128 protein-coding genes, 2 tRNA genes and 1 pseudogene (2 of these 131 cut by a window edge) are annotated in these 114,732 nt (G+C 33.9%); 63 read left to right on the top strand and 68 right to left on the bottom strand.

Translation table 11 applies throughout. From position 1 onward, the window contains the following. Positions 1-172, top strand: the 3' end of a protein-coding gene (locus SIB75_RS07185) for a DoxX family protein (protein WP_413682615.1). 386 nt of this gene lie to the left of the window's left edge; 172 of the gene's 558 nt are visible here — the last part of the coding sequence; its start codon lies beyond the left edge, outside the window; its stop codon occupies positions 170-172. An 11-nt stretch (positions 173-183) separates the two neighbouring features. Here the strand turns inward: SIB75_RS07185 and SIB75_RS07180 are convergent, their stop codons facing one another. Then, entirely contained in the window at positions 184-498 is a 315-nt protein-coding gene (locus tag SIB75_RS07180; protein WP_413682614.1) for a hypothetical protein, read from the bottom strand. A gap of 262 nt (positions 499-760) precedes the next feature. On the opposite strand from SIB75_RS07180, the gene SIB75_RS07175 reads away from it, so the two are divergent. Continuing rightward, the gene (locus SIB75_RS07175; RefSeq protein ID WP_011293667.1) at positions 761-964 is read left to right on the top strand and encodes a hypothetical protein; all 204 of its coding nucleotides are present in this window, start codon (positions 761-763) and stop codon (positions 962-964) included. 143 nt (positions 965-1,107) lie between these two features. Then, positions 1,108-1,317, top strand: coding sequence for a hypothetical protein (locus SIB75_RS07170; protein WP_413682613.1), 210 nt, complete (start codon positions 1,108-1,110; stop codon positions 1,315-1,317). Between the two features lie 21 nt (positions 1,318-1,338). On the opposite strand, the gene SIB75_RS07165 is transcribed toward SIB75_RS07170, so the two are convergent. From SIB75_RS07165 to mnmH, 3 genes are read right to left on the bottom strand one after another with little or no spacing between them, the layout of a single operon-like run. Then, the gene (locus SIB75_RS07165) at positions 1,339-2,415 is read right to left on the bottom strand and encodes an AI-2E family transporter (RefSeq protein WP_413682612.1); all 1,077 of its coding nucleotides are present in this window, start codon (positions 2,413-2,415) and stop codon (positions 1,339-1,341) included. A 9-nt stretch (positions 2,416-2,424) separates the two neighbouring features. Further along, positions 2,425-2,766: a photosystem II reaction center protein Psb28 gene (psb28, locus tag SIB75_RS07160; protein ID WP_413682611.1), complete on the bottom strand. Its 342-nt coding sequence runs from the start codon at positions 2,764-2,766 to the stop codon at positions 2,425-2,427. Positions 2,767-2,808: 42 nt separating this feature from the next. Next, on the bottom strand, positions 2,809-3,864 hold the full coding sequence (mnmH, locus tag SIB75_RS07155) for a tRNA 2-selenouridine(34) synthase MnmH (RefSeq protein ID WP_413682610.1): 1,056 nt from the start codon (positions 3,862-3,864) through the stop codon (positions 2,809-2,811). Between the two features lie 39 nt (positions 3,865-3,903). Here mnmH and SIB75_RS07150 point away from each other — a divergent pair, with 39 nt between their 5' ends. Together SIB75_RS07150 and SIB75_RS07145 are read left to right on the top strand one after the other, a co-directional pair. Then, positions 3,904-4,620, top strand: coding sequence for a GUN4 domain-containing protein (locus SIB75_RS07150; RefSeq protein WP_413682609.1), 717 nt, complete (start codon positions 3,904-3,906; stop codon positions 4,618-4,620). Between the two features lie 125 nt (positions 4,621-4,745). Next, positions 4,746-5,138, top strand: a complete 393-nt coding sequence (locus SIB75_RS07145) for an ATP-binding protein (protein ID WP_413682608.1) — start codon at positions 4,746-4,748, stop codon at positions 5,136-5,138. A gap of 4 nt (positions 5,139-5,142) precedes the next feature. Here SIB75_RS07145 and SIB75_RS07140 read toward each other — a convergent pair whose 3' ends face one another. The 3 genes from SIB75_RS07140 to glnA form a co-directional block, all read right to left on the bottom strand. Next, entirely contained in the window at positions 5,143-5,400 is a 258-nt protein-coding gene (locus SIB75_RS07140; RefSeq protein WP_413682607.1) for a DUF6439 family protein, read from the bottom strand. Positions 5,401-5,444: 44 nt separating this feature from the next. Further along, the gene (locus tag SIB75_RS07135) at positions 5,445-6,506 is read right to left on the bottom strand and encodes a class I SAM-dependent methyltransferase (RefSeq protein WP_413682606.1); all 1,062 of its coding nucleotides are present in this window, start codon (positions 6,504-6,506) and stop codon (positions 5,445-5,447) included. A gap of 142 nt (positions 6,507-6,648) precedes the next feature. After that, complete coding sequence (glnA, locus tag SIB75_RS07130; protein WP_413682605.1) at positions 6,649-8,070, bottom strand: type I glutamate--ammonia ligase; 1,422 nt, start codon at positions 8,068-8,070, stop codon at positions 6,649-6,651. Positions 8,071-8,293: 223 nt separating this feature from the next. Here glnA and SIB75_RS07125 point away from each other — a divergent pair, with 223 nt between their 5' ends. Continuing rightward, positions 8,294-9,454 carry a pyridoxal-phosphate-dependent aminotransferase family protein gene (locus SIB75_RS07125; RefSeq protein ID WP_413682604.1) on the top strand — a complete coding sequence of 387 codons (1,161 nt, stop codon included), beginning with the start codon at positions 8,294-8,296 and terminating at the stop codon, positions 9,452-9,454. Here the strand turns inward: SIB75_RS07125 and SIB75_RS07120 are convergent. Further along, positions 9,437-9,901 carry a nucleoside deaminase gene (locus SIB75_RS07120; RefSeq protein ID WP_413684818.1) on the bottom strand — a complete coding sequence of 155 codons (465 nt, stop codon included), beginning with the start codon at positions 9,899-9,901 and terminating at the stop codon, positions 9,437-9,439. The genes SIB75_RS07125 and SIB75_RS07120 overlap by 18 nt on opposite strands. Positions 9,902-10,051: 150 nt before the next feature. Between SIB75_RS07120 and SIB75_RS07115 the strand changes: the two genes are divergently transcribed. Beyond that, positions 10,052-11,422 (top strand): pyridoxal phosphate-dependent decarboxylase family protein, encoded by a 1,371-nt coding sequence (locus SIB75_RS07115; RefSeq protein WP_413682603.1) that lies wholly within the window; start codon positions 10,052-10,054, stop codon positions 11,420-11,422. Positions 11,423-11,535: 113 nt separating this feature from the next. On the opposite strand, the gene SIB75_RS07110 is transcribed toward SIB75_RS07115, so the two are convergent. From SIB75_RS07110 to SIB75_RS07100, 3 genes are read right to left on the bottom strand one after another with little or no spacing between them, the layout of a single operon-like run. Next, entirely contained in the window at positions 11,536-13,089 is a 1,554-nt protein-coding gene (locus tag SIB75_RS07110) for a DUF697 domain-containing protein (RefSeq protein ID WP_413682602.1), read from the bottom strand. A gap of 17 nt (positions 13,090-13,106) precedes the next feature. Beyond that, entirely contained in the window at positions 13,107-13,589 is a 483-nt protein-coding gene (lspA, locus tag SIB75_RS07105; RefSeq protein WP_413682601.1) for a signal peptidase II, read from the bottom strand. After that, a complete protein-coding gene (locus SIB75_RS07100) occupies positions 13,586-14,158 on the bottom strand; it encodes a biotin transporter BioY (RefSeq protein ID WP_413682600.1) in 573 nt (190 codons plus the stop codon). The genes lspA and SIB75_RS07100 overlap by 4 nt, the downstream gene beginning before the upstream one ends. Before the next feature lie 85 nt (positions 14,159-14,243). On the opposite strand from SIB75_RS07100, the gene SIB75_RS07095 reads away from it, so the two are divergent. Then, entirely contained in the window at positions 14,244-14,477 is a 234-nt protein-coding gene (locus SIB75_RS07095; protein ID WP_413390222.1) for a DUF3148 domain-containing protein, read from the top strand. 6 nt (positions 14,478-14,483) lie between these two features. Here SIB75_RS07095 and SIB75_RS07090 read toward each other — a convergent pair whose 3' ends face one another. Both SIB75_RS07090 and SIB75_RS07085 read right to left on the bottom strand, forming a co-directional pair. Continuing rightward, complete coding sequence (locus SIB75_RS07090) at positions 14,484-15,692, bottom strand: M16 family metallopeptidase (RefSeq protein WP_413682599.1); 1,209 nt, start codon at positions 15,690-15,692, stop codon at positions 14,484-14,486. A 41-nt stretch (positions 15,693-15,733) separates the two neighbouring features. Beyond that, entirely contained in the window at positions 15,734-16,966 is a 1,233-nt protein-coding gene (locus SIB75_RS07085; RefSeq protein WP_413682598.1) for a M16 family metallopeptidase, read from the bottom strand. Between the two features lie 368 nt (positions 16,967-17,334). Here SIB75_RS07085 and SIB75_RS07080 point away from each other — a divergent pair, with 368 nt between their 5' ends. The 11 genes from SIB75_RS07080 (at position 17,335) to SIB75_RS07030 (ending at position 28,206) form a co-directional block, all read left to right on the top strand. Beyond that, entirely contained in the window at positions 17,335-18,060 is a 726-nt protein-coding gene (locus SIB75_RS07080) for a phycocyanobilin:ferredoxin oxidoreductase (RefSeq protein WP_413682597.1), read from the top strand. A gap of 53 nt (positions 18,061-18,113) precedes the next feature. Then, positions 18,114-18,971 (top strand): efflux RND transporter periplasmic adaptor subunit, encoded by an 858-nt coding sequence (locus SIB75_RS07075; RefSeq protein ID WP_413682596.1) that lies wholly within the window; start codon positions 18,114-18,116, stop codon positions 18,969-18,971. Beyond that, on the top strand, positions 18,971-20,146 hold the full coding sequence (gene devC, locus SIB75_RS07070; RefSeq protein WP_413682595.1) for an ABC transporter permease DevC: 1,176 nt from the start codon (positions 18,971-18,973) through the stop codon (positions 20,144-20,146). The genes SIB75_RS07075 and devC overlap by 1 nt, the downstream gene beginning before the upstream one ends. Before the next feature lie 32 nt (positions 20,147-20,178). After that, positions 20,179-20,871: a DevA family ABC transporter ATP-binding protein gene (locus SIB75_RS07065; RefSeq protein WP_413682594.1), complete on the top strand. Its 693-nt coding sequence runs from the start codon at positions 20,179-20,181 to the stop codon at positions 20,869-20,871. Between the two features lie 37 nt (positions 20,872-20,908). Beyond that, the gene (locus tag SIB75_RS07060) at positions 20,909-21,064 is read left to right on the top strand and encodes a hypothetical protein (protein WP_011293689.1); all 156 of its coding nucleotides are present in this window, start codon (positions 20,909-20,911) and stop codon (positions 21,062-21,064) included. Positions 21,065-21,155: 91 nt separating this feature from the next. After that, positions 21,156-22,088 (top strand): glycosyltransferase family 2 protein, encoded by a 933-nt coding sequence (locus tag SIB75_RS07055; RefSeq protein ID WP_413682593.1) that lies wholly within the window; start codon positions 21,156-21,158, stop codon positions 22,086-22,088. A gap of 138 nt (positions 22,089-22,226) precedes the next feature. Then, positions 22,227-22,919, top strand: coding sequence for a 30S ribosomal protein S2 (gene rpsB / locus SIB75_RS07050; RefSeq protein ID WP_413390230.1), 693 nt, complete (start codon positions 22,227-22,229; stop codon positions 22,917-22,919). 58 nt (positions 22,920-22,977) lie between these two features. Continuing rightward, positions 22,978-23,634 carry a translation elongation factor Ts gene (tsf, locus tag SIB75_RS07045; protein ID WP_413682592.1) on the top strand — a complete coding sequence of 219 codons (657 nt, stop codon included), beginning with the start codon at positions 22,978-22,980 and terminating at the stop codon, positions 23,632-23,634. Positions 23,635-23,636: 2 nt separating this feature from the next. Next, positions 23,637-24,836 carry an adenylate cyclase gene (locus SIB75_RS07040; protein ID WP_413682591.1) on the top strand — a complete coding sequence of 400 codons (1,200 nt, stop codon included), beginning with the start codon at positions 23,637-23,639 and terminating at the stop codon, positions 24,834-24,836. Next, on the top strand, positions 24,809-27,349 hold the full coding sequence (recG, locus tag SIB75_RS07035; RefSeq protein WP_413682590.1) for an ATP-dependent DNA helicase RecG: 2,541 nt from the start codon (positions 24,809-24,811) through the stop codon (positions 27,347-27,349). The genes SIB75_RS07040 and recG overlap by 28 nt, the downstream gene beginning before the upstream one ends. A 101-nt stretch (positions 27,350-27,450) precedes the next feature. Beyond that, a complete protein-coding gene (locus tag SIB75_RS07030) occupies positions 27,451-28,206 on the top strand; it encodes a M15 family metallopeptidase (protein WP_413682589.1) in 756 nt (251 codons plus the stop codon). Here the strand turns inward: SIB75_RS07030 and SIB75_RS07025 are convergent. Beyond that, positions 28,143-29,948 (bottom strand): NADPH-dependent assimilatory sulfite reductase hemoprotein subunit, encoded by a 1,806-nt coding sequence (locus SIB75_RS07025; RefSeq protein ID WP_413684817.1) that lies wholly within the window; start codon positions 29,946-29,948, stop codon positions 28,143-28,145. The two genes, SIB75_RS07030 and SIB75_RS07025, sit on opposite strands and share 64 nt — an antisense overlap. Positions 29,949-30,467: 519 nt before the next feature. Here SIB75_RS07025 and glyS point away from each other — a divergent pair. After that, a complete protein-coding gene (glyS, locus tag SIB75_RS07020) occupies positions 30,468-32,630 on the top strand; it encodes a glycine--tRNA ligase subunit beta (RefSeq protein ID WP_413682588.1) in 2,163 nt (720 codons plus the stop codon). A 12-nt stretch (positions 32,631-32,642) separates the two neighbouring features. On the opposite strand, the gene chlP is transcribed toward glyS, so the two are convergent. Then, positions 32,643-33,977, bottom strand: a complete 1,335-nt coding sequence (gene chlP / locus SIB75_RS07015; protein WP_413682587.1) for a geranylgeranyl reductase — start codon at positions 33,975-33,977, stop codon at positions 32,643-32,645. A gap of 137 nt (positions 33,978-34,114) precedes the next feature. Here chlP and SIB75_RS07010 point away from each other — a divergent pair, with 137 nt between their 5' ends. The 7 genes from SIB75_RS07010 to ccsB all read left to right on the top strand — a co-directional run bounded on the left by SIB75_RS07010 (position 34,115) and on the right by ccsB (position 41,835). After that, the gene (locus SIB75_RS07010) at positions 34,115-34,825 is read left to right on the top strand and encodes a M15 family metallopeptidase (RefSeq protein ID WP_413682586.1); all 711 of its coding nucleotides are present in this window, start codon (positions 34,115-34,117) and stop codon (positions 34,823-34,825) included. Positions 34,826-34,958: 133 nt separating this feature from the next. Further along, a complete protein-coding gene (gene typA / locus SIB75_RS07005) occupies positions 34,959-36,761 on the top strand; it encodes a translational GTPase TypA (protein WP_413682585.1) in 1,803 nt (600 codons plus the stop codon). Beyond that, entirely contained in the window at positions 36,761-37,141 is a 381-nt protein-coding gene (locus SIB75_RS07000) for a DUF309 domain-containing protein (RefSeq protein WP_413682584.1), read from the top strand. The genes typA and SIB75_RS07000 overlap by 1 nt, the downstream gene beginning before the upstream one ends. A 157-nt stretch (positions 37,142-37,298) precedes the next feature. Continuing rightward, positions 37,299-38,855 (top strand): hypothetical protein, encoded by a 1,557-nt coding sequence (locus SIB75_RS06995; protein ID WP_413682583.1) that lies wholly within the window; start codon positions 37,299-37,301, stop codon positions 38,853-38,855. A gap of 75 nt (positions 38,856-38,930) precedes the next feature. Beyond that, positions 38,931-39,656 carry an LPS export ABC transporter ATP-binding protein gene (lptB, locus tag SIB75_RS06990; RefSeq protein WP_413682582.1) on the top strand — a complete coding sequence of 242 codons (726 nt, stop codon included), beginning with the start codon at positions 38,931-38,933 and terminating at the stop codon, positions 39,654-39,656. A 5-nt stretch (positions 39,657-39,661) separates the two neighbouring features. Further along, entirely contained in the window at positions 39,662-40,849 is a 1,188-nt protein-coding gene (locus tag SIB75_RS06985; protein ID WP_413682581.1) for an LptF/LptG family permease, read from the top strand. A 38-nt stretch (positions 40,850-40,887) separates the two neighbouring features. Beyond that, positions 40,888-41,835 (top strand): c-type cytochrome biogenesis protein CcsB, encoded by a 948-nt coding sequence (ccsB, locus tag SIB75_RS06980; protein ID WP_413682580.1) that lies wholly within the window; start codon positions 40,888-40,890, stop codon positions 41,833-41,835. Between the two features lie 15 nt (positions 41,836-41,850). On the opposite strand, the gene rpe is transcribed toward ccsB, so the two are convergent. After that, positions 41,851-42,603: a ribulose-phosphate 3-epimerase gene (gene rpe, locus SIB75_RS06975; protein WP_413682579.1), complete on the bottom strand. Its 753-nt coding sequence runs from the start codon at positions 42,601-42,603 to the stop codon at positions 41,851-41,853. Positions 42,604-42,803: 200 nt separating this feature from the next. On the opposite strand from rpe, the gene glpX reads away from it, so the two are divergent. The 7 genes from glpX (at position 42,804) to SIB75_RS06940 (ending at position 49,858) form a co-directional block, all read left to right on the top strand. Continuing rightward, a complete protein-coding gene (gene glpX / locus SIB75_RS06970; protein WP_413682578.1) occupies positions 42,804-43,808 on the top strand; it encodes a class II fructose-bisphosphatase in 1,005 nt (334 codons plus the stop codon). 30 nt (positions 43,809-43,838) lie between these two features. Continuing rightward, positions 43,839-45,164 carry a glutamyl-tRNA reductase gene (locus SIB75_RS06965; protein WP_413682577.1) on the top strand — a complete coding sequence of 442 codons (1,326 nt, stop codon included), beginning with the start codon at positions 43,839-43,841 and terminating at the stop codon, positions 45,162-45,164. A gap of 105 nt (positions 45,165-45,269) precedes the next feature. Continuing rightward, positions 45,270-46,565 (top strand): glucose-1-phosphate adenylyltransferase, encoded by a 1,296-nt coding sequence (locus SIB75_RS06960; RefSeq protein WP_413682576.1) that lies wholly within the window; start codon positions 45,270-45,272, stop codon positions 46,563-46,565. A 160-nt stretch (positions 46,566-46,725) separates the two neighbouring features. Then, positions 46,726-48,144, top strand: coding sequence for an NADP-dependent phosphogluconate dehydrogenase (gene gndA / locus SIB75_RS06955; RefSeq protein WP_413682575.1), 1,419 nt, complete (start codon positions 46,726-46,728; stop codon positions 48,142-48,144). Between the two features lie 5 nt (positions 48,145-48,149). Continuing rightward, positions 48,150-48,866 (top strand): 6-phosphogluconolactonase, encoded by a 717-nt coding sequence (gene pgl, locus SIB75_RS06950; RefSeq protein ID WP_413682574.1) that lies wholly within the window; start codon positions 48,150-48,152, stop codon positions 48,864-48,866. A gap of 34 nt (positions 48,867-48,900) precedes the next feature. Next, a complete protein-coding gene (locus SIB75_RS06945) occupies positions 48,901-49,476 on the top strand; it encodes a CIA30 family protein (protein WP_413682573.1) in 576 nt (191 codons plus the stop codon). Then, positions 49,463-49,858, top strand: a complete 396-nt coding sequence (locus tag SIB75_RS06940; RefSeq protein WP_413682572.1) for a coat protein — start codon at positions 49,463-49,465, stop codon at positions 49,856-49,858. The genes SIB75_RS06945 and SIB75_RS06940 overlap by 14 nt, the downstream gene beginning before the upstream one ends. A 1-nt stretch (position 49,859) precedes the next feature. Here SIB75_RS06940 and ilvD read toward each other — a convergent pair whose 3' ends face one another. From ilvD to SIB75_RS06925, 3 genes are read right to left on the bottom strand one after another with little or no spacing between them, the layout of a single operon-like run. After that, positions 49,860-51,530: a dihydroxy-acid dehydratase gene (gene ilvD / locus SIB75_RS06935; protein WP_413682571.1), complete on the bottom strand. Its 1,671-nt coding sequence runs from the start codon at positions 51,528-51,530 to the stop codon at positions 49,860-49,862. A 32-nt stretch (positions 51,531-51,562) separates the two neighbouring features. Next, positions 51,563-51,862, bottom strand: a complete 300-nt coding sequence (locus SIB75_RS06930; RefSeq protein WP_413682570.1) for a hypothetical protein — start codon at positions 51,860-51,862, stop codon at positions 51,563-51,565. A 24-nt stretch (positions 51,863-51,886) separates the two neighbouring features. Further along, entirely contained in the window at positions 51,887-52,504 is a 618-nt protein-coding gene (locus SIB75_RS06925) for a uracil phosphoribosyltransferase (RefSeq protein ID WP_413682569.1), read from the bottom strand. Positions 52,505-52,575: 71 nt separating this feature from the next. On the opposite strand from SIB75_RS06925, the gene SIB75_RS06920 reads away from it, so the two are divergent. The 5 genes from SIB75_RS06920 to purQ all read left to right on the top strand — a co-directional run bounded on the left by SIB75_RS06920 (position 52,576) and on the right by purQ (position 55,498). Then, a complete protein-coding gene (locus SIB75_RS06920) occupies positions 52,576-53,088 on the top strand; it encodes a pentapeptide repeat-containing protein (protein WP_413682568.1) in 513 nt (170 codons plus the stop codon). Between the two features lie 20 nt (positions 53,089-53,108). Further along, the gene (gene cobW, locus SIB75_RS06915; protein ID WP_413682567.1) at positions 53,109-54,158 is read left to right on the top strand and encodes a cobalamin biosynthesis protein CobW; all 1,050 of its coding nucleotides are present in this window, start codon (positions 53,109-53,111) and stop codon (positions 54,156-54,158) included. A 131-nt stretch (positions 54,159-54,289) separates the two neighbouring features. Continuing rightward, positions 54,290-54,460: a hypothetical protein gene (locus SIB75_RS06910; RefSeq protein ID WP_413682566.1), complete on the top strand. Its 171-nt coding sequence runs from the start codon at positions 54,290-54,292 to the stop codon at positions 54,458-54,460. A gap of 107 nt (positions 54,461-54,567) precedes the next feature. Continuing rightward, the gene (gene purS / locus SIB75_RS06905) at positions 54,568-54,840 is read left to right on the top strand and encodes a phosphoribosylformylglycinamidine synthase subunit PurS (protein WP_413682565.1); all 273 of its coding nucleotides are present in this window, start codon (positions 54,568-54,570) and stop codon (positions 54,838-54,840) included. A 4-nt stretch (positions 54,841-54,844) separates the two neighbouring features. Then, a complete protein-coding gene (gene purQ, locus SIB75_RS06900) occupies positions 54,845-55,498 on the top strand; it encodes a phosphoribosylformylglycinamidine synthase subunit PurQ (protein ID WP_413682564.1) in 654 nt (217 codons plus the stop codon). A 72-nt stretch (positions 55,499-55,570) separates the two neighbouring features. Here purQ and SIB75_RS06895 read toward each other — a convergent pair whose 3' ends face one another. From SIB75_RS06895 to hisA, 17 genes are all read right to left on the bottom strand, one after another. Next, the gene (locus tag SIB75_RS06895; RefSeq protein ID WP_011823524.1) at positions 55,571-56,638 is read right to left on the bottom strand and encodes a class I fructose-bisphosphate aldolase; all 1,068 of its coding nucleotides are present in this window, start codon (positions 56,636-56,638) and stop codon (positions 55,571-55,573) included. Between the two features lie 93 nt (positions 56,639-56,731). Further along, a complete protein-coding gene (locus SIB75_RS06890) occupies positions 56,732-57,832 on the bottom strand; it encodes a Gfo/Idh/MocA family protein (protein ID WP_413682563.1) in 1,101 nt (366 codons plus the stop codon). Between the two features lie 21 nt (positions 57,833-57,853). Beyond that, a complete protein-coding gene (locus tag SIB75_RS06885) occupies positions 57,854-58,261 on the bottom strand; it encodes a hypothetical protein (RefSeq protein WP_413682562.1) in 408 nt (135 codons plus the stop codon). After that, positions 58,254-59,138: an acetyl-CoA carboxylase, carboxyltransferase subunit beta gene (accD, locus tag SIB75_RS06880; RefSeq protein ID WP_413682561.1), complete on the bottom strand. Its 885-nt coding sequence runs from the start codon at positions 59,136-59,138 to the stop codon at positions 58,254-58,256. The genes SIB75_RS06885 and accD overlap by 8 nt, the downstream gene beginning before the upstream one ends. Positions 59,139-59,189: 51 nt before the next feature. Then, positions 59,190-59,603 carry a prepilin peptidase gene (locus SIB75_RS06875; RefSeq protein WP_413682560.1) on the bottom strand — a complete coding sequence of 138 codons (414 nt, stop codon included), beginning with the start codon at positions 59,601-59,603 and terminating at the stop codon, positions 59,190-59,192. Positions 59,604-59,741: 138 nt separating this feature from the next. Then, positions 59,742-60,644 (bottom strand): phosphoribulokinase, encoded by a 903-nt coding sequence (locus SIB75_RS06870; RefSeq protein WP_413682559.1) that lies wholly within the window; start codon positions 60,642-60,644, stop codon positions 59,742-59,744. Between the two features lie 88 nt (positions 60,645-60,732). Further along, positions 60,733-61,812, bottom strand: a complete 1,080-nt coding sequence (leuB, locus tag SIB75_RS06865) for a 3-isopropylmalate dehydrogenase (protein WP_413682558.1) — start codon at positions 61,810-61,812, stop codon at positions 60,733-60,735. Positions 61,813-61,838: 26 nt separating this feature from the next. Then, on the bottom strand, positions 61,839-62,891 hold the full coding sequence (gene lpxD / locus SIB75_RS06860) for a UDP-3-O-(3-hydroxymyristoyl)glucosamine N-acyltransferase (protein ID WP_413682557.1): 1,053 nt from the start codon (positions 62,889-62,891) through the stop codon (positions 61,839-61,841). A gap of 31 nt (positions 62,892-62,922) precedes the next feature. Continuing rightward, positions 62,923-64,020, bottom strand: a complete 1,098-nt coding sequence (gene proB, locus SIB75_RS06855; protein WP_413684815.1) for a glutamate 5-kinase — start codon at positions 64,018-64,020, stop codon at positions 62,923-62,925. Further along, the gene (locus tag SIB75_RS06850) at positions 64,017-64,472 is read right to left on the bottom strand and encodes a YqeG family HAD IIIA-type phosphatase (protein ID WP_413684814.1); all 456 of its coding nucleotides are present in this window, start codon (positions 64,470-64,472) and stop codon (positions 64,017-64,019) included. Before SIB75_RS06850 ends, proB begins: the two co-directional genes overlap by 4 nt. A 53-nt stretch (positions 64,473-64,525) precedes the next feature. Next, a complete protein-coding gene (locus tag SIB75_RS06845) occupies positions 64,526-65,062 on the bottom strand; it encodes a DUF3727 domain-containing protein (RefSeq protein ID WP_413682556.1) in 537 nt (178 codons plus the stop codon). Positions 65,063-65,123: 61 nt separating this feature from the next. Then, the gene (ruvX, locus tag SIB75_RS06840) at positions 65,124-65,558 is read right to left on the bottom strand and encodes a Holliday junction resolvase RuvX (protein ID WP_413682555.1); all 435 of its coding nucleotides are present in this window, start codon (positions 65,556-65,558) and stop codon (positions 65,124-65,126) included. Continuing rightward, entirely contained in the window at positions 65,555-66,592 is a 1,038-nt protein-coding gene (locus SIB75_RS06835) for a hypothetical protein (RefSeq protein WP_413682554.1), read from the bottom strand. The genes ruvX and SIB75_RS06835 overlap by 4 nt, the downstream gene beginning before the upstream one ends. A 20-nt stretch (positions 66,593-66,612) precedes the next feature. Then, positions 66,613-67,596: a hypothetical protein gene (locus SIB75_RS06830; RefSeq protein WP_413682553.1), complete on the bottom strand. Its 984-nt coding sequence runs from the start codon at positions 67,594-67,596 to the stop codon at positions 66,613-66,615. 240 nt (positions 67,597-67,836) lie between these two features. Beyond that, positions 67,837-68,394 carry a thylakoid membrane photosystem I accumulation factor gene (locus SIB75_RS06825; RefSeq protein WP_413682552.1) on the bottom strand — a complete coding sequence of 186 codons (558 nt, stop codon included), beginning with the start codon at positions 68,392-68,394 and terminating at the stop codon, positions 67,837-67,839. 68 nt (positions 68,395-68,462) lie between these two features. After that, positions 68,463-70,052, bottom strand: a complete 1,590-nt coding sequence (locus SIB75_RS06820) for a DUF3685 domain-containing protein (protein WP_413682551.1) — start codon at positions 70,050-70,052, stop codon at positions 68,463-68,465. 127 nt (positions 70,053-70,179) lie between these two features. Beyond that, complete coding sequence (gene hisA, locus SIB75_RS06815; protein ID WP_413682550.1) at positions 70,180-70,950, bottom strand: 1-(5-phosphoribosyl)-5-[(5-phosphoribosylamino)methylideneamino]imidazole-4-carboxamide isomerase; 771 nt, start codon at positions 70,948-70,950, stop codon at positions 70,180-70,182. Positions 70,951-71,037: 87 nt separating this feature from the next. On the opposite strand from hisA, the gene SIB75_RS06810 reads away from it, so the two are divergent. Beyond that, a complete protein-coding gene (locus tag SIB75_RS06810; protein ID WP_413682549.1) occupies positions 71,038-71,961 on the top strand; it encodes an NAD-dependent epimerase/dehydratase family protein in 924 nt (307 codons plus the stop codon). Here SIB75_RS06810 and pgsA read toward each other — a convergent pair. Continuing rightward, on the bottom strand, positions 71,933-72,505 hold the full coding sequence (gene pgsA / locus SIB75_RS06805) for a CDP-diacylglycerol--glycerol-3-phosphate 3-phosphatidyltransferase (RefSeq protein WP_413682548.1): 573 nt from the start codon (positions 72,503-72,505) through the stop codon (positions 71,933-71,935). The genes SIB75_RS06810 and pgsA overlap by 29 nt on opposite strands. Before the next feature lie 762 nt (positions 72,506-73,267). Here pgsA and SIB75_RS06800 point away from each other — a divergent pair. After that, on the top strand, positions 73,268-74,155 hold the full coding sequence (locus SIB75_RS06800) for a GNAT family N-acetyltransferase (RefSeq protein ID WP_413682547.1): 888 nt from the start codon (positions 73,268-73,270) through the stop codon (positions 74,153-74,155). Between the two features lie 10 nt (positions 74,156-74,165). On the opposite strand, the gene SIB75_RS06795 is transcribed toward SIB75_RS06800, so the two are convergent. The 3 genes from SIB75_RS06795 to nth all read right to left on the bottom strand — a co-directional run bounded on the left by SIB75_RS06795 (position 74,166) and on the right by nth (position 75,792). Continuing rightward, the gene (locus SIB75_RS06795) at positions 74,166-74,369 is read right to left on the bottom strand and encodes a hypothetical protein (RefSeq protein WP_413682546.1); all 204 of its coding nucleotides are present in this window, start codon (positions 74,367-74,369) and stop codon (positions 74,166-74,168) included. Positions 74,370-74,390: 21 nt separating this feature from the next. Beyond that, positions 74,391-75,059, bottom strand: coding sequence for an SDR family oxidoreductase (locus SIB75_RS06790; protein WP_413682545.1), 669 nt, complete (start codon positions 75,057-75,059; stop codon positions 74,391-74,393). Between the two features lie 79 nt (positions 75,060-75,138). After that, the gene (nth, locus tag SIB75_RS06785; RefSeq protein WP_413682544.1) at positions 75,139-75,792 is read right to left on the bottom strand and encodes an endonuclease III; all 654 of its coding nucleotides are present in this window, start codon (positions 75,790-75,792) and stop codon (positions 75,139-75,141) included. 184 nt (positions 75,793-75,976) lie between these two features. On the opposite strand from nth, the gene SIB75_RS06780 reads away from it, so the two are divergent. Together SIB75_RS06780 and SIB75_RS06775 are read left to right on the top strand one after the other, a co-directional pair. Further along, complete coding sequence (locus SIB75_RS06780; protein ID WP_413682543.1) at positions 75,977-77,038, top strand: ABC transporter ATP-binding protein; 1,062 nt, start codon at positions 75,977-75,979, stop codon at positions 77,036-77,038. A 173-nt stretch (positions 77,039-77,211) separates the two neighbouring features. Then, positions 77,212-77,763 carry a ferritin gene (locus tag SIB75_RS06775; protein WP_413682542.1) on the top strand — a complete coding sequence of 184 codons (552 nt, stop codon included), beginning with the start codon at positions 77,212-77,214 and terminating at the stop codon, positions 77,761-77,763. 320 nt (positions 77,764-78,083) lie between these two features. Here the strand turns inward: SIB75_RS06775 and SIB75_RS06770 are convergent, their stop codons facing one another. Together SIB75_RS06770 and SIB75_RS06765 are read right to left on the bottom strand one after the other, a co-directional pair. After that, positions 78,084-78,680 (bottom strand): Crp/Fnr family transcriptional regulator, encoded by a 597-nt coding sequence (locus tag SIB75_RS06770; RefSeq protein WP_413682541.1) that lies wholly within the window; start codon positions 78,678-78,680, stop codon positions 78,084-78,086. A 265-nt stretch (positions 78,681-78,945) separates the two neighbouring features. After that, positions 78,946-80,004, bottom strand: coding sequence for a chlorophyll a/b binding light-harvesting protein (locus SIB75_RS06765; protein ID WP_413682540.1), 1,059 nt, complete (start codon positions 80,002-80,004; stop codon positions 78,946-78,948). Positions 80,005-80,253: 249 nt separating this feature from the next. Here SIB75_RS06765 and SIB75_RS06760 point away from each other — a divergent pair, with 249 nt between their 5' ends. Further along, on the top strand, positions 80,254-80,976 hold the full coding sequence (locus tag SIB75_RS06760) for an AhpC/TSA family protein (RefSeq protein WP_413682539.1): 723 nt from the start codon (positions 80,254-80,256) through the stop codon (positions 80,974-80,976). 222 nt (positions 80,977-81,198) lie between these two features. Here the strand turns inward: SIB75_RS06760 and SIB75_RS06755 are convergent, their stop codons facing one another. From SIB75_RS06755 to SIB75_RS06715, 9 genes are all read right to left on the bottom strand, one after another. Then, positions 81,199-82,011 (bottom strand): ABC transporter ATP-binding protein, encoded by an 813-nt coding sequence (locus tag SIB75_RS06755; protein ID WP_413682538.1) that lies wholly within the window; start codon positions 82,009-82,011, stop codon positions 81,199-81,201. 32 nt (positions 82,012-82,043) lie between these two features. After that, positions 82,044-83,378, bottom strand: a complete 1,335-nt coding sequence (locus SIB75_RS06750) for a Rieske 2Fe-2S domain-containing protein (RefSeq protein WP_413682537.1) — start codon at positions 83,376-83,378, stop codon at positions 82,044-82,046. Between the two features lie 193 nt (positions 83,379-83,571). Next, the gene (locus SIB75_RS06745) at positions 83,572-83,763 is read right to left on the bottom strand and encodes a hypothetical protein (protein WP_413390287.1); all 192 of its coding nucleotides are present in this window, start codon (positions 83,761-83,763) and stop codon (positions 83,572-83,574) included. 125 nt (positions 83,764-83,888) lie between these two features. Beyond that, on the bottom strand, positions 83,889-84,059 hold the full coding sequence (locus tag SIB75_RS06740) for a hypothetical protein (protein WP_269605396.1): 171 nt from the start codon (positions 84,057-84,059) through the stop codon (positions 83,889-83,891). Positions 84,060-84,646: 587 nt separating this feature from the next. Continuing rightward, a tRNA-Met gene (locus SIB75_RS06735) sits at positions 84,647-84,723 on the bottom strand. A gap of 52 nt (positions 84,724-84,775) precedes the next feature. Beyond that, entirely contained in the window at positions 84,776-85,738 is a 963-nt protein-coding gene (locus SIB75_RS06730; protein WP_413682536.1) for an asparaginase, read from the bottom strand. A gap of 3 nt (positions 85,739-85,741) precedes the next feature. Then, positions 85,742-86,239 carry a CGLD27 family protein gene (locus tag SIB75_RS06725; protein WP_413682535.1) on the bottom strand — a complete coding sequence of 166 codons (498 nt, stop codon included), beginning with the start codon at positions 86,237-86,239 and terminating at the stop codon, positions 85,742-85,744. Then, positions 86,232-86,606: a ribosome silencing factor gene (rsfS, locus tag SIB75_RS06720; RefSeq protein ID WP_413682534.1), complete on the bottom strand. Its 375-nt coding sequence runs from the start codon at positions 86,604-86,606 to the stop codon at positions 86,232-86,234. Before rsfS ends, SIB75_RS06725 begins: the two co-directional genes overlap by 8 nt. Next, on the bottom strand, positions 86,599-87,234 hold the full coding sequence (locus SIB75_RS06715) for a DUF3318 domain-containing protein (RefSeq protein WP_413390291.1): 636 nt from the start codon (positions 87,232-87,234) through the stop codon (positions 86,599-86,601). The genes rsfS and SIB75_RS06715 overlap by 8 nt, the downstream gene beginning before the upstream one ends. A 120-nt stretch (positions 87,235-87,354) precedes the next feature. On the opposite strand from SIB75_RS06715, the gene carB reads away from it, so the two are divergent. Both carB and acsF read left to right on the top strand, forming a co-directional pair. Continuing rightward, complete coding sequence (gene carB / locus SIB75_RS06710) at positions 87,355-90,663, top strand: carbamoyl-phosphate synthase large subunit (protein WP_413682533.1); 3,309 nt, start codon at positions 87,355-87,357, stop codon at positions 90,661-90,663. 223 nt (positions 90,664-90,886) lie between these two features. After that, complete coding sequence (gene acsF, locus SIB75_RS06705) at positions 90,887-91,993, top strand: magnesium-protoporphyrin IX monomethyl ester (oxidative) cyclase (RefSeq protein WP_269610202.1); 1,107 nt, start codon at positions 90,887-90,889, stop codon at positions 91,991-91,993. Between the two features lie 15 nt (positions 91,994-92,008). On the opposite strand, the gene SIB75_RS06700 is transcribed toward acsF, so the two are convergent. From SIB75_RS06700 to SIB75_RS06690, 3 genes are all read right to left on the bottom strand, one after another. Next, complete coding sequence (locus tag SIB75_RS06700; RefSeq protein WP_413390294.1) at positions 92,009-92,395, bottom strand: 2Fe-2S iron-sulfur cluster-binding protein; 387 nt, start codon at positions 92,393-92,395, stop codon at positions 92,009-92,011. Between the two features lie 8 nt (positions 92,396-92,403). Next, a complete protein-coding gene (locus tag SIB75_RS06695) occupies positions 92,404-92,739 on the bottom strand; it encodes a hypothetical protein (protein WP_413682532.1) in 336 nt (111 codons plus the stop codon). A 195-nt stretch (positions 92,740-92,934) separates the two neighbouring features. After that, entirely contained in the window at positions 92,935-93,153 is a 219-nt protein-coding gene (locus SIB75_RS06690) for a hypothetical protein (RefSeq protein ID WP_413682531.1), read from the bottom strand. A gap of 136 nt (positions 93,154-93,289) precedes the next feature. On the opposite strand from SIB75_RS06690, the gene SIB75_RS06685 reads away from it, so the two are divergent. Then, positions 93,290-94,150 (top strand): NAD(P)-dependent oxidoreductase, encoded by an 861-nt coding sequence (locus tag SIB75_RS06685; protein ID WP_413682530.1) that lies wholly within the window; start codon positions 93,290-93,292, stop codon positions 94,148-94,150. Between the two features lie 102 nt (positions 94,151-94,252). After that, the gene (locus tag SIB75_RS06680) at positions 94,253-94,381 is read left to right on the top strand and encodes a hypothetical protein (protein ID WP_413682529.1); all 129 of its coding nucleotides are present in this window, start codon (positions 94,253-94,255) and stop codon (positions 94,379-94,381) included. A gap of 3 nt (positions 94,382-94,384) precedes the next feature. Here SIB75_RS06680 and SIB75_RS06675 read toward each other — a convergent pair whose 3' ends face one another. Continuing rightward, positions 94,385-94,777 carry a hypothetical protein gene (locus tag SIB75_RS06675; protein WP_413682528.1) on the bottom strand — a complete coding sequence of 131 codons (393 nt, stop codon included), beginning with the start codon at positions 94,775-94,777 and terminating at the stop codon, positions 94,385-94,387. 95 nt (positions 94,778-94,872) lie between these two features. Here SIB75_RS06675 and SIB75_RS06670 point away from each other — a divergent pair, with 95 nt between their 5' ends. From SIB75_RS06670 to SIB75_RS06660, 3 genes are read left to right on the top strand one after another with little or no spacing between them, the layout of a single operon-like run. Then, a complete protein-coding gene (locus SIB75_RS06670) occupies positions 94,873-95,871 on the top strand; it encodes an ATP-binding cassette domain-containing protein (protein WP_413682527.1) in 999 nt (332 codons plus the stop codon). Continuing rightward, positions 95,868-96,665, top strand: a complete 798-nt coding sequence (locus SIB75_RS06665) for an ABC transporter permease (protein WP_413682526.1) — start codon at positions 95,868-95,870, stop codon at positions 96,663-96,665. Before SIB75_RS06670 ends, SIB75_RS06665 begins: the two co-directional genes overlap by 4 nt. A 1-nt stretch (position 96,666) precedes the next feature. Next, the gene (locus SIB75_RS06660) at positions 96,667-97,455 is read left to right on the top strand and encodes an ABC transporter permease (RefSeq protein ID WP_413682525.1); all 789 of its coding nucleotides are present in this window, start codon (positions 96,667-96,669) and stop codon (positions 97,453-97,455) included. 58 nt (positions 97,456-97,513) lie between these two features. Here SIB75_RS06660 and SIB75_RS06655 read toward each other — a convergent pair whose 3' ends face one another. Then, positions 97,514-98,827 carry an NRAMP family divalent metal transporter gene (locus SIB75_RS06655; RefSeq protein ID WP_413682524.1) on the bottom strand — a complete coding sequence of 438 codons (1,314 nt, stop codon included), beginning with the start codon at positions 98,825-98,827 and terminating at the stop codon, positions 97,514-97,516. A gap of 149 nt (positions 98,828-98,976) precedes the next feature. On the opposite strand from SIB75_RS06655, the gene SIB75_RS06650 reads away from it, so the two are divergent. Beyond that, positions 98,977-99,483, top strand: a complete 507-nt coding sequence (locus tag SIB75_RS06650) for a josephin (protein ID WP_413682523.1) — start codon at positions 98,977-98,979, stop codon at positions 99,481-99,483. Positions 99,484-99,488: 5 nt separating this feature from the next. Here the strand turns inward: SIB75_RS06650 and SIB75_RS06645 are convergent, their stop codons facing one another. Next, the gene (locus tag SIB75_RS06645) at positions 99,489-99,875 is read right to left on the bottom strand and encodes a phosphoribosyltransferase (RefSeq protein WP_413682522.1); all 387 of its coding nucleotides are present in this window, start codon (positions 99,873-99,875) and stop codon (positions 99,489-99,491) included. Between the two features lie 320 nt (positions 99,876-100,195). Beyond that, positions 100,196-100,363: a hypothetical protein gene (locus SIB75_RS06640; protein WP_413682521.1), complete on the bottom strand. Its 168-nt coding sequence runs from the start codon at positions 100,361-100,363 to the stop codon at positions 100,196-100,198. Positions 100,364-100,499: 136 nt separating this feature from the next. Here SIB75_RS06640 and SIB75_RS06635 point away from each other — a divergent pair, with 136 nt between their 5' ends. Next, positions 100,500-100,787 (top strand): hypothetical protein, encoded by a 288-nt coding sequence (locus tag SIB75_RS06635; RefSeq protein WP_413682520.1) that lies wholly within the window; start codon positions 100,500-100,502, stop codon positions 100,785-100,787. A gap of 4 nt (positions 100,788-100,791) precedes the next feature. Here SIB75_RS06635 and SIB75_RS06630 read toward each other — a convergent pair whose 3' ends face one another. Next, positions 100,792-101,190, bottom strand: a complete 399-nt coding sequence (locus SIB75_RS06630) for a DUF2862 domain-containing protein (protein ID WP_413682519.1) — start codon at positions 101,188-101,190, stop codon at positions 100,792-100,794. Positions 101,191-101,663: 473 nt separating this feature from the next. Here SIB75_RS06630 and SIB75_RS06625 point away from each other — a divergent pair, with 473 nt between their 5' ends. Further along, positions 101,664-101,873, top strand: a complete 210-nt coding sequence (locus SIB75_RS06625; RefSeq protein ID WP_413390307.1) for a hypothetical protein — start codon at positions 101,664-101,666, stop codon at positions 101,871-101,873. Between the two features lie 50 nt (positions 101,874-101,923). Beyond that, the gene (locus SIB75_RS06620; protein WP_413682518.1) at positions 101,924-102,697 is read left to right on the top strand and encodes a sulfite exporter TauE/SafE family protein; all 774 of its coding nucleotides are present in this window, start codon (positions 101,924-101,926) and stop codon (positions 102,695-102,697) included. A gap of 20 nt (positions 102,698-102,717) precedes the next feature. Here the strand turns inward: SIB75_RS06620 and SIB75_RS06615 are convergent, their stop codons facing one another. Then, the gene (locus SIB75_RS06615; protein WP_413682517.1) at positions 102,718-103,905 is read right to left on the bottom strand and encodes a glycosyl transferase; all 1,188 of its coding nucleotides are present in this window, start codon (positions 103,903-103,905) and stop codon (positions 102,718-102,720) included. Positions 103,906-103,976: 71 nt separating this feature from the next. Between SIB75_RS06615 and SIB75_RS06610 the strand changes: the two genes are divergently transcribed. The 5 genes from SIB75_RS06610 to SIB75_RS06590 all read left to right on the top strand — a co-directional run bounded on the left by SIB75_RS06610 (position 103,977) and on the right by SIB75_RS06590 (position 108,298). Beyond that, on the top strand, positions 103,977-105,728 hold the full coding sequence (locus tag SIB75_RS06610) for a sugar phosphorylase (RefSeq protein ID WP_413682516.1): 1,752 nt from the start codon (positions 103,977-103,979) through the stop codon (positions 105,726-105,728). 4 nt (positions 105,729-105,732) lie between these two features. Beyond that, on the top strand, positions 105,733-106,533 hold the full coding sequence (gene yedP / locus SIB75_RS06605) for a mannosyl-3-phosphoglycerate phosphatase-related protein YedP (protein ID WP_413682515.1): 801 nt from the start codon (positions 105,733-105,735) through the stop codon (positions 106,531-106,533). Beyond that, a complete protein-coding gene (locus SIB75_RS06600; RefSeq protein ID WP_413682514.1) occupies positions 106,530-107,540 on the top strand; it encodes a uridine kinase in 1,011 nt (336 codons plus the stop codon). Before yedP ends, SIB75_RS06600 begins: the two co-directional genes overlap by 4 nt. A gap of 139 nt (positions 107,541-107,679) precedes the next feature. Further along, positions 107,680-108,057, top strand: coding sequence for a GIY-YIG nuclease family protein (locus SIB75_RS06595; protein ID WP_413682513.1), 378 nt, complete (start codon positions 107,680-107,682; stop codon positions 108,055-108,057). Between the two features lie 91 nt (positions 108,058-108,148). Beyond that, the gene (locus SIB75_RS06590) at positions 108,149-108,298 is read left to right on the top strand and encodes a hypothetical protein (RefSeq protein WP_413684882.1); all 150 of its coding nucleotides are present in this window, start codon (positions 108,149-108,151) and stop codon (positions 108,296-108,298) included. A 26-nt stretch (positions 108,299-108,324) separates the two neighbouring features. On the opposite strand, the gene SIB75_RS06585 is transcribed toward SIB75_RS06590, so the two are convergent. Next, the gene (locus SIB75_RS06585) at positions 108,325-108,606 is read right to left on the bottom strand and encodes a hypothetical protein (protein ID WP_413682512.1); all 282 of its coding nucleotides are present in this window, start codon (positions 108,604-108,606) and stop codon (positions 108,325-108,327) included. An 87-nt stretch (positions 108,607-108,693) separates the two neighbouring features. Here SIB75_RS06585 and SIB75_RS06580 point away from each other — a divergent pair, with 87 nt between their 5' ends. Beyond that, positions 108,694-109,533: an undecaprenyl-diphosphate phosphatase gene (locus SIB75_RS06580; protein ID WP_413682511.1), complete on the top strand. Its 840-nt coding sequence runs from the start codon at positions 108,694-108,696 to the stop codon at positions 109,531-109,533. A gap of 20 nt (positions 109,534-109,553) precedes the next feature. On the opposite strand, the gene SIB75_RS06575 is transcribed toward SIB75_RS06580, so the two are convergent. The 7 genes and pseudogenes from SIB75_RS06575 to SIB75_RS06545 all read right to left on the bottom strand — a co-directional run bounded on the left by SIB75_RS06575 (position 109,554) and on the right by SIB75_RS06545 (position 113,252). Continuing rightward, positions 109,554-109,757, bottom strand: a complete 204-nt coding sequence (locus tag SIB75_RS06575) for a hypothetical protein (protein WP_413682510.1) — start codon at positions 109,755-109,757, stop codon at positions 109,554-109,556. Between the two features lie 9 nt (positions 109,758-109,766). Beyond that, positions 109,767-109,840: transfer RNA gene (locus tag SIB75_RS06570), tRNA-Pro, on the bottom strand. A gap of 34 nt (positions 109,841-109,874) precedes the next feature. Further along, entirely contained in the window at positions 109,875-110,207 is a 333-nt protein-coding gene (locus tag SIB75_RS06565; RefSeq protein ID WP_413682509.1) for a hypothetical protein, read from the bottom strand. A 39-nt stretch (positions 110,208-110,246) separates the two neighbouring features. Then, positions 110,247-110,411: a hypothetical protein gene (locus SIB75_RS06560; protein WP_413682508.1), complete on the bottom strand. Its 165-nt coding sequence runs from the start codon at positions 110,409-110,411 to the stop codon at positions 110,247-110,249. Then, entirely contained in the window at positions 110,411-111,160 is a 750-nt protein-coding gene (gene msrA, locus SIB75_RS06555; RefSeq protein ID WP_413682507.1) for a peptide-methionine (S)-S-oxide reductase MsrA, read from the bottom strand. Before msrA ends, SIB75_RS06560 begins: the two co-directional genes overlap by 1 nt. 4 nt (positions 111,161-111,164) lie before the next feature. After that, positions 111,165-111,410, bottom strand: coding sequence for a hypothetical protein (locus tag SIB75_RS06550; protein ID WP_413682506.1), 246 nt, complete (start codon positions 111,408-111,410; stop codon positions 111,165-111,167). Between the two features lie 89 nt (positions 111,411-111,499). After that, a pseudogene (locus SIB75_RS06545) lies at positions 111,500-113,252 on the bottom strand (ABC transporter ATP-binding protein). A gap of 74 nt (positions 113,253-113,326) precedes the next feature. Between SIB75_RS06545 and SIB75_RS06540 the strand changes: the two are divergent. Continuing rightward, positions 113,327-113,638: a DUF3288 family protein gene (locus SIB75_RS06540; RefSeq protein ID WP_413682505.1), complete on the top strand. Its 312-nt coding sequence runs from the start codon at positions 113,327-113,329 to the stop codon at positions 113,636-113,638. Positions 113,639-113,750: 112 nt separating this feature from the next. Continuing rightward, positions 113,751-114,732 carry the 5' portion of an anthranilate phosphoribosyltransferase gene (gene trpD, locus SIB75_RS06535; protein WP_413682504.1) on the top strand. Its footprint extends 56 nt past the window's final position, so 982 of the gene's 1,038 nt are visible here — the first part of the coding sequence; its start codon is at positions 113,751-113,753; its stop codon lies beyond the right edge, outside the window.

Below are 114,732 nucleotides of genomic sequence, written 5' to 3'. Positions count from 1 at the left end.
GGCTGATTATTTGATTAACGAAATCTTTGTAAATAAGTTAAACCCTCTTGAAAGTATTTCTATTGAAAAAGGAAATTTAAATGCTGAAATTAAGAACAAAAAAGAAATTACTAATAAACCAAAGCAAGAGAAATTTTTTGACTTTCCTTTCTCTAGTTTCTTGTCATCATAATTAATAATTATTTATTTTAAATCAGTTTCCCTTCTTTTCATTGACCAATAAAACCACATCCAGGTTGGTAAAGTAATAAAAAATCCAATTAAAAATATATAACTTTTTGTAGTATCCCAAGAAGCTTTGTCGCAATTTTTTTTGATTTCACTAGAGTTTGCTACTTTTGAACTAAGGGTTCTACAAATATTTAAACCATGAAAACTAAGAGTGCCATAAGTTATGGCTGTGGGAACAGTAGCAAGAAATATTGCAATTATTAAATTGCCTAGTCTGAGATTTAGGTCTTTTCTTCTTTGATGATCCATATATATATTCTTAACCATCTCTTGGTTATATCCCAGTATATTTCTTATTTTTTTACAAAAAAGGAATTATGCTCTCTTCGCAATCTTTTGAATTCATTGAGCTGACATATATATAGATTGATTTTGGCAAAGTTTTAAGTAATCAATATTTTATAAATAATTAATTGTGTTTAAAAACTGTTAATATAGTCGAACTTTATAAACTTTGTAAAAATTTAGACGCTTACTATACTTATCTTAAGCTATATTAAAAGATTGAAGCAATTTAATCTATTTTATAATGTCTACTAGTAAGAGAGAGGAAGTTAGTTCTCACTTGCGTTATATCAGGCAGGAGCTTCGAGACTTGGATCAAATGCTTGGTCAGTATGGGTTGTTACCTGAGTTGTCTGAGCTTAAAGAGGTATATAACTCCTTAGATGCTCTACATCAACTGCTTTCAGGTAAGGTTAAAAAGAAACCTAAACCTGAATTTGATGATTAATAAAATCAATTAGTCTTTTAATAGTATCTTGAGCTCTTTCTTATAGGATTCATAAAATTAATCTTTATATATTTAACAATATTCATTTAGGCTTGCAGAAAAAAACTACTAACAATATACAAATAAGAAATCTTGTTAAGCTAATGCCTGAAGAAATTTGGAAAATTCAGTATAAGAAGTGGAAAAAATTAAAACCTTATAAAATTAGATTGATTGATGATGGCCCTAAAAGTCAATTTCAGGCGTGGCTTCTGTATTCGATGTGGTCTGAATGGTTGGATTTGAAAGATAGAAATGTATCTAAAAATTCAGAAAAAGGTATTTCTTCATGGGCTGATGCTTGGGAAGCATAATAATTGTTTTCATGTTGTTCTTTAGGTTTGATTAGAAAAATAATTTTTTTCTAATATGTCATTAATAATTACTTCTTTCACAAATACTTGAATTACTACAGCCATTGGAATTGCTAACAACAATCCTATTGGTCCAAAAAGAATAGTAAATATAAACTGCGCGGTAATTGTTAGCCCTGGAAGCAACTTTACTTGTTTGTGCATTATTGAAGGTGTTATTACGTAGCTTTCAATATTTTGAATAACTATATATAAGCCTAAAACAGCAAGTGATTTCCATGGAGTATCTAGTAATGCAACAGAAAGAGGGAAAATAGTACTAATTGTTGGTCCAACATTTGGAATGAAGTTTAAAAGACCTGCAATTAAAGCATTAGCAATTACTAATTTTATTCCTAATAAATAAAGTCCAATAGAAGCAAGTATCGCTACACATATTGAGCTAAGTACAACTCCAACCATCCAACTACTTAAGGCATTACCACATGTCAACAAAATAGTTCTTGCACGCCTTCTGTAAAATGATGGAACTAATAATATAGCAACTTCTCTATATGAATTTGGCTGCAACGTTATCATTAGCGCAACAGAGACTATGAAAAACAGTTGAAGAATTCCTATCCCAACATTGCTGATTATATTTATTAACTTTGTAATACTATCTGTTACGCCATTAGCTAGTGTGGAACTGTCTGGGATAATACTAAGCTGTTTTGTTAGGAGTGATCTGTCAGATAGATTTGGGATACTATCTTTATATATAATTTCTGCAAAATCAAAAAATGTATTAATTAAAAGCTCCCATAGTTTACTTGCCGCTGATGGTATTTGATTGATTAATTCTTGAAATTCACTTGTGAATTGAGGTATTATTATAACTATTAAAACACTTGAAAATAGTATTATGGATATTATTGTTATCCCTAAAGATATCCATCTTGGGATATGACAGGAATCATGAATTTTACCAGTAATAGTGCAAAGAGCCATTGCTATAACTATCGAAGCAAAAAATAGTATGAGTATTTCTTTTAAGCTCCATAAAATCAATATAGAAATTATTGAAGCTGTAAATGATAGTAAAGTAGTTAGTTTCAATGTTAATATTTAATTATTAGTCAATGAATTTGAATACCTTATAGAAAAACGGATGAATCTTTCAAATTCTTTTTCTGAATTCCAGTTGTATGTAGACGTTACTTCTTTAATATGATTCTCTGAAATAGACAAATTAATTTTTTTTGCTAGAAGCTCACCTTCTTTATCAATTAAGTACATTTTTTGTATCGATTTAAAATTCTCTAGTGTGATTGTTTTGGGATTGAAAAACTTATATACTGCTTTACCTTTTTTGCCATCTAAGTCCCTGAATAAACGTATTTCAGGATGGCCTTTTTCGTTCTTCCCCTTAACGAATTGAATCGAAACAGCATCCTTGATTTCAGTCATCTTTTCTTTAGATGTTATTAAAAGATATGAACTTGTTGAAAACTATAAGGGATTGAGGTTCTTATTTAAGATTTTAATTAATGATAGTTTTAGGCTTAGACCACTAAGGTCAATCGAATCTATATTTTTTCTTTTATTAAGTTCATATTCATAGCACTTATCGTAATAATCCAGCATGGCTTCACAGGCTTTTGACCATTCTTTTTTCTTAATCGCAAGCAATGCTTCTTTTGTTCTTTGTGGCCCTAATCTTTTTTGTATTCTCTCTACAGCGCTTTCTAATTCCTTTTGAGAGTTTTGACTATAAAGATTGACTAAATTTTCTACACGTTCATTCTTCGTCTTTATTATTTCAAGGATGGGTGCTTTTTGCATTTGCGAATACAACATATTTGGTATGCGACATTTCCCTAGATTAGAACTTTCAGCTTCTAGCCATATCTCAATAGTGTTGTCATTTTTGTGAAATTCATCAAGCGACTCTGCAAGGATGTTCTCAAATTGTTGAGTTGTTGGTTGCTTCTCCATGCCTAATGACCCAAAGCTACTTCCTCTATGATTAGCAATTCCTTCTAAATCAATGACATGTATATTTTCTTTATTGATGTGATTGATGAGATCGGTTTTCCTTGTACCTGTTTTACCTCCAATAAGTCTTATGGGTAAAACAACCTCAAACTGATTTAAAACCCATTTTCTATAACTTTTATATCCACCTTCTAATAAATAGGTCTTAATTCCAATTGTTCTTGCAAGCCAAGCAAAAGCAGCCGATCTCATCCCACCTCTCCAGCAGTAAATTCGTAATGATTTATCTTCCCCCTTTCTTTTTGTTATTGCGTTTATTATTATTTCCAAAAGTTTTGAAGTGCTTGGAAGGGTCACTTTTAAACCAATTAATACAGCTTTTAATCGACTCTCTCTCTTATAGCTTTTCCCTATTACTTCTCTTTCCGTATCAGAAAACAAAGGAATATTGATAGCGCCTGGCCAATGACCTTGTGAAAATTCGCTAGGACTCCTTACATCAACAATTGGACTGGTTAAATTCCGAAAATCCGTAACGGGATAGCCTGAATTGGTACGTTTCTCTGACATAGTATTAGTGCTCAGGTCATTTTAGGCCAGCAGTAGATCATGACTGAAGAAAAATCACATCCAAATAAAGAAAGCATAGAGGAGTTCTTGGAGTCTTTCATAATGGCTTCAGAAAGGAAACGACTTGGCTTATTAAATGTTTTAGAAGAAAGAGTTGAGGATCTTCTTTCCTTAGGACCATCTTTAATGTCTAGCTTTGAGCCAGGTTCCTGCGACTGGGCAGCTGGTTTTATTTTGCAACTCATTCATAAAACTGATGACAACTTCATAAAAAAAAATCTCAATTGCGAAGACCTTTCATGGTTCAATGCATCTTCAGAAGTTGGGTTTGATTATTCGCCTTTACAGCAATATTTATTAAATGAAAGTTATGAGGATGCTGATCGTTTCACAAGCTCAAAACTTAGAGAGCTAGCAGGAGAAAAGGCTGTAAAAAGAGGATATGTTTATTTTTCTGAGGTTGAATTAATACCTACTATTGATTTGTCAACTTTGGATAAACTATGGATTTTGTATTCTAGAGGTAAATTTGGTTTTACAGTTCAAGCAAAAATACTAGATTCAGTAGGTGGAAGATATGACAAGCTTTGGCCTCGAATAGGTTGGAAAAAAGATGGAGTTTGGACTAGATATCCCAAAGCCTTTAATTGGTCAATTGAAGCACCAAATGGTCACATGCCATTAGTTAATCAGCTTAGAGGTGTTCGATTGATGGATGCCTTGCTAAATCATCAAGCATTAAAAGATCAAACCTAACCATTTAATGAGGAATGTTTAATTTTTTTCATCGAATACTATTTATGACTTAAATTTAATGTGTATTTTTTATTTATAGACTAATTCTTTGATCAGAAGATTAATTTACTAAGAGTGTTTTATTTGTGGAGTCTTTTAAAAATTGGGCTGTATTTATTCACCCCTCTACTTTAAAACTAGCATCATTTGTTGAAACTCTTTTAGAGCCTGTAATCTGTAAAGAAACTGCAAAAAAAATTGAATTAGGTTTGCATGAGGCTCTTGTTAACGCTGTAGTACATGGAAACTTATCCAATCCCAATAAAGTTGTTCGTGTTAGAAGAATTCTCACTCCAAATTGGTTCATTTGGCAAATTCAAGATGAAGGAATAGGTATAGTTAAAAATAAAAGGCAAAGTTCTTTACCTCTAGATATTGACGCTAATAGTGGAAGAGGAATATATTTAATTCATAAATGTTTTGATGATGTTAGATGGAGTAGCAAAGGGAATAGACTTCAGCTATCACTAAAGAAATAATGCTTTAGTGACTTTTACATCCTTTATCTTTTATCTCTTCTCTTATCCATAATATTGCTTGATTGAGTAGGTTTTCTATTTCTATTTCGTCTCCATCATTAATTAACTGTGAAATTGCAGAAATAATTAATTCAGCACTTCTTCTTTGTTTGTTTCCCCTGAATTCATGCCAATTATAATTGTCAAGACTGATTTCATTATGAAGATCTTTCGCAAGAGACTTGGCTTTTTCTGACCAAATGTGTTTATCTTTTCTGATCATAATACTAGGTTGTTTATAAGTGTATGCTTGGGCATCTTTTTAAATTAAATTGGTTTATTTGCTTTCCATACTTTAGTCATGAAGTGTGATTCAGAAGTTATTGATGTAAACCCACTTTCATCTAATCTTAAATTTATATCATCTATTATGTAGTCTCTGTAATAAGGTTCATGAAAAATTTTATGAAAGTTTTCCATAATTGAAGTGAATTTTGGAGAATCTTTTATCTGTATGGAATCCGCAAGGACAAGAGTCCCGCCAGGTTCTAATAATCTAAAGCATTCGTTCAAAACATTTTGTCGAGCATCTCTAGGAAGCTCATGAAATAGGAAAACACAAGTTAATCCTTGAAAACTGTTTGATAAATAAGGCATGTTTTCTGCATTTCCTTTTGTCAGTTGTACAAGATCACCACTTCTCGAACTTAGATATTTACTAGCCTGTTTTAGGTATGAACCAGATAAGTCCAGACCATAAAGTTCTACTTCAGGTAAGGCACTTTGTATTTGCTGGAGAGTTCTTCCGGTCCCTGTGGCAATGTCTAAAACCTTTACTTTCTTTGAGCTTTCAGACAAATATTTCTTTAGACCTCTTTTCAAAGGAGACAAAATTCTTCTTCTCATCGAATCGGCTGTTCCATTGAAAAGAATCTCAACTTGTAAGTCGTAAATCTCAGCGGAATAATCACTTAAGTATCCATCTGTTTGATGATGAAAATTTTGAAGATAGTATTTTGGGTAATCTTCCTCTTTAATATCTCGCGGGATTTCTCTTGTTTTATTCTTTTTACGTCTTTCCCACGTTTTGGGCATATCAAGCCAAATTAAAGGATATTTCTTTGCCCATTCCAACCAAGGGGCTTCAAAAAGTTGAGATTTTGGATAAATTCCTGCCTCTGCTTCTTGCCAATCAATTCTTTCAAGCTTTTCCATCGATCTTCTAACTTCTTTTATCAGCACTTGATCGACTGGGAATTTACCTGGAGCAGCTTCTGGTGCGAAAACTTCCATTAATTTTGTACTCAACTCTTTATGAGCTAAGCCGGCGATCGTTTTCCCCTGTTGAAGAGTGTGATAAGCAATTTTTTTAAGGCTTGGCGTCGCCATGAACCCTTGACAGAATATTTTTTATTATCTAACAGATTTGATTGATTAGTGACCACTTAACTAAAAAAAAATTAAGGTCTATGCACAATTTGTACGTAGACCCTAATTTTTTGAGTTCTAATAATTAATCTAAGGATTTATTTTAGGCGTCGTAGTACATAGTGAATTCATGAGGATGAGGTCTTTGTCTTAACTGTTGAACTTCTTCGTATTTAAGATCTATCCAGTTATCAATGAAATCGTCAGTAAATACTCCTCCTTCAGTTAAATATTTGTTGTCACTTTTCAATGCCTCCAATGCATCATTTAACGAGGAAGGGACAGTATCTATTTTTGATAATTCTTCTGAAGGAAGTTCAAAAAGGTCAACGTCAACCCCATCCCCAGGATCAATTTGATTCTTGATGCCATCAATACCTGCCATCATCATCGCAGAAAAAGCAATATAAGGATTAGCTAATGCATCACCTGATCTGAATTCAAGCCTCTTTGCTTTTGGACTTGGTCCTGTCAAAGGAATTCTTACAGCAGCTGATCTATTACCTTGTGAATAAACTAAATTAACTGGTGCTTCAAATCCTGGTACTAATCTTTTGTAACTGTTGGTAGTTGGGTTTGTAAATGCAAGGAATGAAGGGGCGTGTTTAAGAATTCCTCCTATGTACCATTTAGCCGTTTGAGATAAATTTGCGTAAGTACCTTCGCCATAGAATAAAGGCTGACCACTTTTCCATAAACTTTGATGAACATGCATTCCTGTTCCATTGTCGTTAAAGACTGGCTTGGGCATGAAAGTTGCAGTCTTTCCGTATTTTTTGGCTACATTCCGGACAATGTATTTGTAAATCATCACATTGTCTGCAGCGTTGATTAGGGGGGCGAATTTCATCCCCAATTCATGTTGTCCAGCACCTGCTACTTCATGGTGATGTTTTTCAATAGGTATTCCAAGCTCACCCATTAAAAGAAGCATTTCAGATCTCATGTCTTGCGCTGTGTCATTGGGAGAGACGGGGAAATATCCTTCTTTAAGTTGAATTTTGTATCCAAGATTGCCACCCTCCTCAACTCTTCCTGTGTTCCAAGGGGCTTCTATCGTATCTACGCTATAAAAACTCCCACCTTCCCCTGAGTTATATCTAACGTCATCAAAAATAAAGAATTCTGGTTCAGGACCGAAAAATGCAGCATCTGCAACACTAGTGCTCCCTAAATAGTCCAATGCTTTTTGTGCCAAAGCTCTTGGACATCTGGCATACGGTTCTCCACTTCTAGGTTCCTGAATTGAACAAATCAAGCTAAGAGTTTTGTGATGGTAAAAAGGATCTATCCAGCTTGTTGATGGATCTGGAACCATTGCCATATCTGATTCGTTAATAGCTTTCCATCCGCGAATAGAAGAACCATCAAATGCCAGTCCTTCTGTGAAAGAGTCTTCTTCAATAAGATCTGAAGCTACGGTTAAATGCTGCCATTTTCCATGTAAGTCAGCGAATTTTAGATCTATTAGCTCAATGCCTTCATCCTTAATTTGACGAAGAACATCTTGAGAGGTCTTGCTCATGATGAATTTGATTTACAACAGAGATACTTAATTATGAACGTAATAACAGATTGCATCTCTTTTTGTATCAAGATGCACTTTTTTTGGACTTTTAACAGAAAACTTTGATTTTTTTTTGCCTAATAGAGCAAATCTAGCAAATTCCTATTGCAATCCCTAAAAAAAATACCCCGACTTTGCCTATCGCCTTTTAGGCTCGAAGAATATAAACCGATCTGTTTTCTTGGCCACTCAAATTCTTCCTTCTGTTGATAATCAACATCGTAAAGATTTTGGTCCAACTGTTTCTCCTGAAAGGTTATTGCTTGGGCCAGGCCCATCAAACGCAGATCCTGCTGTTTTGAAAGCGCTCTCACAACCTCCCATTGGTCATTTAGATCCTTTTTATGTGGAATTGATGAGTGAGGTTCAAGAATTACTTAGATATGCGTGGCAAACTAGCAATCGATTAACACTTCCCATGAGTGGTACAGGAAGTGCAGCAATGGAGGCAACATTGGCAAATGTTGTTGAGCCAGAAGATACGGTTTTAGTTGCTATTAAAGGATATTTTGGACATCGCCTTGCGGATATGGCAGGTAGATATAAGGCAAATGTAGAAACCATTCATAGTGATTGGGGTAATGCGTTTTCACTTGATGAAATAGAGGAGGCACTGAAAAAACATAATCCAGCTGTATTTGCAATTGTTCATGCCGAAACTTCAACAGGTGTTTGTCAACCTATGGATGGAATTGGCGATTTATGCAGAAAATATAATTGTTTACTTCTTGTAGACACAGTAACTTCTTTGGGAGGCGTTCCTCTTTATTTGGATGAGTGGAAAATTGACTTGGCTTATAGTTGCAGTCAAAAAGGATTAAGTTGTCCTCCAGGATTAGGCCCTTTTTCAATGAATGAAAGGGCTGAAAATAAAATGAGTAATAGAAAAGATAAAGTTCCTAACTGGTATTTAGATGTATCTTTACTAAATAAATATTGGGGTAGTGATCGTGTTTATCATCACACAGCCCCCGTAAACATGAATTTTGGCATTCGAGAAGCACTCAGACTTTTAGCAAAAGAAGGATTGGAAGTTTCATGGGATAGACATAGAAAAAATGCAAAATCGCTTTGGAATTCGTTGGAAAAGATTGGTTTGGAATTACACGTTAAAGAAGAATTGCGATTACCTACTCTTACAACTGTAAAAATACCTGATGGTTTTGATGGTAAGGCTTTTACTAAGCATTTACTAAATAATTTTGGTGTTGAGATAGGAGGAGGCCTTGGTGATCTGGGTGGAAAAGTATGGCGAATTGGTTTGATGGGATATAACTCAACTTCTACAAATGTAGATAAGATAATAAATATTTTTGAAACTGAATTACCTAAGTTTAGATAATAAATCCTTGCCTAATAATCTTTTATCTTTAAACCAATCCACGATAATCTTTTTTGATTCTTCTTCCATAAGGCCTTTTTCAACAATCATTTTATGATGGGCACTTTTATGTTCCGCGAGATTAATAGTTCCACCTAGCGCCCCTCTCTTTGGGTCTTCAGATCCATAGATAATTTTCCCCATCCTTGCCTGTATTAATGCACCCGCGCACATTGGGCATGGCTCTAGATTTACTATCAATGTACAGTCATTAAATCTCCAATCATTATTTATCCAAGAAGCTTGTCGGAGAGCTACCAACTCGGCATGACCTAAAGGATCTTTCATTGATTCCCTTCTGTTTTCCCCATAGCCAATACATCTTCCTCTTTTGTCGAGAATAACTGCAGCAATTGGAACTTCCCCTCTCTCTCCTACAAGGTTTGCTTTGGTTAGCAACCTTGTCATCCACTTTATTTTTTCTTCCTGACTCAATGCGATTGGTTTTGACAATTTTTAGATCTTTGGAGAATTATCAAATAAAATGATTTTCTACAGATTAATCATTTTTTTGTTTGAACTGGATCACTTAATACTACAAATAGAGACTTATTTTCTTTGGACCCTTTCGCATCACCTCACAATTTAGATAGAGAACTGCATTCTTTACTTGCTCAGGCCTCAAGTAATCTTTGTGATTGGTTTGCTGAAACAGGTAGTAAAAGTCCAATGCCTGAGTCGTTTGAATTGCCAGAGGTCTATCCAGCCAAAGAAGGTGTTTCTAATAATGTTTTATTGAGCGAACTTAAATTGTTAATGAATGGTTCCTATCGACCATCTCATCCAGGATCACTTGCTCATTTGGATCCACCTCCTTTATCAGCTTCAATAGTGGGAGATCTAATTTGCGCAGGTTTAAACAATAATCTTTTAGCCGAAGAATTATCACCCAGCTTGTCATCCTTAGAAAGAAACCTATGTAAATGGTTTTGTAAGAGGTTGGGTTTTGGTGATTTGTCAGGAGGTGTTGCAGCTAGCGGGGGAAGTTTAAGTAATTTAATGGCTTTAGTAATGGCAAGAAATATTGCTGGTTTAGAAAGCGATCCTGATGCTGTCTTTTTTGCTAGTGATGATTGTCATGTCTCATTCTCAAAAGCTCTTAGGATTATGGGTTTGGAACAGGAATCCCTACAAAAAGTTCCTACAGATGAAAATGGTCAATTACAAATTTCAAGTTTGCGATCAAGTTTAAATCAAATTAGATCTGAGGGGAAAAAATGCTTCGCTGTCGTTGCGACAGCAGGAACCACTGTGAGAGGAGCTATTGATCCACTCTCTGAGATTGTTCAATTTTGCAAAAAAGAGAAAGTTTGGCTACATGTTGATGGAGCAGTTGGTGGGGTTTATGGTCTATCAAAAATTACTTCAGAAATTGTTAAAGGCTTAGGCTCCGCAGACTCATTAACTGTTAATCCACAGAAATTATTGGGAATCGCAAAAACTTCCTCTTTATTACTTGTAGCTAATAAAAACCATCTCTCTTCTACATTTTCTACTGGACTACCTTATGCCGAGCCCATTACAGGTAATGACTTTCATGGCGGGGAACTTGGAATTCAAGGTACGAGATCCGCTGAGTCATTGAAGTTGTGGATTGGCTTAAGACAATTGGGTGAAGATGGAATAGAAAAAATACTTATAGAGTCTATACAAAAAAGATGTTATGTAGAATCAATAATTGATACATCAAAATTTAAAATAATATCAGGACCTCTTCATCTTTTGTCTTTTACACCTGTAAATTATACTTCTTCTCAAGCACTAGAATGGTCTATAAAAACGAGAAACTCTTTGTTAGCTAATAAGTTTATGCTCTCTAGACCAATGTATGGAAATAGATATTATTTAAAAGCTGTTATGGGAAACCCTAATACTAAATTTGATGATTTAAAAAATCTAGCTAATCTTATTAATCATTCAATCGTTTGATTTTAAAATGAATAAGGATTTTTTTAATAAAAAAAACATTTTAGCTCTAATAACAGCTTTTATATCAATTTTGATTGGCCTAATTTATTTAGCAATGGTTTTTGTTTTAGATTTTAGAGGTCCAATGAGTCCTCCCCCCTCCGAGGCCTTGATCTCGGCGGTAGTTTTTTGAATTTTTTTTCAACTAAAGGATCAATAACCCTTTCATAAGCTCTTCGAATAAAACTTTTAAAATATTCATCTCTTTTGTTTAAGTTGTAATGATATTCAACAACTTCTTGGATTCCACCATCTCCCCAGTTTTGATCTTGTTGGAAATAAGTTATAAAACTTGCTCCAGCAATCCTAGTTAGCCAAGATACACTTATACCTTGAATTACTTTGCTAACAACTAAGGTTGGGAGTGACAAACTTAATGTTGAGCTTATTAATGAAACCCCCCCCTTAACTAAACCCATAGTTGCAAGTATTTTCCCTACCGAAAATGCTAAGTTTTTTGCTTTATCTTTTGTTATTTCTACACCATATATTTTTGCGATTTCAATAACCATCTGTGCATTCACAGCCGCTGCGGCGATCATATCGATAACTGGTAATGGTGTTAATATTAATGCTCCGCTACTAAGCCAACCATACTTGTCAATACATTTTTTTGCTGATTGATTTCTTTGCTTAACCAATAATCTTTTCCCTTCTTTACCAAGATTGCTGCATTGAAGCAATATATTATCTGCTATCAACTCTTCACCTTCTTCATGTAATATATTTGCTAATCTTCTAATTAAACTATTGATTTCAGGAGCAGGCTGATAGGGCTTTCTGCCAGGGACTGCGATTGTTTGTGGTGATGCTGCTGTACAAATAATATCTTTTGGTTCAATAAAATCACTACATCTAGAATTAAGAATTTCAATTAATCTTTTTTCCTCATTCTCTCCTCTTAAATCTATTTTATTAAGAACGAGTAAAAGCCTTTTGCCTAATTTCGATAAAGTTCTAATTGTTCTTGTTTCTGTAGAACGTAAATCACCTTCTATTACTACTAACATTAAATCAGATTTACGAGCTTCTATTAATGCACTTTTTTCCCTTTCTCTACCTTGTATACCTGCTTCCAATATCCCTGGGGTATCAATAATTTTTATTCCTCGAGGGAGCCCTTTAAGCTTTAGTCTGAACGACTCTTGTTTTTTTGTTGAGCCCATCTCAGGACTGACTTTACCTACTATTCTCTTTAGCAGAGCTCTTATTAATGATGTTTTGCCACTAGAACCAATTCCAAAAACTACTAAAATGATATCACCTCTATCTAATTCTAATGAAACTCTATTCTTTTCATCTTTTAATGCCTTTGCTTCGACTTTGTCGTTAATTAATGTAATCAATTGATCAATTGTCTTTAATGATTTTCCTGCAGCTTCTTTCTTACTTATAAGTGAAAAATCTAATATTTTTTTCTTATTTTCATTTTTGAAAATAGATTTCAGGGTGTCTTGAAACCAATTTATTTTTTTTGAATAACTTAAACCACCTATTATTAACAATGTAATTAATATGGTAGGTATATTTATTAGTCTAATTATTGCTCCAACTAACCCTACAAGTATAAGGCTTATGAAAATTATGAATATATAAAATATTATTTTTTTAGAATTATAGATTTTCATATAATAATAATCATCTTTTAATATTTTATTCTTGATTTGTCTTTAGTTTTAATTATATCAATAATAAAACATATTATAGCAATGTTTATCGATACATCTGCTACATTAAAAATAGGGAAATTAATTGGAACTAGCTCAAGAAAATCTAGAACATAGCCTTTAAAAAATCTATCAATTCCATTTCCTACCGTCCCACCTAAAAGATAAGCGAGGCCAGTTAAATTCCAAAAAGATCTTGGTGGGGATTTTAATATAATAGTAATTAATAATAATGAGGCTAGAATACTTGTAATGGTAAGAATATTAGTAGAATTGCTAAAAAGACTAAATGCAGCTCCTTTGTTTTTTACTAGAGTGAAATTTAATAAATTAGGAATAATATTTTTTGATCTTTCAAACCCTAATGTACTTAATACTAAAAATTTACTAACTTGATCTAATAAAACAATGTAGAAAGAGTAAGCTAATGTTTTCAAACTTCTACTCTTAAATGAAATCATTTTACTATTAAAATACGTTTCAATAAAATTGATAATAGACTTATTGATATGCATAGTAAAAATTGTGTTGGAAAAGGTATGAAAGTATTTATCAAAATAAGATCGAATAAATTATCGGACCAATTACCAAATATTTTATTACAAACCAGATAAATAATACCTGTAATATGAAGAATGCTCAATGATAATAAAGTATAAATTGAATAATTAATTAAATTAGCTTTTGTGTTTTGTTTGGCTAAAAAACCACATATCCAAGCAGCAGGAATAAATCCTAATAAGTATCCAAATTCATGCGTTAAGATGTAACCAACACTGCCCCCTCCATGAAAAACAGGTAAATAGAATAAGCCTATAATTAGATAGGAAATCGCAGAAATTGTTCCTATTTGGGGGCCGCAAAGCAATGAAGTCAAAAGAAGCCCTTGAATTTGCCAATTGCTACTAAGTGGGATATTTGATAGAGATAAGCCTTCTTTAGGGAAAATTATAGATGATGGTATCATTGCGCATATTATGATTAACATTACTCCTGTTATTGCTTGTGCCCAGCTACTAAATTTTTTCAATGAATTTAATTAGTAGGTCTCATACATTAATTATTTACAAATTGATTGATATGTCAATATGATGATTTAGAGCTAGTTAGTCATAATGAAATTTTCAATTGGAGAAAAAGTATCTTTACAAGTTCCTTTGCCATACTTGAAGACAGCGGATTCAATATCAATGTTAAGGCCTCCAGACCTTGTTTCTCTTGATGAGGTTGGACTAATTATTGGGATAAGACCAAATGATTTATTAGAAGTGAAATTCAGAAGGGGCAATTTCTTGATTCCTTCTGAAAGACTTAAGATTTTGGATGATGATAACTTCCAATTAAATTAGAGTTTATTAAATTTCCCAGTCTTTGCTGATTTTCCGAATAACTTCTTTGCTGCTACATACGCTTAGCAATGGCTCTCTTAAATATTTATTTGCGGCATCCTTTATTTCCTTACTAGTTATACTTTCAAGTCTTAGTAGTATTTCTTTATCGTGATCCTTTTTTAGACCAATTCCTAAAAGATGAGCTTTATGCTCAGCTCTTTGACTGATACTCTGCAATGAATGGGCCATTTGACCCCTATATTTTGTCTTTACAAGATTTAATTCTTCAGGAGATATTTCAATATTTATTATTTTTTCCCAACACTCTTTTAGTAATTGAAGAGTAATAATTGCTTTCTCTTCAGTTGTAGAAGCGTGCATGATAAATGGTATTTGATTTTCTCTAATAGGATGATAAACACCTGCTTCATAAACTAATCCATATTTTTCTCTGAGAACCTTAAATAATAAACTTGACATTCCGTAACCTAAATAACATGATAATAATCTAAGCAGAATATCTGATTTGTTGTCATATCTAATTGTTGTTTTACCTAGTAAAAGAATTACTTGTTTTGTGTTTAATGAACATGTACAAAGACTAGCTTGTGGTTTAGAAATAATGTCAAATTTATTATTATTTTTATATAGTTGACTTTTATTAGTGAAATCTTTACTGATACATTTAAATGCGTTTGTATTTTCTATATAATTTATTACATCACTTGGAAATTTTCCTGAAATTACTAAGTTTTTTTTTCTATGAATTAATGAACTTGCAATTGGCAATATATGTTCTTTATTGATTTTACTTATATCATCGATTGATCCTAGTGGATCATGTCCATATGGTCCATCAAGGTATGCCATTTTTCTCCAACCATCAAAAGCTAATTGATATGTACTCTCTTTTTGTCTTTTAATGGCTTTTATCGTTAGATCTTTTTCTAATTCAATCTGATCTTTTTGAAGTACAGGTTTTGTAATCATCCAACCAATTAAAGGTAGAAGCTTAAAAGCATCACTTTCGACACATTTAAGACTTATTAGAAGACCATCTTCGTATGTATCACAATTTAAGTTTGCTCCAGAACTCTCTACAATTTCAGCAATTTCCTGATTATTGTAAGGTCCACAACCTCTAAGCATTGTTGAACTTAAAAGTTGATGAATCCCTTTCTGATTTTTTGGATCATTTCTACTACCATCTTCTATCCATAGCTTTGCGGACATTATATTCTTGCTATTAAGTTTATCTAGGATTATGTTCATATTTACTTCTCAGGTAAAGCAATTAATGTAAATGCATTTTCTGGATTAAACAACGGAAAAACTAATTCATTTAAACGTGATTTTGTCCAATATGAAATTTCCTCTATTGATTTTAATACTGATTGATGTCGCCCCCATAGAGCTTGATTCCCTAATGTTGAGGCGATTTGAGTGCTCAATTCTAGACCAAAATAAATATTATTTATGACTAATCTTTTAGCACGTTCTAAATCTTCATTAGTAACTAAATCTCTATTCAATTCCTTAAGCATTTTGTTGATTTCACTTTCGACAATTTTAAGATTTTTCTTTTGGCAACTAACATCTAGAAGAATTAATCCACCCTTTTCAAGGATTTGTAAATCTATATCTATTGATTCGATAATACGTTTTTCTTCTCTTAAGGCTTTAACAATAAGACTACTTTTACCTTCGCATAAAACTGTTGCAGCAATTTCTGCCCCTAAAATCAATATCTGTTCTTTTGCAGGAGGAAGTTTCCATGCTTTTAATATTCTTGCGCTTTCAAGTCTAGGAATAGTTTCTTTTTTATAACCTTTATTAAAAGTGGTTTTGGTGTTTATATTTTTTTCTTTTGAGATTGATTTTAATTCATTCAGTTTACTATTGTTAATGATTGAAAAAATATCGTGTGGTAATTGACCTGCTATACAAAGTGTACAGTTTTTACCTACATAATGAGTTTTGTGGAATAATTTCATTTGTTCAGGACTTATACTTTTTACAGTTTTTTCATTACCCAGTATTGGTTTAGAATATCTATGAGGTGTCAAACATTCCTTTAATAATTTCATATAAATAATTTCATCTGGTTGCTCAATATTTTGTGCGATTTCTTCTAAAACTACTTCTTTCTCCATCTCAAAAGCCTCTTTCTCAAATTTAGGAAATAATAATAATTCTAATATTAAATTTAGTCCTTCTTCTATCTTTTCGGGTGGTACTAGAACGTGATAGTGCACATCATCTAGCCCCGTCGCAGCATTACTACTTCCACCAAGAGACTCAATTTTTAAATCGAATTCACCTTCTTTAAGGTTTTTACTTCCTTTAAATATCATATGCTCTAAGAAATGTGCCATCCCTTCTTCATCTTTCATTTCATAAAGACTTCCTCCTTTGCACCAAAAGTCAATACAAGTCAATGTTGATTGTTCTATGTCAGCTGCTACACAGCTAGCACCATTAGGTAATGACCAATAATTTACTTTCATTCTAAATATCTTAAAGCACACTAAATCTTTATGCTATATGAATCTATGCTGATAACATTTGTAATTTTAAAATTAGATGTATAAATCTTTAACGGTACAAGAATAATTCAGTATTTAAATGTTTTTTAGATCTATATTTTATTTTATATTTAAATTTCCCTTATTTACTTGGTTTATTATTGGAATATTATACTTTTTCTAAATAAAACCTTTTAGCCTTTTGTTCTTATTCACTTCTCTTTGCATAAAAGAAATCTCTTTTTCAGCTCTTTTTTCCCTTAATAATCATATAATACTGTGTAAGTATATTCACAAATAAACAGTTTCAATGAATCTTAGCCATTCCCATTTAGCTTGAGTTCTTAGTTTTGAAGACAGTTTTTCGCAATCAAAGTAAATTTAATCCCCTTTTGCTTGAAGCTTTCAAACTTATCAAGAATAGAATCAATTCGTTGACTGATGTTGAACCTATAAATATTGATCCAAATTCGATCAATATTTATAGCAACCTAAATAAGCAGGAATTATTTATTAATAATGAGTTTTATAAAGCTAAAGGATTTAGAAAAATCCATTTAGAAGTTGCAAAGCTTGGAAAATCATTGGAAATACTCCATTGTGTATTTTTCCCTGACCCATGCTATGAACTTCCTATATTCGGAGCTGATTTGGTTTTTAATTCAAATAATATTTCCGCCGCCATTGTTGATTTGTCACCTGTTGGAAAGCATTTGCCAGATTTCCTGATTTCTCAAATGAGATCATTAAAAGTCCCTAAGTTCAATGAACCTGGAAAGCTGCCAGAGTGGGGATTTATCTTTTCACCATATGTTTGCTTTATACGACCAGTTGATATTTTTGAAGAAAAATTATTTTTAAAACTCATTGATCAATATTTGTCACTACTATTATCCTCATTAGTTAGAGTAAGAGAAGACGAAATCAATTCGTTTAATACAATGGATAGATTTAATTATCAAAAACGATATTGCTTAAATCAAAAACGAAATGATAAGACCAGGGTTATTTTAACTAGATTTTTCGGCTCAACCTGGGCAGATGAATACATCAATAAAGTCCTATTTGAATGTTAGTTATGTTTAAATATATATCTTTTAAATTCTTATTCTTTCTCGGTGTCTCACCCTTGTGTCTGCTCTTGATTAGTGGATGCAATAATAAAGAAATTGAGGTAAATCAAAATCTGGATAATAATGAATTAGTTGACAGGATTGATGCTGTAGCTGCTTTAGGTCAATTAAATCCTCTTGGTGAAGTAAGGAAATTAGCAGCTCCAAATAGTGGAAAAGGTGGTACTCCAAGATTATCTAAATTATTAATTGGAGAGGGTGACTCTGTTTATAAGGAGCAAATCTTAGCTGTTTTTGACAATCGCCCTAAACTTGAAGCTAATTTGAAATCTGCACAAGCTAATTTAAATATATTAATGAGTGAAATCAGTATAAAAAAAAGGGAAATTAATAGATATCAAACTCTTGTTGACAAAGGAGCAGTGGCACGCATCGTTTTAGACAAGATGAAAGATGATTTGTCTATTTCTGAGACCAGAATTTTAAAGCTAAAATCTGCTATCGATGCAATTGAAGTTGATTTAGAACAAACACAATTAAAAAGTCCAATTGATGGAATTGTTCTCCAAATCTTGGTTCGTGAGGGAGAGCGGCCCAATTCGTCTGGTGTTATTAATGTTGGAGCCAACCAATTAATGGAGGCGCTTATTGAAGTTTATGAATCCGATATTGATAGAGTTCAAATTGGTCAAGCTGTTGATTTAATTAGTGAAAATGGCGGATTTGATGGGTCTTTAAGAGGTCAAGTGAGTTTGATTAGCCCACAAGTTAGGCAAAGAAGAGTACTCTCAACCGATCCGACAGGCGATGCTGATTCAAGAGTTGTTGAGGTTAGAGTCAAGCTTGATAATGCATCAGCTAAAAAGGTTTCTCATCTAACTGGAATGAAAGTCATTGCTCGCTTTCTGCCGTAGTGGAATTAAACAATTTTTTTAAAAAAAGAAAAATACCTCTTGCTTGGCTTTTACTTACAAGACAACCCTTAAGAATATTGGTGGCTATTGCAGGAATAGCATTTGCTGGGATTTTGATGTTTATGCAATTAGGTTTTAGAGATGGTTTATTTGATGCAAGTGTTACTGTTCATAAGTTATTTGACGCAGATCTGGTCTTAATTAGTCCACGCTCAAAAAGTTCAATAAGTATGAGCGGGTTTCCTCGAAGAAGATTAGTTCAAGCAATGGCTCATAGAGATGTTATTGGGACAACTTCTGTCAATTGGAATTTTTTGCTTTGGCGAAACCCTGAAAATTTATCAACAAGATCTATTCTTGCTTTAGGTTTTGAGCCAAGTAAGCCTTTATTGAGGGACTCTGATTTTGAAAGAAAGGCTAATACATTAAAAAATAAAGGTAGGGTTTTGTTTGACGATCTTTCCAGAGATGAATTTGGTCCTATATCTTTATGGTTTAAATCAGGACGATTAGTTGAAACTGAAGTAGCAGGTAAAAGAGTAAGAGTTTCTGGAATAGTTAGTTTAGGACCTTCCTTTGGCGCAGATGGGAATTTAATAACCAGCAGTGAAACATACTTAGAATTATCCCCAGGTAATCCTAAAGGAAGCATTGAAATTGGTTTAGTGAGGTTAAAAAAGGGATCTGATATCGACAAAGTTGTACGGTCTTTGAATTTGAGTTTGCCTAGTGACGTTAAGGTTATGTCTTTGAAGTCATTTATAGATTTTGAAAAGAATTATTGGAAAAGTAGTACATCGATTGGCTTCATTTTTACATTGGGAGCTGCAATGGGATTTATTGTTGGCTGTGTAATTGTTTATCAGATTCTCTACAGTGATGTAAGTGATCATTTGCCTGAATATGCAACCTTAATGGCTATGGGTTATAACCTAAGAAGCCTTTTAGGGGTTGTTGCTAGAGAAGGATTTATTTTATCGATTATGGGATATATTCCTGCTTATATTTCAGGACAAGCTTTATATGCCTTGGTTAGATCATCAACTAAATTACCTGTTGAAATGAGTTTTAGTAGAGCATCAATTATATTTTGCCTGATACTTTTTATGTGTATGGGATCAGCTTTGGCAGCCATGAAAAAACTAGCAGATGCTGATCCTGCTGAGATATTTTGATGAATAAATCAATGTTTTAATTTAAATAATTTATGAAAAATATAATTAATAAAACTTTAAATATTTCTTCGTTGAATCATTGGTATGGGCATGGAGAAATGAGAAGACATGTTCTCCAGTCTATTTCAATGGAAATTTCTCCTGGAGAGGTTGTTTTACTGACTGGACCTTCAGGATGTGGAAAAACCACTCTTTTAACTTTGATTGGAGCGCTTCGTAAAGTTCAAGATGGTGACCTTAGAGTATTTGGTAAACAACTTTTGGGAGCCAGCAGGGAAACAAGACAGAATCTTCGGAAAAATATTGGAATGATTTTTCAGGGGCATAATCTTCTCAGATGTCTTACCGCTGAACAAAACGTCCAAATGGGTGCTGACCTTTTAAATGGATTTTCATACAAGGCTCGAAGAGCTCAGTCTAGAGAATGGCTGAGAGCTGTTGGATTAGAAGACCACTTATCTAAGCTGCCGCATGATTTATCAGGTGGGCAAAAACAGCGAGTTGCAATTGCTAGAGCTCTTGCTGCTAGACCAAAATTACTATTAGCGGATGAACCAACATCTGCTTTAGATAGTTCAACTGGTAGAGAAATTGTTGATTTATTAAAAAAACTGGCTTCAGAACAATCCTGTTCAGTATTGATGGTTACTCATGATCCGAGAATATTGGATGTAGCAGATCGTCTCTTGCGAATGGAAGATGGCCAAATATTGCCCTCAGTTTAGTAAATTAGAGAGATATAAAAAAATGTAGGAACCTAGCATGTCCAAAAGGCGAAATCTTAAGAAAGAGAAGCAAGAAAGAAACCGAGCATATGCCAGGAAATTTAAGAAACGTAAGCTTCGTAATGATGGCAGGGGAGAAGGTGCAGGCAATGGTGTTACCGGCACTGCAAATAACGGTGGCGCTGCTGATTGATAAATCGATATTTAAATAAAAAAATATTCTTTTTCAATCCTTTAATTTAAAGTGTTTAAATAAAAGCTTTGATTTTATTTTTTAATTAAGAATGTTAATAAGCGTTGTTATACCTACTTACAACAGACTTCCGATACTAAAAAAGTGTCTAGATGCATTAGAAAAGCAAATTTTGAATGATAAAATTAAAAATTTCGAAATTGTAATAGTCGATGACGGATCAACAGATGAGACGGTCTCTTGGCTAAGAAATAATTTTGAGACTTATCCTCATTTAAGACTTTTTGAACAATCCCATGGAGGGCCCGCTCTAGGAAGAAATCTTGGGGTTGAAAGGTCGAGAGGGGACATAATTGTTTTTATAGATAGTGATCTAGTTGTTGATAGATATTTCCTGATTAACCATGTTGACTCCTTGTTTAAAGCATGGAAAAAGCTTGGTAATAGAAGATGTTTTACCTATGGATCTGTCATAAATACTTCTAATTTTAATTATCCCAATTCTGAACCTTTTAAACTTCAAGACTTGTCTTGGGCTTATTTCGCTACTGGAAATGTTGCTATAGATAAAAATGTTTTAGAAATATCAGGCCTTTTTGATACCTCTTTTAGGCTATATGGTTGGGAAGATTTGGAATTAGGAGAAAGACTAAGAAATATGGGAGTAAAACTTATTAAATGTCCAAAAGCTATAGGCTATCATTGGCATCCGGCATTAGCGCTTGATCAAATCCCTCATTTAATTCGAATTGAAAAAGAGAGAGCAAAGATGGGGTTAGTTTTTTATCGGAAGCATCCAACTTGGAGAGTAAAATTTATTATTCAATACACTTTCTTTCATCGTTGCCTATGGGAATTTTTAACTTTTGGTGGACTCATTAATATAAAGACAATAAGACCTCTCTTGGCTTTTTTAATCAAAAATGGTCAACAAGGCGCGGCTATGGAATTGTTAAGACTTCCTCTAAATTTGATTGGTGTGAGACAAATTTTTAGAGAAGCATCATTATTAGGACTTCGATGAGCGATTGTTTGTTAGATTGGTAAAGCAAACTTAAAACCGCACACCTGACTGTTTCGGGTGATAAATAAGTTTTGATTTATTAATCATCATTTAATTTATCCCTGTTGGGTGGAGGCGAACCCGGAACCCACAAAAAACATGGCTGTAGTTTCTCTCTCAGAGATGATGGAAGCTGGTGCTCACTTTGGGCATCAGACAAGAAGATGGAACCCCAAGATGTCCCGTTACATCTATTCTGCTCGTAATGGGGTTCATATTATTGATTTAGTCAAAACCGCTGTTTGTATGAACAGTGCTTATAAATGGACTAGAGGAGCTGCAAGAAGCGGTAAAAGATTCCTTTTTGTAGGAACTAAAAAACAAGCTTCCGAAGTCGTTGCTCAAGAAGCTATTAGATGTGGAGCGTCCTACGTCAATCAAAGATGGTTGGGAGGAATGCTTACTAATTGGACAACAATGAAGGCAAGAATTGATCGACTAAAAGATCTTGAAAGGATGGAATCTAGTGGTGCTATTGCAATGCGCCCCAAGAAGGAGGGAGCTGTTTTACGTAGAGAGCTAGAACGATTACAGAAATATCTAGGCGGACTAAAGGGAATGAGACGTCTCCCTGATGTTGTCGTCTTGGTTGATCAAAGGCGTGAGACAAATGCTGTTCTTGAGGCTAGGAAGCTAGACATTCCATTGGTATCAATGCTTGATACCAATTGCGATCCAGATCTTTGTGAAATTCCTATACCATGCAATGATGATGCTGTTCGATCTGTTCAACTAGTTTTGGGTAGATTAGCTGATGCTATCAATGAAGGAAGACATGGCACTAATGAGTAGATAGCTTAACTATCCTCTAAATCATTATCTAAATTATTTCTCACTACCCCTAAATAAAATGCCGGAGATAACAGCAAAACTCGTTAAGGAATTGCGAGATAAAACATCAGCAGGAATGATGGACTGCAAAAAAGCCCTTGTTGAAAACAAGGGTGATATGGAAAAGTCTATTGAGTGGTTAAGACAAAAGGGTATCGCTAGTGCTGAAAAGAAATCAGGTAGAGTTGCTGCTGAGGGAGCGGTTGGTAGCTATATACATACAGGCTCTCGTGTCGGTGTCCTTCTAGAATTGAATTGTGAGACTGACTTTGTCGCTAGAGGTGACTTGTTCCAGGGCCTTTTGAGAGATCTTTCAATGCAAGTGGCAGCTTGTCCAAGTGTTGAATATGTAAGTGTTGATCAGATTCCAGATACTATTGCTAGCAAGGAGAAGGACATTGAGATGGGAAGAGATGACCTCTCAGGTAAGCCTGATCAAATAAAAGCTAAAATTGTTGAAGGAAGAATAGGAAAGAGATTAAAAGAGATGGCTCTCTTAGAACAACCATTCATAAAAGATAGTTCAATAAATGTTGAAGAACTTGTAAAGCAAGTCGCTGGTAAAACTGGAGAGAATATAAAGGTTCGCAGATTTACTAGATATACTCTTGGAGAGGGGATTGAGGTTCAAGGACCTGATTTCGCTGAAGAGGTCGCATCAATGACCTCGGATTAATTTTGTCTAAAAATAAGTATTTATCGGATTCTAATTTTGATCCTTTAGATCAAATAAGTTTACTAAAGAAGAAATGTAATAATATATCACCTCATTTATATAGGGTTACGTCTATTTATCTTGAGGAACTGAGAAATTTTCTACCTCAAACGATCAGAACATCATTATTCTCTCTCATCACTGATAGAGATGGTGATGATTTTGGCTTCTCAACAGTTAATTCAAGAAAGATATTTCAGTTGAAAATTGACAAGTTAGTTTCAGATGATATCTCTCTTATAACAATTGAGCATTTAAATGAGTTGGCTAGGAAAATTGATGAAGAAAATATTCGTCATTTGAATAATGCTAAAGATGAAATGTCAAATGCACTTAATTTGAAAAATGATTCTGAAAAATCAGACTCATTTAGTAAAGCTAATTCAATTAATATAAGTTTAACTCCGCCATTGGAAAACTTATCAATTACTGAGGGATGGAATGGAGAATTAACAGCTCCATATTCAATCGAAAATATAGAAACTTATATGAAAAGTACAAAATCTGAAAGTGAATCTTTAATTAAGAATAAAAATAATGAGTATGAGAAATTAAAAGATGATGATAAGAACACCGAAACCTTTAATTTAAAAAGTAAAGATATTGAAGTTTTGCAGTCAATATTTGCATTGACTGATGAATCTAATCGAATTGACTTGGATTCAAAGAGAGAGGAGTCCTCTCATGAGTCTCCTTCTTTTGAAGGCCTAACAAGCAATAGACTTTTACCACAATCACCAATTGGATTATACGAGTGGATTATTTCTATAGATTCAGCTTTGGTTCAAAGATTGCGTGATTTATCAGATTCCATTAATACTGAGCTTTTAAAATCAGGCTTGGTAAATACTCTTGTTCCAATTAATATCTTAGATGCTGCTTTGGCAGGTCAACTAATTTCTTCTAAATCAATATCAAATATTCTTACTTTTAAATTACCAACCAATAATCCATTAGCACCTGGAGGATTAGATATTGATTGCCTGCTAATTACTCCCTCGGATATGGAATTTGATAATCCAAGACTTAGAAAAAAAAGAGCTGACATTAAACATTTTCAAAATATACTTTTAGGTATGATTAAACAACAACGCTATTGGCAAGGTCGCTCATTAGCAGAAGAGGTTAATAAAGAATGGTGGAAGGACACAAGCAAAATATAAGCAGTAATGATTCAATAGCTACTCCTGATAGTAAATCAGGTGAACTAATAACATGGGTTAGATCTTTACAACAAGCATTAACAGTTGAAGTTAATCACGGGTTTACTAATATTCAAGGTAGAACTAATAAATTTTCATTTTTTGTAAGTGGATATTTGTTAACCTGTCCTTCAATAGCTCTTCCTAAGACTGATTTTTCTAAATTAAAGGAATTAGCCTTGAAGTATGAAAATTATCCTACTATGTCTATGGATAGTAGACGTAGACTGATAGTTCAGACACGACAGGCCCTTCATGGTCTTTATAAATATCAAGAAAGTAATGATAGAAAAGACCCAAACGAATTAAAAATAAGAAGAAAGTATGAGTCTATTGGATTTAGCAGAAGTTCTTCCGTAGATTTATTAAGTTTGCGAAGTTCGATTTCAGCTGTTAAGGGTGTTGGACCAAAACAAGCTGAGAGATTGTCTACACTGGGCCTTTTTTTAATTCGTGATCTCATAAAGTATTTCCCTCGTGATTATGTTGATTACACTTCTTTGAAAACTATAGATAAAACACAAGCAGGTCAGAATGTAACGATCGTCGCGAAAATAAGACGATGTAGTTCATTTAAAAGTCCTAAAAATCCAAATCTTTCTATTCTTGAATTGTTTTTAAAAGATAGGACTGGAGGAATTAAAGTTACAAGATTTTTTGCAGGTAGTCGTGGTAGGAGTATTGCCTATGTAAAATCTCAACAAAGTTTATATGCTGTTGGTGCGACTGTTGCGGTAAGTGGGTTAGTTAAAGAAAGTAGATATGGCAAATCATTAAACGATCCCTTGATAGAAATTATCGATAGTCCTAATAGTTATTTGAAATCTAGAACTATTGGTCAGATATTCCCTGTTTATTCTTTAACAGAAGGTATTACTGCCGATAAATTTAGAGATCTAATACAATCGATTCTTTATTTGACGTCTGAGATAAATGATCCACTCCCTCAAGTCACATTAAATAGACTAGATCTCCCTACTAAGAAGGAAGCTTTTTTTCATATTCATAATCCTGAGGATTCAAAAACTTTGGCTAGAGCAAAAAGAAGAATTGTATTCGATGAATTTTTACTATTGCAACTTAGTCTTCTTTTAAGACGCGATTTACATAAGAAAAGTGATTCCCCTAAATTAAGTATCGAGCCAAGTATTGATAGCCTAGTTGGAAAATTCTTAAGCATTCTTCCTTTCTCTCTGACAGATGCTCAAAAAAGAGTTTTAAAGGAAATTGAATCAGATATAGTCAAAGCTGAACCAATGTCTAGATTATTACAAGGTGATGTTGGTAGCGGAAAAACTGTTATTGCTATTTCAGCACTACTTACTGCAGTTCAATCAGGATGGCAGGGTGCTTTTATGGCACCAACTGAGGTACTTGCTACACAACATTATCAAACACTCAGTAAATGGATTCCACAGCTTGAGTTGAATGTAGATCTGTTAACAGGTTCTACACCCAAGTCTCGTCGTAAACAAATTCTAACTGATTTAGCAAATGGCTCTACAAAAATTCTTGTGGGAACTCATGCATTGTTTGAAGATCCAGTTGTCTTTGAGCGACTTGGACTTGTAGTTGTAGATGAGCAACATCGTTTTGGTGTTAAGCAGAGGAACAAGCTTTTGAACAAAGGATTACAACCCCACTTGCTAACGATGACTGCTACACCCATACCTAGAACCTTGGCGCTTACTTTGCATGGTGATCTAGATGTTAGTCAATTAGATGAGCTTCCACCTGGCCGAACTCCTATCAATACTCAGCTGATATCACCAAAAGATAAAACTTATGCATATGATTTAATCAGAAGTGAAATTAATAAAGGACATCAAATTTATGTTGTTCTACCTTTAATTGAAGAATCTGAAAAACTTGAACTTAGTGCAGCTATTGACGTACATCATCAGTTGTCTACTGAAGTTTTTTCAGATTTTACTGTTGAATTACTTCATGGCAAAATGAAGAGCTTAGAAAAACAAGAAGTTATTAAGAATTTTCTCAATAAAAAAAGCGATATACTTGTCTCTACCACAGTTATAGAAGTTGGTGTTGATGTTCCAAATGCCAGTGTGATGCTAATAGAGGATTCTGATCGTTTTGGTCTTGCTCAATTGCATCAATTAAGGGGACGAGTGGGAAGGGGAGCCTCCAAGTCTTACTGTCTCCTAAGTCATCAGAATAAAAATAAATTATCTCGACAAAGATTGGAAGTTTTGGTGAATTCTAATGATGGTTTTGAAATTTCTGAAATTGATTTGCGTTTTCGTGGCCCTGGACAAGTTTTAGGTACAAAACAATCAGGCTTACCTGATTTTGCTCTAGCATCATTAGCTAATGATGCTGACGTACTTGAACTTGCAAGGAATGAGGCTCGAAATATTTTAGATTCCGATCCTATGCTTACAAATAACTCACAGCTTCGTTTGCTCATAAAAGAACAGTGGGAGAAACTTAAAATTGGTAATAAATTAAATTAATTTTTTATTATTTATCAGTATTGAACTCATTTATTTTTACGGTTAGAATTTAATAAATATTTCGTACGTTTGAAATTTTATACTCATTTTTGCTATAAATCATGAAGTTGAGACCTTGGAACAATATAAAAATAAATGAATGTAATGAGCCTTTGATTTCAATTCCAGAAACCATATTTCGATTAACACCACATCCTTATATGTCGTTAGGTGCTCCATATTCTAATGGAGCAGATCCATGGGTTTTACGCAGGAGTGTTTTGAAAAGATTAATTCAAGCCCAGCAATATCTTTCCGAGATTAATCCTCAATTACAGTTGGCTTTGTTTGATGCCTGGAGACCAATAGCTGTCCAGAAATTCATGTTTAATCACACTATTGAAGAAACTTGTAAGTCGAAGGGGATTGATATAAATGATATCTCTGCTAAAAGAGACATTACTGATGTCATTGAAGAGGTTGGTCGTTTCTGGGCAAAACCATCATCTAATCCCCTTACGCCTCCTCCTCACAGCACAGGTTCAGCTATTGATTTGACTCTTGCAGATATGAGTGGTAATCCATTAGATCTTGGCGGAGAAATTGATTTTATTGGTGCTGAATCAACTCCTGATTTTTATAAGAAAGACTATTCCATGATGCCTTGTTCAAAACATCATGTTTTTCAAAAAAGAAGATCTCTTTTATATTCAGTTATGTCACAGGCTGGATTTGTTCAACACCCAAACGAGTGGTGGCATTTTAGTTATGGAGATCAATTATGGTCCTGGTTAAGCAAGCAAGGTAATGCTATCTATGGAGCAGCATTTGAGGTAAGCAAAGACATTACGCTTTCAGTGCCAAGTTTAGTGACATGATCTCCAAGGCTTGATGAAGTCCCAGTGTTTTTCCAGCTAAGGAATAATGGCTCTAATGTTTTTTCCAATTCATTTATAGACATCTTTTGTAAATATGGGGTTGCCAACCTTTTTAAATTAGTACTACCACCAAGCCATAGTTGGTATTGATTTAAACCACTACCAACAAGAGCTAATTCTGCCATGTATGGGCGAGCACATCCATTTGGACAGCCTGTTACTCTGATTAAGATTGATTTATTGATTTCTAGAATTCTTAATTGATTGTTTATTCGCTCCAACAGCTCTGGTAAAAATCTCTCTGCTTCTGTCATTGCAAGTCCACATAATGGAAGAGCTGGACAAGCGATTGCATGCCTGGCTATTGGATCTGGGCTCCCTGGATCTGAAAAACCTATATTAATTAATGCATTCTTTACACTGGCTTTTTGATAATTTCCAATGTTGCACAATAAAAGATCTTGGTTAGGAGTTAAGCGTACATCCAAGGCATATTTTTCAACTATATTTCTGAGCTCTTTCTTTATCTCTCCTGTAAGTCTGCCTGATAATAGTGGTAGCCCAACAAACCATAATTTGTCAGTTTGTTGATGCCAGCCTAAATAATCTTCAAGTATTGTATCCCCTTCGTGCTTAAGGGTGTCAATTCGTTTTGTAAAATATTTAGTTGTTAACTGCTTCTTAAACCAATCCACACCCATGTCATGCAAAACATATTTAAGTCTTGAGTGTCTTCTCGTTTTTCTATCTCCATAATCTCTTTGAAGAGCGAGAATAGATTGAACAAGCTCTAATATGTATTTACCTTCTACAAAACCAATAGGATCTGCGACCCTCGCGAATGTCGTATCTAAATTATGTGTTCTACCCATACCTCCTCCTACGTAGACATTACATCCTTCTAAAACTCCTTTTGCATTCGTGAAAGTCACTAGACCTATGTCATGAGTAAGGATATCTACAGAGTTATCTCCTGGTACTGTAGTTGCGCATTTGAATTTTCTTGGTAAGTAGGTTGCACCATACAAAGGTTCATTTTTGTCCCCACTAAAAACACCATGATTTCGTTGCAGCTTTCTGCTTTTTTTTACTTCAGGCGATGGCTTGATAGCATATTTCATCTCGCCATCAACCCATAAATCAATGTATGTTTTCTCTGCTTTTTGGGGTGATAAAACATCGGCAATATCATTAGCTAATTTTCTCGCAGCGGGATATGATCCTTTTTCGTAAGGAGCAGCTGGAGCCATTACATTTCTATTGACGTCTCCACAAGCCGCGAGGGTAGATCCCATCGACTTCACTATTGTTCCTATTACTTCTTTAATATTGTCTTTTTTTATTCCATGCATTTGGAAGCATTGACGTGTGGTCGCTCTAAGCGTTTTATTACCTAGTCGATCAGATAGATCATCTAATGCTATGAAAAGGGGGCCTGGGACTAAACCAGCTGGATTTCTTAGCCTCAGCATCATTTGCCAATCTTTACCTGTGCCGCCTCTTTTTCTATGTTCCCGATCATCTTGTTGATAACTACCATGAAATTTTAGTAGTTGTACTGCATCGTTTGTAAAGTGATCGCTGTCGTTTATCAATTCACTTTGAAGAGGCTCGTTTAAATAATTACTATCGGCTTTAAATTGTTCAAATTTCGCTCGGGGGGAATTATTAGCGATGCAAGGTGAAGGAACAGTCTCTTCTTTCTCTACAGAATGTTTACTTTCATTTTCTTCAAAATTCATCAAAGCTTCAATAGCTGCATTACTGAATCCAGCATCTTTTAAGTCTTTTTCTATATTTTTAGGAGCTTCTTTTGAATTACTTTTTTTAATTGCCTCGAGTCTTATTCCTTTAGGTAATGATTTATTTATCTGGTTTGCTTCTTCTTCTCTGAGCTTTTCATCGAATTTTTGTTGAATAGCTATTTCTGCTGAGCTTATATTCTTTTCGGCTTCTTCTTTAGTGTTACCTATCTTTTTTACAACATCACATGTTCCAAAAGCATCCCTTAATTTACCTCTTGGTACAGCAACCCTGAGGTAAAAACCAGATCTTCCAGGTATTTCTATGATCTTGGGCAATGGTACCTACACCGGTACCTACACTGTATCATTTTTCTTGTTAGTTGGTGCTTAATTGTTCAAATCAAGCCATGAGTAATAAAAGATGCGTTCATTTTAGATTAAATTTTTTCTAGGACACAGAATGTAGAAGTAATTCAGATTTAGATCTAATCTTGTTAGAAACATAGGGAAATTTTTTTGTCTACTTACCTTTTAGAAATCGGAACTGAGGAATTACCAGCTGATTTGGCTGAATCTGTTATTTCCCAGCTTGAGATGAATGTAAGTAATGACTTGAATTCTTCTAAAATAAAATTTAGTGAAATAAGAGTTACTACTACCCCCAGAAGAATTGGATTAACGATCGAAGGGCTTGCTCCATTTTCTGAGGATAATATTGCGGAACGAAAAGGTCCTCCTGTTTCTCAAGCTTTTCAAAATGGAAAACCTACAAAAGCAGCAATTGGTTTTGCTAGAAGATATGACGTTTCTCCTGAAAAATTAGAGATTCGAGAAACGCCTAAGGGTTCATTCGTTTTCGCTAAATTAATTGAGAAAGGCAAGCCAATTGAGAGTTTGTTAGCTGAATATTTACCTGGATGGATCACGAAAATTCAAGGAAGAAGATTTATGAGATGGGCTAAAGGTGATTTTCGCTTTTCGAGACCTATCCGTTGGATTGTTTCTTTGATTGACTCAGAAGTTTTACCCTTTCGTATTTCAGGTTGTGATCCAGAAATTCAAATTGGCAATATCTCAAGAGCACATAGGTTGCATGGATCAGAATTAGAAATTAAAAATGCGAAAACTTACTTTGATCAATTGCAGGATGCGGGAGTAACAGTTGACAGGAATAGTCGCCTTTCACATATCAATGATTTAGTTCTTAATCACGAAAAACTCAAAAAAGTTAAGCCAGATCTGACTGAACCCCTTTTAAATGAGCTGACAGATTTAGTTGAGTCTCCTTTGCTTGTGACTGGGAGTTTTGATGAATATTTCCTCGATTTACCCCCTGAGGTTTTGTCCACAGTCATGAAGAATCATCAACGATACATACCCATATACAAAGTAAATGTTGAGATTGACCCTTTGTCACTTGACTCTAGAAATATATTACTTCCTAGCTTTTTGTGTATTAGTAATGGATTATCTTCAGCAAAAGAAAATATTATTTTAGGAAATGAAAAAGTATTAAAAGCTAGGTTTTCTGATGCTTCATTTTTTATAAAATCAGATTTATTAATCAATAGCTCTTCACGTATTAATAAATTAAAAGATGTAACCTTTGCTGAAGGATTAGGTTCTCTATATGACCGTGTAGATCGGATTGAATGGCTTACTAAATTATTAACATCAAAACTTAAATTTGACCAAGAGGATATTGAAAAATCTATTAAAGTTGCACATTTTTCTAAACATGATTTGGTTAGCAATATGGTTGACGAATTTCCAGAGTTGCAGGGATTTATTGGGTCTAAATATTTACTTCATGAGGGTGAATCCAGAGATGTCTGCCTTGGCGTTTTAGAACATTACAAACCTAAAGGAACAGCAGACTCTCTTCCATCAAATAACCTTGGCAATGCGGTTTCATTGGCTGAACGCTTTGAATTGCTTTTCAGCATTTATGCTAAGGGTGAAAGACCTTCTGGCTCATCTGATCCATACGCCTTGAGAAGGGCTGCTAATGGAATATTGTTGATTTTATGGAGTAAAGATTGGCAATTAAATATCAATGAAATATTAAATGATTCACTTATTTATTGGGAGAAACTTTTCCCTTCTCTCTCTATTAATATAAGTAATCTTACAATCGAGTTAAAGGATTTCTTTCGTCAAAGAAGCATTAGTTTATTAGAAGAGAAAGACATTGACTTTGATATTATTCAGGCTGTTTCGGGTGACACAAGCTTAATATCAAAATTATTAGATGATCCAACAGATGTTTATTTTCGTGCCTTATTATTAATGGATATGAGGAAAAATAATACACTTAATTTGTTGCAAACTGTTGTCACTAGAGCCTCTAAGTTAGCAGCTAAAAGTTCTATCGCTAACGACGTAATAGATCCTTCTGGTTTTGTACATAATTCGCTATTTGAAAAAGAGTGCGAAAGCGAAATGTTTAATGTTTTGGAGAAATTAAAGCCTCTAGCTATAAACTGTGATCGTGATAAATATAAGTTGTTAGCTGATGGTTTAGTTTCAAGTGCAGAAACTTTAGCCAATTTTTTTGATGGAGAAGGGAGTGTAATGGTTATGACGGATGATATTAATCTAAGAAATAATAGGCTTAATCTATTGACGATACTTAGAAATCAGTCCTTGATACTTGCTGATTTCAGCAAGCTTAGTTAATTAATTTTGCTATTATTTTTTACTAGTTTTAATACCACCTTTAATTGAACTCACTGCTAACATTTTATTAACTTCTTTATCATCTCTAACAGCACTTGGTACTGGCTTATATGTGCTTGGTGCTAGTGCTTTACCTCTTAAAACAGATCCAATTGTTAATAGGGTAAGTTTTAATTGTTGAAGCGGCTTCATGGCAACTACAGTTTTATAGAGATAACTATCAAATGTAAGTCTTTGAACATCCATGTCACCACACATCTCTACAAAGGCTTCCCTTGCTCCATCACTGGTATAGAAAATTCTTTGGAGAATATCTAAAACTGTATAAGTGGTTCCATACTTTTTATCCCATTTCTTTAAATATTTTTTGAGATCATTTTCTGTGGGTATTATTTTCCCATTTTGACTTGATTCAACAATTTGCTCGGCACACATTCTTCCACTTTTAGCAGCGAAATAAATTCCTTCTCCTGAGCTTTTGGTTACATAACCTGCTGCATCTCCAACTAAAGCCATTCTTCCAACAACTCTTCTTGGCCTTGGATGTTCAGGGATTGGATGAGCTTCTACTTTGATGACTTCTCCGTTTACGAGCCTCTTCTTTGCTCTCTCTCTGACACCAATCTGAAGGCTTTTTATCAAACCACCATTTTGTTTCATTGTCCCTGTTCCAGCTGCAACATGGTCATATTTGGGAAACACCCAACCATAGAAATCTGGTGATACATCAGTACCTACATACATTTCTGCCCTGTCTTCGTAATACTTCATTTCCTCTTTAGGAAGTTTTATCCTTTCTTGAATTGCTACTGCATAGTTGTAATCACCAGCATCCATTGCTTTTGCAACTCTGCTTGTTGCACCATCTGCCCCAACAATTAAATCCACCTCAAGTTGCTTACCTTTCTCTTCAGTTTGGTCATTTAGTGTTTCGGTGTAATGAAGAGTATATGGACCTTGTTTATTAGTACCAGTTTCTATTTTTGATACCAATCCATTTACTAATGTTGCGCCAAGTTCTGCTGCGCGATTTCTCATGAATGAATCCATGACTTCACGCCTCAACATGCCTATATATTCTTTGTCGCTTCCTGGATAAATATCATCCAAAATAATATCTACTTCTCTATTTGATGGGGATATCATTTTCATGTTCCTGACTTTCCGATCAATAATTGATTCAGGAAGGTCAAATTCAGAAACCATACATAATGGTATTGCTCCTCCACATGGTTTTGCATTGTCAAGCTTTCTCTCGAAAATCCATGTTTTAACACCTGCCTTAGCTAAAATTTCTGCAGCGCATGATCCACTTGGACCACCACCAATAACAGCAACTCTTAACATCTTTGGATGAAAAATTTAGTTCTCTATATATAAAACTTACATCCTTATCTCATAGAAAGTATAAAGATTAGAGATACTCGTTACTATCGAAACATCATTTTTGTGAATCCCAATTGTTTTGACCATAAGCAGATCGTATGAATTATCAAGATGACATCCCTCTGGCCAAAAGGATTAGATCCATCAAAACCCTTTCTAACAAATCTTTTTTGCTTTTAGGACTTCTATTAGTTGGCCTTTCTATATCGTTTAGCTTTTTAGCTAATAAATCATTTTTACGTCAAACAAAATCTTTAGATAATACGATTAGCTCCTCTAAGACAAAACAAAATAAAAGTTTGTTGGGACATCTTCCTTATCCTGAGGCTTCAAAAAATGAGTTAATTCTTTTCTCTCCAGGTATTTTCGTTCATAAAGAAATTTATGAAAATTTTAAGGAAATGCAACTTAGGGCAGCCCAAAGAGGGATTTCTTTACAACTATTAAGTGGTTATAGATCAATTGATTTGCAAAGAGATATTTTTTATGAAAATAAATCCATTAGGAATCAAACTGCTGTTGAGCGTTCTATGGTCTCAGCTCCTCCTGGTTATTCTGAACACAGTACAGGATATGCAATCGATGTTGGTGATGGGAACTATCCAGATACTCATTTTGAGGTTGAATTTGAGCAAACGCCTGCTTTTAAATGGATGAAGAGGTTTGCCCCCAAGTATCATTTTGTTCTTTCTTTTCCACCCAACAACAAACAAGGAGTAGCTTATGAGCCTTGGCATTGGAGATTTGAAGGGACTGTTAATGCTTTGAGGAAATTTGAACCTGCCAATAAAATTATAAAATTCAAATAATTTTGACTTAATCTTTATTTATTTCTACTTTCATATTCGATATTTTAATTGGCATTTAAAAGATCTAAATGAAGTCATGGTGAGATATCCTTTATGTTCGAATTAATTCAGAGAAAATTTTATTTTTTAAATTATGAGTTTTGATATACAAGCCATAAGGAATATCGCAATAATTGCCCACGTTGATCATGGTAAGACAACTTTGGTTGATGCACTTTTAAGCCAATCTGGGACTTTTCGAGATAACGAGGAAGTCCCAACTTGTGCAATGGATTCAAATGATTTGGAACGTGAAAGAGGGATAACAATTCTTTCTAAAAATACAGCTGTTACATATAACGACACGCGAATAAACATTGTTGACACACCAGGTCACGCTGATTTTGGCGGAGAAGTCGAGAGGGTTTTGGGTATGGTAGATGGCTGTCTTCTTGTCGTTGATGCCAATGAGGGGCCAATGCCTCAAACTCGATTCGTTTTAAAAAAAGCTTTAGAGCAGGGCTTGAGACCTATTGTTTTTGTGAATAAAATTGATCGTGCAAGAGTAGAACCTGAAACCGCGGTAGATAAAGTTTTAGATCTATTTTTGGAATTAGGAGCTGATGATGATCAATGTGATTTTCCTTATTTATTTGGAAGTGGATTAGGCGGTTTTGCGAAGACTGAAGTGAAAAGCGAAAGTGATAATATGAAACCATTATTTGAAGCAATTATTAGACAAGTTCCTCCTCCTGTTGGCGATCAGAATAAGCCTTTGCAATTACAAGTCACCACTCTTGATTACTCTGATTTTTTAGGTACAATTATTATTGGAAGAGTACATAATGGTGTAATTAAAAATGGCCAAAGGACTTGTTTGATAAAAGAAGATGGTAGTTTAAAAAAAGGAAGGATTAATAAATTATTAGGATTTAAGGGATTAAAAAGAATTGAAATAGATGAAGCAAATGCTGGAGATATAGTTGCTTTGGCTGGATTTGAAGATGTCTCTATTGGAGAAACTGTTGCCTGTCCTGATGAACCGAAGCCTTTACCTCTAATAAAGGTAGATGAGCCAACATTGCAGATGACTTTTGTTGTAAATGATTCCCCATTTGCGGGGAAAGAGGGCAAGTTTGTAACCAGTCGTCAGTTGAAGGATCGTTTGAAAAAAGAACTTCTTACGAATGTTGCATTAAGAGTCGAGGATACAGATTCACCTGATCGCTTTTCTGTTAGCGGGAGAGGTGAGTTACATCTAGGAATTCTTATAGAGACAATGCGAAGAGAAGGGTATGAATTTCAAGTTTCTCAACCACAGGTCATTTTTAGGACAATTGATGAAATAAAGTGCGAACCGGTTGAGACCCTAGTTCTTGATGTCCCTGAGGCTTCTATTGGGGCTTGTATTGAAAGCCTTGGAGTAAGAAAAGGTGAAATGCAAAATATGGAAACTGGGGCTGATCATCGAACCCAGCTTGAATTTGTTATCCCATCGAGAGGCTTAATTGGATTTAGGGGTGAATTTATTCGTGCAACAAGAGGTGAAGGTATTATGAGTCATTCCTTTTTTGAATACAGGCCATCTGTAGGAGATTTCGAACAAAGGAGAAATGGAGTTCTAATTTCATTTGAAGAGGGTGTTGCTACTTTCTATTCCTTAAAAAATGCAGAAGACCGAGGACAATTTTTTATTACTCCTGGAGCCAAAGTTTATAAAGGAATGATTATCGGGGAGAATAATCGCCCACAAGATCTTGAATTAAATATTTGCAAGGCCAAGCAACTTACCAATATGCGATCAGCGGGTGCAGATGAACTAGATCAATTGCAATCTCCAATTGAAATGACATTAGAAAGAGCTCTTGAATACATTGGACCAGGAGAGATGTTGGAAGTTACTCCTGAATCTATAAGGTTGAGAAAAATTAATGCAAAGAAAAATTTGAAAAAATAATGACTCTCATAGATAAACATGATGGTTTATTTATAAATGATTATCGTTTTGAAATAGGAATGAAATTATTTAATTCTTGTCAGTGGTACAAATCTCACGATGTTTTTGAAGAGATATGGCATGAGACTGGCGGACCTGAAAGGCAATTATTGCAGGGCATATTGCAAGTTGCTGTTGCTCAAGTACATTTAGAAAATAGCAATATAAATGGTGCAACGATACTTTATGGAGAAGCATTGGGTAGGTTAAGAAGATTTCAATTAACTAATTTAGGATTAGATATTGTAGGACTTTGTGAATGCGTTAGTAGAAGATTGGAATTTCTTCAACTTGGTAAGGACATAGATTGTTGCAGCGTGCCAGTTCTCTATTTCCTTTAAAAACTTTGTTAAGTCTATTACAATTTTTTTATTGAAAGTGAGATGATTTCATATAATTTTTTCATGTAATGTTTTTGGCTTTGCTAAAATCTTGAATGAAATTAAAAAAACATTATATTAATTCAAATATATAGATCGACATTTCTTGTAATTTAAAATGGAATTTAAAAGAATCAATCAAATACAATTACCCGATAAGAATTTTTATGAGATATTCCTACCTATCTTATTTATAGTAATAGGGTTATTCGGTGCATTCAATCATGCTCTTTGGAGAGATGAGATGCAAGGATGGCTAGTAGCTTGGCAGAGTGATAACTTGATAGATTTATGGAAAAATAACGCACCATCTGGACATCCTATCCTCTGGTCATTATTAATTTATTTTTCGAAAAATATTACTGGTACCCCAATAAGTATGCAACTTTTGCATTGGGTTTTAGGTAGTTCGGCTATTTTAATTTTTTGGAGATTTAGTCCTTTTAATCTATTGACTAAATCTTTATTTACTTTTGGATACTTTCCTTTTTGGGAATATTTTTTTGTGAGTCGTCATTACGTAATTGCAGAATTAATAATCTTTATTTTTTGCTCTATTTATCATTTGAAAGAGAGAACATACATCCCTTTTGCTTTATGTATAGGACTTTTGGCTAATACACAAGCTTTGTCCTGGTCACTAGCATTTGCTATCGGAATAACGCTTGTCTTTGATTGGTTTGTAAACCCACAGCAAAGAGAAAATTATATGAGAAATAAAAAATGGATTTATGATTTGATTTCAAGTATCACTATTACCTTTTCATTATTGTGTTTCGGAGCTTTTAGTCTTTTTCAAGTCAGAGATTCAGTTGAATTAGTATCTTCCTTTCTCGATTTTCGGCATTTTCTTAGAGTATGTGGACAGCTTTTTGGTGGATATGTTCTCATTATTCCTGACTCAAGTAGCTTTTTTGATTTAAGTTTATGTGCCTTAATTACTTCATTTTTGCTATTAAGTACTATTACTTTTATTAAACGTTACCCTTTATCCTTAACTTATTTTTTTAGTGGTTTAGTTTTTTTATTTCTTTTTAATTATTTTTTATATTTGGGTATTGGATCAAGACATTATGGCTATTATTTCCTTTTGATTATCTCATCAGTCTGGTTATCAAAATCTAATCAAGACCAACAATTTATTTCATCTAGTGATCAAAATCTATTCACTAAGGGTAATTTATTTTATTTCCCTGGCTTGTTAACTGTTTGTTTAACTATTCATATGGTTGTTGGTGTACATATGGTTTTCAATGATTTTCTTTTGCCTTATTCAAGTGGAAAGGAAACTGCCCAATATATACAAGCTAACGGTTGGCAGGATTTCCCAATATTTGCGACCAGAGATGTCGAGGTTGCAACTGTATCAGGATACCTTGATAGAGAATTTTATTTACCTGAGTTGAATGGTTTAGGAAGTTATGCGCAGTGGGCGAATAGGGTTACATTAGAAAGAACTAAGACATTAGATGAAGTTCAAGTTTATTTAGAGAAATTTCCTAAAGTAAATAAATTATTACTACTTTTAAGTAAGCGATCAGCTATTAAGAATCTGGAGCCAGGTGAATCTCTTTACTTTGATAAATTTAGTGTATTTGCAGATTCTAAATTTGAGAATTCTTTTCATGATTCAGAGAAATTCTACTTGTATTGGGTTGAGAGGATTATTGATTAATTTTGTATATGTTAGGTATAATTTGTTATCAAATAATTCTTATGTATAAGCTTTCCCCTTATAGGTTTTACTGAAATGACTCTACTTATTGAGAGTTTGAATTTAACCTTATCCCATAGAACTATTGTAAAAGAGGTTACTTTAAATGTTAAGCCTGGGGAGGTGGTTGGTCTTTTGGGACCAAATGGCGCAGGTAAGACGAGTACTTTTAATATGATCGTGGGGTTGATTAAGCCAAACAAAGGAAATATCTACTTGGACGGAAAGTGTATAAGAAACTTATCTATGACAAAAAGAGTTCAACTGGGTATTGGTTATTTACCCCAAGAACCAAGTGTCTTTAGGAACCTCACAGTTATTGAGAATTTGGATATTGCTCTTTCTCAAGCTAACTTATCAATTTCTTTATATAGGAATAAGCGTGAAGAATTGATTGAGGAATTTAATTTGGCATCTTTTCTTGATCGTTTTGGTCATCAACTTTCAGGTGGGGAAAGACGCAGGTGTGAAGTGGCCAGAGCTTTAGCCGTTGGACGATTAGGTCCGAAATATTTACTTTTAGATGAGCCTTTTGCAGGGATTGATCCTATAGCTATTAATGACCTACAGAATTTAATTAGTAATTTAAAAAATAAAAATATAGGAATATTAATTACTGATCACAATGTTAGAGCAACGTTGGCGATAACTAACCGCTCTTATATCCTTAACAATGGAGAAATCCTTGCTGATGGATCTTCTAACAAACTCAGAAGAAATCAAGTAGTTAAAGAAAATTATCTTGGTAATTCATTTGATTAACTATTATGTTTAATAATCTACTTTTTTTTACAAGATTTCAGAATTTATTAAAAAGAAAGTGGAAATTAATTCCGTTGTTAGATAGGTGGATATTTTTTGAATTATTACCACCTCTGTTTTTTTCGATAGCCTCTTTTACTGTAGTTTCTCTTTCTTTAGGCGTTATCTTCGATCTTATAAGGAAAATAGTTGAGATTGGACTTCCCTTGTCAATTGCTATTCAGATTTTAATGTTAAAGCTACCTAGCTTTATTGTTATTTCATTCCCAATGGCAATGTTACTTTCAACATTATTAGCTTATGGAAGTCTTAATGATAATAGTGAAATTAAGGCTTTAAAAAGTATTGGTATATCAATTTATAGACTCATATTGCCAGGTCTAATCTTGTCAATTTTTATGTCATATATGACTTTCATCTTTAATAATAATATTGTTCCAATAGCAAATAAAAATGCTGAAATAGTTTTAGCAAATTCTTTAGGAAGATCTTTTGCAGATGAACAGGGAGAAGATATAATCTTTTCAAAGAAAGGCGAAGTTGTAGATCCATATTCCAACTACAAAAAAAGAGGAGTTACACATCTTTTTTATGCTCGAAGATTTTTTGATGGACAGATGTTGGATGTCACAGTAATTGATTTTTCGAAAAGAGGTTTTACTCAGATGCTTAAGGCAAAAAAAGGAATTTGGAATAGTGATAAAAATAATTGGGAATTTTTTGAAGGAGATATTTTGACCTTAATTCCTGATGGAAGTAATACAAGGACTAAATTCTTGAGTTTTTTATATCCATTAGGAACTGAACTTACAACAATTGCTCAATTGCCCAAAGATGCAAATGATATGAACCTTGGAGAGGCGAAAACTGCCATGGAGCTATATCAAAGTAGTGGAAATATTAAAGAAGCAAGAAAAATGAAGGTAAGAATTCAAGAAAAATTTACTTTGCCTATTGCTTGTTCAGTTTTTGCTTTGATTGGTTGTAGCTTTGGAGTAATGCAAAAACAAGGAGGAGGTAGAAGTCAAAGTTTCGGATTAAGTATTATTTTGATACTTATTTATTACATTTTGAGTTTTAGTTTTAGCTCTCTTGGAGTCAAAGGCATAATTATTCCTTTTTTTGCTGCTTGGACTCCTGTTTTTTTGTCTATGTTAGGAGGAGGTTTTTTGTTAAAACAGGCAAGCAAATGATCTGGTCTTTTTAAGGAAACTCCGTATCTTTAATATCTATGCTTGATTCTCGCTTAAATATCTCTTCTTTTGATCCTGTCATTCTCCTTGGGGTTGTTGCTTTCTTTTCCCTATTAATTGCCTTGCCTATTTCATTTTGGTCAGTTGCTGGGAGCAGCAATTCCTCCAAAGCTAGATTTTTAGTTGCAGTAGCAAATCTTCTCCTAACTACTCAATTGATTTTGAGATGGTGGCAATCGGGACATTTCCCAATTAGCAATCTCTATGAATCACTCTGCTTCTTGACTTGGGGTTGTTCGTTGACTCAACTATTCGTAGAAAGGGCATGGCGTTCTCCAATAGTTTCTGCAGTTGCAACTCCTATCTCATTGCTTTCAATAGGTTTTGCTAGCTTTGTTTTGCCAGAGAATTTGCAATCCTCGGCTCCTTTGGTTCCAGCACTTCGTTCCAGTTGGTTGGTAATGCATGTGAGTGTAATTATGTGTTCTTACGCTGCATTACTAATAGGTTCAATTTTGTCTTTTGGAGTATTTCTTGTTGATTCGAATAAGCAATTTAATATTCGAAATAGCTCTATTGGTTCTGGTTTATTTAGGCAAAGTTCTAAATTATATTTAAATGAAAGTAATGAGAATTTAAATTCAATTCAACCTGTTGAATTTACTAATGCAGAGCAACTTGATTCTTTAAGTTATAGATCAATAACTGCTGGGTTTTTGTTGCTTACAGTTGGTCTAATTAGCGGTGCTGTTTGGGCTAATGAGGCGTGGGGAAGTTGGTGGAGTTGGGACCCTAAAGAGACTTGGGCTTTGATATGTTGGTTAGTCTATGCTGCTTATCTGCATACAAGATTGACAAAAGGCTGGGAGGGTAAAAAGCCTGCATTAGTTGCTATAGCAGGCTTTTTTGTTATCATTGTTTGCTATATTGGAGTTAATCTTCTTGGGGTTGGCTTGCACAGTTATGGTTGGTTTTTTGATACATAATTAATAATTCATTAACTATTTTTCTACAATTATTCCATTTTGTGCATCATTGGCAACTTTTCTTAGAGCATCACATCCTTCTTTAAGTGTTGGATAAGCAAACATACCACTTCCCGCAATGAAACAGTTTGCTCCTGCAGCACAGCATTGAGATAATGACCAATCTGCTTTTATTCCTCCGTCAACTTCTATATCTACGTTGTATCCATTCTCTAAGATTAGTTTTCTTAATTGAGTAATTTTGTTGAGCATTGTTGGTATGTATGCTTGCCCACCAAATCCGGGGTTGACAGTCATTACTAATACGTGATCAACCATGTCAAGGACATCCTTAACCATATCCATTGGAGTATGAGGATTAAGCGCTACTGAGGGAGAACCTCCTAATTGACGAATCTTGCCAAGAATTCGATGAAGATGAACATTTGCTTCAGCATGAGCAATTACAACCCCTGGCTCTCCGTTTGCACCCTTACTTGCTTCTACATATCCCTCAAGCATGGTTTCACAATTGTATTGACTCACCATTAACTGAGTCTCAAATGGAACTTTGCAATACTTTCTACATGCAGAAATCATTTCTGGTCCGAAGGTGAGATTGGGTACAAAGTTCCCATCCATCACATCAAATTGAATTCTGTCCACACCTGCTAATTCAAGGTCTTTCACGCACTGACCCATATTTGCCCAGTCTGCAGGCAAGACTGAAGGGATTATTTGAACTGGACGGTGTTCAGAAAAAATTGCTGATGAAATGGATTGGATCATTGTTTTTTGTCTTATGCCAGAGATTCTATTAATTCATGGTCACAAGTTCTAGTGTGACCTTGCACTGATACAGTAATTATCTCTTATCAACAGATAATAAGTTTTTTGTGAGTACTTTTTTCTAAGCATTTTTCAATGCCCTCAATTACTTACAATATTGTCTGCCTTAAGGCGTAAATTTCTTTACCTAGCTGCAAAAAGTGGATCGTACTCTCGTCCAAGAAATTCTTGAAGTAGTTGAGCAAGCTGCAATTGCTTCGGCTCAATTGACTGGTTTGGGTCAAAAAGATGAGGCTGATGCCGCTGCCGTAGAGGCAATGCGAAAGAGAATGGGAACGATTCAGATGCAGGGAAGGATCGTTATTGGAGAAGGAGAAAGAGACGAAGCTCCAATGCTTTATATCGGAGAAGAAGTTGGATCAGGCAAAGGACCTGGAGTTGATTTCGCTGTAGATCCATGTGAAGGGACAAATTTATGTGCTAACAGCCAGCGTGGATCCATGGCTGTTTTGGCAGCCTCAGATAGGGGAGGTTTGTTCAATGCTCCTGATTTCTATATGAATAAATTAGCTGCTCCTCCAGCAGCTAAGGGTAAAGTTGATATTAGAAAAACTCCTACAGAAAATATAAAAATCTTGAGTGATTGCCTGGGTATAGCAATTAGTGATTTAACTATTGTTGTTATGGATAGAGCTAGACATAAAAATTTGGTTTCCGAAATCAGATCTACTGGTGCGAGGATTCAGCCTATTTCAGATGGAGATGTCCAGGCCGCGATAGCCTGTGGTTTTGAGGGGACTGGTACGCATTGCTTAATGGGTATTGGTGCCGCTCCTGAGGGTGTTATTTCAGCGGCTGCCATGAGGGCACTAGGGGGGCATTTTCAGGGACAACTTGTTTATGATCCTGCAATAGCTCAAACATCAGAGTGGGCAGACTATACAAAAGAGGGAAACATCAAAAGATTGAATGAAATGGGCATTACTGATATTGACAAGATCTACGAAGCAAATGAACTTGCCTCAGGAGAAAATGTTGTTTTTGCTGGTAGTGGAATAACAGATGGATTGCTTTTTGATGGTGTTAAATTTGAAAAAGATTGCACTAGAACTAGTAGCCTTGTTATTAGTACTCTTGATCAATCAGCAAGATTTACCAATACGGTTCACATCAAAGATGGTGCTCAAAGCATCTCTTTGAAGTGATTTTTAAGTAATTGAAGTAAGGGGCTATTTATGCATATTGCTGTCGTCGGTCTTAGCCATCGCACGGCCCCAGTAGAAGTGCGCGAAAAGCTAAGTATCCCGGAAGAACTTATTGAAAAATCTTTTAATAATTTAAAGAAAATTGATCAAATACTTGAAGTCTCCATATTGAGCACATGTAACAGGCTTGAAATTTATAGCTTAGTTAAGGACCCTCAATTAGGAATAGATTCTATTAAATCTTTTCTTCTTGATTTTTCTGGCCTTGAGGATGAGATTCTTTCCCCACACTTATTTAACTATATCCAAGAGAAAGCTGTTTCTCATGTGATGAGGGTCTCTGCTGGTTTGGATAGTTTGGTTTTAGGGGAGGGACAGATCTTGTCTCAAGTAAAAAAAATGGTCCGTCTTGGCCAAGACCATCAAAGCTTAGGTCCTATTTTGAATAGATTATTAACTCAGGCAGTTAGTACTGGTAAACGCGTAAGAAGCGAGACAAATCTTGGAACTGGAGCAGTTTCTATAAGTTCTGCGGCTGTAGAACTTGCACAATTAAAACTTGGTCAAGCGCACGGAAGGGATCAATTGATGACTTTAGAGACTGAAAAGGTTGCTGTTGTTGGCGCTGGAAGGATGAGTCGTTTGTTGCTTCAACATCTCCAATCAAAAGGATGCTCTTCACTGACTCTTCTAAATCGAACTAAGAAAAGGGCTGAGGACCTATCAGTAGCGTTTCCGGATATTAAAATTGATTGTCAATTGATTGATGAGCTTGATAGTTGCCTTTCTCACAGTACCCTTGTATTTACAAGTACAGCTGCTAATGAACCAATTATTGATGCTGAAAAATTAATAAAAATCGATAGAAAACCTTTACTTAGACTTATTGATATTGGAGTTCCGAGAAATATATCTTCAGATGCTAAATCAGTCTCTGGAATTGAATCTCATGATGTTGATGATCTTCAAGAAGTCGTTTCAAGAAATCAAGAAGCAAGACAAAAGCTCGCCCTAGAGGCAGAAGGATTGATAGAGGAAGAATGTCGAATCTTTCTAGAATGGTGGGATAGTTTAGCGGCTGTTCCTACTATTAATTGCCTTAGATCTGTTTTGGAGTCAATCAGAAAAGAAGAACTCCAGAAGGCATTAAGCAGGATGGGACCAGATTTCTCCGCTAGAGAACGAAAAGTTGTTGAGGCCTTAAGCAAGGGCATCATTAATAAAATACTTCACACTCCAGTAACAAAATTAAGAGCACCTCAATCAAGAAATGATCGTAGAGATTCTCTTGATGTGATTGAAAAACTGTTTAATCTGGATGTTTCTAGTTCTTTAAACAAGCCTAAAAACAACTGATATTGTTATTTACATTTGAAATTTTTACTACTTATCACTTTTTACTGGATTAATGAGCACTCTATCCAGTAGGTTTGCTCCGAATAGCCGATTAATAGTGCGTTCATGAAGAGAGTACTTGCCATCATTCTTGGCGGTGGAAAAGGATCACGCCTCTATCCATTGACAAAAATGAGAGCAAAACCCGCGGTTCCATTAGCGGGTAAATATCGACTAATAGATATTCCAATAAGTAATTGCATAAATTCGGACATCAGTAAAATGTATGTTCTTACGCAATTCAATAGCGCTTCACTAAACAGGCATATTGCTCAGACTTATAATCTAAGCGGACCTTTTGGCCAAGGTTTCGTAGAGGTTTTAGCCGCTCAGCAAACACCAGAAACGCCATCTTGGTTTGAGGGGACTGCTGACGCTGTAAGGAAATATCAATGGCTTTTTCAAGAGTGGGATGTTGATGAATATTTGATTCTCTCTGGAGATCAGCTTTATAGAATGGATTACAGCTTATTTGTTGAACAGCATAGAAAAACAGGTGCTGATTTAACGGTTGCCGCTTTGCCAGTTGATTCAGCGCAAGCTGAAGCATTTGGGTTGATGCGTACTGATGAATCGGGCAATATTAAAGAATTTCGCGAAAAACCAACGGGTGATTCATTGAAAGCAATGGCTGTAGATACTTCTAGGTTTGGTTTGGAGGGAAGTGAAGCAAGAGAAAAACCTTATTTAGCTTCGATGGGTATTTATGTTTTTAGTCGCTCCACTCTTTTTGACTTATTAAATAAATTTCCTTCTTATACAGATTTTGGGAAAGAAATCATTCCTGAAGCTTTAGGAAGAGGAGACAAGCTTAAAAGTTATGTTTTTAATGATTACTGGGAGGATATAGGAACTATTGGTGCATTCTTTGAATCAAATTTAGCTTTAACTCAGCAACCAACTCCTCCATTTAGTTTTTATGATGAGAAGTTCCCTATCTATACAAGGCCTAGATATTTGCCACCTTCAAAAATTGTGGATACGCAAATAACCGATTCAATAGTTTCCGAGGGATCAATACTTAAATCTTGTAGTATTCACCATTGTGTATTGGGAGTTAGGAGTCGTATTGAAAGTGACGTTGTATTAAACGAAACCCTAGTTATGGGATCTGATTTTTACGAATCTTATGAAGAGAGAATTGCTCTAAGAAATGGGGGGGGGATACCTTTAGGTGTTGGGCAAGGTACAACTGTTAAAAGAGCGATTCTCGATAAAAACGCTCGTATTGGTGACAATGTGACAATAGTCAATAAAGATAACGTGGAAGAGGCTGATAGGGCAGATCAAGGTTTTTATATTCGTAATGGAATAGTTGTTATCGTCAAAAATGCCACAATTCCAGATGGAACTATTATTTGATTTTTATTTAATGACCTAGAAATTTAATATGCCTAATTTTTTCAAGATTTTATTATCAAATATTTTTTAAAGAATCCTTCATCCCTGACATTGAGCTATTTAACGCAGCGAAATGATTCCACAGTCGTCACACTAACTCAAGTATAAATTTATTAACTTAATGACCAAGGCACATTTTGGATTAGTCGGTCTTGGAGTAATGGGAGAGAACCTTGTTCTTAATGCAGAGCGAAATGGTTTTTCTAGTGTGGTCTATAACCGTACTTATCAAAAAACAGAAGATTTTCTTTTAGGCAGAGGATTAAATAAATCAATTCAAGGAGCGAAGGATCTTCAGGAATTTGTATCAAAGTTGGAGCGTCCAAGAAGAGTTTTGATGATGGTTAAGGCTGGAGCAGCTACTGATGCTGTCATTAATCAGATTTCGCCTTTCCTCGAGGAAGGTGACTTGCTCATCGATGGTGGAAATGCCCAATTTATGGATACAGAAAGAAGAGTAAAAGAACTTGAGAGCAAGAGTTTTGGATACATTGGGATGGGTGTATCAGGAGGGGCGAAGGGTGCATTGGAAGGGCCTAGCATGATGCCTGGTGGGACAAAGACTTCTTACGACGCCATAGAGGGTTTGTTGAATAAAATGGCAGCGCAGGTTGAAGATGGACCTTGTGTGACTTATATCGGCCCAGGGGGGTCAGGACATTTTGTTAAGACCGTTCACAACGGAATCGAATATGGCATTGAGCAAATTTTGGCTGAGGCCTATGACTTAATGAAGAGAGTTAGTGGAATGAGTGGTGATGAGATGGCATCTGTTATGGGCTATTGGAATAAGACTGAAGAACTTTCCTCCTATCTTGTTGAAATTACTGAGGCATGTTTACGAGTTAAGGATCCTGATGATAGTTCCGATCTTGTTGAAAAGATAATGGATAAGGCGGGTCAAAAAGGTACTGGCTTGTGGACAGTTGTCAGCGCGCTTGAACTTGGAGCTTCTGTCCCAACTATCTATGCATCTTTGAATGGAAGAGTTATGAGCTCGATGAAAGATCAAAGAAATTATGCAGAAACAATTTTGAACGGCAATAAGGCTTCGTTTGTGGATTTTGGAAAGCCTTCTGAAGGAATGCCCTTGCTTATGGATGCAGTTGTATTGGCTACAATAGCTAGCTATGCCCAAGGTATGGATATTTTGCGACTTGCTTCTGATGAATATAATTACGATCTTGACATGCCCTCCATAGCTCAAATATGGAAAGGTGGTTGCATAATAAGGTCTACTCTTTTGAGTCGTATACAGGATGCATTTAAGAAAGATCCGAAGTTAAGCAATCTTATTCTAGATAGTTGGTTTGCTGAACAGGTAAATAATTGTCTTTCTGGTTTGACTCAGGTTGTTTCTGCTGCTGCTAATGCTGGAATTCCAGTTCCATGTTTAAGTAGCACTCTTGATTATTTAAATAGCTTTAGAACCTCTAGACTTCCCCAAAACTTGGTTCAGGCAATGAGAGATTGTTTTGGTTCTCATACTTATGAGCGCCTAGACAAAGCTGGATCATTTCACACTGAATGGATTGATTGATACTAATGACTAAATATGAAATTCAAGTTTCAGAAGACAAGAACTCTCTCGCTCAAGCTGCCTCTGATTTGATTGCTCAGATTCTAGAGTCAACTTTAAAAACTAAAAATAAAGCAAAAATTGCCCTTTGCGGTGGTTCAACTCCTAAGGCTGCTTATTCTTTATTGGGTAAAAAAAATATTGATTGGATGAACGTCGATTTGTTTCTTGGAGATGAAAGATGGGTTGAAAATGAATCTCAAGATAGTAATTGCTTTCTATTGAATAATTCATTATTTAAAGAAGGTAACCCTTCTCTACAGGCATCATTTTTTAGTGTTTCAACCGTTGAATTAGCTTCGCCAGAGGATAGTGCTAAAGATTATGAAAAAATTTTGAAAAATAATATGGATGGGGATCCACCAAAATTTGATTTAATTTTATTGGGCTTGGGGGATGATGGTCATACAGCCTCCCTCTTCCCTGGTTCGGATGCATTATTTGAAAGAGATAGCCTAATAACTGTTGGCGAAGGTAAAGGTCATAAAAGAATTACCTTTACCAGTAAATTACTCAGTTCAGCAGAAAATGTGGTCTTCCTAATCAGTGGACCTGCTAAACAAACGGCTCTTAAACGTCTACTTGATCAATCAGAATCTTGGGAGCGAACACCCGCAAAATTAGTTTCACCAAACTCTGAAATTGTTGTCTTGGCTGATAAAGATGCTTACCCATCTTCCTAGTTAGATTATTGTATGAGTAGAGCATACTTCTTAATTGATTCCTGATTCACCCCCGACTGAAATCTCAATAACTCCTCTCATACAGGGTTCAGAATTTTCAGATTGGAAATCTCTGAATGACACAATTATGGGCGGATCAAGTCTTGCAAAGTGCCGTTCTTCAGAGAAAGGCTTATTTCTTGAGGGTAACTTAGTAGAAGAAGGCGGTGGCTTTGTTAGTTGCCGCTCTCCAATTTTTGATAAGCCTTTTAATCTTTCCAAATATACCGGATTAATTCTTGACGTTGAAGGAGAAGGGAGAACATTGAAATTTGCGATTGCTTGTGATAAGAAACCTTTATCACTATCAAATCTTCTAAAAGGTGATATTCGTTGGGTTGCATCAATACCTACAAAGAAAAATGGAGTTAGTAGATTAAAAATACCTTTCAAAGATTTTGAACCAGCTCGTCGTGCAAAGCCTGTTCGACTACCTCTTAGTTTTGATCCCACATGTATCAATAGATTTCAAGTTCTCCATTCAAAATTTGGTCAGCCAGGCAAAATGAACTCAGGATTTTCTGCTGGTCCTATTAAAGTCTTAATTAAGTCAATTAGTGCATACTCCTGATTCAAAAGATAGCTTGATAGCTGAAGTTGCCAAAGCAGCAGACCTTTGTATGAAGCCATACGTTCATTCTGTTTTTTTAGAAAATCAATTAGATGATGATAATGAGCTTGATGAATTGATTTTTAAAATTCAATCTAGAAATATAGACGGCGAAAGAGAAGAATCTATGGATATTGAACTTGAAGTGTATAAAAGTGGGAATGATGTAAACATGACTATATCTTGGAAATCATTGATTGATAGGCCAATATTATGGCAAGGTAAGCATGCTGTTTGGATGGATAGCTCTTCTGGTGTTCAATGCGAATCGCCTTCATATGGAAAACTTTTTGAGTCCCTTGCGAGAAGACTCAGGACAGTTTTTAAGGCTTCGTTAAACTGAACTATATTTGATCGGTTGTAGCTCCTTGGCTTGATGAACTTACTAGTCTGGAATACTTCCCAAGAATGCCTGTCTTATATCTAGGCTTTGGCTTCTTCCAATTCTCTCTCCTTCTAGCTAGTTCTCGGTCTTCAACATTTAACTGAATTAACAATTTATTAGCGTCAACAGTAATACTGTCTCCTTCCTCTACCAACCCAATTGTTCCTCCAACTGCTGCTTCTGGAGCAACATGGCCGACCACTAATCCATATGATCCCCCACTAAATCGGCCGTCTGTAATTAGTGCAACTTTCTCTCCCAACCCTTGACCTACAATTGCTGAAGTTGGAGAGAGCATTTCTCTCATCCCTGGTCCTCCGACAGGCCCTTCATATCTAACGACTACTACATCACCAGCTTTGACTTTATTGTCTAGAATTGCAGCTAAGCATTCTTCTTCACTCTCGAAAACCCTTGCAGGCCCTGTTAAAACAGGAGTTTTGACCCCACTGATTTTTGCGACACTTCCTTCACTAGCTAAATTTCCTTTGAGAATAGCTAGATGTCCTTTTTTATAAATAGGATTTGATATTTCTCTGATAACATCTTGATTTTCTTTGGGCTTTGAGGAGATATCTCTAAGAATTTCTTTAATTGTTTTACCTTCAATAGTTTTGCATTCTCCATGAAGCATTCCTGCATCGAGGAGTAATTTCATTACTTGAGGAATCCCCCCGGCTTGATGTAAGTCTACAGTTACGTATTTACCGCTTGGCTTGAGGTCGCAAATTACAGGAACAGTTTGTCTTATACGTTCAAAGTCATCGATTGTTAAATCAACTCCTGCAGTCCTCGCTATTGCAAGTAGGTGAAGGACAGAATTTGTTGAGCCACCAACAGCCATGATGACACTGATCGCATTCTCAAAGGCTTTTTTTGTGAGTAAATCTAATGGTCTGATGTTGTTCTTAACTGCATTGACAAGCACCTGAGCACTCTTGGCAGCGCTCTCTGCTTTTTCATCATCTACAGCTGCCATTGTTGAACTAAATGGCAAACTAAAACCCATCGTTTCAATTGCCGCAGACATGGTGTTTGCAGTGAACATGCCACCACAACTACCAGGACCAGGGATAGCATTTTTTTCTACTGCTATTAAACGATCTTCATCGATTTTCCCACTTGTTAATTGACCGACAGCTTCAAAAGAACTAACTACGGTTAGGTCGCAACCGTCTAATTTCCCAGGTTTAATTGTTCCTCCGTAAACAAAGATTGAAGGTATATTCATTCTTGCCATTGATAACATTGCGCCTGGCATGTTTTTGTCGCATCCACCTATTGCTAATACACCATCCATGCTTTGAGCATTGCAAGCTGTCTCAATTGCGTCAGCAATAACTTCTCTTGAAACCAATGAATATTTCATCCCTTCTGTTCCCATAGAGATGCCGTCACTAACAGTTATTGTCCCGAATGTTTGAGGCATTGCACCAGCCTCTTTTAAAGCGGCCTCTGCTCTATTGGCCAGATCCATTAATCCCATATTGCATGGGGTTATTGTGCTGTGACCATTAGCGATTCCAATGATTGGCTTATTAAAGTCATTATCATCAAAGCCAACAGCTCTAAGCATTGCTCTGTTCGGTGACCGTTGAATACCCTGTGTTATCGCATTTGATCTAAGCATTGGATTTCTATTTAATTGTTTAAAAATTAGAATTAATTAGAAGATCCCAGGTCTTCTAATTGTTTCCGTACGTCTGCTATTGCCGAATTAAGCTGTTCAACACGTTGCTCAAGGTGCTCGTTGCTTTGATTTCCTAGAGTATTTGATTCTAATTCAGTTGCCTCAGAGCCATCTTGAATTCTTGGTGCATAAAGCATTGCCTTTTGCTTTCTGGTCTCTTGCCTTTTCTCGGCTTCAGAAAGTAACCACCAAGCTAGACCTGCAGCTCCAAGTACGGCACCACTAATTAATGATGCCAAACTTCCTGAATTTGAATCTCGGTATTGGCTCATAGCTTTGAATAACTTCCTGAAATGCTAGTCAGATGAGGTGACTCTGGTTTTGATACGTAATGATGGATCACCAATTCCAGGTGATAGTTCACTTTCTGATATTAATTCAGGATCTATACAAGCACAATAAATATTCAAATCTTGAATATTTTCACCGATTTCTTTAAGTCCTTGATTAGCTGCTAATGCTGTAATCACTCTTATCCTTCTTGCATCAATTTTTTTATCTTTAAGATGATTTAAATCTTTTAAAAGTTGTTTACCGGTTGTTATTTGATCTATGTAAAAAATAATTCCTGCATTTTCCTCAATTTCTTTAGGTGGCCCGCCAATACACAAATTTGAATTAGGAATTAAATTTCTAGCACCTCTAAAGAGCTCAAGCCCTGCAGGCAAATAAGGAATTGCCAAAATAGGAATACTTGGATCAATAATTGAACATTCAGTAGTTCCTGCTGAAGTAGTAATCTCTTCTTTTTTACTTGGGATCCAATCTCTGAGAGCTTCATAAGTGAGCCATGTACCAAGTTGTTCTAGTCCTGTTGCATAGAGGATTTCTGGGGTAGTAGGGTTCCTTAAAATAGTTAACCAATGTGATATGAGTGGGTGCGGAGGAACTATTACTCTTAAGCTCATTGACATGATTCATTCTTGGCCCTATTTGCCATAACGTGAATAATTAAATTACTTGTTAAAAGTCCTTTTAAGCTCCAATGAACAAAAAAACTTCTTTCATCTCTGATTTTAAAGCAATTGTTTTTGCTGCATTACTTATTTTTGTTTTGATTTTTCCTGCTCAAAGTGTTTTTGCTAGAACGCCTGCTGAGATTCGCAATCAAGAAGAACTAAATATTTCCCAGGATATGTCTAGCCAGGATTTAAGTGGAAATGATTTCGTAAAACTAGATCTGAAGGGGATAAATTTCAGTGAATCTAACCTGACAGGAGCAGTGTTTAATAATAGTAAATTGAACGGAGCAGATTTGCATGGTGCGCAGCTAAATGACGCTTTGGCATATGCAACTGATTTTGAAGGAGCTGATTTAAGGGATGTCGACTTCAATGGTGCATTATTGATGGAAAGTACCTTCACAGATGCTCTTATTGAAGGAGCTGACTTTACAGATGCGGTAATAAGTCGAATACAACAAAAAGAACTATGTTCTATGGCTTCTGGAACAAATTCAAAGACCGAGGAGGATACAAGCTATAGTCTTGGTTGCTGACTTGTTGAACAAATATAAAGATGAATGATATTCGTCTTCCAGTTACTGTGGTTACTGGGTTTTTGGGCTCTGGGAAAACAACACTCTTGAGACATCTTTTAAGTGAATCTCATCAACGTCTAGCTGTAGTCGTTAATGAATTTGGAACAGTAGGCTTTGATGGAGACCTTCTTAAAACCTGTGGCTTTTGCCCTGATGATGAAGTAGAGGAAAGAATAGTTGAATTGAATAATGGCTGTTTATGTTGCACTGTTCAGGAGGACTTCTTACCTGCAATGGAAGCCTTGCTCCTTAGAACTAATCAGCTTGATGGAATCATTATTGAAACCAGTGGTCTTGCTTTGCCAAAGCCTTTACTGCAAGCTCTTAATTGGCCTGCAATAAGAAGTAAGGTTTTCATTAATGGTGTCGTAACTTTGGTTGATGGATATGCTCTCTCAAACGGAAGTCCAGTGGGTGATTTAAAAAGTATTAATGAACAAATAAAAAATGATAATAGTATGGATCATTTAATTCCAATAAATGATCTTTTTAGAGATCAATTAATTTCTGCTGATCTCGTTTTGATTAGTAGGTCTGATTTGCTCTCTGCAAAAAGTTTTTCATTGGTTAGGGATGAGGTAAAAAAGCAAGGCAATTCAATTACTAATATTCTGCCAATATCTAATGGAAAAATTGAACCTTCAGTAATTCTCGGCCTTTGCAAAGAACAAAACAATATTTCTCGATCAGATAAAAATGACCATGACCATGACCATGACCATGACCATGACCATGACCATGTTGATGTAATAAGTGAGCATTTAAGATTTGAATTCCCAATTGATCAAGATTTATTGAAAGAAATACTTTTAAAACTTGTTCCGGAACATCAAATTCTTCGTATAAAAGGGAGATGCTGGATAGAGGGTAAGGCTTTGTCTCTTCAGATCCAAATGGTTGGATCTAGATTTAATTCATGGTTTGAGAGCGCGAATGATGATTCTTGGAAACCTTCTAAGGTTGGGATTGATTTAGTTTCTTTGAGTCTGAAAGGCGGTGTTAAAAAGGCTTTTGAATCTTCTTTTTAATTAATTGGTTCAAATTATTGTATTTATATTAAAAATAGGTTGTATTTTTATTTTTATCCGCGATTCTTTGTGAGTTAGGAGATAATTCTCTTAAAACAATTTTCTAATAGTTTCTAATCGGACTTATTGTCGTGAGTCAAGCAGTTTCCACTACCGAGAAAAATGAAGTTCAGAGTGTTGCCAATGCTTTGAATCTGAAGACCTGCAATAAATGTGGCGGTAATGGTTATATGAAATCTAGCCCAAATTGTTATCACACTTGTCTGACATGCCTAGGTAAAGGATTAATAAGTGAACAATGAGAAAGGATCAATTAGAAATTTATCAAATATTATCTACAATAACTTTGTAACCTTCTTTCTTGGTTTAACTAAGAGAAGGCAGTAGGAAATCCCATTGATTTTTAAAAGTGTCTTTATTTAAAGCAAGAGTTTTTGTTCATTTAAGACCTTCTGTTTTGGATCCGGCGGGAGAGGCTACTAGGTCAGCTACTAAGAGATTAGGAATAGAAGGAGTTACTCAACTAAGAATAGGTAAATCTATTGAACTAGAGATCGAAGCGACAAATAAGGAGGAAGCTCGATCAAAGATTGAGTTAATGAGTGATCGATTGCTCGCAAACCCTGTTATTGAAGACTGGTCTTTGGAATTTAAGGATGAACAGAAAACTCTTACAAACTAAATAAATGAATATCGGAATTATTGTTTTTCCTGGGTCGAATTGCGACAGGGACGTCAGGTGGGCTACTCAAGGATGCCTGGGAATTCCTACAAGTTTTCTATGGCATGAAACTACTGATTTAAGTGGTTATGACGCAATTGTCATTCCAGGGGGTTTTAGTTACGGAGATTATTTACGTTGTGGAGCAATAGCAAGATTCGCACCTGTTTTAAATTCTTTAATCTCTTTTGTTGATAAAGGTGGAAAAGTTCTTGGTATTTGTAATGGGTTTCAAATACTTACTGAACTTGGTCTCTTGCATGGAGCTTTAACAAGAAATAAGAATCTACATTTTATTTGTGATAGAGCAAATTTATCTATTGAAAGTACAAAATCATCTTGGATGAAAAATTATAAAAAACATGATTTTATTTCACTACCTATCGCTCATGGAGAAGGGAGATATCAATGTAGCAATGACGTCTTGAAAAAATTGGAGGATGATGATTCTATTGCTCTAAGATACGCTCATAACCCAAATGGATCAATCAATGATATTGCTGGAATTACAAATAAAAAAGGAAATGTTTTGGGGATGATGCCACATCCTGAAAGAGCTTGTGATGATGCTTTAGGCAATATTGATGGCAAGTCAATTCTTAGTACACTTCTTTCTTGAATTTATAAATCAAGGCATTAAAAAAGCTGCTATCAAAATGAGAGATAGCAGCTTTTTGTTAGCTTTTTTAGCTTAGTACTTGTATCCAGCTACAAATAATTGTTCATCAGAAGAAGGCTGAGAACCAGCAACATACAACCCTTTTGATGCCTCAGAGTTTGCTTGAGCTCTAGCTATGAGTGCTTTTTGTCCATCAGAAGTGTTCGAGCCTTTCCATGCTTTTAGACATGAATGTTGTAAAGCACGACCATATGAGAATGAAACATTCCACTTAGCTTTTCTATCGATCTTATTCATCAGATTTAAATAAACTGATGCAGCTTCCTCGCTCAAGCCACCTGAAAGGAAAGTAATACCTGGGACACTTGCAGGTACACAGCGTTCCATTGTACGGATTGTCATTTCAGCTACTTGCTGAGGATCAGCTTTTGTTGAGCTGTCAGCACCTTGAACCGTCATTGATGGCTTTAGAAGAGTTCCCTCTAGAAGTACTCCGTTTACTTGGCAAGCTAAGTAAACTTCTTTAATTACTTCTTCTTGAACTGCTGCTGTCTTTTCAATTGAATGTGAACCATCCATTAAGATTTCTGGTTCAATAATTGGAACCAAGCCAGATTCTTGTACTGATCTAGCGTATCTTGCTAAACCCCAAGCATTTTCTCTAATTGAAAGCTTAGAAGGACAACCATCGTCTGTTATTTGAAGCACTGCTCTCCACTTAGCAAATCTTGCACCTTGCTCGTAATAATCAGCAGCTCTTTCAACAAGACCGTCTAAACCTGAACAAAAAGTTTCTACATCGTGTCCACCGGCTAATGGCCTTAGACCCTTATCAACCTTGATTCCTGGAATTATTCCTAGCTTCTCAAGCTTTTTAACCATTGGCTCACCATCTGGATGGTTCTGGAAAAGAGTTTCTTCAAAAAGAATCGCTCCGCTTATGAAGTTTCCAAGACCTTCTGTGGTGAAAAGCATACCTCTATATGCTTTTCTGTTGTCCTCAGTGTTCTCAACACCTATTGAAGCAAGCCTTTTGCCTACTGTTTTAGTGGATTCATCAACAGCAAGAATCCCTTTGCCTGGTTGGGCTATGGCACTTGCTGTTTTCTTTAGTTCTTCTGCGTAGTACGAGAGTGCCATTTATGCAACAAAAATTTCCTTAAGATTATTCCATATCAAAGGCCCTTTTTGTGGCTTATTACACCTAAAACTTTTTTTATTTAGTGAATTTCTCTAATTGATTTCAAGCTTCATGCCAATCGAGTTTGATTCTTTAACCTTGTCACAAACAATTTGGCTTGCTAAACCCTCAGCCAAGCCTGGAATCACTGGTGTGCCGTCTTTTATGCTTTGAGCCCACCAGTTTTGTATTCTTGCTACTGGGGCAATTCGTCCATCTGTCCAAATTTTTGAAAAAGAAAGATCTGAATCTGGCTGAATACTTTTCAGAACTTCTTCCTTAGTTGAGAACCACAGCCCAAATCCGTGTACATAATCGTTCTGATTGTCACTGCTAAGAATAAGAGTTCCATTGCTCCCATAAATTTCTAGACTAAAACCCCTGCTTTGTTTTGTTACGGCAGAGAGATTTACTTGGACTGGTATCAAATTGTTATTGATGCTTTTAATTTGTAGTTGAGAAATGCATACATCTTCACTTGTCACTTTTTTAGTGGTTTTTGATTGGGTGCAAAATCTTTGTTTGATTGAAGTTGAATTTATTGCGCTTAATGAATGAGTTGGACCAATTAGCCAATGAATCATGTCAAAAGCATGGGTACCTAACGCGCCCAATACCCCTCCACCAGAATCTTCGTCTGAATACCAATTCCATGGTCTATCTGGATTCGCTCTGCTGCTCATTAGCCAATCTAGTTTTACAAAATATGGTTCATCTAGTTTCTTCTCGTTAATTAGTCGCTTTGCTTGCATGAACTGAGGAACCGCTCGATATTCGTAATCGACAGCTATTTTTAAATTTCTTTTTAGGGCATTTCTTTGAAGCTCTTTTACTTCTTCAGGGTTTAAGCAAGTTGGCTTTTCTAGTAAAAGATGTTTCCCTCCTTTAATTGCCTCTAGTGCAAGCTTGTATCTGGGTGCTGGTGGAGTAGCTATGATTATTCCATCTACTTTGGAATCATTGACTAAATCTTCCCAGGTTTCATAGGCACGAAGATTGTGCTTATTGCAGGCTTCTTTAAGCCTTTCTGGCCGAGGATGCCACAATCCCACAAGCTCAATATTCTTATTAGATAATGATGCAGGAATATGAACACTTTCACCGAAACCTAGTCCTGCAATTGCTATGCGTAGCTGATGATCTGTATTGATCATTCTTGTAAATAATTGATGAGTTTAAACATTTTCGCAGCTATCTGAAATTACATCATCTAATAGTTTATCCCCATTAGGGTCTTCCCATTTTGCGGATAAATTCTTTTTACCATTAACTGAAATATCCTTAAATTTATTAGTCATACAATTGATTTTCATTATAAAAATATTCTCCTCTATTTCCTTTGAATTACTAGAGTCGATTTTTATGTATTTTGTGGTTATTTCTATTATTCCTTTTTCTTCAATATTAATACTATCTTTATCTAAATATTGAACTCCAGCAGGCGTTTGACTAACTTCAACCCAATTAGTAATTGCTCCATAAACTATATTTGTCCTATTGAATAAAATTACAAATATTAATACTAATATATTTAAGAGAAAATCAAATTTATTTTTTTTTATCTTTTGATTTATTTTAAACATTAGTTTGTAACTTTGCCTCTTCTGTCTTATGTAATCGAAGTAACTTTGTCAAAGTTTCTTTAAGTTCCGTTCTTGGTACAATGGTATCTACGAAACCATGATCTTGAAGATATTCCGCAGTTTGGAAATTATCTGGAAGTTTCTCTCTCAGTGTTTGTTCAATTACTCTTCTCCCCGCAAAACCAATCAGTGCTTTTGGTTCTGCAAGTATTAAATCTCCAAGCATTGCAAAACTAGCAGTTACTCCTCCAGTGGTGGGATGGGTAAGTAAAGGCATGTAGAGCAATTGAGCGTCTCTATGTCGTTCAAGGGCTCCTGAAATCTTTGCCATTTGCATTAGGCTCAGCATCCCTTCTTGCATTCGAGCACCACCCGATGCACAAACAATTAGCAATGGCAATTTTTCTTTGGTTGAGTGTTCGATAAGCCGTGTGATCTTCTCTCCTACAACAGATCCCATTGAGCCACCCATGAATCTGAAATCCATTACGGCCAATGCCATAGGAATAGAATTTACTTCACATGTCCCTGTTAATACTCCATCTTTAAGTCCAGTGCTCGCTTGACTTTCTCTTAACCTATCTGCGTAAGCTCGTCGATCTTTAAAACCTAGTGGGTCAACTGGTGTTAAATGATTATTGATTGATTTGAATGTGCTTGGATCAGTAATTAGTCTTATTCTCTCTTTGCTATCTATTCGATTGTGATGGCCGCAATTACTACAAACGCTACAATTATCTATTAAATCTTTTCTATAAACTACTTGTCCACATTCTGGACATTTTTCCCATAGTCCATCACTTTCTTCAGATTCCTGAGTAACTTTGCCAACAAATTGGCCTTTCCTTCTATCAGCAAACCAGTCGAATAATGACACAGCTATTTTGTGATTGAATTTAATTTAATACCTTGAGTACCTTTAAAGGGATTAGAAAGTTTGAATCTTATCTATAATCCAAGAACAAAATATCCCAATTGATAAAAATGGTGCAAATGGATACTGTTGAAATGGTGAAAACCTTTTGGTAATTTTTCCGTATAAACTATATATGGCTGATAGAAAAAATGAAATACATAATGATAAAAAACTTAATTCAATACCAAGCCATATTGTACTAATAGAAGAGAGCTTTATATCACCCATTCCTAATGAATTTATTCCAAAGATCTTAAAGCTTAAATAACTTATTGAATACATTATTATAAAGATAATAATCATTGACAAAGAATTAATTATTATTAAATCTTTTATATCTATTTTTTCGTTTGATAAGCCTAAATATAGTAAATAAAGAAGCCCTGATATCATTAATAAAATTAGTTTATTTTCACTTATTAGCATCGTGTTTATATCTTCTATAGAAATAGAAGATAATATGCATATAAGTATAATAGTAAAACATATAATAATAGTTATCATTTATTAACTTTATCTTTTAATAATAGATATAATTAGCTTTTTCTTTGATAAAATTTTATATTAGCTTGCTGCTTTTTTCTCTTCTATCATTTTATGAATAATAGGTGTAAGAATAAGTTCCATAGCAAATCCCATTTTTCCACCGTTAACAACAATACTTGTTGGACTAGACATGAATGAATCGTGAATCATCCCTAACAAATATTGGAAGTCAATACCCCATTTTTCCCTTGATCCTTTTCTAAAATGAATAATTACAAAACTTTCGTCCGGTGTTGGAATGTTTCTGCAAATAAATGGGTTTGAGGTGTCAATTGTCGGTACTCTCTGAAAATTAATATCTGTTCGACTGAATTGAGGACAGATGTGATTGATGTAATCAGGCATTCTTCTCAAAATTGTATCTACGATTGTTTCAGCTGAATATCCTCTTTCTGCGTTATCTCTATGTATTTTTTGTATCCATTCGAGATTGGTTATTGGTACTACACCAACAAGTAAATCTGCGAAAGAAGCTACATCATAATCTTTTCCTACCACTCCACCGTGTAGCCCCTCGTAAAACAAAAGGTCTGTTTTTGTTGGAATATCTTCCCATGGAGTGAATTGACCTGGATCTAATTTTGTTCCTAAACGAGTGTTGTGCTCCTCAGCTTCTTCTGGGCTATGTAAATAATATCTTTTCTGACCTCCGCCAGTTTTTCCATATTGACTAAATAGATCCTCTAATTTATCGAATAAATTTGCCTCTGGCCCAAAATGAGAAAAGTTTTCACCTCTTGAGAGGGCTTCAGACATTGCCTTCTTCATGGGCATTCTTTCAAAACGGTGATAACTATCTCCCTCAACAACTGCAGGAACAATCTTTTCACGAGCAAATATATGCTCAAATGCTCTTTTAACGGTGCTTGTTCCTGCCCCTGATGAACCAGTTACAGCTACTACTGGGTGAAGCTTTGACATCGACGCTTATGTATTGACTTGTTATTTTTACAGGTCGACTGACCCTCAAAGGGAAACTATTCAAAGAGTTTTTTAATTTGTGAACTAATTATTTTAATTTTTCAGCCAATAGTTCTCCCATTTGAGAGCAGCTAACTTGTTTAGTTGTCTCGCTGCTCATCAAGTCGGAAGTTCTATAACCATCATTTAGAATTTCGTTAATTGAATTTTCTAAATAATTTCCCGCTTTTACTTCATTAAAGGCAATTTTTAACATCATTGCAGCAGACAAAAGCATCGCTATTGGATTAGCTATATCTTTTCCTGCAATATCAGGGGCAGAACCATGAACAGGTTCAAAGACACCCGGACCATCTATGCTTAATGAAGCAGATGGTAGCATTCCAATTGAGCCTGTAAGCATGGCTGCAATATCGCTAAGAATATCTCCAAATAAATTACTTGTAAGAATCACATCAAATTGACTTGGATTTCTAACTAGTTGCATTGCGGCATTATCTACATATTGATGAGTAAGTTGTACTTCTTTGTATTTATTAGATACCAATATTGTTTCCTCTCTCCATAATTGACTTACATCTAAAACATTAGCTTTATCCACTGAGCAAACTTTTTTATTTCTTTGTTGGGCAAGTTGAAAAGCAATTTCTGCTATTCGATTAACTTCCTCGGATGTATATGTCATCGTATTAAATGCCCTTTCTCCCTTTTCTGTTTTTATCCTTCCCTTTGGTTCTCCAAAGTAAATACCGCTAGTAAGTTCTCTGACTACTACTAAATCAACTTCTCGAACAAACTCTTCTTTCAAGCTACTTGCTTTCGTTAAGGATGGAATTATTTTTACTGGCCTTATATTTGCGAAAAGATCTAAAGAAGATCTAAGATTAAGTAAACCTGTCTCAGGTCTTTTATCTCTAGGCAATTCGTCATACTTTGGGTCTCCTATGGCGGCTAGCAAAACAGCATCAGAGCTCTTACATTCTTGAAAAGTTCTATCTGGGAAGGGTGTGCCATCTGAATCTATAGCTGATCCACCAAAAGGCATTTCTTGAAATTTGAGTTCGAAACCAAATTTGCTTGAGACGAGATCAAGGATTCTATGCGTGACGTTTGTTATCTCTGGACCAATTCCATCACCAGGCAATAATGTTATTTTGTAAGACTTCATTTGTACTTATTAATTAAGGGAAAGTTTTACCTGAAGTTTCTGCGATCTAATTGACGAATGGCTTTTGCTATTTCAGGTAGTTTTTTGAAATTAGCAGAGCATCTTAACCATAGTTTATTGGGGATAGCAGGGAAGCCACTAACTACTTTTCCTGACTCAATATTTGATACGATTCCTGTTTTTGAACTGGCAATCACTCTATCTCCAATTTTGATTTTATTACTTACACCTACTTGTCCAGCAAGAATAACTCCGTTTCCAATCTGAGCTCCTCCAGCTATACCTACCTGAGCAGCCATAGCACACCCTTTACCTATAGTTACTCCATGACCAATTTGAACTTGGTTATCAATTTTTGTATCTTCTCCAATTATTGTTTCTCCTACTGCAGGTCTGTCAACGGTTGATCCGCTCCCAATTTCTACATGGCTTTTTAAAATAACTACTCCTACTTGAGGCATTTTCTTCCATCCATTTGAAGTGGGCACGAATCCAAAACCTTCACCACCAATAACGGCATTAGCATTGATTACACATTCATCGCCAATTTTAGATCCGGAATGAATAACACTATTTGCATGAATTGTATTATGGGCGCCAATGCTCACATTTTTATAGACAACAACTCCAGCATGAATAATAGTCCTATCTCCAATTTCTGTATTATCTCCAATATAAACATTAGCTCCTATTGATACACCAGTTCCAAATTTAACATTTTCACCTATTACTGCACTTTTATGGATGCCTTCTCCTTCTATTTCAGTTGGATAGAGAATCTCTAGTGTTTCAGCAAAAGCTATTTTAGGGTCTTTTAGAAGTATCCAATCAACTGATATCTTTTTTGCTATTTCAACAATATATTTATCATATGCTGGTAATAATAGAGCAGATGCCTTTGAAGTCTTGATCAGATTCTTTAGATTTAATTGACTATTATTATCTAGAAAACTTATATCATTTTCTTTTGCTTTTTCTAAAGAAGCTGCGGTTAAAATATTTGGATTATTATTTATTTTAAAATCAATCACCGTGGATTGACCTTGCTTTAGTTTTTTGAAAATTTCATTTAATTGCATGATTTAGATTAAATTGTGGAAGTGAGAATTACTATTTTTGTCTGAGTTCTTTACTGGTTAAAACCAGAACATCTCTATGTATAACAAGGGGAGATCCTGTTTTTGGAGATTTTGAATTAATTCCTATTTTTATAGCATCACTGCTCATTGAGCAAATTCCTTTGGCGATTTCTTTTCCTTCAGTATTAATAACCTTTACTGGTTGATTAGAAATGAAATCCCCGCTTACTTTCTTTACGCCAACTAGCAATAGTGAAGCTCCTTTGTTTTTGATAGCTTCACTAGCACCATCGTCTAAATGTATTTCCCCTACTGGCTTGATTGCATGTGATAGCCAACTTTTTCTATTCCCGACTGGATTGGGATGAGGATGGAAAACAGTTCCAATATTTTTACCATTGAGTAATTCTCCTAAAGTTTCAGGAACCCTGCCATCAGCTAATTGAACTTTTATCCCGCTTTCAGTGGCGATTTTTGCAGCAGTTAGTTTTGTTTTTATTCCGCCCGTTCCCCAAGTCGTTTGCTCATTAACTAATTCTAATTTATTCAATTCAGCTGAATCATTAATATTTTTGATAGGTTTGGCTTTACTGTCATTTTTGGGATCTGAAGAGTAAAGATGATCAATATCAGTTAGGAGTATTAATTGATCAGCAGATATAGCAGTTGCAACTAATGCAGATAAAGTATCATTATCTCCATATTTTAATTCTTCATCTGAGGTTATATCATTTTCATTTACTATTGGTATAACATCCCATTCAATCAATTTTTTTAATGTTTGTGAAGCAGATTTATAACTATTCCTGGAACCCAATTCAGATCTAGTTAATAATATTTGAGCAACTTTATATCCAAACTTGTTCATAGCTTTTTCATATAAAGCCATTAAATGAAGTTGGCCTATTGCGGCAGAAGCTTGCAGCGAAATTATTTCTTTAGGCCTTAACTTGAAGCTCATTTTATGACATCCTAGTCCTACTGCACCACTAGAGACTAATATAATTTTATCTCCATTTTTTTGTGCTCTTGATATATATGAACAATAATTATTAATGATATCAAAGGTTGTATACTTATTGTTTCCTCTCAAAAGGCTGGTTCCAATCTTTATTACCCAAGTTGTCATAGTAAATCTCCAGTTATAATTTTTGCCAGGCATCTTTCAATGGATTGAAAGTTATTTTTTTCAATTTTCTTTCCATAATGATCTACTGAATCTACCAATATTGTATACATTCCTAATCTATTGCCTACAAGAATATCTGTAAAAACTCTATCCCCAATTATTGCTATTTCATTTGATGAATAAGGAATTATATCTAAAACCTTATTTAATTTCTTTTTACTTGGTTTACCTCCTGAATAAGTGAAGTCTATATCTAATTGATCAGCAATGTTTTTTATTCTTTTTCCAGAGGGGTTATTGCTGAACAAATATGTATAAAATAATTTCTTAGAGTTGATTATCCAATGCTTTATGTCATTTGATAAAATTGGATTATTCCCAGAAATTAATGTTCCATCTACATCAATTATTAATGCTTTTATATTTTTCGATAATAAATCTTTTACCGAAATCTCTGAAATTTTATCGTTTACTTTCCAATGTGGTTTAAGTAATTCTTTTATTTTTATTCTGATAATCCCCTCTCCTCAAGTTCAGCTTCAATTCCAGATTGTATCCTGTCAAGCTGTTCGCCTTCAACAAGCTTTACTTCACCATCCTCTAGCTTTCCAACTATGAAGAAAGGGTCAAGGGGAATATATAGACCATATTCATTACTATCAACTCTAAAATTGACAAGGAGTTCGTAAGTTTCAGATTCCTCGTCAATGTCTTCTTCTTCAATTTCTTCTGGTTCAGGCTCATCTAATTCGCCTGAGACTGTAAGAGTTATAGCTGATCGAACAAGTCTAAGATCATGTTCTTGTAGGACAACATCAGCTACTTCTAGTATTGGCTCATTCTTTTCAATTGTTTCTATTAGCTTGGGATCTTGATCATCAATTAATTGAAACAGAGAAACAGGAGTATCTACAGGTGTTAAAAGGGCATATTCATTACCTTCTAGGGGCACTACTTGTTCAAGAAAACATAGGAGATCTGAACCTTGAGAATCTTTGACTAAAAGTGTAGGTACTTCTTCGTTTTTATTTGTTGTTGACATAGGGTTTTTATTAGTCAGTATCTGATTTTATTTGATAATGTTTTTACATCATATTCAAAATTTAGTTTGAGTCATCAAGATTCGGTCCCTCAATAAGCCACTGTTGTAAAAGTATAGCGGCAGCGGCACTGTCTATTCTTCCAGTCTTGTCGGGTTTGATAGAGAACTTTTCTTTAGCTTCGAAGGTTGAACAATGTTCATTGATAAAAGCCAAAGGTAGGTTTAAACATCTTGCTAATTTAACTCCATATTTTTTACATCGAATAGATTGAGTAGTTTCCTTCCCATACATATCAAGAGGATTACCAATAACGAGTCCTTTAACTTGCCGATTAGAACATATCTTCAAGAATTCTTTAAGATCTTCATCAAAACTTTTTCTAAATATTGCAGGTAGATGGGTTATAGATATCCCAAGTGGATCACAACCTGCAATACCTATTCTTTTATTTCCAATATCAAGACTTAATACCGAACAAGGATGTGGCTGAATCATTTATTTTTTTCAATTTGAATAGTTGAGGGTAGTTCAGGTTGTTGTTGCAAATTCCCAACAAGACTTGTTATTAACTCTGTTTCTAGAGACTTTAATTTATATCCATTTTGTCTTTTCCATACGCTTCTTCCTAGAAGAACTCTCTCTTCTGCTATTTTCCAATTATTTCTATTTAAAAGTTCATTCAATTTTTTATCTTCACTTGTCGTTTCTATATAACATTTATTCTTTCCAATTTTTACATTGTTAATTCTCTGAGGAATAGAATAATTGAGTCGCTCGTCCCATGCTAATCCTCTTATTAATTCAAAGGAATAATCGTATTGAGGGCAGATAGAAGGTATCAAACCTGCTATGATGTTGTTATCTTTAGATTTAATCAGGCCCGTTAATATATTCCTTTTTTCATATATATCATGCCATTGCCTATCAAAAATTAAGCGAAAGTTAATTGACTCTCTTGCTTGTTCAAGTCTCCATATTTGTTGACTATTTTCTTCATTTAGTTTTTCCCATATATAGTTGTCTTTAGTTACGTTCTTTTTGTATTTAGTAACTTCTTTTTTATTCCAGTAGTTTATTATTCTGAGAGGCTGAAAACCAGATTGTCTTATTACTGATAAGTTTTGATTGTCATTTGTATTTATAGAGATTAAAAAACTTTGAGTGTTAATGTTGCTTTCATAGAGAACTTTTCGTAGTAAATTCTGTAATAGATTATAACGACTAAAAGATATTGATTCTTCTATAAAGTATGGTTCTGAAATAGACCAACAAGTACCTCTTCGATTAATTGGTGTTGCCAAAATATATGCAATTATGTTGTTTTTCTCAACTGCTATAAAACATTTTGAATTTCTTGTCGGAATTAAATTTGTAAGGCTTGACTCTAATGAAGAAAACCATTTTTTGCAAAGTAGTATTTGAAATACTCCAAGGTACTTTGAATTATTATCAGCTTTAAGCATTGATAAATGCTTGAGCTGAAGAGGCTCAATTAGTAAATCTGAAGGTAAAGCTTCATCTTTTTGCATTTGACTATATTATTATATTTTTATTTATCATGTGACTTCGAACTGGTTTCCTCTGCTCTGATCAGGACTAGTGGAGTTTGTTGGTTAGCATTACCCGCAGGATTTGATGTTAATGCTCTTTTAATTAATTTAATATTGTTAATATTATTTGTTGATAAGATTTTAACTCTTCCTAAATCATTTACATCTACAACAGCCACATTAACGTTTAATTTTCTTGAGGCTTCCATACAAAAGATTTGAGAATCTTTAGGTCCCAAAACTATACTTTTATCATAGGGTGGAGTTGTACCAGTAATGTCATCAATCAATCTCGCTTGTTCACCTGCTAATCGGTAAAAAATACCTTTAATACCAAAAAATTTAAAGATCCCTCCAATTAACCATGAAGCTATTACGCGAGTTGGACTAGAGATATTTATTAGGGTTTGCATTCCGCAGGCAGTGGCTAGACTACTTGTTGGGTGAAATCCTTTACAAAGTAACCTTGAAATTGAATCTACATTTACGGTTCTATAATCTATATATTTTCCTTGCATAATTGCTAAGGGCGACTCTCCGATAGTAAGAATATCTGTAGGCAAGTAGTTTTTTGGTATATAGGATTTTAATATTTCAATAGGATCATCTAAAGTACCAAGAATATGAGTTTTAATTGGATCTACTAAACTAGTATTAGAATAAACTTCTTTAGGCGTATCTAAATAATTAGGCAAAACGAACCCGTCAAATCTTGTTAAAAAACCGAATGGGCCATAATTAAACCATTCAATATCTATCCATAAACATTTGAGCTTATCTATTGCAGAATCCTTAATCTCAAATTCAATTTCAATTCTGACAAAGGTAGATTTTTTACTTTTTATTATATAGGCAGACCAATAGTCATTTTTTTGTTCGTCTTCTGCATCAGGGTGAAGTGGTTTTATCTTTGTATTAATCTTAATTATCTCTTCTTTGGATATGCCAATTAACTGAGGAATAACTTTAAAAGAAGGAATCATAACTTCCATACTTTTATGTAAATTTTTTATCTCAACCAGAACAATATATTTCTTCGTAGAATCTAAGAGTATTTTTTTAAACTCTTTAGGTTTGAGAATTAGTGGTGAACTAATCCTCAAATAATGATTTATTTCAATCAAAAAAAATGTGATTATTATTAGAATAAGAAAGTTAAATAACATATAGAAAATAAATATTTAATAGTTGAATAAAAATCTTTTAGTGCTTTTGTTGAATTTTTAGGTACCTCTAGGTTTAGTATAACCCTCCTTAGAAGGCTCACTATTATATTCATTGAAGCTTTTGACTGTTAAATCAAAATCTGGCTTTTTAAGGCCTGTGCCTATTGTTATTGCATTATTTATATCATCAAAAGAAACTTGCCCTTCTTTGTCTAGCAGAACATTACCTTTCCCGTCGATAATCACAGTTTGAGGTATCTTCCCATGCCAGTAGAAACCGGGATCCTCAAGAGTTTTCTTTTCATCATTGTCTAATTCATCAATTGATAGAGGAATTAGATCAATAGAAGAACTCCATAATAATTTAATCCCTGAAACTACTGGAGCAAATTGCTTGCTAGCAGAACTATCGTCGAGATAGAAAACTAAAACACTTGTTCTTTCGTTCTTTAATGATTCTGATAATGTGCTTGGTGGAGGTATTAATGATCCGTTACCTGCATATATTGGGTATATATTTCCATCGTAACTATCTGTATCTCTAGCAGAATATACAGGATTAACAGATAGAAAAAAAATTACTAGTAGTGAGGAGAATATTCTTAACAAGATCAAAGTAAAGTACTAGTTTTATTGATTCTAAAGTCTTAAAGCTAATCTAGCTATATTTATTAATAAATTAATTACCCTTTAGATAAGTTCTTTCCCATGCCCTGAGCGATACCTCTCCCTATTAATCCTATAGATCTTCCAACTACTTTTGTAAGAATTAGAACTATTAAATCCCCTAAGTATTGAATAGTTGCCTGTACTTGTGGGGCCAAAGCATCTCTTAATTCTATGATAAATGCTATTTGTCGCTGAGCCCAATCTAATTTTTTTAATTCATCATCTCTAGGCTCCAAAATTATAATTTTTTCTATTGTATTATTTTTAACTGTATAATATAATCTTTTACTTTCGTACAATCTAACTGGCTTTCTAAATAGATTTTGAATTTGATTTTTCGTGTTAATATGATTTCTTTTACGCTCTAGCTCTCTTGTTGAAACTAATTCTTTATTTAGGAAATATTTTCGTAACTCGGGCCATTCAGAACATGAAGAAATAATTTCTTCACCAACTATTTCAGCTGTTCTAAGTATCCAATTAAGAATAAGCATTTCTAATTGAATAACACATCTAGGATCTTCTGTTGATATATATTCACCATCTATTTGAATGGGCTTATTATTTAATATTGGATCAATGATTAAAGCAATTGAGGGTAACTCATCATCAAGGATATCAAGCTGTGCATTATCTACTAGGAAGTCTGAAATAGAAACTTCAACTCCATTCTTTAGTAAATGATCATATGAATCGATGAAATTTCGTAATGTATTAGCGCGTAATTCAGGAGTGATTGATTGTAAAATATCTTCAAACCTTTCTCCTTGATCATTCATTGAATCAAGTTTATTGATAATAATTGAAAATTCTTGCAAAAGTGTTTTTAAGAGATTATGCCTTTTGAAACTATTTAATGAATAAAGCGCTACGAGTTCATCTGTTGAATTTATAAGGTCATCTTGAATTTTCTCGTTTACTCTTTTATATATTACTTTCCATAACTCTTTACTAGAGGAGTTTTTTATTGTTATGTCAGTATTATATTTGTTGATTGGTTTGATATTGTTTTTTACTGGAGACTCTATTAATACTTCAAGTGGTCCCCATAGCCATAGAATTAATCTTTTTGCAGTTAATAGTTCTCTTCTTCTGCCTATTAATATAAAAAGATAAAATGTATTTATTGATTGCTTCTCTATCATATGATCTATCTTGTGTAGATCTCTATTTATTTGAGATAAACCACTAGTTAATAACCAATGTCCTAATCCATATGAATTATTAAAAGAGCTTTCTTTGTAATTAGTTTCATTATTAATTTTAAAAACTCTGCCTCCGCCAAGTATAATATTTATTGTATCTTTTAAAAGTATAATTGTAGGATCTTGAATCACTCCTTCACTGCCAAAAGTCATCAAATCGGAAGAGGATAATTTAATGCTTTTTGGTATTACAATTAAGATTGGAGATTGATCCCATCTTTCTTTTAACCTAAGAATTTCTAGTTTTATTGAGTTTGAGAGTTCTATATCATCAAGGCAAAATAAAATAAGTTTAGGGAAACCATTTATATCTTTTATGTCTAGTATTATTTCTAAATTATTATCTTGAGATGATAGTTGCAATGCCAATGACTCGCCTAAAAGAGATGGCGCTATCATTAAAATTTGTTTTGGTCTTTCTACGATCAAGTTGGATTTTAGATACTATCCTTTTTAAGATAACTTGATTTAAGAATACTTCCAGCCCTATTCAATAAATCCTCTATACCAATATTATTTCTAAATGTTAGACAAGGAATTTGTCTTTATCATTAATTGAATCCTGAATATGAATATTTTTTAGTGCCAATAAGGCTTCTTTCAGATCTATTGAGCCGTCATATAGGGCTCTCCCTACGATTATTCCTTCAATACCTTCATTCTCTAAATCTGATAGTGAAATTAGATCAGTTATTGAACCTACCCCTCCTGATGCAATTACTGGATTAATGCTTAACTCAGTTATCTCTCTTAAAGCCTGTACATTTGGCCCTTTTAAAGTGCCATCAGTTGCTATATCAGTTGATATTATAGCGGCTAATTCAAGATCGTTAAGTCGTTTGGCTAATTCTAGAGAAGATATTTCGCTTTGTTTTAACCATCCTCTAGTGGCTACCATCCCTTTTTTAGCATCAACACCTACGGCTACTCTTCTTGGATACTCTTGAGAAAGAACTTTAACTAACTCTGGATTCTCTATCGCAATAGTCCCTAAAATAATTCTGTCTATTCCTATCCCTAATAATTCTTTTGCTCGATCAATAGTCCTAATACCACCACCAAGTTGAATGGGTATATTAATAGATCTTTTTATCTTTTTTATTGTTAGATCATTTATGGGTTCCCCAGTCTTGGCACCATCAAGATCTACAAGATGTAGACGTCTTGCTCCCTGGCTCTCCCAAATTTGAGCTTGCTTTACAGGATCACTATTGAACTTAGTAACTTCGTTGTAATTCCCTTGATTCAGTCGAACACATTTTCCATTCAGTAGATCTATTGCAGGTATGATTTCCATCAAGAAAAAAATTATTACTATTCATCTAACATCTTTTATGTAGCTCTGGGAGATTATCTATAGGCTTTAATATAATTATTTTATTTAATGGTCTTGAAAGTTCTTTTTTACGGCGGAACAAGGTTTGTAGGAAAAGCTCTTGTCTCGAGGTTGCTAACAAAAGGACATGAAATATTTGTTTTTACGCGTGGAAATTTACCAGTACCAAATAACATAACTCATATAAGGGGAGACAGGTCAAACGACGAGGATCTAAAGAAACTATCTGGTCATTCATTTGATCTTATTGTTGATAGCTCTGGCCGGAAATTGGAAGATACGCAAAGACTCCTTGAATTTTCAGGTCTTCCAAGCTTTAGATTTATCTACATAAGTTCTGCAGGGGTATATGACAACACACAATTATTTCCAATTAGTGAAGAGAGTCCAATAGATTTTGAAAGCCGTCATATAGGTAAAGCAAATACAGAGTCTTGGCTTAAGGCAGAAGGTATACCTTTTACTAGTTTTCGACCCACATATATTTATGGTCCCGGTAACTATAACCCTATTGAAAAATGGTTTTTTGATCGCATAACTAATGGCCGATCAATTCCAGTTCCTTTTGATGGTCAAACCATCACGCAATTAGGACATGTTTCTGATTTAGCCGAGGCCATTTCAAAATCTCTTGAAACAGATAAAGCGATCAATCAAATCTACAATTGTTCAGGAAGTAAGGCAGTAACTTTTAAAGGTTTAATTGAAACAGCAATTTTAGCTACTGGCAATAAAGTCTCAGATTTTAATCTTCGTTCTTTTGATCCTTCGAAACTCGATCCTAAGGCAAGAAAACTTTTCCCTTTAAGGTTAACTAATTTTTTTACTGATACTTCTAAAATAGAAAAAGATTTATCATGGGAGCCGAAATTCGATTTATTAAATGGTTTAATTGATAGCTATAAGAATGATTATCTATTAGTTAATCATGAACGAGTTGATTTTAGTTCCGATGAGATACTTTTTGATTGAATACATATTTTATTGCAGAACTTAAGGTAAGAAGTAATGCAATCCAGAAAAAGAAAAATCCTATTTTATTAATGATGTAAATGGTATAAGCTGTTCCCCAATTTTTTGGCCATAATAATAGAATTATACTTATAAATTGTAATGTGGTTTTATATTTACCCTGAATCGAGGCAGGACCTCCTGTAATTTTATTAGATCTCCAACTAGTTATTAAGAGTTCTCTAGATATTATTAACCAGATTGCCCATAAGGGTATTAAATTCTCATGGACCAACCAAATCATTGGACCAAGAAGCATGATCTTATCTGCTAGGGGATCTAATTTTGCACCCAAAACAGATTGTTGGCCATATTTACGTGCTAAGTAACCATCAAAAAAATCAGTAAGACACCCTATTAAGATCAATAGAATAAAGACATCATTTTTCCCATAATTCAGTGAAATGATAATTGGCAATCCAAGAAATATTCTAGAAACTGTTAAGCCATTTATTACATTCTGCCAAGTAAACAATCTTTTTTTATTAAAATTTTTTATGTTCATTTTTAATATTATGTAATGAATTTGTTTAAAAATAATTAATTATACCCTATAAAGATCCTATTAGATTATACTTGCTAATAATAAAGTAAAAATCATGACTACATTTCTTATTTTAATGTTCTTCTTATCATTGGGTTCAATGGCTTTTATTGTGAAAAAACTAGATCAAGAATAATTTAAAAGGTTTAATTACTACTTTTATTAATATGATGGAACACCATTTTTATAATCTTTCTAAAGGAGCAGATATATAATTCTTTAAACGAATTTCATTTAGATCACAACTCTAAATTATTTTTATTTGCTAAGTTTGGGACTCTTTAAAACTTAATTCAAATGCCTTTTAAATGATAAAACGGTAATTTTCGAAAAGAAATTAGAAATAATCACCTTAAGTGTTTATTTAAATTCAACAGACTCTCTTCCACGTATAAGTTTATTTGAATAAAAATCAGTGCATTTTGTGGATATTTTGTTCCCGTAACTATTGTTCTTAAATTATTAGATCTATTTCTTGATAATTCCTGTAAATAATAGAGAATCAGTTATTTTTTTCAATTATAGATTAACATCGATATTGCTATTTGAAAGAAACTTTTAATTTTTAGTTTTAAACATTTTCAAACATTTAAATGATTTACTAAACAAGCTTTTGTATTACTTTATATTATGTGTTGTTTAATAATTGATGTTTTTTTATGCTCATATTTATAGATATATCATTTGTTTTTATTAGATTTGATATTAATAATAATGCAATTGATGGATAATCTTTTATCTATCAAACCTTTATCTGATTCTGATATTGAGTTTGTTACCGAAATATCCAGAAAAGAAGGTTTCGCTCCAGGAGTTGGTGATCTAGGAATTTATCAGAATACCGATAAACAGGGACTTTGGGTCGGTTGGTTGGATGATAATCCTATCGGCTGTATTGCAGGTGTTCGATATAATGAATATTATGGATTTCTTGGATTGTTTTTAGTAATTGAGAAGTACAGGGGTAGAGGTTTTGGTCTACAGCTTTGGAAAAAGGCTTTAAGTCATTTAAGTGATTTGCCATGTGTTGGCTTAGAGGCGGCTCCAGAGAGAATTGCTGATTACTCAAAATGGGGTTTTACAATTTCCTCGAAAACCACTAGATGGCAATGGTTAGGCGATGGTAAATTACTAGAGGATAACTATATAAATGATGGCTTAGATAATTTCAGCTTCCTTGAAGGCTCCTCAATACCTAAAAATGCAGTAGAAAAATTTGACGAAAAAAGAGAAACAACCTCTAGACCTCATTTTCTCTCGAATTGGCTCAATCATCCAGCTGGAAAGGTAATTGCAGTTATTGATCAAAAAAAAAGATGTCATGGCTTTGGTCGTATAAGACCATGTCTTTTGCAAAACGGAGAAGGATGGAGAATTGGTCCTTTGATGGCGGATACTCCAAAGCTTTTAAAAATTTTATTGAAGAAATTAATTGATAGTCATCCAGGATTGATAATTGTCGACTCACCTGGTCTTAACAATTCGGCTTCTGAAGTATTTAAAGAACTAGGTTTTCAATCAGAATCTGAAACTTTCAGGATGTATAGAGGATCACAACCACCGGTTTCTATGAATGATGTATATGGTTTGGCTTGCTTGGAGTTGGGTTAAGATTTTTCTTTTATCCACTAGAATTTGATTTCCCTCTAAGTATCAGCTTCTCTTCGTTTAATTGAGTTTCTAATTGATCAATAAGTGTAGTAACTAGTGATTGAAATTCTGGTTGACATCCTCTGAACGCAGCTTTATGTCTAATTGACTCGTTTCTTGTTCTTAGATCAGTAAGCATTAGCTGCAACGCATCAATCTTAGCGTTGGTGTTCATGGTGATTTTAAGCTTTTATATTTAAATACTAAACGTCTTTATTGCCTTACTCATATTTGTCTTTGGATTTTCTTCGCTACTAGTAACCTCGATAATCTTTTTGATGGAATCTTTTGTTTTTAATGCTTCAATACAAGCCTTTGCAACCAGTCTCCTCGGGATTGATCCTTCTTCTTGGGTCTTTTCGCCAGAGAACAAAATATTCTGATTCTTTAGGTTGGTTTCATTCTCATTTAAACCTCCAGGACGAATTACAGTCCAATCTAAGTTGCTTTTTTGCAGGGATTTCTCACCAAATCTTTTCCAAATAAGTATGAGACCAAACAAATTTAGAGGATGAATTAATTTCCCAGCACAAAGAGAACTAACGAGTACAATTCTTTTCAACTTTTGTCTTTTACAACTTTCAATTTGTTTTTGTATGTTTAAATAATCTACTTTTGCTGGACCTGTTAAATCGATAGATGGCCTAGCACCTGTCGCAATGACAAGGCTGTCACAGTCTTTTAACGCGTAGTCAAGTGTGACACCATTTGTATCTGATAATTCGTACCTTTCACAACCTCTTATAGAATCAGGAATCTTCGACTCTTTTCTTGTAATCAATCTGACTTCATAGCCAGCTGATAGTGCTTCTTCTGCTACTCGAAAACCTGTTTTTCCAGAAGCTCCTGTTATCGCTAATTTCATTAGAATGAAAATTACATTGTTATGACTTCTAGCAAAAAATAGTACTTTTTGTTGAGATGATAAATTTAATTGATTAATATTAAGCCTTTGAACAAATAACCGGTTTATTTCTTGAAGGATATAGCTCTTTGCATAATCCACATATGGTTCCATTACATCCTCTTGCTGAGCAATACTCTCTTCCGTAAAAGATAATTTGTAGATGTAATTTATTCCAAAGATTAATTGGAAATAATCTCTTTAAATCTTTTTCTGTTTGGATGACATCTTTACCAGAAGTTAAACCCCATCGCTGAGATAATCTATGTATGTGTGTATCTACTGGAAATGCTGGTACCCCAAACACCTGAGACATAACAACACTAGCTGTCTTATGACCAACACCAGGCAACGTCTCAAGTTCTTGAAATGAATTTGGAATTATATTATTGAATCTTTCATAAATAATTTTTGATAAATTGTAAGTATTTCTCGCTTTAGTTTTTGCAAGTCCAAGTTGCTTTATGTAATCGTATATTTTTTGCTCACCTAACTTATACATTTTTTCAGCGGATGGTGCAATCTTGAAAAGTTCTTTAGTTAATTCATTTACTTTCTTGTCTGTTGATTGTGCGCTCAATACAACCGCTACAAGCAAAGTAAATTCATTTTTATGATCTAAGGGGATTGGTGTTTCAGGATATATTTCTTCAAGTCTCTTAATTATTATTTTTACCCGTTCACTTTTTTTCATTTCACATTAAATCTTTTTGTTTTAATTTACCTAAATAAAAACTCATAACCTTCAGTCAAAGGATTGAACCGAAGAAGCTCGTATCATTTTATACGTATAGCTATGATTCTTGTCTATACTTTTTACTTTTGGTGTAACTTTGGCTTTAATTGATTTTAAATGAACAAAATAAATAAAGATAGTTTTGGTAAATACTGAACTAGAAATCCAGAATCTATGGTATGAGTTTAAAACCAACAAAGATAATAAATGGGTTTTAAAAGATATAGATCTTTCTTTGGAACCAGGCGAATTGGTTGGCTTGCTTGGTCCTTCGGGATGCGGTAAAACAACTCTTCTAAGATTGATTGCAGGTTTTGATAAGCCTACTCGTGGCTTGATAAGGAAAAACGGACAAATATTCTCAGATAATAATTATCTTCTTTCGCCTGAAAGAAGACAGATCGGGATGGTTTTTCAAGACTATGCTCTTTTCCCTCATTTAAATGTTTGGGATAATGTTTGCTTTGGAATAAACAAGCAAGCTCAATCTATGGAAAGAGCAAAATGGCTATTAACTTTATTAGATATTTATGAGTTTAAAACTAGATATCCTCATGAACTCTCGGGGGGACAGAATCAAAGAGTTGCATTGGCTCGAGCGCTTGCTCCAGGTAATTCTTTAGTTTTGCTGGATGAACCTTTTTGCTCTTTAGATGTTGAAGTTAGATCTAGGTTAAGGTCTGAACTCTCTTCGGTTTTAAAGTCCTGCTCCGCATCTGCTCTTTTGGTGACTCACGATCCTCAGGAAGCATTAGCTATCTGCGATCGAGTTGCTGTAATGAGAAGTGGTGAAATTCAACAATATTCAACACCTACAGAGATGGTTTCTAGCCCATCTAATGATTTTGTAGGCCAATTTGTTTTACAAAAAAATATTTTACCTGTTGAATTAATTGATGACTCCTATTCTATAAGTATTTCCAAGTTGAATCTTTCTATAGATACATCTATCTCGTCAAATTCCGTTTGTATGTTTGATAAAAACACTATTAGTATTAAGCCCTGTTCAAACGGTATGTTCACAGTTATATCAAAAGAATATCGGATTAATCATTATCTTTATACTATAACAAGTGGTGGTTTGAAATTAAGATCAGAGATGAATTTAGAAGCACCTTTGTCAATTGGGGATAAATGTATAGTTGAAACTGTTAAGGGGAAAACTTTTTTAATTCTACCTGAGATGATTACATCTAACTTCTAATTGTTTTAGATTTTACTAAAATAATAGTAAAGCTAATTTAAGCAATTGAGATTCATTATCAAGTCAATAAATTTTAATATTTAGTTTGATATCAACAATATGATACTAAAAGAGTTATCATTTGTACTAACAATAAAAAATTTTTTTTTGCGTTTTTTGAATAGGTTTTTGTTATGCAGTCAGCCACATCCAATTCCTTAGCTGTAAATATTGGACCTTCAGGTCGCGCAATAGCTCAGCCTATTGATGTCGATCTTCTACAGGCACTTTATCAGCATACCTCTCTTGAAAGGGTTTCAAGTGCTCAATATCTAGCTATGTCCCTTTGGTTCCTTGAAAGAGAACTAAGAGGATTTGCTTCGTTTTTTAAGAATGAGTCTCTATCTGAGCAGGAGCATGGTTTTATCTTCGCAAAATATATGATTGCTCGTGGTCAAACCGTTGAACTTGATGAGGTAAGTAAACCAATACAAGAATGGGAAACAGTGCAGGAACTAGTTTCTTTGTCCTTTCAAATGGAGGCCGATGTTACAACATCTGTTCAACAACTATATTCATTAGCAGAGAGATCAAATGATACGCGTACTACTGTATTTCTAGACCCAGTTATAGATGAGCAAATTAAAGCTGAAGATGAAATGGCTTATCTACTTGGAAAAGTGAAATTTGCTAACAATGATCCTTCAGCATTATTTATAATTGATAATGAATTAAATAAAAATTAAATTGAAATCAATTATATTTAGTTAATTGTTTTTTATATTTGTTGAAATGAATTAGACCTTTTTGTTATCTCTAATAAAAATTCAAGAGATAAATCCTTTGAATTCTCATTGAATAAATTTTCAGAAATATTTAAAATTTTGATTCTCTTTTTATTTAATTTTTCAAGTTCTAAAACTAATCTTTTAAAAAGAATTTTGTTATGGCAAGTTTTAAGGGAGTTGTTGATATTCTTTGATCTACTTCTTATGTATTCGATCTCTTTACATAGAGATATGACAAGAGAGTAAGAATAAGAATATATATTTTGATTCATTATTTTCTATGATGTTAATGGTGCTGTTTCAATAAACTCTGGCGAAAGACTTAGTGTTGGATCACCGGATGGCGCTCTAAGTAAGTCAGCAGTTCTTAGCCTTGAAATTAAACGAGTAGATGTAACTCTTGTAGATCCTATTAATTCTCCAATCCTTTCATGTGTAAGCCTAAATGGTAACTTACACCAGTCACCACATCTTCTACCTAGTCGGTTAACTAATAGAGCAAATAAGGCTTGAAGTCTTTGTTCTGCATTACCTAAGTGCCTAATCCTAAGGAGTTGAAGAGTCCATTCGTTAACGGCGTCATAACCTGCTGCTTCTGTTGATATTACAGCGTCACTTACAAAGCAAAGAGGGGTTAAAGCTTCCACGCATACTCCTTCACTGCATAAACGATCGGTTCTTAATTGATCACCAGACTGCAAAAAAGCCAATGTCATACCCTCTGTCTCTTCACAAGGACAGTAAACACGAGCTACGCCGTCTAAAACTTCTAAACAAGTATCTCCTCTTCTAGACGATGGATCTATGAGTACCGATTGCCCGGTAGTCATCCTAACCGCTGAAGGAGGGGTCTCTAGGTGGTTTCTAAAGCTCATTGAATTCTAAGAGAGCTAGAATTGATGTCTAACTTACACAGGGAAAGAGGCTTTTTGCAACCGATTCTCAATAGCAACAAGCTCTTGAGATTTTTTATTGTTTTATGTATAAAAAGTCACATCAATTAGAAGTTTTTGTTCTCCTTTTTGATTTTGAGTTAGTTAATTGTGACATAAGTGCGATTAGCTTGTTTTGATTTTTCTAAAGATTTGCATTAAAAAAGGCCCGCAAGCGGGCCTTTTTTAATGCAAATTGATTAATTAATCAACCGTTAGTGATTTTAGCGTTTTCCATATTGTCGAACGCTTTACCTACGCGTCTGAAGTCAAATCCCATAGCTCTTAATGCATGCCAGAGATGACCCTGGATGAAGAAGAAGCCAAGATAGAAGTGAACATTTGCCAACCAAGCTCTTGCTGTATGAGCGCCAGTCGCAAGTGATGCGTCAGTGTCAACAAAATATGGAGCGAAATCAAACTTAAGTTGAAGTACATCTCCAAAGAATTCTGTTGAGTAAACAGTTGTGTTTGTTGAACTCCAGAAAGCCGCAACAAGAGCACAATAGCCAACACCAGCTAGTGAGTAGGAAAGAACAGCTTCTGCTGAAAGAAGTCCTTTACCTTTGAATTCTGTGTACTCACCAAACTGCTTAGTGATGATGTGGAATGCACCTCCAATGATCAAGAAGAAAGCAAGGAAAGCATGACCTCCCATTACATCTTCAAGACTTGTGATTTGCAAGAAATCAGCTTGGTGATTCCATATCATTCCAAGATCAAGATTGTAATCTACAGTTCTTGTAACGCCTTGAGCACTATCCCAAATTCCATGAATTCTTGCCCATTCAACGAATTGAATATTGGCTAATCCAAGGAAAATAAGATGATGTCCAAGAATGAAAGTAAGTTTATCTGGATCATCCCATTCGAAGTCGAACTTTTTAGGGCGACTTCCTGCTGGATAATTTCCAAGATCTCCGTCATATCTAGTGGAGTGAAGAATTCCACCAGCACCAAGAACACCAGAGAAAATTAGGTGAAGTACAGCAATAACAGTGCAACCATAAGGTTCAGTTATTACTCCGTTTTCGATTCCACCTATTCCAAGTTGTGCAAGGTGTGGCAAGCAAATTAAGTTTTGATTACCCATCGCAACGGATGAGTCGTAACGAGCAAGCTCAAATAAAGTGAACGCACCTGCCCAGAACATCATCAACCCAGCATGGGCAGCATGCGCAGCGATGAATTTTCCGGAGCGATTGGCCGTCCCTGAATTACCTGCGTACCAGTCATAGGTAACGCTAGGATTCCCGTAGGTCTGCACGAGAAATAAACAAAGAACAGTAAGAGGATATATTTATAGGTCTTTAAGTTCCATATCCCTTCACATTGCTTATTGAAATTGTAGGTTTTGTACATATTTCAAGAACATCTGCTACTAAATATGATCTTCGTGTTATGGGTGGATTTTCCAAATAAAGCCCTTGTAGTCACTATGATATTTACCTTTAGTCATTATTAAAGCTCATTTTCCGCTTCCAATCTTTGTTATTTTGAAAACAAAGCTAAATTAATGAATTATAAAAATATCATCAGCGAGTTTCTAGGAAGAAGAATTTTTCTTGTTAAAAGAAAAACTCTAATAGTTTTTCTGGGCTCTTTTGCTGATTTTGATAGCTTTGAATATTCTCAACAATTATCTAGACAACTAAATAGGCTGGCTAAAAACTCAGTTGATTTAATATTGATAGGGATAGGTAATGAAAAGTCAAAAGAATATTTTTGTAGGTTCAACAATATTGATATTAAAAATGTTGTTGCTTTAAGAAATGCTGACCTTCATGAAAAACTTAATCTTAATTCAGGTTTTGTCTCGCCTCTACCAGCAATGATTAATTTATTAATAATGTGTGCTGGCATTAATTCAAGAGGTACAATTAGAGAAGTTTTAAGAGGTTATTTTGGGGATATAGATGCAAAGAGTTTGTTTGACTTTGATGATGACATAAATATAGGATCTTTATTTTTATTTAAAGGAAAAATGTTTGATATTTTTTCTAAAAAACAAAATTTACGTCCTTTTGAGCTTGCTACCAGAAGACTTATGAATATGATTGAAATTCTTTCAAATTGGAATATATATGTACCTGATTCCTCATTCTTAACCCAGAGAGGTGCGACAATACTTTTTAACGAAAATGACGAGGTTGTATATGAATTTATTGCTGAAAGTCTATTAGGATACTCAAGTAATATGAGTTCACCATTGTCTTTCCTTGATGATTTTTTGAATTAATTTAACTCTAATGATTTCAAATAAATGCTTGGTTTGTGGAAGTTATAGTATGAGAGCTGACCGCGCATTGTCAGGTAGATTAGTATGTAATTCATGTGGAACCCCTTTTGGAGTTGGAAGACGAAGAAATAAGAAAATCAATTATTTCAATATTTTTTCGATAAATAACAAATATTTTTTCATTTTTTGCATATTAATAGTAGCCTTTTTTCTCGTGATAATTTAGTTATTTGTTGGGACCATTCTCCAGAAGCCTTCTTGTTCTATTACATTTATTGATATATTAAAAAGATAACTTAATATTTTTGAATTTACTAATTCATTAGGGCTTCCATCTTTAAATATTTTTCCTTCTTTTATTAAAATTACTCTATTTGTCTTAGGTAAAATAGATTCTAAATTATGTGTGACATAAACTATATTTACTGATTGTTCAATTAATTTACTTAGGTTTCGAGTTAAAATGAAATTTGATTTTATATCTAAATTACAAAAAGGCTCATCAAGTACAAGTATATCCGGTTCATAAACTAAAGCTCTTGCAAGTAAAGCTCTTCTTTTTTGACCATCAGATAATGATTTAAATTCATTAGAAATAATATTATTTAGTCCCCATTCATTTATTAGATTATCTATTTTTATTTTTTCTCTTTCTGAAAGTAGTTTAGAATATCTGGAATTAAATGTCCCAGAGAAGCCCGATATTATTACATCATATAGAGTAACTCCGATGTTTACCCTTTGCTCCATTTCTTTAAATAGAAATCCAATCTTTTTTCTTAAATCCCAAATGTTTATGTTCTTTTTGTTAAATAACTTAAATGAACTATTATTTGAGGTTATTGGATGAATTGATCTATTTAATAACTTTAGAAAAGTTGATTTACCAGATCCATTTGGTCCTAATATTAGTGTATTTTCACCATGATTTAGACTTATATTGATATTTGATAAAACTTCTTTTTGATCAATACATACATTTATATTCTTTAAATTAGCCCAAGATTTTAATTTTTTTTGAGAATCAAATCTCATTTATAGTAAAATTAAATTATAATTAATCTAAATTATAACAATAAAAGTATTATACTTATTGGAAATAATGCTCTAGTTAAAAGCTTAATTATAATCTTTCTATTATTTTTTATAGCCATATCAGGATTCTCTGGTGGATATTTCATTCCTCTATCATCATGAACTGTATTGGTTAATGAGTTAATGGGATGTAAATCCCATGGTTTCTCTTTATTTAATGCATTTTGAAGCCAATCCCAATAATATTGAACCATTTTATCTTCTCCCAATAATTTAACATTATCCTTTTGTATGTATCCCATCTGCTCATTGAATGTTTGAGTTTTTAATACTAAGTAATCTTCTGAGAATATCTTATAGAAAGTCCTACGCTGTAAATGACTAAATAAAACTAATTTGGTAAATAATTTATTTTTTAAGAATTTCCTATAATGCCTTACTATAACTCTTGCCTTATTATTTCCGAGTGGAATATGATCTAATACTTGTATATATCTAGTACTTTCAGGTGAGCCTTTATAAATAAATATTCTTCCAGGAGGTACAAACTTTATTCGGATAAATTCTTCTTGACCATTTGTTTTATGTGAATAGATACTTTCTATTTGCCTATTATCTCGCTTTATTCTTTGATTAAAACTAGTTATGGTATCTCTATTTACGTTCTTATCAGGGATAGTGTCTCCGTGCATCCAGAATACATGTAATATATCTAAGTGGTTTTCAATTATTCTTGCCCAGTCTGCTTTAAAATCTACATAAACTTCTTCATATTCACATTCTAAGGAAGGCAATCCATAAGTTTCTGGTAAAAGACTATTTATGGATGATTTAATTTCAAAGTCTTCAATATTAGCAAGAGGTGTACCAGTATAATAAATATATATATATCCTTCTTTCTCTATACACGGATATTGAAAAAGTTTTATACTTTTTGCATAATTATCGTAATTAGAATCTATAATATGTTGACAGGTTATTCTATCTAAATTAGTGCAACTACCTTGAGATGAAAATCTAGCACCATGATAAGGGCAAACTAGCTGACCGTTTATATTTTCACCACCAAGGAATGAGGCTCCTCTATGAGGACAAACATCTTTAACGCATCTAACTATTCCTTCCCTGTCACGGTATAAAACAAGTGGCTCATTATAAAGAGTGAAGTGATTTAATTTTCCTTCCTCTATTGAGTCGCTGCTTGAAACTGAATACCACCCTAAAAGACCATTCGTTAATTGATTAGATGGTTCTTGCGAAATATTTTCAAGGTCTTTTAAATTTTTCTTCTCATTAAATGTTGATCGTATGAGATTATTAGTCTCATATTCAATTGACTTATTTTCTTTTCCTTTTTCTTCTTTCATAACCGAACAGATCTCTCAGTGAGCTGAAAATTGGCTCATTAAAAGAGTATTCTCCTTATGTGCTTAAAGACTCAAAAAAAATAGCACCTAATGCCTTCGAGTATCGATTAAATTTACATAAAAAAACTTCAATGTATTCTCATCGCTAAAGCCAATTTTTTTAGGTCTTTATTGTCTTCTAGAAATCTATTGCTCAAAGGGTTTTTGGAGTTAGCTCTATGCTTGATACAAATTCAGATGCTTCTTCTATGTCATTGCAGAATTTACATGTCCCAAGATAGCACCCTAGATATCTCATGAAAGAAGTTTTTCCTCCTGAAAGTTGATATTTATGAATTGTGCCTCCCTGTGGGGTTGCTTTTACAAGTTGAGGTAATGTTGCCATTAACATATTCAATTTTCCATAATTTGCTTTTGATCTTGTTTTATCGCAATAGGTAAATTTACTAAAATACCAAAAGTAGAATTATTCTTTATATTAATTTTATTTTTTCGATCAATTCTTGCGAGTTAATCAGCATATCCGTCATCGTCTTCTGTATTGATAATTCTAGGTGTGTTTTTCATATGTTCATCCCATGGATGAACATATGAATCTTTGTCTGAGTAGACCTCACTTTTCAATTCTTCTATCAAGGTCTCGAACTGTTTGATGATTCTCTTTAGATTATCTTTTTTCATTTATATAGTTTATTTTTAAAAAGATAAATATATCATAATAGATTATTGTACGTTTTTATTAGTTTAAAACTACTTTGTTTTTTCTTTTATATACAACTGGTTGAACTTATCATTTGTTTTGGTGGGCATATTTATACTATGAATAATTTCTAGGAGAGCAAAAAGTAAAGTCCTTATTAACCTTTAAAAATAACTATTACATCAAATAGAGCTTGCATTATATAACTAATTTTTTCTCACCAAGATAGGATTTATGCCTATCCTAGCAACTTAAGTTAACAAGACTAATGAGCAGTATTTTACTTCAGTTCATAACTTCCTTTAATTTTTTATGAGATTCTTAAAGCTTTTCTTCCTTGTGGCCAATAAATTTTACTTATTCTTTTCTCCTTTCTTTATGGCCTATTTGAGTATTTCTTCATTTTGTTGAACTTTGCTTATTAAAAAATAAAATTGTAAATTTTAATCTTTTCCTTCAAAGTATTTATGTCAATAAATTCTAACTGTTCTTTTTTTTATTTTTTTTTCACTGTTAAAAATTAAGAAAAAATAAAAAAGGCCTGGCAGTGCAGGCTTTTTTTTTGAATTGGTGGCGGGGGGAAGATTTGAACTTCCGACCTTCGGGTTATGAGCCCGACGAGCTACCAGACTGCTCTACCCCGCGTAGCAAATAAAGCATACATCTTTATGTGACGTTAATGACCACTTTGTTTGTGTTATGGGACCTTCAATTGTCCTTCAACTTCAATATAAATACCTGGCTTTTTCTGAAGGATGATTTCATCAAGTTCTTCAATTGCTGATGGTGTGATCCATTCGAGTTGGCGGAGAAGATGTATCGCCACAGCGTGCTTTGCTCTTTTAGATCCATCTTCAACCTTTATTGAGAGTCCAATACCTTCCCCTAGCAGACCAATACATTGGATCCCTTCACTTCCTCCTTTGCTTATGATTTGATTGTGACCTCTTTTCATTAATTCCGAATCAAAATACCCTTCTCCAGCAATAAGTTCTGGATGTTTTGTCATTGCTCGAGCTATTTTTTCAAATTCAGGTTGGTCAGATCTAGATAAATGAGCATATAAAACAGCCATTTGAGATAAACGCAAAAGTAAAGTTGGAGCGCCACAATCATCTCTTTCGGCAATTAATTCTTCAGAAGGTATTTTGAGTAACTCCGAAACTCTTCTGAAAATTTCTTTCTGAAGTGGATGATGACCCATTAAATAGCTTTCCAGATCCCAGTTCATTTTTTTGCAGGTTGCTAGAAAGGCTGAATGCTTTCCTGAGCAATTATGTTGAAGTTTGCTTTCTCTGTTTTGAGGGATTGGGCACTTTAGCTCTTTTATATCTATGTCAGCCTTCCAAAGGAGCTTGAATGCTGTTCTCGCTTGAACTGACGAACCACTATGCGAACCGCATGCTAGGGCTAATGTTTTATCATCTAAATTATATTTTTCCGAAGCACCACTTGTAAGGAAAGGCAATGCTTGGAAGGGTTTTAATGCTGATCGTATAAAGGTTTCATATTCACAAGATCCTGCTTTCATTAATGTTCTTCCTTTCGTGTCACATATCGAAGCGTGGGCTCTATGAATGGATTCAACACTTGAACCTCTTTTTACTAGAACCTTTAAAGAATTGTCTCCGTGATTTGATAAATTGCTTTGTAAATTCATGTATTAATTCATTAGTGGAACTATAAATAATAATGAAGATATAATAATGGAGATTAATAGAAGAATTATTACTTTTAAATGATTTAATATTGGTTTGATTTGGTGTTGAGCTATCAGTAAATCTTTTGCCCTCCAACTAAATGGTTTTTCCCAAGTCTGTCCATCATACCAACCAGATTCTTCATATTCAATTTTTTCTGAATTAAGACGTTTATATATGTATACCCAACTTAACCATTGCCTGATTAGTATCAATATAGGGAAAGCAACAGAGGCAGTAAAGCTTAAAAATATAAGCAAAAAAATGTTGTTTTTAAGATAATCACTTCCATAAGAAATTGTCAAACTAACTGGTGTAATGAATAACCAACTAAATATTAATTTTCTGTAGAAAATATTTCTTTCTAAAAAAGGCCAGGAGATTATCCATGAATTTCTAATGCTATTAAATTCATTTATAGGCCTTTGGTTTTGAGGCACAGGGCATATTATTTTATTCATCCATTAACGCTATTAATTTATTATTTATAAAATCATGAATAATTCCATTGCTCCAAAATGACTCTAAATCATAAAACTTTCTTTCTTTAGGTTGGAACACATTAATTATTAGATCTCCATAATCTAATAGTGCCCATTTAGCCTCATTTATTCCTTCCTTTCGAAGAGGAAGTAAATCTGCTTCTTCTCTCATTGTCTTCTCTACATTATTAACTATTGCCCTTACTTGAACATCGGAAAGTCCTTCAGTAATTAATATCCAATCAGCTATACTTGACACTTCATCAACTTTTAAAAGTTTTATATCTCCAGCTTTTCTATCATCGCAAGCAACTGCAGCTAGTTCAACTAACCTATTACTATCCATAAACATTTTCACTCGTAACTGATTTTTTAGATCCCTCTTGAGATGCCATCTCTGCGCGGGCCCTTTCAGCACTCTTTCTGAGTGCTTCTAATCTATCTTCATAAAATGTACGCTTTTTTTTCTTTCTAGATTTTTCTACTAAATCTTTTAATGCACCGCCAAGACTTTTATAGGCATTTGGAACGCTATATCCAAATCTGCATGCTAAATCTATAGCTCTCTCATCAGCGGATATAGCATCCTGTAATCGTTTTTCTGAATTATTTTTTAAGTAAAGCCTATAACCTGCAAAACCTGACAATCCAAGTGCCATTAAAAGTAGCAATCCATCTTGAACCCATAATTCTCCAATGGCACCACCTAACCCAATTGCAAGAGCGGCCATTTCCCAGCCATCTCTAGGGATGGTGTCATTTTGAATGCGTCCCACCTCATGCCAGAACAATAGATTTCTATGATCTTGAGCTAAATAGTCCCATTGCTCAAGGTCAACTTGAATCTCCACTTCATCTCTCCCAATCTCCTCAAGCGTGATTAAAGGAGGATCTATTGCTGCTGCGGCTTCAATGAATACCCAGCTTTGGTTTTCTGGTGGCAGCAGCCCTTTTAGGCGCTGTAGTTCGCTCATACTCTTTGTTTCTTATGCGAAAAGTTAGTTAAACTTTAATGGTAGTTTGCCGATCTAGACAGTAGATGATAAACAGATACCTAGAATGCGTGACATAAATGAAGTTTACAAGAAATTCAAATGCCACGGCGTAAAGATATACGTCGGATTTTGATAATAGGGTCTGGACCAATTGTTATTGGACAGGCCTGCGAATTCGATTATTCCGGTACCCAGGCATGCAAAGCGCTAAGAAGCGAAGGCTTTGAAGTCATTTTAGTTAACTCTAACCCAGCTTCAATAATGACGGACCCTGAAACGGCAAACAGGACTTACGTCGAACCTCTAACGGCTTCGGTTGTTGAACAAATTATAGAAAGAGAAAGACCTGATGCTCTTTTGCCCACAATGGGTGGTCAAACTGCTTTGAATATATCTGTAGAATTGGCTGAATCTGGGATTTTAGAAAAATATAAGATTGAATTAATTGGTGCCGATCTAAATGCAATTAAGAAGGCTGAGGATAGAAATTTATTTAAAATAGCGATGAATAATATTGGGGTTGATGTATGTCCCTCTGGTATAGCTTCCAACCTTCAAGAAGCTGAAATAGTTGGAAATGAAATTTCTTCATTTCCAAAAATTATTCGTCCTGCTTTTACATTAGGAGGAAGTGGAGGCGGTATTGCTTATAACCAGGATGAATTTTTAGAATTATGTAAAACAGGCCTAGATGCTAGTCCTGTTTCTCAAATACTTATCGAAAAATCTCTTTTAGGTTGGAAAGAATTTGAGTTAGAAGTTATGAGAGATTTATCAGATAATGTTGTAATTATATGCAGCATTGAAAATGTTGATCCAATGGGAGTTCACACTGGTGATTCTATTACTGTAGCTCCTGCGCAAACTCTTACTGATAGAGAATATCAACGTTTAAGAGACTATTCAATTTCAATAATTAGGGAAATTGGAGTAGCAACAGGTGGAAGCAATATCCAATTTGCAATTAATCCTATTGATGGTGAAATTATAGTAATTGAGATGAATCCTCGTGTTAGTAGATCATCAGCTTTAGCTAGTAAAGCTACAGGTTTCCCTATTGCTAAAATTGCCGCTCTTTTGGCTGTTGGTTATAGACTAGATGAGATTACTAACGATATTACTGGCAAGACCCCAGCGTGCTTCGAACCTTCAATTGATTACGTAGTTACTAAAATACCTCGTTTTGCATTTGAAAAATTCTCAGGTAGTTCTTCAATTTTAACTACTTCAATGAAGTCAGTAGGTGAGGCTATGGCAATAGGTAGATGTTTCGAAGAATCTTTTCAAAAGGCAATACGATCTTTAGAAACAGGACTAAGTGGTTGGGGTTGTGATCGAGTTGATCAGAATATCTCTTCTATTGAATTAGAAAGACTATTAAGGACGCCTTCGCCAGAAAGAATATTCCATGTTCGATTAGCAATGAAGAATGGACGGAGTGATAACGAAATTTTTTCTTTTTCTAAAATAGATCCTTGGTTCTTATCAAAGCTTAGAAATATAGTCAATGCAGAGGATCAATTACTTAAGTATGAAAATATTAATCAATTAGAGCCTAATTTTTTATTCAAACTGAAACAAATTGGGTTTTCTGATCGTCAGATTGCCTTTGCTCTAAATACTGATGAATTAACAATTAGATCTAAAAGAACTTCCCTGAAAATAGTTCCTGTTTTTAAAACAGTTGACACTTGTGCTTCTGAATTTTCCTCTAATACACCATATCACTATTCTACATATGAAAGACCAGTATTCAAGATTGATAACGAAGGAAATATAATCAACAATATTAATCTTAATGAAATTAAAAATGAGAATAAAAATAAGATTTTAATTCTTGGTGGAGGTCCAAATCGTATTGGACAAGGCATTGAATTTGATTATTGTTGTTGTCATGCTTCTTATCAATCTCAAGAGGAAGATTATACAACAATAATGATAAACAGTAATCCCGAAACTGTTTCTACTGATTATGACACTAGCGATATACTTTACTTTGAACCTTTAACTCTGGAAGATGTCCTAAATGTTATCGAATTTGAGGAACCTTATGGAATAGTTGTTCAATTTGGAGGACAAACTCCTTTAAAACTTTCTTTACCAATACTCAATTGGTTAGAGAAATCGGAAAACGCTAAGTTACGAACAAAAGTTTTAGGTACATCCCCTGTTTCAATTGATTTGGCTGAAGATAGAGAGCAATTTGACAAGGTTTTAAGGAAATTGGATATTAGGCAGCCCCAAAATGGTCTTGCTAGAACTTTTGAAGAATCTTTCAAAGTAGCTAATAAAGTTGGCTATCCATTGGTTGTTAGGCCTTCATATGTTCTCGGTGGTAGAGCTATGGAAATTGTTTATAAGCAAGATGAACTGGAAAGATACATAAAGGAAGCTGTAAACGTTGAGCCAGATCATCCAATTCTTATCGATCAATATTTAGAGAATGCAATTGAGGTTGATGTTGATGCTTTGTGCGATGTAAGCAAAAATGTTGTGATTGGGGGATTGATGGAGCATATAGAGCCCGCTGGTATTCATTCTGGCGATTCAGCTTGTTGCCTTCCTTCTATAACGCTCTCTGCAGAATCAATTAAAACAATTAAGCATTGGACAAAATCTTTAGCTATTGAACTTGATGTAGTTGGTCTAATCAACCTTCAATTTGCTGTCAAGAGAGATGATGAGGATAATGAGATTGTTTACATTATTGAGGCAAATCCAAGGGCTTCAAGAACAGTTCCTTTCGTTTCTAAAGCCACGGGAGTCCCTCTTGCAAAAATTGCAACGCAGTTGCTTTTAGGTAAAACACTAAAAGATATTGGATTAAATCAAGAACCAATTCCTCCACTTCAGGCAATTAAAGAGGCTGTTATGCCTTTTAAACGTTTTCCTGGCTCAGATAGCCTTCTAGGACCAGAAATGCGTTCAACTGGTGAGGTGATGGGATCTGCAAAAACTTTTGGAATGGCCTATGCAAAATCCGAACTCGCAGCCGGTGAGGGATTGCCTACTTCTGGTTTTGTCTTCTTATCTACTCATGATCGAGATAAACCGGCATTGATTCCAGTAGCTAAGAAATTAATTGAACTAGGTTTTTCAGTTCTGGCAACATCTGGCACTTCCAACTATCTTGAGAAATTTGATTTAAAGGTAGAAAGGGTCCTTAAGGTTCACGAAGGAAGACCAAATATAGAGGATATGATTAGATCAGGAAAGGTTCAGTTGGTAATAAATACTCCCATTGGTCGTCAAGCAATTTACGATGATAAATACCTTAGAAAAGCAGCTCTTGACTACTCTGTCCCAACTTTAACAACCTTGAAGGGTGCTAGTGCTGCAGTAAAAGGGATAGAGGCATTGCAGAATCAAATCCTATCAGTTACAGCTTTGCAAGATATTCATTCTTAAACATCTTTTTTGCTAATTATTTAATTTAATGTGTGTTGAATTTCTATTCAAAATATTATTTATTTTGTGAATTTATTTTCTCTAAATTATAAAGAATTATTTTTATATACATTTTTTCAGCGTCTTCCTTGTCGTTTTAGGCAAAGCTCTATTACTACCTGATTAAAAATTCACCTTTTTTTCAAATTAAGACATACAATTATGTTCTTGCTTGAAAATTGGAATGACCGCAACAGCTTCTTCTTCCCCAAAACTAAGAGTTGATACACGCGGAACTAATGAGTTGCCGCCACATTTAGATGAAAACCTATTAACACCTCGTTTCTATGTAACCGAATTCAAGAAAGCAGCCAAGACAGAATTAACTGATGCGCGGGAAGAGTTTGAAGCAATGCTTTCAGAAATGAAAGCAGACTATAACTGCACTCATTTTGATAGGAAAGCAAGTCTAGATAGATTACAAGAATTACCTCAGAAGGCTAAAGAGACTTATGAGAGTTATTTAGTTAGATCAGTTATCTCTGAGTTTTCTGGATTCCTACTCTTTAAGGAGATTTCAAATCGTTTAAAAAAAGAGGGAAATAGAGATCTTGGCAAACTATTTCAGTTTTTAGCCAGAGACGAAGCTAGGCATGCAGGCTTTCTTAGCAGGGCATTAGTGGCAGAGGGTATTGAAGTGGATCTCCCTCATTTAGGTGGAAAAAGAGCAGCGACTTGGTTTCCAATTAGTTGGGTTATTTATTCTGTTTATCTTTCAGAAAAAATTGGTTATTGGAGATATATTTTGATGGACAGACATCTTAAAGCTAATCCAGGAGAAGCCTTTGCCCCTTTATTTGACTTCTTTGAACCATGGTGTCAAGACGAGAACAGACATGGCGATTGCTTTACTGTAATGATGAGATGCTGGCCTGGGATAACTAAAGGTTGGAGAGGTAAGTTATTGAGTCGTTTTTTCCTTTGGAGTGTATTTCTTACTCATACGCTTACAGTTTGTGAAAGAGGAGAATTTTATGAATTATTGGGCATAGAGCCTAAAGAATTTGATGAGGAAGTTATTAAAAGAACGAATCACACATCTAAGAATGCTTTCCCTTGGGTATTTAATCTTGAAGATAATAGATTTTGGGATTTAAGAAATAATATAATTGAAGCATTTAGAGCTTTTGTATCAACAAAAGGGATAGCCAAACCAGTTAAATTTATAAAATTTGTTTCTTTAATATTTCAGCAATTTGCTTTACCTATGGAGGCAACCAACGCATTAAGATATGAAAAGGATGTTAATTTTACTGGTGGAGATATTTTGAATTTTTGGACTGATAAGTAAGACTATTTAGAGCTTTTAAATATCAAATGGATTACCAGCTTGGGTATCCAGTCCTTTGAAATACTTTCCAAATTGAGCGTTATAGACTTCGTCTTCTTCTTGGGTCTCGCATTCCAGAGGCCCTATGGCTTTTGAAACGCATAACAAACCAAATCCTTTAGCTCTAAGCTCTTTAGATAAACCAATACAAGCTTCTTGATCCATTTCACCTGAAATTATCTTAACTGCGCACTCTGAGCAGCATCCGTTTCTGCAAGAGAATGGAAGTCTATCTCCGATTATTTCACCATTCTCATCCTTGGACTCGAAATTTCTCAAAATGTACTCACCTTCAGGAACCTCAAAGGAATATGTTTTCCCTTCCTGCTTGTGATGGATAGTTATTTTATGAACAGGTTTCATCAGTTTATTTATTTCTGAATTGCTATATCTTTTATCTCTGGTGGCTCAGGGGGCAAACTTGCATGCTCCCAAAGCTCATCGATATTGAGTTCTTTGTTCAACTTTTCTCCTCCAAAGCGAAGCTTTAGCCAAGCTATTGTTGTTGCATCTTCTGCTACAACAGCTTCATATCCTTCTTTCTCAGTGATATTGAACTTGCTAACTAACGAGGAATTTAGATACCACATAGGATAATCTGCACCTCTGCGATCCCTTCTCTCATGAAAGGATTCTCTTAATTGTCCATTACCCTGTAATTGGCCCTCTGGGGCAATAAGTACATTTAGGGCTTTGGTCTCTGACATTATTTAGGATCAGATATGTATTGATCTTAGGCTATATATTTCCTAGGACCTTTATTAAATAACTTTAGTAAAATGAATTGCATTGACGCAACTAGTTTGATAGATCTTCACAAGATTTTCCTATTATCTGTCAGTAATTTATCTAATTATTTAAAGAGGTAAATATATTTTTTCTCTTGATTAAAAATTATTTATTTAAGCCTCTTTTTTGGGAGCCTCAGCCTTTGCTTTAAGAGCTTCAGCTTCAGCTGCTTTCTTTGCTTCTTCAAAATCAATTCTGTTTTGTAGTTGCCCTGAAGCTCTCATCCAATCATTAACTGTAGCTTCCTTGCCAGCGGCTTCACATTCCTCTTGATACTTCAAGAATGGATACCAATGATGAGTTGCATTCTTGGAATCTGTAAGATTAGTCAATTTCTTAAGTATTCAATGAATTAATTATCGCATCATATTTTCTTCTTTTGGTGGCATATTAATTTTTTATAGTAATAGTTCAAACCCTTGTTGTACTTATTAATCTTAGTTCGTTTTAAATGAAAATTCGATTTTGATGAAATTAGCTTTCATTGGTCTTGGCGCTATCGGGAAGCCCATGTCTGAGCGACTCATTGAAAATGGCTATCATTTGAATTTATATCAGAGAACTAAACCAAATAAGGACGATAAAAGAAAATATTTTGTTAACCCTAGAGAAGCTATTACTGGCTGCGATGGCCTGTTGATTTGCGTTACTGATGATAATGCGGTTGAATCTGTTCTATTTGGTGATAACGGAGTAGCAGAAACACTAAAGCCAAACTCTTTTGTAATTGATTTCTCTACTATAAGTCCTAATAAATCTATTTTTATTCACAAAGAATTAAGCAAGAAAAATATTTTATATGTTGATTGTCCAGTCTCTGGGGGAACAGAGGGAGCTCATAAAGGTTCACTCTCATTGTTCATTGGTGCATGCAAAAAAGAGTGTTTATCTTTTAAACATATATTTGAAGTCCTAGGTAAATCAATTAATTACTTTAATGGAGTAGGTAAAGGTCAACAAGTCAAAGCTCTTAATCAGATATTAGTTGCAGGAACATACGCAGCAGTAGCCGAGGCAATGGAACTAGGAAAATTGCTTGAATTGCCCATGGATGAAGTGGTTGCTGCTTTAAAAGTTGGAGCAGCAAATTCTTGGCCATTAGAAAACAGATCAAAAGCAATGTTGATTGATAAACATCCATTGGGATTTAAATTAGAGTTGCATCATAAGGATTTATCTATTGCGATTGATCTAGCTAAATCTATAAATATTGATTTGCCAATTGCCTCTAGAGTAAAAGAAATCGAGCAAAGATTGATGCATGATGGCTTAGGTGAACTGGATATTTCTGTACTGCATAGATACATCTCAGGAGTAAAAAAAAGATGACTAGAGTTACTGCTAGTATTAGCTTTATGTAAATCATTTATTTACAAATTAATACCTATATGCTAGACTAAGAATTAGTTGATAAATTATTTAGATTAAGTTATGAAGCTAGAAAAGCAGCATGCAAAATTAATAAAGTTACAAACCAAAGCTGAGTCTTGTATGTCTCGTGACGAGGCTCGGAAGATTATTCGCAAGGCTGAGAAAGCTCAATCAAAGATTTCAGGATAGTTGCTAATTTAATAAGTCATTAAACATTATTCCTTCATGTTTTTTGAATTTAACACTCCAAAGTTTGGAACAAATTGATTTTAATTCCTCAATTAAAGTATCTGTATCTCCGTTATTAATCCAGTTAGATTTTATAACAGGTATATTTTTATGCATACTTTCAAAACTAATTTCGGCTAGTAATAAACCAGTTTTATCGTTTGATATTTTTAGACTTCCTTCAGTAGTTCTTTGAAATAACCTTAGTAATAAATCAAGTATTATCTTTTCGACTTCTTTTTTAGACGTTTGACTTAAAATATCAACTTCAGCACAATTTTTTCCTCCAAGAGGCATTAATCTTTTATTATTTTGCTCTGCAAGAGCTATCGCTATTACATATTTTTGTTCTTCCATTTAGTTTTAAAACCTATAGTTTTTTCTTTACTTTGATTTTATCTGCTATGTAGGCAAAAATGTTTTATCTTAATGTTGAAGCTTTTGAAAATTAATTGCACAATAATCCTAATGACTTGATCGTTGTAGATCAGCTGAGTAAATATTATCGAGTTGCAAACAAACAGCCGGGTTTTAAGGGTACTCTTAAGCATTTTTTCGATCGAAAGACTTATGACGTCCCTGCAGTAACTGATATAAGTTTTAAAATCTCACCGGGAGAAGTAGTCGGATTTCTTGGGGCTAATGGAGCTGGTAAAACCACATTATTAAAAATGATGTGTGGTCTTATTCATCCATCGACAGGGTTAGTTGATGTTGGTGGTTTCTCTCCTCAAAGAAGGCAAACGGCTTTTCTAAAGGAGATAACTTTGGTTATGGGGCAAAAGCAACAGTTGATTTGGGACCTTCCTCCCATGGATTCTTTGTATGTAAACGCAGCTGTATATGGTTTGTCTGACCACGAAGCAAAGGTACGAATTAATGAATTAGCAGAGATGCTTGAACTAGGAGAAGAACTTACAAGACCTGTCAGAAAGTTGTCGTTGGGACAAAGAATGAAATCTGAAATTCTTGCTGCCTTATTGCATAAACCATCTGTCCTTTTTTTAGATGAACCTACTCTTGGTCTAGATGTAAATGCTCAAGCTAGAGTTCGTAGTTTTTTATCTGAATACAATAAAAGAACTGGTGCGACAATTTTGCTAACTAGTCATTACATGGCTGACATAACAGCATTATGTCCAAGAGTTATTTGTATTCATAAAGGAAAGCTTTTTTATAATGGTGACCTTGATTCACTGGCTAATTCATTATCACCCTCAAGAGAGGTAAAAGTTGAATTGAAAAATCCATGTGCAATTGAACAATTTGAAAAATATGGTGAGATTCAAGATTTAAATGATCGTTTTGTATGTTTATTAGTTTCAAGGGATAAGTTGACAGATGTAGTAAGTAATCTATTAACTGATTTTGATATTATCGATTTAGAGATTAGTGATCCTCCTATTGATCAATTAATAGGAGAATTATTTATTAAAGGTGAAGTCAATTGAGAATATTTGGATTGTCTTTCAAGGTTATTAAGACCTTACTTACAACACAATATGCATACATGTTGGAATATCGCATCGAAATAGCTTTATGGGCTCTATCTGGAGTACTACCATTTATTATGTTTTCTCTTTGGAGTCAAAATGATGTTGGGAACTCATTTGGTCTAAATGATATAGGGTTGGCAAGATATTTTTTAAGTGCTTTTCTAGTTAGGCAATTTTCAGTTGTTTGGGTTGTTTTCTCGTTTGAGGAAGATTCTCTTTCTGGTCGATTATCTCCATATTTGCTGCAACCTTTGCACCCTCTATTTAGATATGTAGCTTCTCATTTGGCAGAACAGGCAACAAGACTTCCTTTCGCAATAGCCATAGCTATTACTTTTTTTATATTAAATCCATCATCTTTTTGGCTTCCCTCACTACCTCAATTGTTTTTGGCGTACTTATCAACTCACTTTGCTTTTACTATCGCTTTCCTTCTTCAAAGTTTAGTCGCTGCACTTTGCTTCTGGACTGAAAAATCTAGTGCTCTTGAGAGATTAATGTTTGTTCCTTATCTTTTTCTTTCTGGTTTATTAGTACCTTTATCAGCCATTCCTTCTAACGTTCTAAAAGTAGCAATGTTAACACCATTTCCCTATCTAATTAATTTTCCAGCAAAGATTTTATCAGGGATGCCAGTTGATATCTTTAATGGGTTTTTAGCTCAGATTTTGTGGATTTCAATACTGGTCCCTTCTGTAAATAATCTCTGGAAACTTGGTGTAAAAAGATATACAGCAATGGGAGCCTAATATGCAGCGTTACTTTAAAACTATTAGATTATTTTGGTCTACAGCATTTGCTTCTCAACTTGAATATCAACTAAATTTTTTGATTGAGTTGCTAGCTATGTTAGGAACTCTTTTGGGAAGTGTATTTATATTATCCCTTTTTTTTACTGGAGGAAGGCAATTAGGAGATTGGACTTGGGAATCAGCCTTAGTTATTCAGGGTGTTTATACATTTCTTGATGGTTTAACGAATGCTCTTTTACGACCAAATTTAACCGAAATCGTTAATTACGTTAGAGAGGGTACTCTCGATTATGTTTTATTAAAACCAATTGATAGTCAATTTTGGCTATCAGTTAAAAAGTTTTCTTTTGCAGGATTGCCTGAAATTATTTTAGGACTTTCAATTGTTTTTTGGGCGGCTATCCAATCAGGTTCAACTTTTTCAATTTACTCATTATTTGTATTCATTATTTCCTTATTAATTGGTTTTATTATCCTTTATTCTGTTTGGTTCCTAATTGCTGCATCAAGTATTTGGTTTGTTAAGACATGGAATGCTACAGAAGTTCTTAGAGCTTTGTTAGCTGCAGGTAGATACCCTATTTCAGCTTATCCTGTTATTTTGAGATTCATATTTACTTTGGTTTTACCTGTAGCTTTTTTAACCACTTTTCCTGCTGAGGCAATTCTTGGAGAACTTAAATTTAATATTTTATTTTTTGGCCTAATATTAAGTAGTTTATTTTTTATTTTTAGTAGACTCTTCTGGAAATTTGCTCTTAAACATTATACTTCTGCCTCAAGTTAATTATTTAATTAATTTCATTAACTATTTTTTATTTTAACGATATTTATAAATTATGAGCTTATTGTCCAATACCAAAGAAAGAATTGAATATGAATAATAAACTAAAGACCGAGAGGTATGAAATCCCAAACCAGCAAATTGTTTTTAGAACAACTCCATAACGAAATTGACTTTTTACTAATGAGCTATTCATTGTATCCATAGCCATCCAGGCAAACAAAGGAGCTGTCAGGAAACTACCGGTCATAGCACCGAAAACATAGTCTTTAACTCCAATTCCTCCAGATTTGGCAATAAGAAGTGCACAAAGTGATGCAAAAACATGAAAAATGATCCATTTTTTTAAACGTTTTTTTTCAGTCAAAGTAGAGTTATTTCCCTTGTCTGATCGAGCTATCAAGCCATGAGCTGATGAGATGCTCCTGGGATATGCATCTAGACATGTAAGCGTAGTGCTAAACATTGCAGCAAAAGCTGCTGGTACAATTATCCACTTTGCCCACCCACCAATGGATTCTGTATACAAGCGGATTAAATTTTGAGCAAAACTAACTCCTGATCCTGTTAGCATTTCATCGCCAGTGCCATACATTGTGTATGCACCAAGAATTAGAAAGAAAATTGCAGTTAAAACAGTGACGAAATATCCAAGATTGAAATCGAATTCTGCTTCTTTTAAAGTAGCGGTGTGATCCGTCTCTTTGGCTCTTGAAAACATCCATAATGATGGCCATATACAAAGCTCTACTGGACCAGGCATCCAACCCATAAGAGGAATTAGAAAACCAAGGTTTGAGAGAGTCCAGGGAGATGGACTGCTATTCAAGAATGAAATATTGATATCTCCAGCAGGGCCTTTAATAAGTAAAGATATAACAGCAAAAAATGTTAATAATGTAAGCAAAAATACAAGAATTTTAGATATCCTATCAAGGGCTTTGTATTGACCTATAAATAATATTAATGAACATACTATTAGTATACCTATAGCTAAATCTAATGAAGGAAAGGATGAAAAAATTACTATATTTTTTAAAAGCAGACCCGTAACAAAACTAACTGCCGAAATGGTAAACGTACCTGTAATTAATCCAACAATTAAATATATTGGTAAATATAATTTATTACGTTTTTGAAATCCCTCTAAAAGCGATAGTCCCGTAACAGCTGTAAATCTTGTACCTACAAGTAAAAATGGATATTTGACTAGATTTGTTAATAAAATAAGTCCAATAAGCGAAAATCCAAACTTGGCTCCCGCTGTAGTAGATGACATCAGGTGAGAACCGCCTATACATGCCGCAGCTAAAAGGATTCCAGGGCCAAGACTTTTTCTATAACCATTGGATTTACTAGGGTCTACTCTTTCCATATTTTTGAGAAACTTTTTTCATTTTTGCAATAAAAATAATTTTTTCAATTTAAGTACATAAAGATTATTATTTTATAGGTAGATACTTTTTTATTAAATTCCCTTATTCTAAGTTCTATTTATTGCCTAACTTCTATAGTATTTAATAAATGACTAAATCTGTTAATCTATATTTGGCATCAGGAGTATTTAAAGGAGTTGGTTTTTGGGTCGTTAACTTTACTGAGGAGGAGAATATTTTTAATTCTCTTGGTAGTAAATTACTTGAGTGCTATAGAAAAGAATTATTTGGTCTTGACGGAGCTATTGAGGTTAAGGGAGCAATTAATACAACATTAGATATCCTATGTTTAGATTCGAAATATGATCAATATAAATTAGATAATTACAATACAGGTTATTCTTCCGAGATTCCTATTAATACCATAGAGGATATCTTTGATCTATGGGCATATAATTATAGTAATCCAACTCTATGGAAAAAATATATAGGTTTATTGAATTTAAGAAAAAAAATAAAAACAAATAATAATTATATTAATATAGGTTTAAAAGGAGATACTTATGAATTTGCTATGAAGTTAGATGGATTATTGAGTTTTAAGCCCATTAATTCATCATCTAGAAAAGATAGAAGTAATGAATTAATGTGGTAAAAAGTTTAATGTCTAGATTTGCAATATCTCTTTCTATCTATATCAGCTAAATTTATATTTTCCCAAGGAAAAACAATCCATTCCTTATCTTTGATGTATTTATAGGTATTCCACCATGTTGGTTGTTTTTTGCTAATCCATACATGAGTTTCTGCACCTTTTAAATGCTTTATTTTCTCTAGAGTGTATCCAGTGTCGTAAATATCATCAACTATTAGAGAATTATTTTTAGGCTTGTCTAATAAGGGAAGTCCAAGTGAATGACTTAGTGCAACGGCAAGACATAGTCCACCCCTAGGGAAACCATATACTCCCTCAAATTTTTTGTTTTTGCAACCCATAGATATGTAATATATGCATTCATCAAAATCTATCCAATTTAACTTTTTCATTTATAGGTTATTTATATTTATTCTTTACTCTTAAGATATAATTTCTAAAACTTCCTAGATAAACTGTAATAACCCATAAAGCCCCCTATAGTAAGTATTCCAGCTATTGGAGCTGATAGATTTAAAGGTGTCGCCCATTCATGAACCATCAAGGAAGCCAACATAATTAATGATTATTAGATAAATCTCAAAATACTACATTTAATATTGTTTTGTTATTTTAGTTTGCAATAATTCACAACTCTTTTGTTTTATTCAATATTGATTTTGTTTTAAATGTATTTATTTTATAGATATAAATATTTTTTCTTTGATTTTATCTACGAATCATTTTTATCATTGCTTTCGAAAAATTTGGCTACTTGTGCATATATTTTTCCAAACAGCCATGAAATAGCTATTAGTCCAACAATACCTAAAATTATTGTTAATGCTGATATGCCTGCATCATTTGGACCATAATTTATAGCTGGGTCAAATCCTTCCACGATGATTTTAATTCATTTTCTCCATATTAATATTTTTTTGAATCACTATCTGATTTTTAACTTTTTTGAAATCTGAATATATCAAATTCGCTTATAGTTGAACTATGTATAATAAATATTATCATAAATTATATTTATGCAGTGGGAATATCATGTAGTCCATCTAAACATTGATGATTCATCAAGTAAACATGAAGAAGCAAGCAATCCCGAGGCTGCAAGCGAAAAACTTAAAGGTTCACTGAGTCCAGATTTCCTTAAAGATCAATTTCCCGAACAATATCAGGAAAATGTAGGTTCCGAGCACCCTGCTATGCAACTAAGTAAATTTCTAAATAAAAAGGGCCAGGAGAGATGGGAACTTTCAGAAACAATAAAAATTGGAAAAATGTTATTTCTTATCATGAAACGGCAAGTTGATTAGCAGTTTAAAAAATATCTTTCATCGTAAATATCAACCAGTTAATTAGATTTATTGGATTTGCTATCGTTTTAATATTCCTATTCCCATTTATCTCGTAAGCCAGTTTATATTTTCCTAGTATAAGATTACTATTTTGGGGATTGTAATATTTATTTGACTCTTCCAAGCTATATTCTTTCCTTGTTTGTTCATTTAACTCGGTGTTGAATATCCAAATTTTTATATTATCTTCAGTCATTAATACATATCCAATACCCATCCCATCTGTCATTTTGTAATCAACAATTTCTCCATTTATCTGTTTTGGTAATGTATCCAATAATTTGTTTGGCAATAGTTTTTCTATTTTTGACTTATCTACTATTATCTTTGCCCCAATTGGTATTAGTGGATTTACTTCCATTATGAATAACTTTAGATTTTACTAAATTAACATATTTTTTGAATCAATGAATTAACTATTCATCTAATAACAAATTTTTATATGCTGGAAAGCCTATTTTTATTTTCTTCTTATTTTAATCTCTTTAAAAACCTTTGCTTTCGTTTTTGTTTTCCACTTCCCCCCTTTCCACAGCTTCTTCTTTTGAATAATTTATTTTTATATAGTTAATTCCAATTATCGTTAGTCTTATAAAGACAAAAGACGTAGCTAGGAATCCGATTAAGATAAAAATTGATAAAAGGTCAGACCCTAGATCTATTTCAGATAATTTGATCATGTGAATAATCTATACTAATTTATTTAATCTCTTATAAATCGAATTTTAATTCAAAATCAAATTCTAAATAAATTTTAATTTATATTGGTTACAAGACATCCGTAGAAAAATTTTTCTAATGGATGCATAACTGAAATAGGAATATAAATTGAAAATGAATCAAACTCAATTTAAAATCCCACTCGCGAGCTTAAGACCTTACACAGTTCATTATAGAAACTGTGATAATCAACGTCTTGAGAATTGCTTTTATGCATGTGATGCATATGAAGCAAGATTACTTGCAATGGAATTTAATAGGTATATTCATGAGCACCCAAATTGTATCGACCTTATTAGAAGGGAAATGATTAAGAATATTTAGATCAAAACATATGAAATAATTTTTGTATAAAATATATCATATAGATTTATATGTTAAGTAATGATATTATTTCTCAAATCCTTTTGGGATTTATATCATTTTTATCTAATTTCATTTCTGCGTTATCTGGAGGTGGTGCAGGCTTAATACAACTTCCGGCTCTCATATTCTTTGGTTTACCTTTCTCAAAAGCCTTGGCAACTCACAAAGTTGCTAGTGTTGCATTAGGTTTTGGGGCTTCAGTACCACACTTAAAGAAAAATAACTTACAAATAAAATATGCTTTTTTGATATTAATTTCGGGTTTGCCTGGCGTTTTATTAGGAGCTTATACTTCCTCAATTTTACCTAATAATTTTTCAACTACCTTATTAGGTTTTTTGACTTTGTTTCTTAGCTTTTACTCAATTAAGCAGAAGAAACTTGGCAGTACAAATAAAAAAATTCGAATTAATAAGTTAAGGATAATAATTGGCTCATTAGGCCTTTTTATAATTGGTTTCTTCAATGGTTATCTTTCTTCTGGTACTGGACTATTTGTGACGATTTGGATGATAACAATATTTGATTTGTCTTTTTCTTTAGCGGTTGCTTATACCTTGATTTTTGTTGGAATTTTTTGGAATGGTATTGGTGCACTCTCTTTAGGATTTAAGGGAAATATTATTTGGAGCTATATCCCTGTCTTGATTTTAGGTTCACTTCTAGGTGGGTACTTTGGAGCTTATTTTTCTATAATTAAAGGGTCCAAATTTATTAAAGTTGTTTTTGAATTAGTTTCTTTTTCTGTTGGAATTTCATTACTAATTAAAGGCTTTTTATGAGTATTAATTTGTTACTGCTTTTATGCGCATCCAGCCTTTTCTAAATCATCTTGTAATTTACTTTCACAGTCTAAAACCCTTGCCCAGCATGGCAATTGTTGCTTGACAGGTGATTCCAGGAATTTACTTATTGCTGGTCTTAATAGTTTTCCAAAAGTATGAACTGCTAGCTCTTCTTTATGTCGACTGTAGGGCAATTGATTAACTGAGGAATCTAAACTAAATTGTTTTACTCTGTCTTCTCCTGCTCTTCGATATAAAACTTCCAAGTTTGCTAATTGAGAACTTGTAAGGGTTCTTGCTTCGTGTTCCATTAATCCTCTTAAAACGCTGGAAAGAATTTCCGTGGACATTTTTTGGAGACCTTCATTAGCCTTTGAACCTATTTCTTTGTGCTTATGGTCGAAAATACCCAGATCAACTTGTGCGATTCTTGATATCCTTACGTTTTTATAAACCTCTGATAGAAGCCCTATCTCTAACCCCCAGTCACATGGAATTCTTAAATTCATTGCCAAGTCTGTAGTAAAAGCAAACTCTCCAGCCAGTGGATATCTAAATGACTGTAAATATTGAAGGAATTGTGCATTCCCCATCAATTGTTCCAAGCTTGATAGAAGTGGACCTACAAATAATCTCGTAGCTCTCCCTTGAAGTGCATTTGTTTCAAGAGATAGACGGCTGTAAAAAGCTTTCACATACGAAATCCCATTTGATTTTTCTAGTAAAGGACCCAACATTCTTGCTGGATAATTAGAATTGAATGTTCTGATATCAGCATCGAAAAGTGCTACGACTTCTGAACTTTTCGTTGCAACACCAACTCCTTGCCAGACTGCCCATCCTTTCCCTGGAACACCTAATAGATCTAAACCATTTTTCTCTTGGTCTTTTAGCAATTCAATAACTTTTGGACTATTAGTCCATTGGACGTGAACTGGATATGGCATTTCTCTAAAGAAATCTCTTGCGCTCTCGACTTCGTCCCGATTACTAGCAGATAGAGCTATGACTAGCTGATTTAAATTTTTTAATTCTTTTAATGTAGTTCTTATAAGTTTTAAGGCTGGCCTACTGAACTCATCAAATAGGCATGGAATAAGTATTGATGTTGGCCGTTTTAAGAGGTCTTTATTTAATTGAGTTACTGGATCTTTTGCCAGTCCATACTCATGAATAGTTGTGATTAAACCCTGCTGAAAGTCCATTCAAGAAAAAAGTTTTACAGATTCAAGGTGGGAGCTACGATGAGGTAGAGAAGATTGTTTTCCTTTAAAGAGTGTCTGAGTTGGATAGTGAATTAGATGAGCTGAGATTGTCTCTCAGAGAAATTTATCCTGAGTACTCTGAACAAGAAATCAATTCAGTGTGGTCACAATTGTTGCAGATTCTCGATCCATTTCGTGTTATCAAGAACAATAAAGAATTAGAGATCGGATCAATTTGGGATTCTTCTAGTGTTGTTTTGATCACTTACCCAGATTCAATTTATAGGAAAGACGAATCAACTTTAAAAACATTAACTGAATTCGTAAAAAATAGATTAAGTGGTCTTTCTTCAGTCATACATGTTTTACCATTTCTCCCTTCTACAAGTGATGGCGGATTCGCTGTCTCTAATCATGAAAAAATTGATGATGCTTTTGGGAATTGGAATGATTTAAAGGAATTATCAAGTAAGCACAAAATAATGGCAGATCTTGTTTTAAATCATGTTTCTTCTTCTCATCCATGGGTTCATCAATTTATAAAATCAGAGGATCCTGGTAAGTCGTACATAGTTGCTCCTTCTGATACTGATATTTGGGAAAAAGTTATAAGGCCTAGAAATTCATCTCTATTCACTGACGTAAATACTAATCAAGGCTTTAGGAACGTTTGGACAACATTTGGACCAGATCAAATTGACGTTGATTGGAAAAATCCACATATTTTTCTTGAGTTTTTGAAACTATTAGTTAGATATATATCTAATGGAGCCGAATGGATTAGACTTGACGCAATTGCTTTTGTTTGGAAGGAGCCATATACGACTTGTTTACATTTAGATCCAGTACACTCAATAGTTAAGCTTTTAAATAAATGCTTGAAGATCATTAAGCCTTCGGCAGTATTAATTACTGAGACTAATGTTCCAGAAAAAGAAAATCTTTCTTATTTGATTGATGGGAATGAAGCCAATCTTGCTTATAACTTTACTCTACCTCCTTTATTATTAGAAGCTATTTATACCGGTAAAACTGATTTATTAAATAATTGGTTATCTCATTGGAATGAGTTGCCAAGGGATACGTCTCTGCTCAACTTTACTTCTTCACATGATGGTATTGGCTTAAGAGCATTAGAAGGAATTATGGACGATAATAGAGTCCATAATCTATTGGTTGAATCAGAGAAACGCGGAGGATTAGTTAGTCATCGTCGGCTGTCAAATGGAAAAGATCAACCTTATGAATTAAATATTAGTTGGTGGAGTGCGATGTCTAACGAAGCTCCTGATAATACGCTATTTCAATTTGAACGTTTTTTGCTAAGTCAACTTTTTACTTTATCTTTAAAAGGTGTTCCAGCTTTTTATCTCCCAGCTGTATTAGCCTCTCCTAATGATCTTGATTCTTTTAGAAAAACAGGGCAAAGAAGAGATTTAAATCGAGAAAAATTTGAGGCAAATAAATTACTTGAAGCACTTAAGAACTTTGATTCTCCAGCTAGTAAAAATATTTCATACCTTACTCATATAGTTAAAGTCAGGTCAAGACTTAAAGCTTTTCATCCGGAGGCGAGTATGAAATGTATTTCTACAAATATAGCTAATTGTGTAATTATTCAAAGAGGTTTGGCTGAAGAAAGTGTCTATGTTATTTGTAATATGTCCCATGAATTTTTAAGTATTTCTCCATTAAATGAAATCAATTCATTAGAATTAAGTTCTGATAAACGTTTACTTGATAATATTACTGGCTCTTATTTAAATACTAATATTTTCAAACTTAATCCTTATCAAGTAGTTTGGATTACATTAACTGATTAGCCTTATGAAAAATAATTCTAAATATTGGATAGTTACAGATCTCGATGGAACATTAATGGATGATGATTACGATATTGGTCCTGCAAGAAAAACATTAAAAATGTTAACGGAACTGAATATTCCTGTAATACCATGTACAAGTAAAACTGCTTCTGAAGTTAGATACTTTAGAAAAGAGAATGCATTGAGAGATCCTTTTATTGTTGAGAATGGAGCGGCTATTTATGGGCATTATGACCAGAATTCGTCAGAATGGGAATTGATTCTTGGAAAAAGTTATACGGAATTAAAAATTATATTATTTAATATATCCGAAAATGTTAACTACCACTTAACTCCATTAAATGATTTAAGCAAAAATCAAATATTTGAACTTACTGGTTTATCTGATCAAGGTATTACTAGAGCCTTAGATAGGCGATGGAGTGTTCCTTTCTTAAATCCTCCTGATGAGATTTTTGATAAAGTAAAGCTTATTTGTGATTCTTATAATGTTCATGTTTTTAAAGGAAATAGAATGAGTCATTTACTTTCTAGTGAAAGTCATAAAGGTCAAGCTGTTAACAAATTAAAAGTTTATCTACAGAACAACGATGTAAAGATTATTGCACTTGGTGATTCGCAAAATGATCTCCCCTTACTTGAATATGCTGATATATCTATTGTTATTCCTGGTAAAAATGGTCCAAATAAGTATTTACAGAATGGTATTAATAACGGCTCCTTTCGATTGGCAAATGCTCCTCACGCAGAGGGTTGGTCAAATAGTGTTGAGGATGTTATTAATAATTTAAAGGATTTATGAAAAATAAAGATAGTAATTATGATATTAATGATATTTTCCCAATGGATATAAGGGATGATTTCCTTTTCCCTTTAGATACATATCGTTTATTTCTTGAAGGATTGTCTATTACACCTTCAGCTTTTTATTCAAAATGGTCTGATGTTAATGTTCTATCTATTATTGATAAATATTGGAAACCAAATCAAAAATCAGATTGGAAATGGTCCTTAACATTTCCATTTTTTTCGCTTTTAGAAAATTATATAAATACTATTAATCAACCAATAGTAATAGGTTTTTCAGGGCTTCCTGGATCAGGTAAATCTACTCTTGGATTTTGGATTGATAATGTAGCTAGAGAACTTTCTTTAGATATTAAAGTTATATCTTTGGATGATTTTTATTTACCTGCCCAAGAAATGGATTTTGCCATGAAGGGTAATCCATGGAATGTTCCAAGAGGTTTTCCAGGTAGTCATTCTTTAGATTTATTGCATCAATCTTTAGATGTCTTTTTGAAAACAGGTATTCTTAGGAGCCCCACTTTTGATAAGTCTTTAAGAGATGGAAAAGGAGATCGATCAGGTTGGTGCGAATTAAAATCTAAAATCTTAATTCTGGAGGGATGGTTCGTAGGCTGCGAACCTGTTTCAGATTTAAATAATATAGATAGCTTATCTGAAGATAAATTCAATTTGTCTTTGAGTCAGGATGAAAAAGATTATCGTAGTTTGATTCAAGAATCTCTTATTAAATATAGTAAAATCTGGAAAAAGTTCGATAAAATATGGCATCTTAAATCTTCTCATTTTAATAATACAATTTTGTGGAAAACTCAACAAGAGGAAGAAATGATTAAAATAAAAGGCTCTGGATTGAAAGGTAATAACTTGACAGATTTTATACGTATGATTCAATCTTCGATTCCACAACAATCTTTATCCTTTATTAATGCCGATACCACAGTTCAAATTAATCAACATCGAAGGATTGATAAATTATTGACTACTAAATATCACTTTTGATATTATCTATATTAGTTAAATAGTATATTTGATTGTAATTTAGTTCTTGATATATTATTTTATCTTTTGTTAAATTTGTATGCTTTATTTTTTTTCCAGTCTATCATAATTAAATATAAATCTTACTCATGCTTATATAATGGCTTCCTATGTCTATTTAATTCGAAATGGTGATTTATTCAATATAGGTTCTACTAACAACCTAGAAAGAACAAGAATTGATTTAAGACCAGGCGAATTGATTGCATTTTTAATCACAGATAACCCCGAACCACTGATTAAAAATCTAAGGAAAACTTATGCTGACAATAGATTACCTGGCTCAGATTATTATCGACTAGCAAATTCTCAGGTCAAAGAATGCACTTCTGTTCTAGAGAGCGATGGATCGAATAATTATTTTCAACCTTTTTTAAAGGGTCCTAGTTTATTTATATTCTTTATTTTTTCTTGGTTTTTAGTAACTTATTTTATTATAGAGTTTGTTGTAAATCCTGTCCTCAGTCGGTTTAGCTAATTTTTACTCTTTTTTATTTAATAGATTAAGGATTTTTATAGAATTTTGAATTCACAAGTAAGATTTTTTTTGGTAGATTAAAGTTTATAAATTGATTAAGAGTCGTTTGAATTTATCTAATTTCTTGATTTTTGTAGCAGTACCTTTTGTTTTGTCTGCTGTTTTTTTTGGCACTAAGAATGGATATTACAACAGTGATGACTATGAAGGAGATGGCTGTGCACATGACGTGCAGAGATAATGATTTTACTGTTTTAGATTGACCATCTAATTATTTTGATTTTCGATGCATGTCCACTTGCTATCAAATTGCCAGACAGGTTTGTAAATAGCATCCTCAATTTTTTTTCCCGCTTCCATACATAATTTCTTACTCCCAATTGGGATCGCAAATAGTGATGGACTTGTGATTCCACTAACTTGTGGTTTCCCTCCAGGACCTTGCCTATAACTTCCTATTACAAGCCAGTAATCTGCTTTAACCTTTCCTTGTAAGCCTAATAATGAGGTTATAACAATAATTAATGAGAATATAATTTTATTTCCCATGATTTATTTTTATTTTAATAATTATATCTATAATAATTGAAAATTTCAAGAAATTAAGATGTCTTGTGTTTTTAGTCTTTTATAGAAATGTCTAATGAACTTCATCCTTTTTTATTTATTTACTTCAAATCTTTATTGTTAGGGATTATTCAAGGTTTTACTGAGTTTCTTCCAATTAGTAGTACGGCTCATTTAAAAGTCTTTCCTCATCTTTTTGGTTGGATTGATCCAGGGGCCTCGTTTTCTGCTTCTCTACAATTAGGTAGTGCATTCGCTATTATTTATTACTTTAGAGAGGAGATTGGTGTAATAATTAATTCTTTTTTCTCCATTTCTACGCATCCGTCGGTTTCCGAAGATGATAATAAACGACTTGCTAACTATATTATTTTAGCAAATATTCCTATATTTTTTGTAGGCTTTTTTATTAAATTTTTTTGGCCAGATTTCTCAGATTCCAATTTTAGAAGTTTGTTTTTCATAGCTATGATTTCTATTTTTATGGCTCTATTACTTGCAGCTTCTGAAATTTATGGTAAGAAGAATAAATTATTTTCTGATATTAATTTACGAGATGTAATTTTATTAGGTATTTTTCAATCTCTCGCAATATTTCCTGGAGTTTCAAGATCTGGTATTACTTTAACTTCAGCTTTGTTTTCTGGTGTTGAAAGAAAAACGGCAGCAAGACTCTCTTTTTTAATAGGAATTCCAGCTATTTCGATCTCAGGGTTTGTTGAATTTTTTACTATATTAACAACATCATCTTTAATAGATATTCTTCCTATTATTATTGGTATTATATCTTCCTTTCTTTCTTCAATATTTGCTATTGACTTATTTCTTAAGTTTGTAGCTAAAAACAATACTTTTGCGTTTGTTTATTATCGTTTAGCCTTTGGAGCTTTAATATTATCAACTTTATGAAATTTATTTTGCTATTATTATTAGTCTAGTATTGAATATGATATTGATTTAACTTTGATGAAGTTTTTACCTGATTTATTCATGGTTTCTTTCGGGGAGATTGATATACCACCATTAGTCTTTGCGTTAATTATTTTTTTAACTTTCTTCGTTTTTTTAGCAGTTCTTATCAGTACGACAAAATTAATCCAATCTTTAGTCAACGATTCTGATTCGTAATACATCTGATTTTATCGGAACGGCGGGATTTGAACCCACGACCCCCACTACCCCAAAGTGGTGCGCTACCAAGCTGCGCTACGTCCCGTTTTTTTAAATTATCACAAGGTCTTGTAGCTATTTTAAATTTTTGATGATTTCCATTTAATTCTTTTCTTAGACTTTCTAGTTATTCGCTTAATGAGTGAATTCCTATTTTCATTAGAATAACCATGAACTCCTAGCCTTTTAGCCGTTAATCTTAACTCGTAGATATTCATCTTTGAGAGTTTTAATTCAGTGTTTTTTTTCCAGGCATCCCCCTCGTTTGGCAATATACCGTTATGTTGCGATACTTCGAATGTATAGATTAATTCAGCTAAGTATTCTGGAACAATAACAATTAAAATCGCAAGAATATTGTATAAATTTATTCTCGCTTTTTCTAAATTCTTTTCTAATTTATTATTTTTCATATGCTTTTATACTTTTAATCAAAGGTAAAACACAGATGTTTAGCCTGGATATGTATATTCTGTATCTAACGAACTATCCATCCATTGAATTGTTTTTTCTTGTTCAATTCTCTCGGATTTAAAACTAAAGACTAGAAAAAATACTAATAACAAAGTTGCTACTATAATCAGCAAAACAGTTCTGTCTGGTAATTGATCATTCATTATAAATTGGAATCAATAGGTGTATTATCTCCTCTTAGAATACAATGACTTATATCCCAATTATAGTGAGACCATATCTTTTCATTTAATTTAAAGTTTGAACCATTAAAGTCTTTGAGTGTTACTTTTGTTGGCATTGCTGAGCAATATGGTCTGCTACCTGGCTTTGCTAAATATTGTTGATGATAATCTTCAGCAAAATAGAACTTAATATCTTTTTCAATCTCAGTAGTGATTAATCCAAAGCCTTTTTTTTGTAATTCTTTTTGGTAGCTATTTTTACTTTCCATTGCCTTACTTATTTGATCTTTGCTTGTTGTGTAAATCACAGATCTGTACTGGCTTCCAGTGTCATTACCTTGACGATTTCCTTGTGTTGGGTCATGGCATTCCCAAAATAGTTTTAATAAGTCGCTTAGATCAATTTCACTATTATTCCAAATAACTCTAACGACTTCTGCATGCCCAGTTAGACCAGTACATACATCTCTATAGCTTGGTTCCTTTTTCTCTCCACCAGCGTATCCTACTGCTGTTGTGATTATTCCTGGTAGTCTCCAGAAACCTTTTTCCGCCCCCCAAAAACATCCACATCCAAAAAGTATTTCTTCCTCATTATCTTTAAGTTTAGCTAAAAGATCATTTCTTAATATTACATGGATCACTTTCTTATTTTGTTTTTCTATACTATTAGTCGAATATAGCTTATCAATTATCATTGTTAAATATTCGCTTATTTTTTTAATCATAATTTTAATTTATTGTTTCTATTTTTATATGATTAATTAATGTAGTAACAAATGAAAATAATAAGAAAGGAAGGCTTAAAACAAGGATTAATCCAACTCCTAAGAGAGCAAAAATTGGTCTAGACGATCCCATAAGTGCAAGGCCTGCAGCAAGACTTACAAAAATAACACCCATCCATGCAAGGATTTGTATGTATATATCACCAAATGCAAGGTCGCAAATAAGTTTATATTTTGTTAATGCGCTCATGATTTAATAAATATTTAAATGAATAAAATTGTTTTTCTATCTTATCTCTAAATTAATTTGTATTGATTAAAAAAAATAATAAGTAATGATTAATCATTTGATTGAAGTTGCTCTTTAGCTTTTTCTCTTTCCCACATGCTTCTATACAAACCGTCTTTCATAATTAAGAATTGATGAGTGCCTTCCTGTACAATTTTCCCTTCGTTCATTACTAATATACGATCACACGATGCTGCAGCTGATAGTTGATGACTAATCATTAATACAGTCTTATTATATTGGCTTTTTATTGTTTGAAGTATTGCCGAGGCAGTTTTATTGTCGACACTTGCTAAGGCATCATCAAGAACGATTATTTTTGAATTTACCAATAATGCTCTACTCAAAGCTGTTCGTTGTCTTTGTCCACCGCTTAGAGTTATACCTCTTTCGCCGACAAGTGTTTTAAACCCATCAGGAAAACCTTTTATGTCATCTGTCATTCTGGCTTCGTTTGCTGATTCTTGAACTTTCTCTAGTGAAGCTTTTGGATTTCCGTATCTAATATTTTCTGTAAGAGTTTCAGTAAAAAGATATCCCTCTTGAGGCACTAAAGCGATATTGCTTCTTAGCTGTTTGAGTTTTAAATCAGTGACATCATTGTCGTCTAAAAATAATGTCCCTTCATTAATATTTATCATTCTTCCTAAAGCTCTTGCCAATGTGGTTTTTCCACAACCTACAGGTCCCACTAAAGCAACTATTTCTCCAGGGTTTATTTTAAAAGAAATTTCATCAAGTATTTTCCTAGGAGAATCTTCATACTTTATTGATAGATTTCTTGCTTCTAATTTGCCTGAAATAGCTTTAGATATGTTGACCGTCTTATCTTTATCTTTGATCAATGGTTCATGGTTTAATAGCTCTTCTACTCTTTCTAAACTTACTTGGCCTAATTGAAACGTATTAAGCGTAAAACCTAATAAGGCTGTAGGAAAAACTAGTCTTTCTACATAAAGAATTAAAGCCACTAATCCCCCCACTGTAAGACTTCCGCTGCTTAGTTGGCTGCTCCCGATTGCAATAAGTAAAAGTAAAGAAATGGAGGATAAACCTTGAAGAAGTGGAAATAAAGTACTTGCAGTTCTAGCAAGGTTAATAGCCGCATCTCTATATCGAATATTTAATTTCTCAAAGGCTTTTTGTTCAGCTTTTTCTTGACCATAAATTTTAATTGCGCTAATTCCAGATAGATCTTCTTGGATTAATTCACTCAATTCTGATAATGCTTTTTGTTGTCTTTTTCTTTGTTTAACCATTCTTCCACCAAATAATCCAACGGTGCCAAGTAAAATTGGATAAACAGATATGGCAAAAAAAAGTTAAGAGTGGGTTTATTGAAAGCATCGCTGGCAATGTGAATGTGTATGCCAAAAATGTGTTTGTAAGACTAAGAACAGTAAAGCCAAGCAATCTTCGAATATTTTCTAAATCGCTAGTAGCTCTTGTTATGACTTCTCCAGTCCCTATGGTTTGAACCCACCCAGGATCTTGTTCCAGCATGCGATCAAATAATTTCTGTCTTAATGAAACTTCTACTTGTCTACCAACCCCAAATACTAGTTGCCGTGATATCAACCTTGCTCCGCCCATTAGTGTTGCTAAGAGTATGAGCCATGTCGACTTATTCAAGACATATGGAAATGTAAATCCTTCCTTTAGATCATCAACGATATTTCTAACTTCCATTGGAATGACAACACTTAGAATATTTACAAAAATCAGACAGAATGCTCCTACTATAAGTTCCTTTTTGTGAGGTCTCAAATAATTTTTTATTTGGTCTAGTCTTAATGCAGCCATTCTTTTATTATTGTGCTCATTAACTTAGGCAATATAAGCCCATAGACGTGAGCTAAATCCAATTTAACTAATTTATGAACGAGGCTCAAAATCATCCGCTTTATACCACTGATCGAGAAAACCTTGATCGTTTATGTGCTATCAATTCTCCAACTTCTAATAATTTTGTTGAACTAGCAAGATTAATAATTCGCTATCAGGATTTCAGAGGTGCTGAAGATCTTAATTCTGATATGGAAAAATTATTAAAAAAATGGTGCATTAATAAAGAGAAATTAGAGGAAATAACAAGAAAAATTTGGTCAGATGGCTTTCGTCCTTCAAGTCATTCAAGTCCTGATAACGTTGGTTCTGGATTTGATACGTCAGATTCCTCTCAATCTTAATGTTAGGAATTTATTTTTTTATTTAAATAACTTCTACAGTTGATATATTGGTGATTAAGTTATAAAAAATATTCTGCCTGGAATGTATAGCATCCAGACATTTTTCTGATAAATGACCCCATTAAATCCTATAACTTTTTCAGCAATTCTTGAATCACTTCTTTCATCCAATGAGTTAACTGATGAGCAATCTAATTATTTAATGAATTCATGGCTCGAAAATAAAATTGAACCAGTTCAAACGGGAGCATTCTTAGCTGCATTTAGATCAAAGGGAGTCTCTGGTGATGAACTTTCGGCAATGGCAAAAATACTTCAAAATGCCTCAATAACTCCATCTGACCTTCCATCTTTTGATTTGGTTGATACCTGTGGAACTGGTGGTGATGGAGCTAATACATTCAATATCTCTACAGCAGTTGCGTTTGTCTCTGCTGCTTTAGGAGTTAAAATTGCAAAACACGGAAATCGAAGTGCAAGTGGGAAGGTCGGTTCGGCTGACGTATTAGAAAATTTAGGATTACCTCTAAAGGTTTCTTCGGAAAAAGTTGTTGAAGCTTTAAAGAATTTGGGAATTACATTTCTTTTTGCCCCTTCTTGGCATCCTTCATTGGTAAATCTTGCTCCGTTGAGAAAAAGCTTAGGAGTAAGAACCATTTTTAATTTATTAGGTCCATTAGTTAACCCATTTAGGCCAAGGTCTCAGGTATTAGGAGTGGCCAAGGCTGATTTGCTTGATCCAATATCTATAGCTTTAAAAGGGATGGGGCTCAAAAGAGCTGTAGTGGTTCATGGTGCAGGTGGCCTTGATGAGGCTTCATTGGCTGGACCTAATCAATTTCGTTTCTTAGATAAAGATATTATTAGATCTGAAAGTATTAATCCTAGTGATCTTGGACTTACTGAAATTTCTAATGAAAGTTTAAAAGGTGATGATTTGAATACTAATTCCCAAATTTTAATGTCTTTACTTAAAGGTGAAGGAAATATGCATCATAAAGAAGTCATAGCATTAAATACCGCTTTAGTTTTATGGGTTTCAGGAGCAGAAGATGATTTGTCTTTAGGTGTCAAACGAGCATTAGATTGTTTGA

It is taken from the genome of Prochlorococcus sp. MIT 1011 (assembly GCF_047305235.1).
Lineage (GTDB): Bacteria > Cyanobacteriota > Cyanobacteriia > PCC-6307 > Cyanobiaceae > Prochlorococcus_B.
The sequence above is the reverse complement of the archived record's forward strand: the minus strand, read 5'-3'. Positions and strand labels throughout refer to the sequence as shown.

Coding starts and splice junctions, on each gene's coding strand:
- SIB75_RS06870 (WP_413682559.1), bottom strand. CDS start 60,644: ATGTCAAAGCTTCACCCAGTAGTAGCTGTAACTGGTTCATCAGGGGCA.
- SIB75_RS06885 (WP_413682562.1), bottom strand. CDS start 58,261: ATGTTTAAAATAAATCAAAAGATAAAAAAAAATAAATTTGATTTTCTC.
- SIB75_RS06650 (WP_413682523.1), top strand. CDS start 98,977: ATGACTAAATCTGTTAATCTATATTTGGCATCAGGAGTATTTAAAGGA.
- msrA (WP_413682507.1), bottom strand. CDS start 111,160: ATGATTAAAAAAATAAGCGAATATTTAACAATGATAATTGATAAGCTA.
- SIB75_RS06725 (WP_413682535.1), bottom strand. CDS start 86,239: ATGAATAAAATAATATGCCCTGTGCCTCAAAACCAAAGGCCTATAAAT.
- ruvX (WP_413682555.1), bottom strand. CDS start 65,558: ATGATTCAGCCACATCCTTGTTCGGTATTAAGTCTTGATATTGGAAAT.
- SIB75_RS06675 (WP_413682528.1), bottom strand. CDS start 94,777: ATGGAAGAACAAAAATATGTAATAGCGATAGCTCTTGCAGAGCAAAAT.
- SIB75_RS06645 (WP_413682522.1), bottom strand. CDS start 99,875: ATGAAAAAGTTAAATTGGATAGATTTTGATGAATGCATATATTACATA.
- SIB75_RS06790 (WP_413682545.1), bottom strand. CDS start 75,059: ATGAAATTAGCGATAACAGGAGCTTCTGGAAAAACAGGTTTTCGAGTA.
- leuB (WP_413682558.1), bottom strand. CDS start 61,812: ATGAAGTCTTACAAAATAACATTATTGCCTGGTGATGGAATTGGTCCA.
- SIB75_RS07170 (WP_413682613.1), top strand. CDS start 1,108: ATGCCTGAAGAAATTTGGAAAATTCAGTATAAGAAGTGGAAAAAATTA.
- SIB75_RS07055 (WP_413682593.1), top strand. CDS start 21,156: ATGTTAATAAGCGTTGTTATACCTACTTACAACAGACTTCCGATACTA.
- SIB75_RS07150 (WP_413682609.1), top strand. CDS start 3,904: ATGACTGAAGAAAAATCACATCCAAATAAAGAAAGCATAGAGGAGTTC.
- pgsA (WP_413682548.1), bottom strand. CDS start 72,505: ATGAACATAAAAAATTTTAATAAAAAAAGATTGTTTACTTGGCAGAAT.
- SIB75_RS06565 (WP_413682509.1), bottom strand. CDS start 110,207: ATGAAAAATAATAAATTAGAAAAGAATTTAGAAAAAGCGAGAATAAAT.
- SIB75_RS06575 (WP_413682510.1), bottom strand. CDS start 109,757: ATGTATTACGAATCAGAATCGTTGACTAAAGATTGGATTAATTTTGTC.
- tsf (WP_413682592.1), top strand. CDS start 22,978: ATGCCGGAGATAACAGCAAAACTCGTTAAGGAATTGCGAGATAAAACA.
- SIB75_RS06715 (WP_413390291.1), bottom strand. CDS start 87,234: ATGAGCGAACTACAGCGCCTAAAAGGGCTGCTGCCACCAGAAAACCAA.
- SIB75_RS06845 (WP_413682556.1), bottom strand. CDS start 65,062: ATGTCAACAACAAATAAAAACGAAGAAGTACCTACACTTTTAGTCAAA.
- SIB75_RS06760 (WP_413682539.1), top strand. CDS start 80,254: ATGAATTATAAAAATATCATCAGCGAGTTTCTAGGAAGAAGAATTTTT.
- gndA (WP_413682575.1), top strand. CDS start 46,726: ATGACCAAGGCACATTTTGGATTAGTCGGTCTTGGAGTAATGGGAGAG.
- rsfS (WP_413682534.1), bottom strand. CDS start 86,606: ATGGATAGTAATAGGTTAGTTGAACTAGCTGCAGTTGCTTGCGATGAT.
- SIB75_RS06615 (WP_413682517.1), bottom strand. CDS start 103,905: ATGGACTTTCAGCAGGGTTTAATCACAACTATTCATGAGTATGGACTG.
- carB (WP_413682533.1), top strand. CDS start 87,355: ATGCCACGGCGTAAAGATATACGTCGGATTTTGATAATAGGGTCTGGA.
- lptB (WP_413682582.1), top strand. CDS start 38,931: ATGACTCTACTTATTGAGAGTTTGAATTTAACCTTATCCCATAGAACT.
- SIB75_RS06745 (WP_413390287.1), bottom strand. CDS start 83,763: ATGGCAACATTACCTCAACTTGTAAAAGCAACCCCACAGGGAGGCACA.
- SIB75_RS06810 (WP_413682549.1), top strand. CDS start 71,038: ATGGTCTTGAAAGTTCTTTTTTACGGCGGAACAAGGTTTGTAGGAAAA.
- SIB75_RS06660 (WP_413682525.1), top strand. CDS start 96,667: ATGCAGCGTTACTTTAAAACTATTAGATTATTTTGGTCTACAGCATTT.
- ccsB (WP_413682580.1), top strand. CDS start 40,888: ATGCTTGATTCTCGCTTAAATATCTCTTCTTTTGATCCTGTCATTCTC.
- SIB75_RS06730 (WP_413682536.1), bottom strand. CDS start 85,738: ATGAATTTACAAAGCAATTTATCAAATCACGGAGACAATTCTTTAAAG.
- SIB75_RS07060 (WP_011293689.1), top strand. CDS start 20,909: ATGTCCAAAAGGCGAAATCTTAAGAAAGAGAAGCAAGAAAGAAACCGA.
- SIB75_RS06920 (WP_413682568.1), top strand. CDS start 52,576: ATGAACAAAAAAACTTCTTTCATCTCTGATTTTAAAGCAATTGTTTTT.
- SIB75_RS06540 (WP_413682505.1), top strand. CDS start 113,327: ATGAACGAGGCTCAAAATCATCCGCTTTATACCACTGATCGAGAAAAC.
- SIB75_RS07085 (WP_413682598.1), bottom strand. CDS start 16,966: ATGAAAGTAAATTATTGGTCATTACCTAATGGTGCTAGCTGTGTAGCA.
- nth (WP_413682544.1), bottom strand. CDS start 75,792: ATGAAAAAAAGTGAACGGGTAAAAATAATAATTAAGAGACTTGAAGAA.
- SIB75_RS06630 (WP_413682519.1), bottom strand. CDS start 101,190: ATGGAAGTAAATCCACTAATACCAATTGGGGCAAAGATAATAGTAGAT.
- recG (WP_413682590.1), top strand. CDS start 24,809: ATGGTGGAAGGACACAAGCAAAATATAAGCAGTAATGATTCAATAGCT.
- SIB75_RS06585 (WP_413682512.1), bottom strand. CDS start 108,606: ATGGGAAATAAAATTATATTCTCATTAATTATTGTTATAACCTCATTA.
- SIB75_RS07095 (WP_413390222.1), top strand. CDS start 14,244: ATGAAATTTTCAATTGGAGAAAAAGTATCTTTACAAGTTCCTTTGCCA.
- SIB75_RS07140 (WP_413682607.1), bottom strand. CDS start 5,400: ATGATCAGAAAAGATAAACACATTTGGTCAGAAAAAGCCAAGTCTCTT.
- SIB75_RS06930 (WP_413682570.1), bottom strand. CDS start 51,862: ATGAGCCAATACCGAGATTCAAATTCAGGAAGTTTGGCATCATTAATT.
- chlP (WP_413682587.1), bottom strand. CDS start 33,977: ATGTTAAGAGTTGCTGTTATTGGTGGTGGTCCAAGTGGATCATGCGCT.
- glnA (WP_413682605.1), bottom strand. CDS start 8,070: ATGAGCAAGACCTCTCAAGATGTTCTTCGTCAAATTAAGGATGAAGGC.
- SIB75_RS06800 (WP_413682547.1), top strand. CDS start 73,268: ATGGATAATCTTTTATCTATCAAACCTTTATCTGATTCTGATATTGAG.
- SIB75_RS07000 (WP_413682584.1), top strand. CDS start 36,761: ATGACTCTCATAGATAAACATGATGGTTTATTTATAAATGATTATCGT.
- SIB75_RS06875 (WP_413682560.1), bottom strand. CDS start 59,603: ATGCTAATAAGTGAAAATAAACTAATTTTATTAATGATATCAGGGCTT.
- acsF (WP_269610202.1), top strand. CDS start 90,887: ATGACCGCAACAGCTTCTTCTTCCCCAAAACTAAGAGTTGATACACGC.
- SIB75_RS06560 (WP_413682508.1), bottom strand. CDS start 110,411: ATGAATGATCAATTACCAGACAGAACTGTTTTGCTGATTATAGTAGCA.
- SIB75_RS06685 (WP_413682530.1), top strand. CDS start 93,290: ATGAAATTAGCTTTCATTGGTCTTGGCGCTATCGGGAAGCCCATGTCT.
- SIB75_RS06830 (WP_413682553.1), bottom strand. CDS start 67,596: ATGATTCCTTCTTTTAAAGTTATTCCTCAGTTAATTGGCATATCCAAA.
- SIB75_RS06625 (WP_413390307.1), top strand. CDS start 101,664: ATGAATCAAACTCAATTTAAAATCCCACTCGCGAGCTTAAGACCTTAC.
- SIB75_RS07180 (WP_413682614.1), bottom strand. CDS start 498: ATGGTTAAGAATATATATATGGATCATCAAAGAAGAAAAGACCTAAAT.
- lspA (WP_413682601.1), bottom strand. CDS start 13,589: ATGATTTCATTTAAGAGTAGAAGTTTGAAAACATTAGCTTACTCTTTC.
- lpxD (WP_413682557.1), bottom strand. CDS start 62,891: ATGCAATTAAATGAAATTTTCAAAAAACTAAAGCAAGGTCAATCCACG.
- rpe (WP_413682579.1), bottom strand. CDS start 42,603: ATGATCCAATCCATTTCATCAGCAATTTTTTCTGAACACCGTCCAGTT.
- SIB75_RS06755 (WP_413682538.1), bottom strand. CDS start 82,011: ATGAGATTTGATTCTCAAAAAAAATTAAAATCTTGGGCTAATTTAAAG.
- mnmH (WP_413682610.1), bottom strand. CDS start 3,864: ATGTCAGAGAAACGTACCAATTCAGGCTATCCCGTTACGGATTTTCGG.
- SIB75_RS06895 (WP_011823524.1), bottom strand. CDS start 56,638: ATGGCACTCTCGTACTACGCAGAAGAACTAAAGAAAACAGCAAGTGCC.
- SIB75_RS06925 (WP_413682569.1), bottom strand. CDS start 52,504: ATGTCAATGAGCTTAAGAGTAATAGTTCCTCCGCACCCACTCATATCA.
- SIB75_RS06770 (WP_413682541.1), bottom strand. CDS start 78,680: ATGAGCTTTAGAAACCACCTAGAGACCCCTCCTTCAGCGGTTAGGATG.
- SIB75_RS06620 (WP_413682518.1), top strand. CDS start 101,924: ATGTTAAGTAATGATATTATTTCTCAAATCCTTTTGGGATTTATATCA.
- cobW (WP_413682567.1), top strand. CDS start 53,109: ATGAATGATATTCGTCTTCCAGTTACTGTGGTTACTGGGTTTTTGGGC.
- SIB75_RS07090 (WP_413682599.1), bottom strand. CDS start 15,692: ATGTCCGCAAAGCTATGGATAGAAGATGGTAGTAGAAATGATCCAAAA.
- SIB75_RS06700 (WP_413390294.1), bottom strand. CDS start 92,395: ATGAAACCTGTTCATAAAATAACTATCCATCACAAGCAGGAAGGGAAA.
- SIB75_RS06580 (WP_413682511.1), top strand. CDS start 108,694: ATGTCTAATGAACTTCATCCTTTTTTATTTATTTACTTCAAATCTTTA.
- SIB75_RS06600 (WP_413682514.1), top strand. CDS start 106,530: ATGAAAAATAAAGATAGTAATTATGATATTAATGATATTTTCCCAATG.
- SIB75_RS06890 (WP_413682563.1), bottom strand. CDS start 57,832: ATGATCAATACAGATCATCAGCTACGCATAGCAATTGCAGGACTAGGT.
- SIB75_RS06795 (WP_413682546.1), bottom strand. CDS start 74,369: ATGAACACCAACGCTAAGATTGATGCGTTGCAGCTAATGCTTACTGAT.
- SIB75_RS06985 (WP_413682581.1), top strand. CDS start 39,662: ATGTTTAATAATCTACTTTTTTTTACAAGATTTCAGAATTTATTAAAA.
- SIB75_RS07175 (WP_011293667.1), top strand. CDS start 761: ATGTCTACTAGTAAGAGAGAGGAAGTTAGTTCTCACTTGCGTTATATC.
- proB (WP_413684815.1), bottom strand. CDS start 64,020: ATGACAACTTGGGTAATAAAGATTGGAACCAGCCTTTTGAGAGGAAAC.
- rpsB (WP_413390230.1), top strand. CDS start 22,227: ATGGCTGTAGTTTCTCTCTCAGAGATGATGGAAGCTGGTGCTCACTTT.
- SIB75_RS06680 (WP_413682529.1), top strand. CDS start 94,253: ATGAAGCTAGAAAAGCAGCATGCAAAATTAATAAAGTTACAAACCAAA.
- hisA (WP_413682550.1), bottom strand. CDS start 70,950: ATGGAAATCATACCTGCAATAGATCTACTGAATGGAAAATGTGTTCGA.
- yedP (WP_413682515.1), top strand. CDS start 105,733: ATGAAAAATAATTCTAAATATTGGATAGTTACAGATCTCGATGGAACA.
- SIB75_RS06820 (WP_413682551.1), bottom strand. CDS start 70,052: ATGATAGCGCCATCTCTTTTAGGCGAGTCATTGGCATTGCAACTATCA.
- SIB75_RS07120 (WP_413684818.1), bottom strand. CDS start 9,901: ATGACAAGGTTGCTAACCAAAGCAAACCTTGTAGGAGAGAGAGGGGAA.
- SIB75_RS07135 (WP_413682606.1), bottom strand. CDS start 6,506: ATGGCGACGCCAAGCCTTAAAAAAATTGCTTATCACACTCTTCAACAG.
- SIB75_RS07025 (WP_413684817.1), bottom strand. CDS start 29,948: ATGAATTTTGAAGAAAATGAAAGTAAACATTCTGTAGAGAAAGAAGAG.
- psb28 (WP_413682611.1), bottom strand. CDS start 2,766: ATGACTGAAATCAAGGATGCTGTTTCGATTCAATTCGTTAAGGGGAAG.
- SIB75_RS06740 (WP_269605396.1), bottom strand. CDS start 84,059: ATGAAAAAAGATAATCTAAAGAGAATCATCAAACAGTTCGAGACCTTG.
- SIB75_RS06995 (WP_413682583.1), top strand. CDS start 37,299: ATGGAATTTAAAAGAATCAATCAAATACAATTACCCGATAAGAATTTT.
- SIB75_RS06960 (WP_413682576.1), top strand. CDS start 45,270: ATGAAGAGAGTACTTGCCATCATTCTTGGCGGTGGAAAAGGATCACGC.
- pgl (WP_413682574.1), top strand. CDS start 48,150: ATGACTAAATATGAAATTCAAGTTTCAGAAGACAAGAACTCTCTCGCT.
- SIB75_RS07030 (WP_413682589.1), top strand. CDS start 27,451: ATGAAGTTGAGACCTTGGAACAATATAAAAATAAATGAATGTAATGAG.
- typA (WP_413682585.1), top strand. CDS start 34,959: ATGAGTTTTGATATACAAGCCATAAGGAATATCGCAATAATTGCCCAC.
- SIB75_RS07065 (WP_413682594.1), top strand. CDS start 20,179: ATGAAAAATATAATTAATAAAACTTTAAATATTTCTTCGTTGAATCAT.
- SIB75_RS06695 (WP_413682532.1), bottom strand. CDS start 92,739: ATGTCAGAGACCAAAGCCCTAAATGTACTTATTGCCCCAGAGGGCCAA.
- SIB75_RS06835 (WP_413682554.1), bottom strand. CDS start 66,592: ATGCAAAAAGATGAAGCTTTACCTTCAGATTTACTAATTGAGCCTCTT.
- SIB75_RS06550 (WP_413682506.1), bottom strand. CDS start 111,410: ATGAGCGCATTAACAAAATATAAACTTATTTGCGACCTTGCATTTGGT.
- ilvD (WP_413682571.1), bottom strand. CDS start 51,530: ATGCTTAGATCAAATGCGATAACACAGGGTATTCAACGGTCACCGAAC.
- SIB75_RS07010 (WP_413682586.1), top strand. CDS start 34,115: ATGAATTATCAAGATGACATCCCTCTGGCCAAAAGGATTAGATCCATC.
- SIB75_RS06595 (WP_413682513.1), top strand. CDS start 107,680: ATGGCTTCCTATGTCTATTTAATTCGAAATGGTGATTTATTCAATATA.
- SIB75_RS06965 (WP_413682577.1), top strand. CDS start 43,839: ATGCATATTGCTGTCGTCGGTCTTAGCCATCGCACGGCCCCAGTAGAA.
- SIB75_RS06655 (WP_413682524.1), bottom strand. CDS start 98,827: ATGGAAAGAGTAGACCCTAGTAAATCCAATGGTTATAGAAAAAGTCTT.
- SIB75_RS06635 (WP_413682520.1), top strand. CDS start 100,500: ATGCAGTGGGAATATCATGTAGTCCATCTAAACATTGATGATTCATCA.
- SIB75_RS07110 (WP_413682602.1), bottom strand. CDS start 13,089: ATGAAAATCTATAATTCTAAAAAAATAATATTTTATATATTCATAATT.
- SIB75_RS06750 (WP_413682537.1), bottom strand. CDS start 83,378: ATGAAAGAAGAAAAAGGAAAAGAAAATAAGTCAATTGAATATGAGACT.
- SIB75_RS06775 (WP_413682542.1), top strand. CDS start 77,212: ATGCAGTCAGCCACATCCAATTCCTTAGCTGTAAATATTGGACCTTCA.
- purQ (WP_413682564.1), top strand. CDS start 54,845: ATGAATATCGGAATTATTGTTTTTCCTGGGTCGAATTGCGACAGGGAC.